Origin of the sequence: Amycolatopsis nalaikhensis (assembly GCF_030264295.1) — a bacterium.
Taxonomy (GTDB): domain Bacteria; phylum Actinomycetota; class Actinomycetes; order Mycobacteriales; family Pseudonocardiaceae; genus Amycolatopsis; species Amycolatopsis nalaikhensis.
In genome coordinates this window covers 6,587,983-6,703,325 of the sequence record NZ_CP127173.1, presented here as the reverse complement: position 1 = coordinate 6,703,325, position 115,343 = coordinate 6,587,983, and the positions used below count along the sequence as shown (strand labels likewise).

At 70.7% G+C, this 115,343-nt stretch carries 99 protein-coding genes, 3 rRNA genes and 8 pseudogenes (2 of these 110 only partly in view); 38 read left to right on the top strand and 72 right to left on the bottom strand.

All coding sequences use genetic code 11. The features are described from left to right. From QP939_RS32805 to QP939_RS32785, 5 genes and pseudogenes are all read right to left on the bottom strand, one after another. Positions 1 to 2,077: pseudogene (locus QP939_RS32805) on the bottom strand (Pls/PosA family non-ribosomal peptide synthetase); it reaches 1,809 nt to the left of the window's first position. A 198-nt stretch (positions 2,078 to 2,275) separates the two neighbouring features. After that, positions 2,276 to 3,736, bottom strand: a complete 1,461-nt coding sequence (gene der, locus QP939_RS32800; protein ID WP_285450100.1) for a ribosome biogenesis GTPase Der — start codon at positions 3,734 to 3,736, stop codon at positions 2,276 to 2,278. A 16-nt stretch (positions 3,737 to 3,752) separates the two neighbouring features. Then, on the bottom strand, positions 3,753 to 4,313 hold the full coding sequence (locus QP939_RS32795; protein WP_285450099.1) for a lysophospholipid acyltransferase family protein: 561 nt from the start codon (positions 4,311 to 4,313) through the stop codon (positions 3,753 to 3,755). Between the two features lie 164 nt (positions 4,314 to 4,477). Next, positions 4,478 to 5,182, bottom strand: a complete 705-nt coding sequence (cmk, locus tag QP939_RS32790; RefSeq protein ID WP_285459902.1) for a (d)CMP kinase — start codon at positions 5,180 to 5,182, stop codon at positions 4,478 to 4,480. A gap of 634 nt (positions 5,183 to 5,816) precedes the next feature. Then, the gene (locus tag QP939_RS32785; protein ID WP_285450098.1) at positions 5,817 to 6,416 is read right to left on the bottom strand and encodes a TetR/AcrR family transcriptional regulator; all 600 of its coding nucleotides are present in this window, start codon (positions 6,414 to 6,416) and stop codon (positions 5,817 to 5,819) included. Positions 6,417 to 6,506: 90 nt separating this feature from the next. Here QP939_RS32785 and QP939_RS32780 point away from each other — a divergent pair, with 90 nt between their 5' ends. Genes QP939_RS32780 through QP939_RS32760 form a run of 5 tightly spaced genes read left to right on the top strand, consistent with a single transcriptional unit; the run spans position 6,507 to position 9,725 of the window. Beyond that, on the top strand, positions 6,507 to 6,875 hold the full coding sequence (locus tag QP939_RS32780) for a DUF4267 domain-containing protein (RefSeq protein WP_285450097.1): 369 nt from the start codon (positions 6,507 to 6,509) through the stop codon (positions 6,873 to 6,875). Between the two features lie 36 nt (positions 6,876 to 6,911). Beyond that, the gene (locus QP939_RS32775) at positions 6,912 to 7,394 is read left to right on the top strand and encodes a cation:proton antiporter regulatory subunit (protein WP_285450096.1); all 483 of its coding nucleotides are present in this window, start codon (positions 6,912 to 6,914) and stop codon (positions 7,392 to 7,394) included. A 7-nt stretch (positions 7,395 to 7,401) separates the two neighbouring features. Further along, positions 7,402 to 8,595, top strand: coding sequence for a cation:proton antiporter (locus QP939_RS32770; protein WP_285450095.1), 1,194 nt, complete (start codon positions 7,402 to 7,404; stop codon positions 8,593 to 8,595). Between the two features lie 4 nt (positions 8,596 to 8,599). After that, entirely contained in the window at positions 8,600 to 9,334 is a 735-nt protein-coding gene (locus tag QP939_RS32765; RefSeq protein WP_285450094.1) for a hypothetical protein, read from the top strand. 40 nt (positions 9,335 to 9,374) lie between these two features. Beyond that, the gene (locus QP939_RS32760) at positions 9,375 to 9,725 is read left to right on the top strand and encodes a nuclear transport factor 2 family protein (protein WP_285450092.1); all 351 of its coding nucleotides are present in this window, start codon (positions 9,375 to 9,377) and stop codon (positions 9,723 to 9,725) included. Here the strand turns inward: QP939_RS32760 and QP939_RS32755 are convergent. The 7 genes from QP939_RS32755 to xerD all read right to left on the bottom strand — a co-directional run bounded on the left by QP939_RS32755 (position 9,722) and on the right by xerD (position 16,601). Continuing rightward, positions 9,722 to 11,563: a Xaa-Pro dipeptidyl-peptidase gene (locus QP939_RS32755; protein ID WP_285450090.1), complete on the bottom strand. Its 1,842-nt coding sequence runs from the start codon at positions 11,561 to 11,563 to the stop codon at positions 9,722 to 9,724. The genes QP939_RS32760 and QP939_RS32755 overlap by 4 nt on opposite strands. Before the next feature lie 63 nt (positions 11,564 to 11,626). Further along, positions 11,627 to 12,379 carry a pseudouridine synthase gene (locus tag QP939_RS32750; RefSeq protein WP_285450088.1) on the bottom strand — a complete coding sequence of 251 codons (753 nt, stop codon included), beginning with the start codon at positions 12,377 to 12,379 and terminating at the stop codon, positions 11,627 to 11,629. Beyond that, on the bottom strand, positions 12,366 to 13,277 hold the full coding sequence (gene scpB / locus QP939_RS32745) for an SMC-Scp complex subunit ScpB (RefSeq protein ID WP_285450087.1): 912 nt from the start codon (positions 13,275 to 13,277) through the stop codon (positions 12,366 to 12,368). The genes QP939_RS32750 and scpB overlap by 14 nt, the downstream gene beginning before the upstream one ends. Then, positions 13,274 to 14,170: a segregation and condensation protein A gene (locus tag QP939_RS32740; RefSeq protein ID WP_285450085.1), complete on the bottom strand. Its 897-nt coding sequence runs from the start codon at positions 14,168 to 14,170 to the stop codon at positions 13,274 to 13,276. Before QP939_RS32740 ends, scpB begins: the two co-directional genes overlap by 4 nt. Further along, positions 14,170 to 14,583 carry a cobyrinic acid a,c-diamide synthase gene (locus QP939_RS32735; protein ID WP_285450083.1) on the bottom strand — a complete coding sequence of 138 codons (414 nt, stop codon included), beginning with the start codon at positions 14,581 to 14,583 and terminating at the stop codon, positions 14,170 to 14,172. Before QP939_RS32735 ends, QP939_RS32740 begins: the two co-directional genes overlap by 1 nt. After that, positions 14,580 to 15,551, bottom strand: coding sequence for a ParA family protein (locus tag QP939_RS32730; protein ID WP_285450082.1), 972 nt, complete (start codon positions 15,549 to 15,551; stop codon positions 14,580 to 14,582). The genes QP939_RS32735 and QP939_RS32730 overlap by 4 nt, the downstream gene beginning before the upstream one ends. 147 nt (positions 15,552 to 15,698) lie before the next feature. Further along, positions 15,699 to 16,601 carry a site-specific tyrosine recombinase XerD gene (gene xerD, locus QP939_RS32725; RefSeq protein WP_285459901.1) on the bottom strand — a complete coding sequence of 301 codons (903 nt, stop codon included), beginning with the start codon at positions 16,599 to 16,601 and terminating at the stop codon, positions 15,699 to 15,701. Positions 16,602 to 16,708: 107 nt separating this feature from the next. Between xerD and QP939_RS32720 the strand changes: the two genes are divergently transcribed. Continuing rightward, on the top strand, positions 16,709 to 17,188 hold the full coding sequence (locus QP939_RS32720; protein ID WP_285450081.1) for a DUF1707 domain-containing protein: 480 nt from the start codon (positions 16,709 to 16,711) through the stop codon (positions 17,186 to 17,188). 96 nt (positions 17,189 to 17,284) lie between these two features. Here QP939_RS32720 and QP939_RS32715 read toward each other — a convergent pair whose 3' ends face one another. The 5 genes from QP939_RS32715 to QP939_RS32695 all read right to left on the bottom strand — a co-directional run bounded on the left by QP939_RS32715 (position 17,285) and on the right by QP939_RS32695 (position 23,119). Next, a complete protein-coding gene (locus tag QP939_RS32715; RefSeq protein WP_285450080.1) occupies positions 17,285 to 17,914 on the bottom strand; it encodes an NUDIX domain-containing protein in 630 nt (209 codons plus the stop codon). Further along, positions 17,911 to 19,611 (bottom strand): CTP synthase, encoded by a 1,701-nt coding sequence (gene pyrG, locus QP939_RS32710; RefSeq protein ID WP_285450079.1) that lies wholly within the window; start codon positions 19,609 to 19,611, stop codon positions 17,911 to 17,913. Before pyrG ends, QP939_RS32715 begins: the two co-directional genes overlap by 4 nt. Before the next feature lie 90 nt (positions 19,612 to 19,701). Then, entirely contained in the window at positions 19,702 to 20,862 is a 1,161-nt protein-coding gene (locus QP939_RS32705) for an acyltransferase (RefSeq protein ID WP_285450078.1), read from the bottom strand. A gap of 226 nt (positions 20,863 to 21,088) precedes the next feature. Next, positions 21,089 to 22,288 carry a S53 family peptidase gene (locus tag QP939_RS32700; RefSeq protein WP_285450076.1) on the bottom strand — a complete coding sequence of 400 codons (1,200 nt, stop codon included), beginning with the start codon at positions 22,286 to 22,288 and terminating at the stop codon, positions 21,089 to 21,091. A gap of 162 nt (positions 22,289 to 22,450) precedes the next feature. Further along, positions 22,451 to 23,119 carry a GntR family transcriptional regulator gene (locus QP939_RS32695; RefSeq protein WP_285450075.1) on the bottom strand — a complete coding sequence of 223 codons (669 nt, stop codon included), beginning with the start codon at positions 23,117 to 23,119 and terminating at the stop codon, positions 22,451 to 22,453. Between the two features lie 148 nt (positions 23,120 to 23,267). Here QP939_RS32695 and QP939_RS32690 point away from each other — a divergent pair, with 148 nt between their 5' ends. From QP939_RS32690 to QP939_RS32680, 3 genes are all read left to right on the top strand, one after another. Beyond that, positions 23,268 to 24,689, top strand: coding sequence for an NCS1 family nucleobase:cation symporter-1 (locus QP939_RS32690; RefSeq protein ID WP_285450074.1), 1,422 nt, complete (start codon positions 23,268 to 23,270; stop codon positions 24,687 to 24,689). Continuing rightward, entirely contained in the window at positions 24,686 to 25,393 is a 708-nt protein-coding gene (locus tag QP939_RS32685) for an aspartate/glutamate racemase family protein (protein ID WP_285450073.1), read from the top strand. Before QP939_RS32690 ends, QP939_RS32685 begins: the two co-directional genes overlap by 4 nt. A 92-nt stretch (positions 25,394 to 25,485) precedes the next feature. Then, positions 25,486 to 26,751 (top strand): alginate lyase family protein, encoded by a 1,266-nt coding sequence (locus QP939_RS32680; RefSeq protein ID WP_285450072.1) that lies wholly within the window; start codon positions 25,486 to 25,488, stop codon positions 26,749 to 26,751. 53 nt (positions 26,752 to 26,804) lie between these two features. Here the strand turns inward: QP939_RS32680 and QP939_RS32675 are convergent, their stop codons facing one another. From QP939_RS32675 to QP939_RS32660, 4 genes are all read right to left on the bottom strand, one after another. Then, positions 26,805 to 27,755, bottom strand: coding sequence for a copper transporter (locus tag QP939_RS32675; RefSeq protein ID WP_285450071.1), 951 nt, complete (start codon positions 27,753 to 27,755; stop codon positions 26,805 to 26,807). Continuing rightward, entirely contained in the window at positions 27,752 to 28,936 is a 1,185-nt protein-coding gene (steA, locus tag QP939_RS32670; protein WP_285450069.1) for a putative cytokinetic ring protein SteA, read from the bottom strand. Before steA ends, QP939_RS32675 begins: the two co-directional genes overlap by 4 nt. Positions 28,937 to 29,034: 98 nt before the next feature. Further along, positions 29,035 to 30,207 (bottom strand): DUF1266 domain-containing protein, encoded by a 1,173-nt coding sequence (locus QP939_RS32665; protein ID WP_285450068.1) that lies wholly within the window; start codon positions 30,205 to 30,207, stop codon positions 29,035 to 29,037. Next, positions 30,204 to 31,196 carry a zinc-binding alcohol dehydrogenase family protein gene (locus QP939_RS32660; protein WP_285450066.1) on the bottom strand — a complete coding sequence of 331 codons (993 nt, stop codon included), beginning with the start codon at positions 31,194 to 31,196 and terminating at the stop codon, positions 30,204 to 30,206. Before QP939_RS32660 ends, QP939_RS32665 begins: the two co-directional genes overlap by 4 nt. A gap of 66 nt (positions 31,197 to 31,262) precedes the next feature. Here QP939_RS32660 and QP939_RS32655 point away from each other — a divergent pair, with 66 nt between their 5' ends. Continuing rightward, positions 31,263 to 31,706 carry a MarR family winged helix-turn-helix transcriptional regulator gene (locus QP939_RS32655; RefSeq protein ID WP_285450064.1) on the top strand — a complete coding sequence of 148 codons (444 nt, stop codon included), beginning with the start codon at positions 31,263 to 31,265 and terminating at the stop codon, positions 31,704 to 31,706. A gap of 343 nt (positions 31,707 to 32,049) precedes the next feature. Continuing rightward, a pseudogene (locus QP939_RS32650) lies at positions 32,050 to 32,583 on the top strand (VOC family protein); the annotation flags it as partial. A gap of 116 nt (positions 32,584 to 32,699) precedes the next feature. Here QP939_RS32650 and recN read toward each other — a convergent pair. The 19 genes and pseudogenes from recN to argC all read right to left on the bottom strand — a co-directional run bounded on the left by recN (position 32,700) and on the right by argC (position 54,556). After that, complete coding sequence (gene recN / locus QP939_RS32645) at positions 32,700 to 34,478, bottom strand: DNA repair protein RecN (protein ID WP_285450062.1); 1,779 nt, start codon at positions 34,476 to 34,478, stop codon at positions 32,700 to 32,702. A gap of 90 nt (positions 34,479 to 34,568) precedes the next feature. Further along, positions 34,569 to 35,495: an NAD kinase gene (locus tag QP939_RS32640; RefSeq protein ID WP_285450060.1), complete on the bottom strand. Its 927-nt coding sequence runs from the start codon at positions 35,493 to 35,495 to the stop codon at positions 34,569 to 34,571. After that, complete coding sequence (locus QP939_RS32635) at positions 35,492 to 36,319, bottom strand: TlyA family RNA methyltransferase (protein ID WP_285450059.1); 828 nt, start codon at positions 36,317 to 36,319, stop codon at positions 35,492 to 35,494. The genes QP939_RS32640 and QP939_RS32635 overlap by 4 nt, the downstream gene beginning before the upstream one ends. A gap of 5 nt (positions 36,320 to 36,324) precedes the next feature. Then, complete coding sequence (locus QP939_RS32630) at positions 36,325 to 36,522, bottom strand: hypothetical protein (RefSeq protein ID WP_285450058.1); 198 nt, start codon at positions 36,520 to 36,522, stop codon at positions 36,325 to 36,327. 17 nt (positions 36,523 to 36,539) lie between these two features. After that, positions 36,540 to 37,511 carry an HAD-IIA family hydrolase gene (locus QP939_RS32625; RefSeq protein WP_285450057.1) on the bottom strand — a complete coding sequence of 324 codons (972 nt, stop codon included), beginning with the start codon at positions 37,509 to 37,511 and terminating at the stop codon, positions 36,540 to 36,542. Then, complete coding sequence (locus QP939_RS32620) at positions 37,504 to 39,339, bottom strand: hypothetical protein (protein ID WP_285450056.1); 1,836 nt, start codon at positions 39,337 to 39,339, stop codon at positions 37,504 to 37,506. Before QP939_RS32620 ends, QP939_RS32625 begins: the two co-directional genes overlap by 8 nt. 272 nt (positions 39,340 to 39,611) lie before the next feature. Further along, a 5S ribosomal RNA gene (rrf, locus tag QP939_RS32615) occupies positions 39,612 to 39,728 on the bottom strand. A gap of 74 nt (positions 39,729 to 39,802) precedes the next feature. Further along, positions 39,803 to 42,923, bottom strand: a 23S ribosomal RNA gene (locus QP939_RS32610). Between the two features lie 309 nt (positions 42,924 to 43,232). Beyond that, a 16S ribosomal RNA gene (locus QP939_RS32605) occupies positions 43,233 to 44,753 on the bottom strand. Together the 16S, 23S and 5S rRNA genes form the textbook arrangement of a ribosomal RNA operon. A 349-nt stretch (positions 44,754 to 45,102) precedes the next feature. Next, entirely contained in the window at positions 45,103 to 46,377 is a 1,275-nt protein-coding gene (gene tyrS, locus QP939_RS32600; protein WP_285450055.1) for a tyrosine--tRNA ligase, read from the bottom strand. Positions 46,378 to 46,409: 32 nt separating this feature from the next. Next, the gene (locus QP939_RS32595) at positions 46,410 to 47,039 is read right to left on the bottom strand and encodes a DNA-3-methyladenine glycosylase (RefSeq protein WP_285450054.1); all 630 of its coding nucleotides are present in this window, start codon (positions 47,037 to 47,039) and stop codon (positions 46,410 to 46,412) included. Positions 47,040 to 47,084: 45 nt separating this feature from the next. After that, a pseudogene (gene argH / locus QP939_RS32590) lies at positions 47,085 to 48,501 on the bottom strand (argininosuccinate lyase). A 15-nt stretch (positions 48,502 to 48,516) separates the two neighbouring features. Beyond that, on the bottom strand, positions 48,517 to 48,825 hold the full coding sequence (locus QP939_RS32585; protein WP_285450053.1) for an argininosuccinate synthase: 309 nt from the start codon (positions 48,823 to 48,825) through the stop codon (positions 48,517 to 48,519). Next, complete coding sequence (locus QP939_RS32580) at positions 48,822 to 49,334, bottom strand: arginine repressor (protein ID WP_285450052.1); 513 nt, start codon at positions 49,332 to 49,334, stop codon at positions 48,822 to 48,824. The genes QP939_RS32585 and QP939_RS32580 overlap by 4 nt, the downstream gene beginning before the upstream one ends. Further along, complete coding sequence (argF, locus tag QP939_RS32575; protein ID WP_285450051.1) at positions 49,331 to 50,257, bottom strand: ornithine carbamoyltransferase; 927 nt, start codon at positions 50,255 to 50,257, stop codon at positions 49,331 to 49,333. Before argF ends, QP939_RS32580 begins: the two co-directional genes overlap by 4 nt. After that, the gene (locus QP939_RS32570; protein ID WP_285459900.1) at positions 50,257 to 51,459 is read right to left on the bottom strand and encodes an acetylornithine transaminase; all 1,203 of its coding nucleotides are present in this window, start codon (positions 51,457 to 51,459) and stop codon (positions 50,257 to 50,259) included. The genes argF and QP939_RS32570 overlap by 1 nt, the downstream gene beginning before the upstream one ends. Further along, a pseudogene (argB, locus tag QP939_RS32565) lies at positions 51,460 to 52,374 on the bottom strand (acetylglutamate kinase); the annotation flags it as partial. After that, positions 52,371 to 53,531, bottom strand: coding sequence for a bifunctional glutamate N-acetyltransferase/amino-acid acetyltransferase ArgJ (gene argJ, locus QP939_RS32560; RefSeq protein ID WP_285450050.1), 1,161 nt, complete (start codon positions 53,529 to 53,531; stop codon positions 52,371 to 52,373). The pseudogene argB and the gene argJ, both read right to left, overlap by 4 nt. Beyond that, the gene (argC, locus tag QP939_RS32555) at positions 53,528 to 54,556 is read right to left on the bottom strand and encodes an N-acetyl-gamma-glutamyl-phosphate reductase (RefSeq protein ID WP_285450049.1); all 1,029 of its coding nucleotides are present in this window, start codon (positions 54,554 to 54,556) and stop codon (positions 53,528 to 53,530) included. Before argC ends, argJ begins: the two co-directional genes overlap by 4 nt. A gap of 74 nt (positions 54,557 to 54,630) precedes the next feature. On the opposite strand from argC, the gene QP939_RS32550 reads away from it, so the two are divergent. Next, entirely contained in the window at positions 54,631 to 55,593 is a 963-nt protein-coding gene (locus QP939_RS32550; RefSeq protein ID WP_285450048.1) for a helix-turn-helix transcriptional regulator, read from the top strand. 99 nt (positions 55,594 to 55,692) lie between these two features. Here QP939_RS32550 and QP939_RS32545 read toward each other — a convergent pair whose 3' ends face one another. Beyond that, on the bottom strand, positions 55,693 to 56,190 hold the full coding sequence (locus QP939_RS32545; RefSeq protein WP_285450047.1) for a helix-turn-helix domain containing protein: 498 nt from the start codon (positions 56,188 to 56,190) through the stop codon (positions 55,693 to 55,695). A 202-nt stretch (positions 56,191 to 56,392) separates the two neighbouring features. Next, positions 56,393 to 57,973 carry an alpha/beta hydrolase gene (locus tag QP939_RS32540; RefSeq protein ID WP_285450046.1) on the bottom strand — a complete coding sequence of 527 codons (1,581 nt, stop codon included), beginning with the start codon at positions 57,971 to 57,973 and terminating at the stop codon, positions 56,393 to 56,395. A gap of 193 nt (positions 57,974 to 58,166) precedes the next feature. Between QP939_RS32540 and QP939_RS32535 the strand changes: the two genes are divergently transcribed. Continuing rightward, positions 58,167 to 58,856, top strand: a complete 690-nt coding sequence (locus QP939_RS32535; RefSeq protein WP_285450045.1) for a DNA alkylation repair protein — start codon at positions 58,167 to 58,169, stop codon at positions 58,854 to 58,856. A gap of 326 nt (positions 58,857 to 59,182) precedes the next feature. Here the strand turns inward: QP939_RS32535 and pheT are convergent, their stop codons facing one another. The 7 genes and pseudogenes from pheT to infC form a co-directional block, all read right to left on the bottom strand. Then, positions 59,183 to 61,747 (bottom strand): phenylalanine--tRNA ligase subunit beta, encoded by a 2,565-nt coding sequence (gene pheT, locus QP939_RS32530; RefSeq protein WP_285450044.1) that lies wholly within the window; start codon positions 61,745 to 61,747, stop codon positions 59,183 to 59,185. Next, a pseudogene (pheS, locus tag QP939_RS32525) lies at positions 61,747 to 62,809 on the bottom strand (phenylalanine--tRNA ligase subunit alpha). Before pheS ends, pheT begins: the two are co-directional and overlap by 1 nt. Before the next feature lie 124 nt (positions 62,810 to 62,933). Continuing rightward, the gene (locus QP939_RS32520; RefSeq protein WP_285450043.1) at positions 62,934 to 63,767 is read right to left on the bottom strand and encodes a DUF6159 family protein; all 834 of its coding nucleotides are present in this window, start codon (positions 63,765 to 63,767) and stop codon (positions 62,934 to 62,936) included. A 50-nt stretch (positions 63,768 to 63,817) separates the two neighbouring features. Continuing rightward, positions 63,818 to 64,606 (bottom strand): TrmH family RNA methyltransferase, encoded by a 789-nt coding sequence (locus QP939_RS32515; protein WP_285450041.1) that lies wholly within the window; start codon positions 64,604 to 64,606, stop codon positions 63,818 to 63,820. 23 nt (positions 64,607 to 64,629) lie between these two features. After that, positions 64,630 to 65,004 (bottom strand): 50S ribosomal protein L20, encoded by a 375-nt coding sequence (rplT, locus tag QP939_RS32510; protein ID WP_257926580.1) that lies wholly within the window; start codon positions 65,002 to 65,004, stop codon positions 64,630 to 64,632. Positions 65,005 to 65,072: 68 nt separating this feature from the next. Further along, positions 65,073 to 65,268: pseudogene (gene rpmI / locus QP939_RS32505) on the bottom strand (50S ribosomal protein L35). A gap of 74 nt (positions 65,269 to 65,342) precedes the next feature. After that, positions 65,343 to 65,951: a translation initiation factor IF-3 gene (gene infC / locus QP939_RS32500; protein ID WP_285459899.1), complete on the bottom strand. Its 609-nt coding sequence runs from the start codon at positions 65,949 to 65,951 to the stop codon at positions 65,343 to 65,345. Positions 65,952 to 66,148: 197 nt separating this feature from the next. Between infC and QP939_RS32495 the strand changes: the two genes are divergently transcribed. The 3 genes from QP939_RS32495 to QP939_RS32485 all read left to right on the top strand — a co-directional run bounded on the left by QP939_RS32495 (position 66,149) and on the right by QP939_RS32485 (position 68,332). Then, positions 66,149 to 66,508, top strand: coding sequence for a DUF1844 domain-containing protein (locus tag QP939_RS32495; protein ID WP_285450039.1), 360 nt, complete (start codon positions 66,149 to 66,151; stop codon positions 66,506 to 66,508). A 196-nt stretch (positions 66,509 to 66,704) separates the two neighbouring features. Beyond that, on the top strand, positions 66,705 to 67,340 hold the full coding sequence (locus QP939_RS32490) for a GntR family transcriptional regulator (protein WP_414641625.1): 636 nt from the start codon (positions 66,705 to 66,707) through the stop codon (positions 67,338 to 67,340). After that, positions 67,337 to 68,332: a 1-aminocyclopropane-1-carboxylate deaminase gene (locus QP939_RS32485; RefSeq protein WP_285450036.1), complete on the top strand. Its 996-nt coding sequence runs from the start codon at positions 67,337 to 67,339 to the stop codon at positions 68,330 to 68,332. Before QP939_RS32490 ends, QP939_RS32485 begins: the two co-directional genes overlap by 4 nt. A 15-nt stretch (positions 68,333 to 68,347) precedes the next feature. On the opposite strand, the gene QP939_RS32480 is transcribed toward QP939_RS32485, so the two are convergent. The 3 genes from QP939_RS32480 to QP939_RS32470 are packed head-to-tail and all read right to left on the bottom strand — an operon-like array spanning position 68,348 to position 70,421. Further along, positions 68,348 to 68,731 (bottom strand): RidA family protein, encoded by a 384-nt coding sequence (locus QP939_RS32480; protein WP_285450035.1) that lies wholly within the window; start codon positions 68,729 to 68,731, stop codon positions 68,348 to 68,350. After that, on the bottom strand, positions 68,731 to 69,489 hold the full coding sequence (locus QP939_RS32475; protein ID WP_285450034.1) for an IclR family transcriptional regulator: 759 nt from the start codon (positions 69,487 to 69,489) through the stop codon (positions 68,731 to 68,733). The genes QP939_RS32480 and QP939_RS32475 overlap by 1 nt, the downstream gene beginning before the upstream one ends. Then, positions 69,486 to 70,421, bottom strand: a complete 936-nt coding sequence (locus QP939_RS32470) for a sugar kinase (RefSeq protein ID WP_434219683.1) — start codon at positions 70,419 to 70,421, stop codon at positions 69,486 to 69,488. The genes QP939_RS32475 and QP939_RS32470 overlap by 4 nt, the downstream gene beginning before the upstream one ends. A 151-nt stretch (positions 70,422 to 70,572) precedes the next feature. Here QP939_RS32470 and QP939_RS32465 point away from each other — a divergent pair, with 151 nt between their 5' ends. The 8 genes from QP939_RS32465 to QP939_RS32430 all read left to right on the top strand — a co-directional run bounded on the left by QP939_RS32465 (position 70,573) and on the right by QP939_RS32430 (position 80,546). Then, positions 70,573 to 71,871, top strand: a complete 1,299-nt coding sequence (locus QP939_RS32465) for an amino acid deaminase (RefSeq protein WP_285450031.1) — start codon at positions 70,573 to 70,575, stop codon at positions 71,869 to 71,871. Continuing rightward, on the top strand, positions 71,871 to 73,466 hold the full coding sequence (locus QP939_RS32460) for an N-acyl-D-amino-acid deacylase family protein (protein ID WP_285450030.1): 1,596 nt from the start codon (positions 71,871 to 71,873) through the stop codon (positions 73,464 to 73,466). The genes QP939_RS32465 and QP939_RS32460 overlap by 1 nt, the downstream gene beginning before the upstream one ends. Next, a complete protein-coding gene (locus QP939_RS32455; protein ID WP_285450028.1) occupies positions 73,463 to 74,851 on the top strand; it encodes a GntP family permease in 1,389 nt (462 codons plus the stop codon). The genes QP939_RS32460 and QP939_RS32455 overlap by 4 nt, the downstream gene beginning before the upstream one ends. Before the next feature lie 46 nt (positions 74,852 to 74,897). Next, positions 74,898 to 76,025: a lactonase family protein gene (locus QP939_RS32450; RefSeq protein ID WP_285450026.1), complete on the top strand. Its 1,128-nt coding sequence runs from the start codon at positions 74,898 to 74,900 to the stop codon at positions 76,023 to 76,025. A gap of 79 nt (positions 76,026 to 76,104) precedes the next feature. Further along, entirely contained in the window at positions 76,105 to 77,388 is a 1,284-nt protein-coding gene (locus QP939_RS32445) for an extracellular solute-binding protein (protein WP_285450025.1), read from the top strand. After that, entirely contained in the window at positions 77,388 to 78,335 is a 948-nt protein-coding gene (locus QP939_RS32440; RefSeq protein ID WP_285450024.1) for a carbohydrate ABC transporter permease, read from the top strand. Before QP939_RS32445 ends, QP939_RS32440 begins: the two co-directional genes overlap by 1 nt. Further along, positions 78,326 to 79,174: a carbohydrate ABC transporter permease gene (locus tag QP939_RS32435; RefSeq protein WP_285450023.1), complete on the top strand. Its 849-nt coding sequence runs from the start codon at positions 78,326 to 78,328 to the stop codon at positions 79,172 to 79,174. Before QP939_RS32440 ends, QP939_RS32435 begins: the two co-directional genes overlap by 10 nt. Before the next feature lies 1 nt (position 79,175). Beyond that, the gene (locus QP939_RS32430; protein WP_285450022.1) at positions 79,176 to 80,546 is read left to right on the top strand and encodes a beta-N-acetylhexosaminidase; all 1,371 of its coding nucleotides are present in this window, start codon (positions 79,176 to 79,178) and stop codon (positions 80,544 to 80,546) included. Between the two features lie 7 nt (positions 80,547 to 80,553). Here the strand turns inward: QP939_RS32430 and erm are convergent. Together erm and QP939_RS32420 are read right to left on the bottom strand one after the other, a co-directional pair. Further along, a pseudogene (gene erm / locus QP939_RS32425) lies at positions 80,554 to 81,267 on the bottom strand (23S ribosomal RNA methyltransferase Erm); the annotation flags it as partial. Positions 81,268 to 81,500: 233 nt separating this feature from the next. Next, the gene (locus tag QP939_RS32420) at positions 81,501 to 83,246 is read right to left on the bottom strand and encodes a M64 family metallopeptidase (RefSeq protein ID WP_285450020.1); all 1,746 of its coding nucleotides are present in this window, start codon (positions 83,244 to 83,246) and stop codon (positions 81,501 to 81,503) included. A 63-nt stretch (positions 83,247 to 83,309) separates the two neighbouring features. On the opposite strand from QP939_RS32420, the gene QP939_RS32415 reads away from it, so the two are divergent. Beyond that, positions 83,310 to 83,978 (top strand): hypothetical protein, encoded by a 669-nt coding sequence (locus QP939_RS32415; RefSeq protein WP_285450019.1) that lies wholly within the window; start codon positions 83,310 to 83,312, stop codon positions 83,976 to 83,978. Positions 83,979 to 83,982: 4 nt separating this feature from the next. Here the strand turns inward: QP939_RS32415 and QP939_RS32410 are convergent, their stop codons facing one another. Continuing rightward, a complete protein-coding gene (locus QP939_RS32410; RefSeq protein ID WP_285450018.1) occupies positions 83,983 to 84,651 on the bottom strand; it encodes a response regulator in 669 nt (222 codons plus the stop codon). After that, positions 84,648 to 86,223: pseudogene (locus QP939_RS32405) on the bottom strand (sensor histidine kinase). The gene QP939_RS32410 and the pseudogene QP939_RS32405 overlap by 4 nt, the downstream one beginning before the upstream one ends. Positions 86,224 to 86,381: 158 nt before the next feature. Between QP939_RS32405 and QP939_RS32400 the strand changes: the two are divergent. Beyond that, positions 86,382 to 87,728, top strand: coding sequence for a cation:dicarboxylate symporter family transporter (locus tag QP939_RS32400; RefSeq protein ID WP_285450017.1), 1,347 nt, complete (start codon positions 86,382 to 86,384; stop codon positions 87,726 to 87,728). Positions 87,729 to 87,820: 92 nt separating this feature from the next. On the opposite strand, the gene QP939_RS32395 is transcribed toward QP939_RS32400, so the two are convergent. Then, positions 87,821 to 88,222: a winged helix-turn-helix transcriptional regulator gene (locus tag QP939_RS32395; protein ID WP_285450016.1), complete on the bottom strand. Its 402-nt coding sequence runs from the start codon at positions 88,220 to 88,222 to the stop codon at positions 87,821 to 87,823. Positions 88,223 to 88,325: 103 nt separating this feature from the next. Here QP939_RS32395 and QP939_RS32390 point away from each other — a divergent pair, with 103 nt between their 5' ends. Further along, positions 88,326 to 89,777 carry an MFS transporter gene (locus tag QP939_RS32390; protein WP_285450014.1) on the top strand — a complete coding sequence of 484 codons (1,452 nt, stop codon included), beginning with the start codon at positions 88,326 to 88,328 and terminating at the stop codon, positions 89,775 to 89,777. A gap of 106 nt (positions 89,778 to 89,883) precedes the next feature. On the opposite strand, the gene QP939_RS32385 is transcribed toward QP939_RS32390, so the two are convergent. The 4 genes from QP939_RS32385 to QP939_RS32370 all read right to left on the bottom strand — a co-directional run bounded on the left by QP939_RS32385 (position 89,884) and on the right by QP939_RS32370 (position 92,242). After that, positions 89,884 to 90,327 carry an SRPBCC family protein gene (locus QP939_RS32385; protein WP_285450013.1) on the bottom strand — a complete coding sequence of 148 codons (444 nt, stop codon included), beginning with the start codon at positions 90,325 to 90,327 and terminating at the stop codon, positions 89,884 to 89,886. A gap of 4 nt (positions 90,328 to 90,331) precedes the next feature. Then, complete coding sequence (locus QP939_RS32380; protein WP_285450012.1) at positions 90,332 to 91,045, bottom strand: anti-sigma factor family protein; 714 nt, start codon at positions 91,043 to 91,045, stop codon at positions 90,332 to 90,334. Beyond that, positions 91,042 to 91,593 carry a sigma-70 family RNA polymerase sigma factor gene (locus tag QP939_RS32375; protein WP_026469270.1) on the bottom strand — a complete coding sequence of 184 codons (552 nt, stop codon included), beginning with the start codon at positions 91,591 to 91,593 and terminating at the stop codon, positions 91,042 to 91,044. The genes QP939_RS32380 and QP939_RS32375 overlap by 4 nt, the downstream gene beginning before the upstream one ends. A 145-nt stretch (positions 91,594 to 91,738) precedes the next feature. Next, positions 91,739 to 92,242, bottom strand: a complete 504-nt coding sequence (locus QP939_RS32370) for a hypothetical protein (RefSeq protein WP_285450011.1) — start codon at positions 92,240 to 92,242, stop codon at positions 91,739 to 91,741. Positions 92,243 to 92,378: 136 nt separating this feature from the next. Between QP939_RS32370 and QP939_RS32365 the strand changes: the two genes are divergently transcribed. Next, entirely contained in the window at positions 92,379 to 93,005 is a 627-nt protein-coding gene (locus QP939_RS32365; protein WP_414641788.1) for a fibronectin type III domain-containing protein, read from the top strand. Positions 93,006 to 93,008: 3 nt separating this feature from the next. Here QP939_RS32365 and uvrA read toward each other — a convergent pair whose 3' ends face one another. After that, entirely contained in the window at positions 93,009 to 95,870 is a 2,862-nt protein-coding gene (gene uvrA, locus QP939_RS32360; protein ID WP_285450010.1) for an excinuclease ABC subunit UvrA, read from the bottom strand. A 76-nt stretch (positions 95,871 to 95,946) separates the two neighbouring features. Continuing rightward, entirely contained in the window at positions 95,947 to 97,152 is a 1,206-nt protein-coding gene (locus QP939_RS32355) for an acyltransferase family protein (RefSeq protein ID WP_285450009.1), read from the bottom strand. 109 nt (positions 97,153 to 97,261) lie between these two features. Here QP939_RS32355 and QP939_RS32350 point away from each other — a divergent pair, with 109 nt between their 5' ends. Together QP939_RS32350 and QP939_RS32345 are read left to right on the top strand one after the other, a co-directional pair. Then, on the top strand, positions 97,262 to 97,939 hold the full coding sequence (locus tag QP939_RS32350) for an MBL fold metallo-hydrolase (RefSeq protein ID WP_285450008.1): 678 nt from the start codon (positions 97,262 to 97,264) through the stop codon (positions 97,937 to 97,939). Positions 97,940 to 98,298: 359 nt separating this feature from the next. After that, positions 98,299 to 98,787, top strand: coding sequence for an AMIN-like domain-containing (lipo)protein (locus QP939_RS32345; protein WP_285450006.1), 489 nt, complete (start codon positions 98,299 to 98,301; stop codon positions 98,785 to 98,787). 16 nt (positions 98,788 to 98,803) lie between these two features. On the opposite strand, the gene QP939_RS32340 is transcribed toward QP939_RS32345, so the two are convergent. The 4 genes from QP939_RS32340 to QP939_RS32325 all read right to left on the bottom strand — a co-directional run bounded on the left by QP939_RS32340 (position 98,804) and on the right by QP939_RS32325 (position 102,300). Further along, entirely contained in the window at positions 98,804 to 99,586 is a 783-nt protein-coding gene (locus QP939_RS32340) for a DUF1684 domain-containing protein (protein WP_285450004.1), read from the bottom strand. A gap of 20 nt (positions 99,587 to 99,606) precedes the next feature. Further along, a complete protein-coding gene (locus QP939_RS32335) occupies positions 99,607 to 100,221 on the bottom strand; it encodes a hypothetical protein (protein WP_285450003.1) in 615 nt (204 codons plus the stop codon). Between the two features lie 7 nt (positions 100,222 to 100,228). Further along, complete coding sequence (locus tag QP939_RS32330; RefSeq protein WP_285450002.1) at positions 100,229 to 101,194, bottom strand: hypothetical protein; 966 nt, start codon at positions 101,192 to 101,194, stop codon at positions 100,229 to 100,231. Positions 101,195 to 101,592: 398 nt separating this feature from the next. After that, complete coding sequence (locus QP939_RS32325) at positions 101,593 to 102,300, bottom strand: Crp/Fnr family transcriptional regulator (RefSeq protein WP_285450001.1); 708 nt, start codon at positions 102,298 to 102,300, stop codon at positions 101,593 to 101,595. A 74-nt stretch (positions 102,301 to 102,374) separates the two neighbouring features. Here QP939_RS32325 and rnhA point away from each other — a divergent pair, with 74 nt between their 5' ends. From rnhA to QP939_RS32295, 6 genes are all read left to right on the top strand, one after another. Continuing rightward, complete coding sequence (gene rnhA, locus QP939_RS32320) at positions 102,375 to 102,836, top strand: ribonuclease HI (RefSeq protein ID WP_285450000.1); 462 nt, start codon at positions 102,375 to 102,377, stop codon at positions 102,834 to 102,836. Positions 102,837 to 103,012: 176 nt separating this feature from the next. Then, the gene (locus tag QP939_RS32315; protein WP_285449998.1) at positions 103,013 to 103,591 is read left to right on the top strand and encodes a hypothetical protein; all 579 of its coding nucleotides are present in this window, start codon (positions 103,013 to 103,015) and stop codon (positions 103,589 to 103,591) included. A 45-nt stretch (positions 103,592 to 103,636) separates the two neighbouring features. Further along, on the top strand, positions 103,637 to 104,017 hold the full coding sequence (locus tag QP939_RS32310) for a YchJ family protein (RefSeq protein ID WP_285449997.1): 381 nt from the start codon (positions 103,637 to 103,639) through the stop codon (positions 104,015 to 104,017). Next, entirely contained in the window at positions 104,017 to 104,442 is a 426-nt protein-coding gene (locus QP939_RS32305) for a hypothetical protein (protein ID WP_285449996.1), read from the top strand. Before QP939_RS32310 ends, QP939_RS32305 begins: the two co-directional genes overlap by 1 nt. 44 nt (positions 104,443 to 104,486) lie before the next feature. Beyond that, positions 104,487 to 105,719, top strand: a complete 1,233-nt coding sequence (locus tag QP939_RS32300) for a hypothetical protein (RefSeq protein WP_285449994.1) — start codon at positions 104,487 to 104,489, stop codon at positions 105,717 to 105,719. Positions 105,720 to 105,836: 117 nt separating this feature from the next. Beyond that, entirely contained in the window at positions 105,837 to 108,908 is a 3,072-nt protein-coding gene (locus tag QP939_RS32295) for a glycosyl hydrolase 2 galactose-binding domain-containing protein (protein WP_285449992.1), read from the top strand. Positions 108,909 to 108,986: 78 nt separating this feature from the next. Here QP939_RS32295 and QP939_RS32290 read toward each other — a convergent pair whose 3' ends face one another. Continuing rightward, positions 108,987 to 109,637, bottom strand: a complete 651-nt coding sequence (locus tag QP939_RS32290; RefSeq protein ID WP_285449991.1) for a hypothetical protein — start codon at positions 109,635 to 109,637, stop codon at positions 108,987 to 108,989. 228 nt (positions 109,638 to 109,865) lie between these two features. Next, complete coding sequence (locus tag QP939_RS32285; RefSeq protein ID WP_285449990.1) at positions 109,866 to 111,254, bottom strand: carboxylesterase/lipase family protein; 1,389 nt, start codon at positions 111,252 to 111,254, stop codon at positions 109,866 to 109,868. An 86-nt stretch (positions 111,255 to 111,340) separates the two neighbouring features. Between QP939_RS32285 and QP939_RS32280 the strand changes: the two genes are divergently transcribed. After that, entirely contained in the window at positions 111,341 to 113,224 is a 1,884-nt protein-coding gene (locus tag QP939_RS32280; RefSeq protein ID WP_285449988.1) for a Na+/H+ antiporter, read from the top strand. Positions 113,225 to 113,234: 10 nt separating this feature from the next. Then, positions 113,235 to 113,921 carry a histidine phosphatase family protein gene (locus tag QP939_RS32275; protein WP_285449987.1) on the top strand — a complete coding sequence of 229 codons (687 nt, stop codon included), beginning with the start codon at positions 113,235 to 113,237 and terminating at the stop codon, positions 113,919 to 113,921. On the opposite strand, the gene QP939_RS32270 is transcribed toward QP939_RS32275, so the two are convergent. From QP939_RS32270 to QP939_RS32260, 3 genes are all read right to left on the bottom strand, one after another. Continuing rightward, complete coding sequence (locus QP939_RS32270) at positions 113,905 to 114,651, bottom strand: ABC transporter permease (protein ID WP_285449985.1); 747 nt, start codon at positions 114,649 to 114,651, stop codon at positions 113,905 to 113,907. The genes QP939_RS32275 and QP939_RS32270 overlap by 17 nt on opposite strands. 22 nt (positions 114,652 to 114,673) lie before the next feature. Beyond that, positions 114,674 to 115,144 carry an MmpS family transport accessory protein gene (locus QP939_RS32265; RefSeq protein WP_285449984.1) on the bottom strand — a complete coding sequence of 157 codons (471 nt, stop codon included), beginning with the start codon at positions 115,142 to 115,144 and terminating at the stop codon, positions 114,674 to 114,676. A gap of 123 nt (positions 115,145 to 115,267) precedes the next feature. After that, positions 115,268 to 115,343, bottom strand: the 3' end of a protein-coding gene (locus QP939_RS32260; protein ID WP_285449983.1) for an NUDIX hydrolase. 350 nt of this gene lie beyond the right edge of the window; only the last 76 of its 426 coding nucleotides appear in the window; its start codon lies beyond the right edge, outside the window; the stop codon is at positions 115,268 to 115,270.

Below are 115,343 nucleotides of genomic sequence, written 5' to 3'. Positions count from 1 at the left end.
GCTTCTCGGCCGTCCACAGTCGCAAGTGGACACTGCCACCGCGCGGGTACGTGCCGGGCCGGACGCCGGAAAGCAGGACGCGGGCACCGGTCGCGGCGATCGCGATCCGGCCGCCCGGGCTGAACAGCACGACCCAGGCGAGGACGAGCCACGCCCAGCTCAGCGTCGGCGCCCAGGCGAACCCGAGCAGCGCCAGGAGGTTCGACAGCGCGGCGGCGAGCGTGGCCCAGCGCAGGCCGACGAGCCCCATCAGCGGAACCATCAGCACCGTCTGGACCACTCCGGCGCGGCGCTTCGTCGGCGCGATCTCGCGGCGCTCGGTGGCCTGGCCGCTCAGCGCGTCCAGCATCGCGGCCAGCGCGCCGAGCTTGGGGTTGGCGTAGACGTCGGCGACCGACACCTGCGGGTGCCGGGTGCGGATACGGGCGACCACCTGGGCGGCGGTCAGGCTGCCGCCGCCGTGCGTGAAGAAGTCGGCCTTCGGGCTGTCGACCGACACACCGAGGATCTCCGCCCACCCTTCGGCGAGCCACGTCTCGGTCGGCGTCAGCCCCGAAGCCTCCACTGTGGACAGCGGCCACGGGAGGGCGGCGCGGTCGACCTTGCCGGAGGTGCGGGTCGGCAGGTCGTCGACGACGGCGAGCAGCGGCACCAGCGCGGCGGGCAGGTGCTCGCGCAGCCGGTTCGCGGCCTGGTCGTGGTCGAACGGCTCGCCGCCCGGGACGACGTAGCCGACGAGGACCTGGTTGCCCGCCTTGGTGCGGCGGATCGCGGCGGCCGCGCCCTGCACGCCCGGCAGGGCCTGCAGCGCGGCGTCCACCTCGCCCAGCTCGATGCGGCGGCCGCCGAGCTTGACCTGCTCGTCGAGGCGGCCGAGGAACAGCAGGCCGTCCTCTTCGGCGCGGACCATGTCGCCGGAGCGGTAGGCGCGCTGCCAGCCCAGCGACGGCAGCGGCGCGAACTTCTCGGCGTCCTTCGCCGCGTCGAGGTAGCGGGCCAGGCCGACGCCGCCGATGACCAGCTCACCGGTCTCGCCCATGGCGACCGGCTCGCCCTCGTCGTTGACCACGGCGAGCTGCCAGCCGGACAGCGGCAGGCCGATCCGGACCGGGCCCTCCCCGGTCAGCTGCGCGGCACAGGCGACGACAGTGGCCTCGGTCGGGCCGTAGGTGTTCCAGACTTCGCGGCCTTCGACGGCGACGCGCTCGGCCAGCTCCGGCGGGCAGGCCTCGCCGCCGAAGATGAGCAGGCGGACGTCCTCGAGCGCGTCGGCGGGCCAGAGCGCGGCCAGCGTCGGCACGGTCGAGACGACGGTGATGCGCTGCGCGACCAGCCACGGCCCGAGGTCGACGCCGGTGCGGACGAGCGCGCGCGGCGCCGGGACCAGGCAGGCGCCGTGGCGCCAGGCCAGCCACATCTCTTCGCAGGAGGCGTCGAAGGCGACGCTCAGCCCGGCCAGCACGCGGTCACCGGGGCCGATGGGCTCCTCGGTGAGGAACAGTTCGGCTTCGGCGTCGACGAAGGCGGCGGCACTCGCGTGCGTCACCGCGACGCCCTTGGGCTTGCCGGTGGAACCCGAGGTGAAGATGATCCACGCGTCGTCGGCCGGGCCGGGGGCCCCGCGGCGGCCGCCGGGCGTCGAGTGGACCTCGATCTTGCCGTCGGTGGCGACCGCGGCGACCTGGGCCTCCTCGAAGACCAGCTCGGCGCGTTCGTCCGGGTCGTCCGCGTCGACCGGCACGTAGGCCGCGCCGACGGACAGGGTGGCGAGGATCGCGACGTACAGCTCGGCGGTGCCGGAGGAGATCCGGATGCCGACGCGGTCGCCGAGGCCGACGCCGTAACCGCGCAGCCGGCGGCCGTAGGCGTCGATCTCCTCCAGCAGGCGCCGGTAGGTGAGCGTGGTGGTGCCGTCGTCGAGCGCGGCGGCGTTGGGGTGCCGCTCGGCGGTGGCGGCGAGGATGTCGAGCAGGGTGCGCTCGCTGGCGCCGAGTCCGGACCAGAACAGGGCCCGGTCGGCGACCGGGGCGAGGGTCAGGTCGGCCGGGGATTCGCCGGGTTCGATCGTGACGGTCATCGGCCGATCACCTCGACCGCGCCGAAGACGTGCAGGGACGAACCATGGGCGCGCAAGCCCACCACTCACCTTTCGGGAGCCTCAACCGGGCTTGCTCTCCGGTTGAGGCGCCCGCAACGACCATCCACGATACCCGTGGATGTACGAAAGGTATCCGCAGGGTCACGACGGAGTGTCGGACCTCACGCGCGGTGATCCCTAGCGGGTCCTGGCGGCCTTTCCGCCGACCTTCGGCTTCGCCTTCTTCTCGCGCACCCGCACGTTCACCCGGACGGGGCTGCCCGCGAAGCCGAATCGCTCGCGGAACTTGCGCTCGATGAACCGGCGGTAGCCGGCCTCGAGGAAGCCGGTGGTGAACAGCACGAGCGTCGGCGGGCGGATGCCGGCCTGCGTCGCGAACAGCACCTTCGGCTGCTTGCCGGACCGGACCGGCGGCGGGGTGGCCGCGATCAGGTCGGACAACCACGCGTTGAGCTGGCCGGTCGGCACCCGCTGGTCCCACGACGCCAGCGCCGTCCGCAGCGCCGGAGCGAGCTTGCGCACCGAGCGGCCGGTCAGCGCGGAGATGTTGACCTTCTCCGCCCACGGGACGCGGACCAAGCCGCGCTCCAGTTCGCGGACCATCGCGTGGCGGCGGTCCTCGTCGACCAGGTCCCACTTGTTGAACGCGAGCACGCAGGCGCGGCCCGCCTCGACGACCATCGTCAGCACCCGCAGGTCCTGCTCGGAGATCGGCTCGGCCGCGTCCAGCAGCACGATCGCGACCTCGGCCGCGTCGATGGCGGTCTTGGTGCGCAGCGAGGCGTAGTACTCGGCGCCGGCGGCGAAGTTGACGCGCTTGCGCAGGCCCGCGGTGTCGACGAACCGCCAGGTCTCGCCGTCCAGCTCGACCAGCGAGTCGACCGGGTCGACGGTGGTGCCCGCGACCGAGTCGACGACCGAGCGCTCCTCGCCGGAGAGCTTGTTGAGCAGGCTCGACTTGCCGACGTTCGGCTTGCCGACCAGCGCGACGCGGCGCGGCCCCGACGTCACCGGGCCGCCTTCGCGCGGCGACTCGGGCAGGGCCTTGAGGATGGCGTCGAGCAGGTCGCCGGAGCTGCGGCCGTGCAGGGCGCTGACCGGGTGCGGCTCGCCGAGGCCGAGCGACCACAGCGACGCCGTGTCGGCCAGCAGCCGGTCGTCGTCGACCTTGTTCGCGGCCAAGAGCACCGGCTTCTTCGAGCGGCGCAGGACCTTCGACACGGCCTCGTCGGTCGCCGTGGCGCCGACGGTCGCGTCGATCACCAGCAGCACCGCGTCGGCGGTCTGCATGGCCAGCTCGGCCTGCGCGGCGACGGAGGCCTGCAGCCCGGTCGCGTCCGGCTCCCAGCCGCCGGTGTCGACCAGGGTGAACTTGCGGCCGCCCCAGTAGGCGTCGTAGGCGACGCGGTCGCGAGTCACGCCCGGGACGTCCTGCACGACGGCTTCGCGGCGGCCGAGGATGCGGTTGACCAGCGTCGACTTGCCGACGTTCGGGCGGCCGACGACGGCGAGGACCGGCTGCGCGAGCGCGGCCTCCTCGGCCAGCTCGGCCGCCTCGATCTGCGCGTCGAGCGCGGCGAACTCGGTCTCGTCGGACCAGGTGCCGTCGACTTCGCCGACGCTGTCCAGCTCTTCCATCACTACCCAATTTCCCTTATGGCGTAACGAATCCGTTTTCGGTACGCCAATCGTCCAAAGTCTTCACGAGCGCCGCGAGCTCGCCGCGGAGCTCTTCGGTGCCCTGGTCGAGCCCGGTCTTACCGGGACCGACCTTCGGCGTGAACGGCTCCCCCACGAGGATGTCCACGCGCGGGCGCCAGCGCCGCTTGCCGTCGGCAGGCTTGAGCGTGCCCCGCGTCGCGACCGGGAGCACGGTCGCGCCGGAGGCCCGGACCAGCCAGGCCGCGCCGCGTTCGGCCGCGCCGACGTCCCCGGAGCCGCGGGTGCCCTCGGGGAAGATCCCGACGACACCGCCGCCCTTGAGCACGCCGACCGCGGTCATCAGCGGCTTGCGGTCGATCTCGCCGCGCTTGAGCGGAATCTGCCCGATCGCCAGCATGAACTTGCCGACGATCCCGCCGAACATCTCGGCCTTGACCAGGAACGCCGAACGCCGCGGCAGCATTCCGAAGATCAGCTGCGGCTCGATCATGGAGCTGTGGTTGGCGATCACCAGCACCGGCCCGCTGGCGGGCATGCGCTCGCGGCCGTGCACGCGGATGCGGAAGGCCGACCGCAGATAGTACCGGGCGAAGACCCGCCCGGCGTCGTGGAGTGCGCCGACGGAGCCCTCAGGCAGTCCGCTGGCCGCCTTCGGGGGGTCCAGGGGGGCTTGCCCCCCGGCTGGGGTCTGGGGCTCGGCCCCAGAAGACCCAGCGGTCATCGCGCGACCTCGGCGTTGCACCCCGCCAGCAGTCCGCGGTGGCTGGCGAGTTCACTGAGGGCGACGATCACCTGGTCGATGGACAGTTCCGAGGTGTCGACGTGCACGGCATCATCGGCGGCGCGCAGCGGCGAGGCAGCGCGGGTCGAGTCGAGGTGATCGCGGCGCTCGACGCTCGCGAGGGCATCGGCAACGGACGACTTCCGCCCGGCGGCGGTGTCCTGAGTGCTGCGGCGCGAGGCCCGAACGTCGGCGGAGGCGGTGAGGAAGACCTTCAGCGGCGAGTCCGGGGCGACGACGGTGCCGATGTCCCGGCCTTCGACGACGATCCCGCCGCGGTGCCCGACGACGTCGTCGATGATCTGCCGCTGTCGCGCGACGAGCAGTTCGCGAACGTGCGGCACGGCGGAGACGGGCGAAACGGCCTTGGTGACCTCGGGCCCGCGAATGTCGGCGGCGACGTCCTCACCGGCCAGCCGGATCTCGGGCCGATCGGGGCTGGTGCCGATGGTGAAATCGGCATCATCGGCAAGCCGGGCGACGGCGTCGGCATCGGCCGGGTCGACGCCGGCGCGCAGGACGGCGAGGGTGACCATCCGGTACATGGCACCGGTGTCGAGGTAGCCGGCCCCGAGGCTTTGCGCGAGCTTGCGGGCAACGGTGGTCTTCCCGGTCCCCGACGGGCCGTCCAGCGCGACCACACCACGTAGGGCTCCCGTCACCGGCACTCTCCTCGCGTTCTCGACGTTCCTCGGGCGGTGTCCATTCTGCCGGTCGGGGTGCGGAGGAGATCAGTCGGCCCGCACGGGACGGCGTGGGGTACGGACTGCCGCGACCGGGCGGGGGTTGTTCATCGCGCGGAACGCGTGGCCAGCCCCGCGCGAACCGGCGGCCGGCAATGCGGGAGACCGGCGGCCGGGCTCCCCCTGAGCAACCGGCGGCCGGCAATGCAAATCAGGCACGAGATCACCAGACCTCCCCCGCCCCTCGTCCTCGCCGCTCTTCAGTCGACGGTTGAGCTTGTCAAGGCACGCTTTCCCGCCTTGACAAGGTCGACCGGCGGCTGAACACTCCGCGAGGAGGGGTGGGGGATGTCGGGCCCGTCTTCTTTTCGTTGGACGCGGGTTCTAAAGACAAAGAATGTCCTCGCCGGACGGGCAGGCTCCGGGATGGCCGGGGCCTCGTAGTCCCGTTGCGTTCTCGAGGTGGGCCGCTGGGTGGTCATCCCGTCGCCTGATTGAGGCCTATCACTTTGAGCCAGGCCCGCAAGCCTCCGTACTTCGCTGCACGTTGACCAGGTAGTTGCGGGCCTGGCTCAAAGTGATTTTGACGGCCTCAGGCGACGGGATGACCACCCAGCTCTTTTGTCTGAGCTTCAGGCGCGCCGAAGCGCGCTACGACCAGTGCCAGGCGCTCGTCACGGTTCCCCTGCGACAGCCGACCTCCCCGATCCAGCGTCACCAGCCCGTGCAACGTGCTCCAAAACACCTCGGTCAGCACCCCCGCGTCCTGTTCCCCCGCCACCGGCTCGATGACCGCCAGTAGCTCCGCGAAGCCCGCCTTCATCACCTCCGGCGTGTCCTCCTCGGCGAACCGCAACTCCGAAGCCAGCGTGAACATCGCGTCGTAGAGGGCCGGTTTCTCCTCGGCGAACTCGACGTACGCCCGGGCCACCCCTGCCAGGCCGCCGCCGCGCGCTCCGCTCAGGGCCTCGACCAGCTCCGCGAAGCCCTCCAAGGCGGCCGCCGCCATGATTGCGTCCTTGCCTCCCGGGAAGTGGCTGTACAGCACCGGCTGGCTGTACTCGATGAGCGCCGCCAGCCGCCTTGTCGTGACCGCCTCCCAGCCCTCCTCCTCGGCCAGCTCGCGTGCCGCCGTGACTATTCGCCTCCCGCGCTCGGTTCGGTCGCGTACACGCCGCTGTCGCTGGGTCATTCCGTGATGCTAGCACTGCTAGACAAACTAGCGTCGCTAAGTTAGCGTTGCTAGAAATCCTAGCGATGCTAGAAACCCTGGAGGGAACACATGCTCGTCACCGGCTACGTCCTCGTCGCGATCGTCTCGCTCGGGATCATCTACGTCGGCCTCAACTACCTCTTCGCGCCCGCGAAGATCGCCGCCGGTTTCGGCTTCACCGAAGTCCCCGAGAACGCCGAGACCTTCCTGAACGTCAAGGGCGGCCGTGACATCGGGGCCGGGCTCGTCCCGCTGGCCCTGGTGCTCTACGGCGACCCGCACGCCCTGGGCTGGGTCTTCCTCGCCGCCGCCGTCTGGCCCCTCTTCGACATGCTGATCGTCCTGCGCCACCGGGGGAAGAAGGGCGCCGCCTTCGGTGTGCACGGCCTGACCGCCGTCGTGATGGTCGTCGCCTCCGTGCTGCTCCTGCTCGGCTGAACGCCGCGAAACGGACACGTGGGTTACGGTGGTTGGGTGAACGTCGAAGTTACTCCCCTGCCCGGCATCGGGGTCCGCAAGGACTTCGCCACCCGTACCGGTCGGCGCATCGGCGTCGTCACCCAGCGGGACGGCCACATCGAGCTCATCGTGTCCAAATCGGACGATCCCGATGCCTGCGCCGCCTCGATCCCGCTCACCGCGGACGAGGCCGGCGCGCTGGCCAACCTGCTCGGCGCGCCGCAGCTCGTCGCGCAGCTCACGGAGGAGCACCGCGACCTGCCGGGGATCAGCACGCGGCAGCTGCCGATCAAGCCGTCCGGTCCCTTCGACGGCCGGACGCTCGGCGACACGGCGATGCGCACCCGCACCGGCGTCTCGGTGGTCGCGGTGGCGCGGGCGGGGCAGGTGCACCCGTCGCCGACGCCGGACTTCACCTTGACCGGGGGCGACCTGCTCGTCGCGGTCGGCACGAGCGAGGGTCTCGAAGCCGCCGCCAAGATCCTCAAGTACGGCTGAGCGGCCGATGGATCACACCGCGCTGTCCCTGATCGAACTGGGGGCGGTCTTCTTCGTGCTGGGCGCGCTCGGGCGCCTCGCCGGGAAGATCGGCCTCTCCCCCATCCCGCTCTACCTGCTCGGCGGCCTCTGCTTCGGCTCCGGCGGCCTGATCCCGCTGACCGACATCGGCGGGTTCACGCACCTGGCCAGCGAAATCGGCGTCGTGCTGCTGCTGTTGCTGCTCGGCCTCGAGTACTCGGCGGCCGAGCTGTTCACCGGGCTGCGCCGCTCCTGGACGGCGGGCCTGCTCGACATCGTCCTCAACGCCGCCCCCGGCGCGGCCGTCGCGCTGCTGCTGGGCTGGGGCCCGGTCGGCGCGATGGTGATGGCGGGCGTCACGTACATCTCGTCGTCCGGGATCGTCGCGAAGGTCCTCGGCGACCTCGGCAGGCTCGGCAACCGCGAGACGCCGGTGGTGCTGTCGATCCTCGTGTTCGAGGACCTCGTGATGGCCCTGTACCTGCCGATCCTGACGGCGGTGCTGGGTGGCGTCTCGCTGCTCGGCGGCATGGAGGCCGTCGGGATCTCGCTGCTGGTGATCACCGTGGTCCTGGTGATCGCGCTGAAGTTCGGCCGGTACGTCTCGGCCGCCGTCGACAGCCCGGACCGCGAGGTGTTCCTGCTCAAGGTCCTGGGTGCGGCGCTGCTGGTGGCGGGCGTCGCGTCGGCGATGCAGGTGTCGGCCGCGGTCGGCGCGTTCCTGCTCGGCATCGCGATCTCGGGCTCGACGGCGGAGAACGCGACGCACCTGCTGGAGCCGTTGCGGGACCTGTTCGCCGCGGTGTTCTTCGTGGTGTTCGGGCTCAACACGAACCCGGCGTCGATCCCGCCCGTGCTGGGCTGGGCCGTGGTGCTGGCGGTGATCACGACGTTGACGAAGGTCGGCACCGGCTGGTGGGCGGCGCGGCGTCAGGGCATCGGCAAGATGGGCCGAGCCCGCGCCGGGGCGGCGTTGGTCGCGAGAGGTGAGTTCTCGATCGTGATCGCGGGCTTGGCGGTGACGGCGGGCGCGGTCGACGGCGAGCTGGCGGCGCTGGCCACGGCGTACGTGCTGCTGATGGCGATCCTCGGCCCGACGGCGGCCCGGGTGGTGGAGCCGATCGCCCGCGCCCTGCAACGGAAAACGGCGACGAAGACGGCCCCGGCTGAGGCAAACTGACCCGGTGACCGCGAACACGGCGCTGGCCGCCGTCCTCGACAAACCCGAGCGCGAAGGCGACGAGATCCTCGCCGCGTTGGCCGACCACGGCGCGTACGTCCCGGTGGCGGCGAACGGGTCGGTGGTGTTCCTGCGCGGCGAGGACAGCACCCCGGCGCTGCCGGGCTACGTCAGCGAGGAGTGCCGCGCGGAGCTGCTGCCCTCGGCGGACGGCGCGGTGCACTGCGACGTCCTGCGCATGCTGGACATCGCGGCGCAGACGGAGGTCGAGGTCCTGGCGTTGTTCTCGACCGGCGGCTGGGCCCGGGTCCCGGTGCCGCTGCTGCGTCAGACCCTGCAGGAGCGCGGCCGCGACGCGGGCGGCGAGCGGATGAAGCTGAGCTGGTCCCGCGACCCGGCGGCGGTGGCGTTGCGGGACGCCGCGGTCCGCCGGATCCGGGAGTTCCCCGCGGTGCACGCGGTGTGGGTCTCGCAGGCCCGCTGGGCCGACACGGGGATGGAGCACCTGATGGTGCACATGGCGGTGGACGAGGAGCTGCCATCGGCGTCGGCGGGCCGGTTGATGGACGCACTCGTCGCCGAAGCCGCCGGGCCGCAGGTGGGCCTGCTCGCGCTCAACACGGCGACGCACGCCGAGTCGATCGCCGAGCTGGAGTCGCTGGGTCTCGACACCGTGCGCGCCGACCACGCCACCGGCCGCGTCGAGGTGCTCTCCCGCGAGTTCGACCGACCCCGATAACCGGTCGCGCCGCGCGGGCCCGCGCTGCCACCATCGGCCGATGGACGACCAAGTCGCCGAAGCCATCGCCGCGGAACGGGAGTCGCTGCGCTACGACTGCCGGACCGACGCCGCCCGGTTCGCGCGGGTGCTCGCGCCGGACTTCCACGAGTTCGGCACCTCCGGCCGCGAATTCGGCCGCGCCGAAGCACTCCGGATCGTCGCCGCCTCCGACGACGAACCCATCGAGGTGCGCGACATCCGGGGCACGCTCGTCGCCGACGGGGTCGTCATGGTCAAGTACACCTCCGAGCACGCCGGACGGCGGTCCCACCGCACCTCACTGTGGCGGCGCGACCCCGACGGGACCTGGCGGATCTTCCACCACCAGGGCACTCCGGCGGCGGACTAGCGCAGGTCTGCCCGGCCCTGCGACGGCACGAACGCGCCGCCCGCCGGCGCCGGATGGGTCGTAGCCGCGGGCACCGTCCCTGCCAGCGGGACCGACACCGACGTGCGCGCCAGGTCCAGCGTCACCCGGCCCGGCTGGGCCGGCCCGCGGATGAAGCTGCCGTCCGTGCCGCCGATGATCAGCGCCAGCGCGTGCCCGCGCGGCACCACGTGGTCGGTCGAGGCCAGCCGGAACGTCATCGTGTACGCCGTCCCCGGGGTCAGGACCCGTTCCTGCGACAGCGACGCGTAGTTCGCCAGGTCCGCCCAGCCGCGGCTGAGGATCGTGTAGTTCACCTTCTTCACGTCCGCCGTCGTGATCCGGTAGCAGGCGTCGTCACCCGAAGACGACGAGCCCCAGCAGTTCTCCGCCGTGCTCGTCTTGATCCCCTCGCCGCTGCCCGCGAAGTTGCGGATCGTCGCCGGGCCGAGGTCCACCAGCAGCGCCGACACCCGCGCCGACGACGTGCTGGGCGTCGCGGTCACCGTCACCGAGGACGTGCCGGACACCTGCACGTCCGAGGCCAGCGCCCCGGTCGAGTAGGTCAGCGCCGCGGTGCCCGGGTTCGTCACCCACGTGTCCTCGCCCAGGCTCGGGTTGTCGGTGAACGACGCCGTGCCCGACGCCGCCGCCGTGCCGAGCGCGCCGGACGTGTGCGGCCGCAACGTCGTCGCCACCGCGTTCGCCGCCGGGTACGCGCTCTGGTCCGCCCACTGGTCCGGCTGCCGCTCGACACTGGCCTGCGGCCCGTTCTGCACGCCGTTGTCGATGCCCAGCAGGTAGTGGTCGAACCACCGGTGCAGCAGGGCGACCCAGTCCGCGCGCCGGTAGTCGAACGGGTCGACGTGCCCGGTCTGCGCCAGCCAGATCTTCTTCTCGACGTTCAGCCCGGCCCACCACTGTCCGAAGTGGATGGTCTTGACGTTCAGGTCGTTGACGCCGTGGGAAAGCAGCACGCTCGCGCGCACGTTGGCCGCGTTGGTGACGTAGTCCCGCTCCGCCCACAGCGGGCCGTAGTCGCCGTTCGAGGTCGCGCCTTGGGTCAGGACCTGGTTCTGCGCCGAGCAGTTCTGCCCGCTGTTGCGGGCTTCGACGGTCTGCGCGAGGCCCGCCGGGTTGAAGCCGAACGTCGCGCCGTCGGAGCGGTAGTAGTCGTACCAGGAGCTGATGGCCGAGATCGGCACGATGGTCTTCAGGCCGGCGACGCCGGTCGCCGCGACGCCGTTGGCGATCGTGCCGTCGTAGGACTTCCCGATCATCCCGACGTTCCCGGTGCTCCAGCTCGCGCTCACCGCGCTGCCGCCGGTCTTCGCGGTGTACCCGGCCGCGCGGCCGTTGAGCCAGTCGACGACCTTGCGCGCCGACCCGACGTCCGACGCGCCGCCGACGTCCGCGCAGCCGGCCGACCGGTTCGTGCCGGCCAGGTCGACGAGCACCACGGCGTACCCGCGCGGCACGAAGTAGTTGTCGTAGAACAGCGGGAACTTCACCGGTTTCCCGGCGCTGTCGTAGGTCTTGAGCTCGCTCTCGTTGCCGCGGCCGCAGCACGAGTAGTACGGGCTGGCGTCCATGATCACCGGCACCGGCGTGGTCGCCTCGCCGGGCCGCACGATGTCGGCGGCGACGCGGTCGGAGCGGCCGTCGCCGTCGCCGTCGCGGCCGATGTCGACCCAGACGGTCTCGCGGACCGCCTTGGCGTAGTCGTAGACCGGTTCACTCGCCCGGGGCGCCGCGTGCGCCGCCCCGGGCAGGAACGAGGTGAGGAGGATGAGCGCGAGCAGGACCAGACCGGATCGCATGCCACCACGCTGGCAGGGCGACGGCGGACCCGCCACGGCGGAAAGTCGGGACTGTGCCGGGCGTCAGAGCTCGACGTTGCGGTAGAGCGCGCCGACCTCGGTCTTCGTCAGCCGCCGGATCGAGCCGACGCGCTGGTTGCCGAGCTGGACGTCGCCGACCGCGGTGCGGACCAGCTTGAGCACCGGGTGGCCGGTGTCCTTGAGCAGGCGGCGCACGATGTGCTTCTTGCCCTCGTGGATCACCAGTTCGACCAGCGACTTGCCGGAGTGCATGTCCTTGACGCGGAACTGGTCGACCTTGACGATGCCGTCCGGCAGCTCCCAGCCCTTGCGCAGCTCCTTGCCGAGCCCGCGCGGGACGAGGCCGTCGACCTCGGCGAGGTAGGTCTTGAGCACCCGGTAGGACGGGTGCATCAGCCGGTGGCCGAGGTCGCCGTCGTTGGTCAGCAGCAGCAGGCCCTCGGTGTTCTCGTCGAGCCGGCCGACGTGCACGACGCCGGGCGTCTCCTCGTAGCGGCCGCGGAGGTAGTCGCCGACGCAGGGGCGGCCGCGGTCGTCCGACATCGTCGAGTGCACGCCCTTGGGCTTGTTGAGGGCGAGGTAGATGAGGTCGTCGCGCAGGTTCACGCGGGTGCCGTCGACGTGGATGATCGCGTTGTCCGGGTCGACGCGGCGGCCCAGCTCGGTGACGACCTCGCCGTCCACCTCGACCCGGCCGGCGACGATCAGGTCTTCCGCCGCGCGCCGGGAGGCGACCCCGGCCTGCGAGAGCACCTTCTGCAGCCGGACGCCGTCGGGGTGTTCACTGGATGTCATCGATGGTGTCCACTTCGGGTAGCAACGGAGCGATCGGCGGCAGGTCGTTCAGTGACGACAGCCCCAGTCGCTCCAGGAACAGCTCGGTCGTCACGTACAGCGTGCCGGTCGTCTCGGGATCGGTCCCCATCTCTTCGATGAGGCCGCGCGCGAGCAGCGTCCGGATCACGCCGTCCACGTTCACGCCCCGCACCGCGGCGACCCGCGCACGGGTCACCGGCTGCCGGTACGCGATCACGGCGAGGCTCTCCAGCGCGGCCCTGGTCAGCTTCGACCGCTGGCCGTCCAGCAGGAGCTTCTCCACGAACGGGGCATGGACGTCCCTAGTGTAGAACCGCCACCCTTCGCCGACGCGCCGCAGGTCGATCCCGGAGGTCCGGTCGGTGAACTTCTGCGCCATGGTCCGCAGCGCGACGACGATCCGGGACTTGGGCTGGCCGAGGGTGTCGGCGAGGAGTTCTTCGCTGGCGGGCGAGTCGACGATGAGGAGAAGGGCCTCGAGGGCGGCTTCGAGAGCCTCGTCGGAGGTGAGATCGGGCATGGAGTCGGCATCCCCGGCGGCAACCAGATCCGACTCGGGATCGGCGGCGTCGAGCGCGGGCCCGGACTCCTCGGCCGGGCTCTCCTCGGCGAGCGCCTGGGCCGGTTCGGCTGGGCTTTCGGCCGGATCTTCCCCTGCTGGCGATCCCTCCCCTGCGGGCCCGGAGCTTTCACGTGAAAGCTCGGGGTTCGGCTCAGCCGCGGCCTCCTCGGCCGCGGGCTCTGCCACCAGCGGCTCCAGCGGGCGTCCGTTCTCGTCCACCGGCTCGCCGGCCAATGCCTCGTCCAAGGCCAGCTCCGCCGCGGCCTCCCCCGGCTCACCCGCCGTCGGTTCCGGCTCGTTGTTCTCGGGGCTCACCCGTACTCCTCTTCGTCTCCGGCGGCGCGGTCCAGCTCGGCCGCCGCGGAGGCTTCCTCCTTCGAGCCGCCCGTCCAGCGGACGTGCAGCTCGGCCAGTGCCTCGCTCTGCTCGAACTGGACCGTCGCCTCGCGGTAGAGCTCCAGCAGCGCCAGGAACCTCGCCACGATCTCGACCGTGTGCTCGCAGTCGTCGACCAGCTCGCCGAACGTCGCCGTGCCGCGCTCGGCCAGCATCACCCTCAGGATGCCCGCGTGCTCCCGCACCGAGATGCGGCCCATGTGGATGTGCGCGATCGACACCTGCGGCGGAGGCTTCGGGCGGAACACCGCGACCGCGATCTCGGCGAACTTCTGCGGCGTCACGCCCAGCATCACTTCGGGCAGCAGCCCGACGAACCGCTCCTCCAGCGCCACCGACCGCGGGTAGCGCCGCAGCGCGCCCTGCTCCAGCTCGCCGAACAGCGCCGCCACCTGCTTGTACGCGCGGTACTGCAGCACGCGCGCGAACAGCAGGTCGCGCGCCTCCAGCAACGCCAGGTCGTCCTCGCTCTCGACCTCGGCCGCGGGCAGCAGGCGCGCCGCCTTCAGGTCCAGCAGCGTCGCCGCGATGACCAGGAACTCCGTCGTCTCGTCGAGGTTCCAGTCGGTGCCCAGCGCCCGGGTGTACGCGATGAAGTCGTCGGTGACCTGGTGCAGGGCCACCTCGGTGACGTCGAGCTGGTGCTGCGAGATCAGCTGCAGCAGCAGGTCGAACGGCCCCTCGAAGTTGGCCAGCCGCACCTTGAACTTCGACGTGCTCAGTTCCTCGGTGTTCAGGCCCTCGGGAATCATCCCGCCGTGCACTGTCTGGTGCTCTTCGGGGACCTCCGGAGCCGCCGCCGGCTCGTCCATCACCCCTCGGTTTCGCCGCCGTCCGAGCCGACCACCCGCAGCCGCTGGACCAGCACCGACTCCTCGCCGTGCTGGTCGAAGTCGGCCAGCAGCACCGCGACCGCCTCGCGCACCAGCCGACCCCGGTCGACGACCAGGTCGTGCTTGGCGCGCAGCGTCAGCCGGGCCTGCTCCATCGCCAGGAGCTCGTCGCCGGAGACGTAGACGGTGATCTTCGCGTCGTGCTTGGTCCGGCCGGACCCGTGCGGGGCCGCGGTGCGCGCGAGCTGCTCGGTGCGGCCGTTGCCCGCGGGCTTGGCCTTTTCGACGGGCTCGGCGGGCGCCGACGGCGCCGGGGCGGGGAGGTCGAGAGCGGGACTGGAGGTGATGCGGAAGAGTTCCGACGCTCCGGGCAGGGAGGCGCGCCTGCTCACCGAGCGATCACCTCGCGGGCCAGCTGGCGGTACGCCGCCGCGCCGGCCGACTTGGGCGCCCAGGTCGTGATCGGCTCACCCGCGACCGTCGTCTCGGGGAACCGCACGGTGCGGTTGATGACCGTGTCGAACACGGTCTCGCCGAATGCCTCCACCACGCGAGCCATGACCTCCTTCGAATGCAGGGTTCTCGGGTCGTACATGGTGGCGAGAATCCCGACTATGTCCAGTTTGGGGTTGAGGCGTTCCTGGACCTTCTCGATGGTGTCGATCAGGAGAGCTACGCCTCGCAGACTGAAGAACTCGCACTCCAGCGGGATGATCACGCCGTCCGCGGCGGTCAGCGCGTTCACCGTGAGCAGGCCGAGCGAGGGCTGGCAGTCGACAAGAACATAGTCGTAGTCGTTCATGACCGGACGCAGGACCCGTAACAACGTGTGCTCGCGCCCTACCTCCGCGACGAGCTGGACCTCGGCGGCGGACAGGTCGATGTTGCTCGGCAGCAGGTCAACGCCGTCGACGCGGGTTTTGCGCAGCACGTCGGTCGCGCTGACCGACCGCTCCATGATGGCGTTGTAGACCGTCTGGTCCAGCTCGTGCGGCTGGATGCCGAGGCCGACCGACAGCGCGCCCTGCGGGTCGAAGTCGACGAGCAGCACCTTGCGCCCGCACTCGGCGAGGGCGGCGCCCAGGTTGATGGTCGACGTCGTCTTGCCGACGCCGCCCTTCTGGTTGCACATCGCCATGATCTTGGCCGGGCCGTGCTTGTCCAGCGGCGGCGGTTCGGGGATCTCGCGCAGCGGCCGCCCGGTCGGGCCGATGCCCTCGAGCTTGACCTTCTTGCCGTTGCGCTCTTTCGGGTCGTCGCCGTCGTGGACGGCGGGCGTGGCGATGGTGACCTGGCTGAGGTTCGCCGCCGCCGACCCGGCGGACTCGGCCGGGTGGGCCGGCTGGTTCGGTGTCGACATGGCGGGAAAGCTCCTTGTTCGTCAGCGTCCGCCGCAGCCTATGTCCGGAGTCGGAGCCCCGGCAAAGCAACGCGCCGGACCCGAGGGGGCAATGTCACTCGACCGTCGGTCCAGGTTACGAAGGCCCTTCCGCCTTTCTAGAACTCTCTAGCCCAGTGCCCGTGGGTGCGCCGTCGCGTACACCTCGCGCAGCGTGTTGACCGTGACCAGCGTGTACACCTGGGTCGTCGTCACCGAGGCGTGGCCGAGCAGTTCCTGGACGACCCGGACGTCCGCGCCGCCTTCGAGCAGGTGCGTGGCGAACGAGTGGCGGAGGGTGTGCGGCGAGACCCCGGCGGTGATCCCGGCCCGTTCGGCGGTGTCCTTGAGGACCTGCCACGCGCTCTGCCGCGAAAGCCTGCTGCCGCGCGCGTTGAGGAACAACGCCGAGGTGCCCCGGCCGTGCGCGGCGAGCGCCGGGCGCGCCCGGACGGTGTAGGCGTGCACCGCGGCGAGCGCGGGCCGCCCGATCGGCACGAGCCGCTGCTTGCCGCCCTTGCCGTCGAGCAGCACGGTGCGTTCGGTGTCGTCGACGTCGTCGAGGTCGAGGCCGACGGCCTCGGAGATCCGGGCGCCGGTGGAGTAGAGCAGTTCGAGCAGCGCCCGGTCACGCAGCGGGCGTTCGCCGTCCGGCGGCGGGGTCTCCAGCAGCCGCAGCACGTCGTCGACCGGCAACGCCTTGGGCAGCCGCTTCGCCGGTGTCGGCGGCCGGACCTCGCGGGCCGGGTTGTGCTCGGTGAGGCCCTCGGCGTGCGCGAACTTGTGCAGGCCCCGCACGGCGACCAACGCCCGCGCGGCCGATGACGCGGCCAGCGGCTTGTGCTCGCCGTCGCCCTCCCGCAGGGCGGCGCCGAAGGACGTGACGTGCGCGGACGTGACATCGGCGATCTTCGCGACGCCGAGGCCGTCGAGGTGCGCGGCGTACCGGCGCAGGTCACGGGCGTAGCTGTCCAGGGTGTTGCGCGCGGTCCCGCGTTCGACGACCAGGTGGTCGAGGTACGCGGCGATCACGTCGGCCGTGCTGTGTGGGCTGGAGGCCACGCCGTCACCTTAGGCCGCCCGAGCCTCGTGACCCGGCAGAAACCCCGTTCTCAGCTTCACGCGGTTACCGTGGACTCATGGAAGCGGACGGGCTCCGCATCGGCACGGCCGAGCGGGAGGAAGCGGCGCGGCTGCTGGCCGACCACTTCGGCATGGGCCGCATCACGCCGGACGAGTACGAGACGCGGGTGACCGACGCCTACGCGGCGACGACCCTGGGCGACCTGCGGCCGCTGTTCCGCGACCTGCCGCCGCCGCACCCGGGGTTCCTCGCGCCGCCGCAGATGCCGATGCCGGTCTACGCGCCACCGCCGCCGATGCCGTACGCGCAGCCGGTGCCGTACTCGTACCGGTCGAAGACGGTGGCCGGGGTGCTGCAGATCGTGCTGCCGTTCGGGGTGGGCCGGTTCTACACGGGCCAGATCGGGCTCGGCCTGCTGCAGCTGTTCGTCTGCGTGATCACGGTCGGGTTCGGCACGATCTGGCCGATCATCGACGGCATCGTGCTCCTGGCCAACGGCGGCCTGGACGCCGAAGGCCGCCCCCTCCGCCCCTGACCCAAGCGCCCCAATGTGGCCTTCGGTGCGTCTGACGCAACCAAGGCGGCCTTCGGTGCGTGAGACGCAACCAAGGCCGCCTTGGGGCGCTTGGGCTCAGGACTCGCGGCGCTTGGCGAACGCCGTCGGGCGGTCCTCCCACGGGGCGTCCGCCGGACGCGGGGAGGCCGCCCCCGTCACCACCGCGTGCGCGGCCAGCACGCCCGACACCGTGGCTCCGTTGACCAGCTCGCCCGCCAGGGCCATCCGGACCGCCTCCGCGAGCGGGAACTTGCGGACGACCAGGTCGGCCTCCTCGTCCCCGAGCACGTCACGGTCCACATCGGACAGTCCACGAGCCAGGAAGACCCGCACCACCTCGTCGGTGAAGCCGGGCGACGCCGCGACGTCGACCAGGGTCACCCAGTCGTCGGCGGCCAGCCCGACCTCCTCGACGAGCTCCCGGCGAGCCGTCCCGACCGGGTCCTCGCCGAGGTGGTCGATCAGGCCGGCGGGCAGCTCCCACAGCCGGTGCCCCATCGGGTGCCGGTACTGGTGGATGAGCGTGACCTGCTGCTCTTCGTCCAGCGCGACGATCGCCACCGCGCCGAGGTGCTCGATCACCTCGCGGACCGCGGTGTGCCCGCCCGGCATCACGACGTCGTCGATCCGCAGGCCGACGACGCGTCCGATGTGGACGTCGCGGCTCGAGGCGACGGTGAACTCGTGCTCGCCCGGGGCGGTCATCGGGCCGCCACCGGCGCCTCGGGCAGCTCGACCGGCAGCCGCTCGGCGACCTTGCGGTCGACGACGGCCTTGACGAACGCGCTGAACAGCGGGTGCGGCCGGGTCGGGCGGCTCTTCAGCTCGGGGTGCGCCTGGGTGCCGACGAAGAACGGGTGCTTGTCGGCGGGCAGCTCGACGAACTCGACCAGGCGGTCGTCCGGCGAGGTGCCCGAGAACACGAGCCCCGCGTCCGAGAGCTGCTTGCGGTAGGCGTTGTTGACCTCGTAGCGGTGGCGGTGGCGCTCGGAGACCTCGGTGGTGCCGTAGGCCTTCGCGACCTGCGAACCCGGCTTGAGCTTCGCCGGGTACGCGCCGAGCCGCATGGTGCCGCCCATGTCCCGCTCCCCCGCGACGACGTCGCGCTGGTCGGCCATGGTCGAGATCACCGGGTGCGTGGTGTTCTCGTCGAACTCCGACGACCCGGCGTCCTTGATCCCCGCCAGGTGCCGCGCCGCCTCGATGACCATGCACTGCAGGCCGAGGCACAGGCCGAGCAGCGGGACCCCGCGGGTGCGGGCGTACTCGATCGCGCCGACCTTGCCCTCGATGCCGCGGATGCCGAACCCGCCCGGGATCAGCACACCGTCCACATCGGACAGCACGGACGCCGCGCCGGACGCGGTCTGCGCGTCGTCGGAGGCGACCCAGACGATCTCGACCTTCGCGCGGTGGGCGAACCCGCCCGCGCGCAGGGCTTCGGTGACCGACAGGTAGGCGTCGGGCAGGTCGATGTACTTGCCGACGACCGCGATCCGCACGACCTCGCTCGGGTTGTGCACCCGGTCGAGCAGGTCGCCCCACACCGTCCAGTCGACGTCGCGGAACGGCAGGCCGAGGCGGCGGACGACGTAGGCGTCGAGCGCCTCGCCGTGCAGCACCTTCGGGATGTCGTAGATGGACCGCGCGTCCGGGCAGGCGATGACGGCCTCGGTGTCGACGTCGCACATCAGGCCGATCTTGCGCTTGAGGTCCTCGGGGATCTCGCGGTCGGCCCGGCAGACCAGCGCGTCGGGCTGGATGCCGATGTTGCGCAGCGCGGCCACCGAGTGCTGGGTCGGCTTCGTCTTCAGCTCGCCCGAGGGCGCCAGGTACGGCACCAGCGAGACGTGCAGGAAGAAGCAGTGGTCGCGGCCGACGTCGTGGCGAACCTGGCGGCAGGCCTCCAGGAACGGCAGGGACTCGATGTCGCCGACCGTGCCGCCGACCTCGGTGATCACGACGTCCGGGGCGTTCCCGGCTTCGTCGGGCTCGGCCGCGGCGGTGATCCGGGCCTTGATCTCGTCGGTGATGTGCGGGATGACCTGCACGGTATCGCCGAGGTATTCGCCGCGGCGCTCCTTGGCGATGACCTCGGAGTAGACCTGGCCGGTGGTGACGTTGGCCTTGCCGTCGAGGTCGCGGTCGAGGAAGCGCTCGTAGTGCCCGATGTCGAGGTCGGTCTCGGCGCCGTCGTCGGTGACGAACACCTCGCCGTGCTGGAACGGGTTCATCGTCCCGGGGTCGACGTTGAGATAAGGGTCGAGCTTCTGCATCGTGACGCGAAGCCCGCGTGCGGTAAGGAGCTGACCCAGGCTCGAAGCCGTGAGTCCCTTACCCAGAGAGGAGGCGACGCCTCCGGTGACAAAGACGTACTTGGTAGCCCGTGACTGAAGTCCCACGGGCCGCCAGCATATCCCACGCGCCAGGATCCGCGCGCGGTGACTCGCCCGACCCGTCCGATATGACCGACGCCACCCGCACGGGTGAGGTCAGGCGGCGGCCTTGGCGGGACGCAGCCGGGGCCGCCCGGTGAGCGCGCGGCTGCCCGGCAGCCGCCGCAGCACCTCGACGAACAGGATCGTGAGGACGATCGTCGCCAGGTAGATGATCGCGCTCAGCCACGGCGCGCCGAAGCGCTCGGCGACGTGCGGGATCACCGGGCCGAGCAGGGCCAGCGCGAGCGGGTGGACCAGGAAGATGCTGAACGACCGGTTCGCCGCCCACGAGACCACCCTGGCCCCGCGGCCGCCGTCGCGCCGGCGCGCGGCCCACCACGTCGTGAACGCGTAGATCGCCGCGATGACCGTGAGGAACCACGGGATCAGGTACGGCTGGAACGGGTCGCTGGCCACCTGCGGGAACGTTCCACTGTGGACAGTCCGGAGGTAGTACCACTCGGTGCCCGCCAGCACGGCCACGAGCGCGCCGCCGAGCAGCAGCCGGTGCCGCCCGACCCAGGCGTGCACGGCCTCGAAGTGCATGGCCACCACGGCGCCGAACAGCGTGTAGAACTGGTACGGCACCAGCGTGGCGTACAGGTGGGTGATCGTCTCGTAGCTGACGCCGAACGGCTGGTAGGTCATGAACAGCGTGACGCCGACCTGCACGACGCCGCTGCCGAGCAGCAGCCACTTGTGCTTGCCCTCGGTCGCCCGCAGGAGCTTGATCAGCAGCGGGAACAGCAGGTACACCTGCATCGTCACCAGCAGGAAGTACAGGTGGTACCAGGCGCCGCCGGTGACCAGGTCGGTCAGCAGCAGGCGCATCGACGCCTCCAGCGAACCCGGTTGCTGCGCGCCGGTCACCAGCGAGTACGCCCAGAAGAACATCGTCCAGGCCAGGTACGGCGTCGCGACCAGCGGCAGCCGCTTGCGCCAGAAGTCCGCGGCGGTGAACTCGCGGCGGCGGTTCTGAAACACCAGCACGAACCCGGTGAGCGCGAAGAACGCCTCCCGCGTGAAGTGCAGCGGTGTCTCGACGGCGTTGGCGCCGACGTCCTGCGCGAAGTTCGTCGCGCCCACCACGTGGATGAGGATGACGCAGGCGAACGTGATCAACCGGAACAGGTCGATCTGGTGCAGGTAGGGCGCTTTCCCGCCCGGTCTCGCGACGCGGGCGGGGGCTTCGAGAGTGGCCTGGGCGGTCGTCATCGTGCCGCCGTTCCGGCACCGTCGTCGGCGTGGTTCACGTTGTCAGACTTGCCACCCATTCTGTGAATTTCCCATGAAGCCACTGGGAGGCGCCTGTTGGCCGGGCTCCTGGAGCGTGTCGGATATGCCACGTCCGCTCGGAAAGCGGGGATCGCGTGATCATGCTAGTGCGGTGCGTGACGGTCCACCACCCGGGCGGGGTGGGCGCCCGGGTGGTGGACGGTGCTCAGAACGCGCCGGCGCCGTTCGGGGTGCCGAGGCCGGTCGGGCCGTCGTAGCCGGTCACAGCGGTGCAGAGGTAGGTGCCGCCGCACGAGCCGTTGCTGCCGCCGCTCACGTCGTAGAGCGAGGATGTGTGCGAGTACACAGTGTTCGCGCCCGTGACGCCGCTGACACCGCCGAGCGCGTACACGCCGCCGACGACCGGGGCCGCGACGCTCGTGCCGCCGAACACCATCCAGCCGGAACGGCCTTGGTAGGCGGTGCTGTCGTAGACCGCGACACCGGTGGCCGGGTCGGCGACGGCACTGACGTCGGCGACGGTGCGCTTGCCGCAGCCGCTGTCGGTCTGCCACGACGGCTTGGTGATGTAGGCCGAGCAACCGCTGCCCGCGCCGCTCCACGCCGTCTCGCTCCAGCCGCGCGTGGTCGACGCCTTCTTCAGGCTGGTGCCGCCGACCGCGGTCACGTACCGCGACGCGGCCGGGAACTCGACGCCGTAGCCCGCGTCACCGGAGCTGACGGTGATCGCGACGCCGGGGTGGTTGAAATACTGGCCTTCGGCGCTCGCCTCGCTGGAGAACTCGCTGCCGCCGTAGCTGTTGCTGACCACTTCGGCACCGAGGTTCACGGCGGTGTTCACGGCCGTGCCGAGGTTGGCGAAGCTCGACGTGGTGCCCTCGACCAGGAGGATGTTGCACTTCGGGCAGATCGCCGAAGCCATGTCGAGGTCGAGGGAGATCTCCTGCGCCCAGCCGCCGTCCTTGCGCGGGTAGGTGGTGCCGCCGTTCTGGTCGGCCTTGGCGAAGCACGGGGTTGTGCTGGCGTCGATCGACGACGGCGTGCACGAGGCGAGCGCGGGGATGCCGTACTGCGCGCGGTAGACGTTGACGTCGGCGAAGGCGGTCGGGTCGTCGTAGGCGTCGACGATGGCGATCGTGCGGCCCGCTCCGGCGCTGCCGGCGAGCGAGCCGAGGTTGTAGGCGGAGAGCAGGTCGGCCGGGCCGAGCCCGGACGGCGTGGCCGCCAGCGCGGCGGTGGTGTCGGTGTTGATCCAGGCGTTGCAGGCCGCGTATCCGGCGGGAGCGACCGAGCAGACACGCTGGGCGTGCTGCCCGTGGTTGATCGGGGCTGGGGCCGCCTCGGCGACGCCGGCGGCGGCGAAGGCGAGGGTGAAGGCTGCGGCGAATACTGTCGCTCTACGCACAGTGAACCTCCGGAACGGTGGGGACCCGGTCGGCGAGACCGGTGACCGGAGACGGTAAGCAGCCGTTCGGCCGTGTGACACAGACCAAAGTCGTGTCATCTTTGGTGCCAACGGATGAAAAACCGGGCGCGCGTAGGCAATCTTCGCGAAATTTGGCGGCGGTCAGCCCGCGGGTCGCTCCCCGGCTTCCTCGCCGAAGAGGGAACGCAGCGTCACTTCCCGGTTGACGCGCACGTGCTCGACGGCGAACGCCTTCGCCCGCTCGGCGTCGCCGGACGCGATCGCCTCGTAGAGCCGGCGGTGTTCGTCGAGCAGCTCGGCCCAGTGCTCGTTCTGGCTCGTGAGCCAGCGGAGCCGGCCCTGCAGGGGGTGCAGCATCGTGGTCAGCAGCGCGTTGCCCGCGATGGCGACGATCTCGTCGTGGAAGCGCGAGTTGAGCACGGTGATCCGGGCGGCGTCCCCGCGCGCGGTCGCGCGGGCGGCGTCGGCGAGCGCCCGCTCGAGCCGCTTCAGCTCCGCCGCGCCCGCCCGTTCGGCGGCGCGTCCCGCCGCGAGCCCCTCCAGAGCCTCCCGGACGTCGAACAGCTCCTCGACGTCGACCCGCGCGAGCTGCCGGACGACGATCCGCCGGGCGGACTGCTCGACGAGGAAGCCCTCGGCCTCGAGACTGCGGATGGCTTCGCGGACCGGCACCCTGGAGACGCCGAAGTCCTCGGCCAGCTCGCGCTCGACCAGCCGGTCACCCGGGCGGAGGCGACCGGTCAGGATCCGCTCGCGCAGCTCGTCGCGCACCCGCTGCCGGGTGGCCGCGAGAGGTTGCCGCTCGTTCACGCTCCCCCTCCTTCAACACGCCCGTAACCGGACGTAACGCGAGTTTATCGGCTGGAGGGTTGACGGGAGCGGACCGCGGGGTGATATTTGGGATGCCAAATTTTGGTATCCCAAATCGCCGTCGCCGCACGTCGATCGGAGGCTCGCCTTGACCGCCGCCCCGCTCACCGATTCCCAGCAAGAGACGACCGCGCCACCGGATCCCCGGCTCTGGAACGAAGACCTGGCCCCCGCGAAGGAACGTCGCTGGAAGGTCTACGACATCTTCGCGCTGTGGATGTCCGACGTGCACAACCTCGGCAACTACACCTTCGCGGCCGGGCTGTTCGTGCTCGGCCTGTCCGCCTGGCAGGTATTCACCGCGTTGCTGTTCGGCTTCGTCATCATCTACTTCGGCATGAACCTGATGGGCCGGATCGGCCAGCGCACCGGCGTGCCGTTCCCGGTGGTGGCGCGGATCAGCTTCGGCACGTTCGGCGCCAACCTGCCCGCGCTGATCCGCGCGATCATCGCGATCTTCTGGTACGGCATCCAGACCTACCTCGCGAGCGTGGCCATCACGCTGCTCGTGCTCGCCATCGACCCGGGCCTGAAACCGTTGACCGAACACGGTTTCCTCGGCCTGCACGCGCTGGGCTGGATCTGCTTCGTCGCGCTGTGGGCGGTCCAGGCGCTGATCCTGACCCGCGGCATGGAGTCGGTGCGCAAGTTCCAGGACTGGTGCGGCCCGGCGATCTGGGTCGTGATGATCGCCCTCGCCGTCTGGATCCTCGCCGCCGGCCACTGGAACATCTCCTTGACCAGCAGTCCGAAGCAGCTCTCGACCGGCGAGCAGATCCGGCAGTGGTTCGGCGCGGCCGGGCTCATCCTGGCCACCTACGGCACCCTCATGCTGAACTTCTGCGACTTCTCCCGCAACGCGCCGGACCAGAAGACCGTGCGGCGCGGCAACTTCTGGGGCCTGCCGATCAACTCGACGGCGTTCGCGCTGCTGTCGGTGATCGTCACCGCGGGCAGCATGCAGGTGTTCGGCGAGGCGATCACGGACCCGGCCGAGCTGCTGGCCAAGGTGCACAACACGCCGGTGCTGATCGTCGGCGCGCTGACCTTCGCCGTCGCCACGATGGGCGTCAACATCGTCGCGAACTTCGTCTCCCCCGCCTACGACCTGGCCAACATCTGGCCGAAGCGGATCACCTTCACCATCGGCGGGATGATCAGCGCGGTCGCCGCGCTGTGCGTGCTGCCGTGGAAGCTGTATTCCTCGCCGGCGGTGGTCAACTACTTCCTCGGCGGGCTCGGCGCGTTCCTCGGGCCGCTGTTCGGCATCATGATCGTCGACTACTACCTGATCCGGCGCGGCAAGGTCGACGTCGCGCAGCTGTTCGTCGACGGCGGCGCGTACCCGCGGGTGAACCCGCGTGCCCTGGCGACGTTCTTCCCGACCGCGGCGCTGTCCGCGGTGATCGCGCTGGTGCCGTTCTTCGCCCCGGCGTCGCCGTACTCGTGGTTCATCGGCACGGCGTCGTCGGCAGCGTTGTACTTCGCGGTTTCGAGGAAGCACCGATGAGGATCGTCGTCACCAACTGCAACACCACCGAGGCGATGACGAAGGAGATCGAAGCCGGGGCCCGCGCGGCCGCGAGCCCCGGCACCGAGATCCTCGCGCGGACCCCTCGCTGGGGACCCGAGTCCGCGGAGGGCTGGCTGGACAGCTTCCTGTCCGCCGCGGCCGTGCTGGATCTGTTGCGGGGCTTGGAAGAGCCGTTCGACGCGGTGGTGCTCGCCGGGTTCGGCGAGCACGGCCGTGAAGGCGCCCGCGAACTGCTGGACGTCCCGGTCGTCGACATCACCGAGGCCGCCGCGCACCTGGCCTGCCTGCTCGGCCGCCGCTACGGCGTCGTGACCACTTTGGACCGGACGTGCGGGCTGATCGAGGACAGCCTGCACGCGGCCGGGGTCGCGCAGAACTGCGTGACGGTGACCGGGGCCGGGCTCGGCGTCCTGGAGCTGACGGACGAGCGTCGCACGGAATCGGCGTTGCTCACGGCCGGGCGTCGCGCGCGGGACGCCGGGGCCGAGGTGCTGGTGCTCGGCTGCGCCGGGATGACCGGGCTGGACCGGAAGATCGCGACGATGCTGGACATTCCCGTCATCGACGGCGTCGCCGCGGCCGTCCGGCTGGCGGAGTCGCTGGTGGCGTTGGGCCTGAAGACCAGCCGCGCGGGGTCGTACGCGCGGCCGCTGGACAAGCGCCGGACCTGGCCTGGTTGACACTCCCCGCGCCGCCTGGCCAGAATCCCTGCAGCCGTACCGCCGCCCGGTGACGACGTTGGGGACGTTGCCGTCCCCGGAAGGCGGTCGAGGTGCGAAGGGTTCTGGGCGCGCTGGCGTTGGCGGCGAGCATGGTGGTGGTCCCGGTCAGCGGGACGGCGGTGGCCGCGTCGCCACCGCACACGATCGTCACCGACGGCGCGAAACTCGCGAACATCCGGCAGGCGGTCCGCGGCGGGCACGCGACCACGGTTCAGCGTGACGCGCTGAAAGTGGTGCTGGACAAGGCGAACACCGCGTTGACCGAGGGCCCGTGGTCGGTCATGGACAAGCCGTCCGCGCCGCCGAGCGGCGACAAGCACGACTACCTGAGCCAAGCGCCGTACTGGTGGGCCGGCCAGCCGAAGACGCCGGAGAACCCGCAGGGCTGTCCGTACGTCAGCAAGGACGGCCAGCGCAATCCGGAGGCCGACGCGATCACCGACCACACCTACCGGATGTGGGCGTGGGACGCGATGTACTACCTCTCGCTCGCCTGGTACTACACCGGCGACGCCAAGTACGCGAAGCGGGCCGCTTTGGACATCCGGACGTGGTTCCTCGCCCCGGCGACGCGGATGAACCCGAACATGACGTACTCGCAGATCATCCCGTGCAAGACCACGGTCAGCGGCACCGGGATCATCGACTCGACCCAGTCGTTCAGCCAGCTGATGGACGCGTTCGCGCTCCTCGACGGCGGTGCGCCCGGCTGGACCGGCAAGGACCGCACCGGGATCAAGGCGTGGCTGACGCAGTACCTGGACTGGATGCGGACGAGCCCGCAGGCGAAGCTGGAACTGGCCGCCAGCAACAACCACGGCACGTTCCTCGACATGCAGAACGCGGCGATCTCGGCGTACCTGGGCCAACGCGACACCGCACGGAAGATCGTCCTCGACGCGGAGAAGAAGCGGTTCCCCGTCCAATTCGCCGCCGACGGCAGCCAGCCGCTCGAACTGTCGCGGACGATGTCGTGGCACTACGTCAACTTCAACCTCACGGCGTGGGGCCGGATGGCCGAGATCGGGAAGAACCTCGGCGTCGACGTCTGGAAGTACCAGGCGCCGAACGGCGTGACGCTGCGGAAGGTCGTCGACCAGCTGATCCCGGGCGCCCTGCACGGCGCGGAGGCATGGCCGCACCAGCAGATCGGCGTGTTCGACCAGTCGATCGCGGCGGACATCTTCCACGCGGCGGCCGAAGAAGCCCACGACCCGGACGCGGCCGCAGCCCTGAAGCAAATGCCGTTGCCCGCAGGCGGCGACACATGGCCGGTCCGGATGTCCTGCTTCCCCCTGGACCCGCCGCTGCGGTAGGCGGTCGTGAGTGGCAATTAGGGTTCTAACCCGAATCGCCACTCACGAGCGGGTCAGTTGCCGTCGGGGTTGGCGACACCGGGGGCGGGGGCCGTCGCGTTGCCCGCGATGCCGTAGCGCCCGGCTCCGCCGTCGAGCTGTTCCTTCAACGCCAGGATCGTGCTGACCCGCCCGGCCGACGTGTCCACGTTGTCCACAGTGGACAGGATCGACGTCGCCGAGGTGTCCGCGCGGACCACGCCCAGCGCGCCGGTGCCCTCGGCCGAACCGGCGTCGCCCGCCAGGACCGTGCCCGCGCCGGAGCGGTCGAGCTGCGTGGCGAAGCGGGCGATCGTCGCCGCGCGGTCGCCCGCGCCGTCGCCGGTCGCCTGCGCCCCGGTGAGCACGATCGCCAGCTGCGCCGGCTTGACCTCCTGGCCCGCCTTGACGAACCCGCCGTCCGTCAGCCCGCCGATCGCGGCCGCCAGCTCCTCGCCCGAGGACTGCGGCTTCGCCGTGGTCTTGTCCAGCAGTAGCACCGAACCGAGCAGCGCGCCGGCGAGCGTGCCGGAGTCGCCCGCGGTCGGGAACTTCGCGCCAGCGGGCTGGAGGCGCGTGACGACGTCGCGGAGCTGGTCGGCCTTCTCGGGGTCGGCGAACGCGGACGTCAGCTGCACCTCGCCCGTCACCGACGCGCCGGACTGCCCGATCAGCTGCTTGAGCGCGTCGCGGTCGGCCGGGCGCGCGTCTTCGGTCGTCACGAGCACCACCGACCGCTTGTCGAGCGCCCCGGCGACGACCTTCGGTCCCATCGAGCCCGCGAACGCGTCGGCGTCGGCGAGGCGGGCGTTGAGCGCGTTGCGCTGCGCTTCGAGGTCGGCGACCTGGCTGCCCAGGTCCTTCTTCTCCCCCGCCAGCCCGGACAGCAGCGTGCCGTTCAGCGCCGTCGAGCCGAGCACGACCCCGACGGCCAGCGCGAGGAAGCAGGCGGCGATGGAAACGACGTGGTAGCGCAGCGAAATCACGTGAAGAGCCCCTTGACCCAGGCGGCGAACGAATTCCAGGTGTCCTTGATCCAGTCCAGGTAGACCGTGCCGACGTCGGACACCAGCAGGGCCGCGGCGACCACCACGACCGCGGCGAGCACGAGCAGCACGACCGCGCCGATCGAGACGCGGCTGCGGTGCAGCGTCGCCACCGCCTTCCCGTCGACGAGCTTCGTCCCGAGCTTCAGCCGGGTCAGGAACGTCGACGGGTTCGAGCCGGACCGGCCGTGGTCGAGGAACTCGCGCAGGGTGGCCTGGAACCCGACCGTGACGACCAGGCTCGCGCCGTGCGCGTCGGCCAGCAGCAGCGCGAGGTCTTCGGCGTTGCCCGACGCCGGGAACGTCACCGCGCCGATGCCGAGGTCCTGGATCCGCTCGACGCCGGGCGCGTGCCCGTCCGGCTGGGCGGGCACCACGACCTCGGCGCCGCCGCGCAGGGTGGCGGTGCCGATGCCGGTCGGGTCGCCGACGATGACGTCCGGCTTGTAGCCCTGCACGCGCAGGGTGTCGGCGCCGGCGTCGACCCCGACCATGACCGGGCGGTGCTCGGCGATGTACTTCTTGAGCTTCTTGAGGTCCTCGGCGTGCCCGTTGCCGCCCGCGACGACCAGCACGTGCCGGTCGCGGATGGCGACCTTCAGCTCCGGCACGCCGACGCCGTCGAGGATCAGCGTGCGCTCGCGGCGCAGGAACTCGATGGTGTTCGCCGAGAACGCCTCCAGCTGCGTCGACATCCCGGCCTTGGCCTCGATCATCTGGTCCGCGACGCTCTCGGCGGTCTGCTCGATGCCGGAGGCGACCTGGCGCTCGCCGACGTACACGACGCCGTCGTGCAGCCGCAGCTTCGTGCCGTCCTTGATCGAGCGCAGCAGCTCGCCGCCGACCGAGTCGACGAGCGGGATGCCCGCGCCGATCAGGATTTCCGGGCCCAGGTTCGGGAACCGGCCCGAGATCGACGGCGACGCGTTGACCACGCCCGCGACCTCGGCCTCGACCAGGGCGTCGGCCGTCTGGCGGTCGAGGTCCAGCTGGTCGAGCACGACGATGTCGCCGGGACTGATCCGGCGCAGCAGCTCCCGGGTGCGGCGGTCGACCCGGGCGACCCCGGTGATCCCCGGGAGGGGTTCTTGGTTCCGCGTGAGCAAGCCGGTGAGCTTCATGTGGCCGATGGTGACAAATTTGCTCGTGTGACGAGGTACGCCACGCCGTAGCCGTCGTGACTCGTTGTGGTGAGCCTCCTCGCCCTCCCCCGCGCGGGTTAGGCGTCCGACTCCTCGGACAGCGACCCGAAACCGAGGTTCGACCAGGGGCTCGCCGGGTCCTGAAGGAGCTGGTGGTGGACCCGCACGGCCGCCGGGTACCACTCACCGAACTCGTCGTCCTCGCTGTGCAGCACCCGGCCCATGACGTAACCCGCCGACAGGTCCGCCCATGACTGGTGGTAGCGGCGGGCGAGCGAGCCCGCTTCGAGGACCATCAGCTCGGCGGTCAGCGCGTCACAGTACCCGGCCGCCAGGCCCCAGCGCGCGATGTTGACCGCGCGGCCGACGTCCCACGAAAGCGCCGTCGTCACGAAGCCGTCGGCGTCGAGGATGCCGTCGGCGCGGAACCGCTGCTCCGCCCGGGTAACGCAGCGGACGGTGTGCCGCAGTTCGTCGGCCTGGTCCTCGGCGTCGTTCTCCGCGCACCAGCGGTCCACCAGCCCGGCCCAGGTCAGCGGGTCGAACTCGCCGCCCGTGAGGCCGTACTCGGCGGCGAACCGCAGGCGCAGCATGAGCACGAGGTTGCCGGGGGTCAGCGCGTAGCCGTCGCCGATCAGGTCGGCCATCGTCGCGCGCCAGCCCGGCGGGTCGGGCACGCCCCACCAGTCCCGCAGGCCGCGGACCTCGGCGACGTAGTCGTGAAACCGCGCGTCGAGCAGGTTCCACGGCGCCGCGTTCAGCACGGCGAGGTGCGCCCCGCAGGCGAGCGCGTGCGCGATCGGCCCTTCGAGGTGCCCGTACGGCGCGGTGATCAGCCGCTCGACCTGCTCTTCCAGCGGCGTGACGTCGTCGGCGTGCGCGTCGAGCCACGGCTGCAGCGTCGCCCCCGGCAGCCGCCACTCGGCGCGGGTGCCGCGGTTGAACACGACCCGCTCGTGCCGCCCGACGCCGTCGACCGCCCAGTCGAGCGCGCCGCTCATCGCGACCACGTCCGGCCCGAGGTCGGGCAGCGCGCCGCGGGTGAAGACCTGCAGGAACTCGTCGCCGCCGGTCTCGAAGTAGACGTTCGGGAAGGTCTCCGCCCGCTCGTCGAGGATGCGGTGCGCGTCCACCCGCCGGATCGGGACGAACAGCTCCTCCCCGGCGAGCACGCCGAGGTAGCGGTCGAGGTCGCCGTCGCGCCGGGCGGCGGCGAGCTGGGCTTCGACGTCGGCCGGCGGCAGGATCACTCGGCGGCTCCCTCCGCTCGGCCGGTCAGCACGACGAGCTTGCCCGCCGTCCGGTTGTGCTCCAGGTCGTCGTGCGCCTGCCGGATGTCGTCCATCGCGTACACCGCGGCCGGGCCGAGGCTCGTTTCGCCGTCGGCGATCCGGTCGAGGTACCGCTGGAGGACGGACGCGGGCAGGTCGTCCGCCTCCCCACCATAAGCCGTCAACCGCACCCCGGCGGGAAGGTAGCCGATCGGATAAAAATTCGAGATCGTCCACTGGTTGGACAGCATCCCGGTGAAGCAGACGGTGCCGTGCACGCGGGTGGCCGCCAGGGTGTCCGGCAGGGTGGGGGTGCCGACCAGTTCGAGGGCGGCGTCGACGCCGTCCGGGACGATCTTCCGGACCTGGGCGGCGACGTCGCCGTCGTCCAGCAGCGGGTGCTCGACACCGTGTGCGCGCAGGGTTTCGAGGCGATCGGGCTGCCGGGTCGTGGCGAAGACGGTGGCGCCGAGGTCGCGGGCCAGCGCGGCGGTGGCGAAGCCGAGCGCGGACGTGCCGCCGCGGATCAGCAGCGTCTGGCCGGGCTGGAGGTCGAGGCCGGTGGTGAGCGAGCCGTACGCGGTCTGCAGCGTCTCCGGGACCTGGCCGAGCACCTCCCACGGCAGGTCGCTGCGGAACGGGATCACCTGCGCGCGCGGGACGAGCGTGTATTCGGCGTAGCCGCCGTCGAACGTGCGGCCCATCCCGCCCATCATCGTGGCGACCTGCTGGCCGGGGGCGAACTCGCCGTCGGGGTCGGCGTCGACGACCCCGACCGCCTCGATGCCGGGCACGCGCGGGAACGTGACGCCTTCGGCCAGGCCGAGGCGGGTGTGCAGCTCGGAGCGGTTGAGCCCGAACGCCTTGACGGCGATCCGCACCCAGCCGGGTTTCACCTCGGGCAGCGGGAGGTCCCTCAGTTCGAGGTTCTCGACGGGACCGGGATCTCGGAGTACCACCGCGCGCATCGTGGGTCCTTTCTTCGCAGGCGAACAGTCCGCACAACAACTGTCCGCGCGAGTACTATTCCTCGGGTGAGCCTGTCCCGAGAACACGACGCGGCGTGGCGGGGCTTCCTGCGGTCGTCGGCCCTGCTGCTGCGGGTGCTGGACGCGGAGCTGCGCGCCGAGCACGGGATGTCGCACCGCACGTACGACGCGCTGGTCCAGCTCTCGGAGACACCGGGGCGGCGGCTGCACATGAAGGACCTCGCCGACGCGCTGGTGCACAGCACGAGCGGGCTGACCCGGCTGGTCGACGGCCTCGAGCGCGCCGAGTACGCCCGCCGCGAGGTGGATCCGGCGAACCGGCGCGCCACGCTCGTGGTGCTCACTCCGGCCGGGCTCGCGGCACTGGAGAACGCGTGGCCCACGCACGTGCGCGGGGTCGAGCAGTACTTCGCCGCGCACGTGAGCCGCGAGGAGGCGCGGACACTGGCGGAAGTGTTCGGGCGGATCGTCGGCAACCTGGAACGCTGAGCCGGGTTCGATCATTTCACCCGGCCCGTTCCCGAATTTCTCGAGCCGTTTTTACCATTCATTTACTCACAATGAGTCGTCGCGTTGCCGGGCACCCTTTCGAATTCTTGTTGGAAAGTGACGGACAGGGCCCCCAGCAGGCGAAAGGCGGGACCTGGGCCATTTGCCGCAGTGGTGACTGTAAGTTCTTGATCCGTTTCTGAACGCTGTCACAATTCTCAGGAAGATTAATCGTGAGTAGCCCGGATACTGGGTCGCACAGCCGACGGCTGTGCAATGCATCCTCGTGGGGGGCGATCGCATTGCGCCACCAGTTTTTCCCACGCCACCCAGGAGCTTGCCCATGCTGTCCAGCGATGCCGGCGTTGCCGGAACCGGCGCGGTGCCGGGCGTACCGACCCTGCCCGAAATCCCGGCGCCGCGCCTCGCGGCACTCGAGGGCCTCCCGCGGCCCGCCGTGCGGACCGGCTTCAACCACGCCGCGCTCTCCGTCACCGACCTCGACCGCGCGGTCGCGTGGTACCAGCAGGTCTTCGGGCTCAAGCTGCTGCTCGGGCCGTTCGCGATCAGCAGTGACGCGCCCGGCGGCGGCCCCGCGTCGGACATCTACGGCGAAGGCTGGCAGAGCGCCCGGATCGCGCACCTGGTCATGCCGGGCGGGACCGGGATCGAGCTGTTCGAGTTCACCGGCCCGGTGGCCGAGCGCCGCGTCGAAAACTTCGACTACTGGCGCACCGGCATCTTCCACATCTGCTTCACCTGCGAAAACGTGGAAGAGACGGCCAAGCGCATCACGCTCTTCGGTGGCCGCCAGCGCAGCCAGATCCACCAGGTCGGCCCGGAGTCGTGGTTCTGCTTCTGCGAGGACCCGTTCGGCAACGTCCTCGAGTCGTCGACCAGACCTTCGAGGAGCTGTTCACCCCGCCGCCGGGCGTCCAGGACCCCGACGCCTGCTGAGCCCCCGCCTGCTGGGGCACCCCGGTGCCCCAGCGGCTACTTCTTCTTGGCCCGCTTGCGCTTCGGCTCGAAGTCGGCCTTGTCCTTCTCGGCCGTCGCGAGCAGCTCCTCGGCGTGCGCGCGGCCCGTCTCGTTGTCCATCCCGGCGAGCATCCGGGCCAGCTCGCTGACCCGCTCGTTCTGGGCGAGGGTCTTCACGCCGCTGCGCGTGACCCCGCCGGTGTGGCCCTTGTCCACCACCAGGTGCTGATCGGCGAACGCCGCGACCTGCGGCAGGTGCGTCACCACCAGGACCTGGTGGGTCCGCGCCAGCCGCGCCAGGCGCCGCCCGATCTCGATCGCCGCCCGGCCGCCGACCCCGGCGTCGACCTCGTCGAACACCAACGTCTGCACCGTGTCCGCGTGCGCCAGGACGACCTCGATCGCGAGCATGACCCGCGACAGCTCACCACCGGACGCGGCCTTGTGCACCGGCAGCGGCGGGGCGCCGTCGTGCGCGCGCAGCAGCAGCTCGACGTCGTCGACGCCGTCCGCGCCCGCGTGCACCGCGCGGCCGTCGATGGTCAGCGCGTGCGTGTCGCCGTGCTCGGCCGGACGCTGCTCGACCGTCACCTCGATCGCGGCTTGGCCCATCGCCAGCCCCGACAGCTCCTTGGTGATCTCCGCGGCCAGCTCGGCCGCCGCCTTCTCCCGCGCGGCCGAGACCTCGGCGGCGTGCGCGGACAGCTGAACTCCCAGCTGGTCGCGTCGCAGGGCCAGTTCGGCCAGCGCCTCTTCCGAGGTGTCCATGGATTCCAGGCGGCGCCGGGCGTCCTCGGCCCAGGCCAGCACGCCGTCGACGTCCGCCGCGTACTTGCGGGTCAGCCGCTTGAGGTCGGCCTGGCGGGCCAGCACCTTCTCCAGCAAGGCCGGGTCGGCGTCCAGCGTCTCGACGTAGTTCCCGAGCTCGGCCCCGACGTCGGAGAGCAGCACCGACGCCTCCTCCAGCCGCGGCGCCAGTTCGCGCAGCACGGAGTCCTCGGACGTCGAGAGCCGCCGCAGCGCCTCGGAGACCAGGCCCATCGCGCCCGGGGCGTCGGGATCGCCGTCCGGGGAACCGGACACCGCGACGTGGGCCTCGGTCGCGGCAGCGCGCAGCTCGTCGACCGCCGCGAGCCGCTTGATCTGCTCGGTGAGCTCGACGTCCTCGCCCGGCTCCGGCGCGACGGCGTCGATTTCGGTGAGGCCGTGCTTGAGCAGGTCGGCCTGCTGAGCCATCTCCCGCGAGCGCGTCGACCGCTCGGTGAGCTCGGCGATCACCGCCAGCCACTCGGCCCGGACCTCCTGGTACGCGCGCAGCGGCTTCGCGACGGCGTCACCGGCGAACCGGTCGATCACCGCGCGCTGCTCGGCCGGGCGCAGCAGCCGCAGCTGGTCGTTCTGCCCGTGCACCGCGATCAGCTGCTCGGACAGCTCCGCGAGCACGCCGACCGGCACGGACCGGCCGCCCAGGTGGGCGCGCGACCGCCCGTCGACGGCGACCGCGCGCAGCGCGATCACGCTGCCGTCCTCGTCGACGTCGGCGCCCGCGTCGGTGACGATCCGCTCGGCGCCTTCGACGCCCGAATAGGTGAACCGCCCCTCGACGAACGCCTTGAGCATCCCCGTCCGGACCTTGGACACCTCGGCCCGGCCCCCGGACAGCAGGTGCAGCCCGGTGACGACCATGGTCTTCCCGGCACCCGTCTCACCGGTCACGACGGTGAAGCCCGCGTGCAGTTCCAGCAGGGCGTCCTCGATGACTCCGAGGCCCTGGATGCGCATCTCGGCCAGCACGCCGCCTACGGTAGCGGCCCCCACCGACACTCTGCGCGCCTGGGAGCCCGGCGCGTCGCCGATATGTTCGAATATTGCGCCGAGCGGGGGTTACTCGCAGGGGCGCGCGTGCCGCTCACGCCAGCTCTTCACCGGCAGCGAGAACTTCTGCACCAGCCGGTCGGTGAACGGGCCGTCCCACAGCCGGACCAGCCGCACCGGCGTCTTGCCGCACGTCACGCGCACCCGCGCGCCCGGCGGCAGGTCGATGTGCCGGGTCCCGTCGCAGGTCAGGACCGCGGGCGAGCCGTCGGGGTCGATCCCGACGGTGATCACCGAGTCCCGCGAGACGACCAGCGGCCGCGAGAACATCGCGTGCGCGTTGCTCGGGACCACCAGCAGCGCCTGGACGTCGGGCCAGATGATCGGGCCGCCCGCCGAAAACGCGTACGCCGTCGAGCCGGTCGGTGTGGCGCAGAGCACACCGTCGCAGCCGAAGGCCGACACCGGACGGCCGTCGACCTCGATCAGCGCGTCCAGGACCCGCTCGCGGGTGCTCTTCTCGACGCTGGCCTCGTTGAGCGCCCAGGTGCGCGCGACCTCTTCGCCGTCGTGGCTGACCGTGACGTCGATGGTCATCCGCTCTTCGACCTGGTAGTCGCCGTCGACGACGCGCTGCACGGTGTCGGCCAGCGCGTCCGAGTCGGCCTCGGCGAGGAAGCCGACGCGTCCGAGGTTGACCCCGAGCACCGGCACCCCGGCCGGGCGGGCCAGCTCGGCCGCGCGCAGCAGCGTGCCGTCGCCGCCGAGGACGAAGACCAGCTCGACGCCGCCGGCGGGGTTGTCGGCCGGGTCCACGACCGTGCAGGTCGACCCGACGCCGTGCGCGTCCGGGTCGATGAGCGCGCAGACGTCGTCCTCGATCACCCGGATCCGGATGCCGGCCTTGGCGAAGCGCGCCGAAACCTCGCGCGCGGCCTCGCCCGTCGCGTCGCGATCGGGGTGCACCATGAGGAGCACTTCACGTTCGGTGGTCATGCGGGCCCTTCCTCGACGGCGGTCCGGACGAGCCGCTCGGCCTCAGACCTGTCTACCGCGTCCACAGTGGACTCGGCCACGTGTTCTTTCCTCAGCCACACGAAGTACTCGACGTTCCCGGAGGGCCCCGGCAGCGGACTGGCGGTGACGCCGCGCAGGGCGAGCCCGAGCTTCGCGGCCTCGTCGATGACGGTGAGCACGGATTCGGCGCGCAGCCGCGGGTCGCGCACGACGCCGCCGCTGCCGAGCCGGTCCTTGCCCACCTCGAACTGCGGTTTCACCATCGGCACCAGGTCGGCGCCTTCGCGCGCGCAGGCGGCGAGCGCGGGCAGCACGAGCTTGAGCGAGATGAACGAGAGGTCCCCGACCACCAGGTCGACCGGCTCGCCGAGGTCGTCGAGCGTGAGGTTGCGGACGTTGGTGCGGTCCATGACCACGACGCGCTCGTCGGTGCGGATCCGCCAGTCGAGCAGGCCGCGGCCGACGTCGGCGGCGATCACGGTCGCGGCGCCGTTGCGGAGCAGGACGTCGGTGAAGCCGCCGGTGGACGCGCCGGCGTCGAGGCAGCGCTTGCCCTCGACGCTCAGGTCCGTGAACGCCTCCAGCGCCCCGAGGAGCTTGTGCGCGCCGCGCGAGGCCCAGCCGGGGTCGTCTTCGTCCTTGACGACGATCGGCGCGTCGGACTCCACGCCGGTGGCGGGCTTGGACGCCACCATGCCGCGCACGGTGACCTTGCCGCCGGTGATGAGGGCCGACGCCTGTTCGCGCGACCGGGCGAGGCCGCGCCGAACCAGTTCCGCGTCGAGGCGGGCCCGCTTGGGCACCGTGGTCAGACCTTGTCGATGCTGGACAGCGCGACGGTCAGCTCGGTGTGCACGGCGTCGAAGCGCTCGACGTGCTCGACGAGCGGCAGCGCGTCCAAGTCGTCCAGGCCGGCGACGGCTTCGTCGATGCCGGCCCGCGGGTCGGTCTGCTGCGAGAACGAACCGGGCGGCGGGCCCGGGACGGGGTACGGGTGATCCTGCACGTCACAAACGGTATCAGTCAGGAGAGGCCGAGCCGCGCCGCGGCGTCGCCGCCGAGCTCGGTGACGCCCGTCTCCCAGGCCGTGTGGCAGACGGCGCGGAGCAGGTCGAGGTCGTCGCCGTCACCCTGCGCGACCAGGGTGTCGTCTTCGACGGTCACGGTCCAGCCCGGGCGCGGTCCGATCCGCAGGTCCTCGGCGGACTCGGTGAGCGCGGTGAGGTCCTTGGCGAGGTAGGTGCCGCGCTCGGCGGGAATGGCTTCGATGAGCTGCTTCGGCGTCGCGACGCCGGAGAGGACGACGAGCGAGTCGATGCCCGCGGCGACCGCGCCCGCGATGTCGGTGTCCAGCCGGTCGCCGACGACCAGCGGCTTTTCGGCACCGGCCGACCGCGCGGCGGTCTCGAAGAGCAGCGGCTCGGGCTTCCCGGCGACGAGCGGGACGACGTCGGTGGCGGTCCGCAGCGCGGCGACCATCGAGCCGTTGCCGGGCAGCAGGCCGCGTTCGCTGGGGAGGGTGGCGTCGACGTTGCAGGCCACCCACAGCGCGCCGGCGCGGATGGCCAGGCAGGCCTCGGCGAGCGCGGCCCAGGTGTTGTCGGGCGAGTGGCCCTGGACGACGGCACGGACGCTGTCGGCGTTCTCCCGCACCGGCGTCAGCCCGGCCCCGCGAACCTCCGCGGCGAGCGACTCGGTGCCGACGACGAGGACCTCGTCGCCGGGCTCGAGCCGTTCCGCGAGCAGCTGAACCCCGGCTTGGGCGCTGGTGTGCACCTCATCGGCCGCGGCGGGCATGCCGAGCCCGGTGAGGTGGTCGACGACCTCACCGGGTGCCTTGGAGGCGTTGTTCGTGACGAACCGGACGGGGGTGCCGTGCTCGCGCGCGGCCCGGACCGTCTCCGGGGCACCCGGGATGACCCGGGTGCCGTGGTAGACGGTGCCGTCGAGGTCGAACAGGACGGCGTCGTAGGCCGCGAGCAGGGCGTCACTCATCGGTTTCGGCGGTGTCCTTCGGTCCGTTGGCGAGTTCGGCGGCCCGCTCGGCGGCGTCGGTCTCGTCGTTCTCGTCGGCCTCGGCCGAGTGGAGGAACCACTGGACGGCCTCATCGTCCCGCCCGGCGGCGGCGAGGTTGTCGGCGTAGGCGTAGAAGAGGCGCGCGCTCCAGGGATCGCGCTTCTCAGCCTTGAGGTCGTCGCCCTGAAGCGAGACGACGGCGGCATCGAGCTGCCCGAGGTCCCGCCGTGCCCCGGCGGCGACGATGGCGAGCTCGACCTGGGTGGCCTTGTTCAGGCTGCTCTTGTCGGCTTCCTTCGCGAGGTCGAGGGCCCGTTCGGGCCGCCCGAGAGCGCGTTCGGCGTCGGCGATGATGGCGATGTGCTCGTCGCTGCGGGTCATCCGCCGGACGGCCCGCAGTTCGGAGAGGGCTTCCGACCAGTTCCCGGCGTGGTAGGCGACGAGCCCGAGGGCTTCCCGCACGATGGGGACGCGCGAGGCCTTGGCCTTGGCGTACTTGGCGTGCTCGAGAGCGGCCTCGGGATCGGAGTCGATCAGCCCCCCGGCGGCGACGAGGTGCTTCCCGACGGTCTCGGCGAGGCCCTTGGGCAGCGTCCTCAGCTCGCGGCGGGCTTCCTCGTCGAGGTCGGAGAACTCGATGTCCTCGGGAAGCTCGGGCGCCTCGAGGAGTTCCTTGGCGAGGGCCTCGTCGTCGAGCGGAGCGGAGACCTTGGGCCGCGGGTCCCGACGGGGCCGGTCATCGCGGCGGTCGTTGCGGTCGTCCCGAGCCGCGGGGCGCTTGCCGGAGTCGCCGCGCTCCTCCCACCGTGGCTTGCGGTCACCGTAGGAAGACTTGCCCTGGGGACGGCCGGAACGGTCATCACGCCGCTGGTAACCGCCTCGCGAGTCATCGCGACGGTCGTTCCCCGCGCGGCCGCGATCGTCGGAGCGGCCCCCGGGGCGGTCGCTGCCACGGTCCTCGTAGCGGCCACCCGAACGGTTACCGCCACGATCTTCGTACCGACCACCGGAACGGCTGCCACCGCGATCCTCGTAGCGGCTACCGCTGCGGTCACTGCCGCGGTCTTCGTAGCGGCCACCGGAACGGTTGTCGCCACGGTCCTCGTTCCGGCCGCCCGGCCGGTTGCTACCACGATCCTCGTACCGGCCGCCGGAACGGCTCTCGCCGCGATCCTCATACCGACCACCCGGCCGGTTACCGCCGCGATTCTCGTAGCCACCGCCGGCGCGGTTGCCGCCACGGTCCTCGTAGCGACCGCCGGAACGGCTGCCACCGCGGTCCTCGTAGCGACCACCAGACCGGCTACCACCGCGGTCCTCGTAGCGACCACCCGAGCGGTTGCCCCCGCGGTCGTCGTACCGGCCACCGGAACGGTTGTCGCCGCGATCCTCGCTACGGCCGACCGAACGGCTGCCACCACGATCTTCATAGCGGCCACCGGTCCGGTTGCCGCGGTCTTCGTAGCGACCACCCGAACGGCTGCCACCACGGTCCTCGTTCCGGCCGCCCGGCCGGTTGCTACCACGATCCTCGTAGCGACCGCCGGAACGGCTCTCGCCGCGGTCCTCGTACCGGCCACCCGATCGGTTGCCGCCGCGGTCCTCGTACCGGCCGCCGCCCGAACGGCTCGGGCCGTCGGAGTACCGGTTGCCGCCGGTCGGGCGGCTGCCCGACTCGCGGTTGCCGTAGCCGCCGCGACGGTCGTCGCGGTCGCCCGAACTGCGGCCCTGACCTGCGTATCCTCCGCGCTGGTCGCGGTCGCGGGGACCGTCGCCGCTGCGGTAGGGCTTGCCGCCGCCGCGCACACCGCGGTCGTCGCGGCGGGGGCGGCCCTGGTGACCGCTGTCGCGGCCACCGCGATCCTGCCGCGCGCCGCGGCGGTCTCCTCCGGCTCCGTCCGGCCGGCCCGGGAGCCTTCGTCCCGGCGTGCCGACCGGCCGGACCCATCATCCGCTGAGTCTCGTCGACCGAACTCGGACACCTGGCCTCCTGCCGTGGAAAAATCTTGTTCTGGACATACGCGTACGGCCCGCTAGGGCAGCCAACTGGCTATCCTAACGGGCCGTACGGAAGGTAAGTTCGGCGGTGTCCTACTCTCCCACAACCCTTCGGTTGCAGTACCATCGGCGCTGTCAGGCTTAGCTTCCGGGTTCGGAATGGGACCGGGCGTTTCCCTGACGCTATAACCACCGAAACACTACGAAACAACACACACTGTCATCACCAGCGTGGTGTTTCAGAGCTGTAGAGTGGATGCGTAACATCTTCGTGGGCAAGTCCTCGGCCTATTAGTACCAGTCAACTCGACAACACATTACTGTGCTTCCATTTCTGGCCTATCAACCCAATGGTCTGTTGGGGGCCTTAACCCACAAAGGGGTGGGATACCTCATCTTGGAACAGGCTTCCCGCTTAGATGCCTTCAGCGGTTATCCCTTCCGAACGTGGCCAACCAGCCATGCTCCTGGCGGAACAACTGGCACACCAGAGGTTCGTCCGTCCCGGTCCTCTCGTACTAGGGACAGCCTTCCTCAAGTATCCTACGCGCGCGGCGGATAGGGACCGAACTGTCTCACGACGTTCTAAACCCAGCTCGCGTGCCGCTTTAATGGGCGAACAGCCCAACCCTTGGGACCTACTCCGGCCCCAGGATGCGACGAGCCGACATCGAGGTGCCAAACCATGCCGTCGATATGGACTCTTGGGCAAGATCAGCCTGTTATCCCCGGGGTACCTTTTATCCGTTGAGCGACACCCCTTCCACCAGGAGGTGCCGGATCACTAGTCCCGACTTTCGTCCCTGCTCGACATGTCTGTCTCACAGTCAAGCTCCCTTGTGCACTTGCACTCAACACCTGATTGCCAACCAGGCTGAGGGAACCTTTGGGCGCCTCCGTTACTCTTTAGGAGGCAACCGCCCCAGTTAAACTACCCATCAGGCACTGTCCCTGAACCAGATCATGGCCCGAGGTTCAGATTCCCAATTCGACCAGAGTGGTATTTCAACAACGACTCCACCACAACTAGCGTTGCAGCTTCACAGTCTCCCACCTATCCTACACAAGCCGAACCGAAAACCAATACCAAACTATAGTAAAGGTCCCGGGGTCTTTCCGTCCTGCCGCGCGTAACGAGCATCTTTACTCGTAGTGCAATTTCGCCGGGCCTGTGGTTGAGACAGCCGGAAAGTCGTTACGCCATTCGTGCAGGTCGGAACTTACCCGACAAGGAATTTCGCTACCTTAGGATGGTTATAGTTACCACCGCCGTTTACTGGCGCTTAAATTCTCAGCTTCGCCCCGAAAGGCTAACCGGTCCTCTTAACGTTCCAGCACCGGGCAGGCGTCAGTCCATATACATCGTCTTGCGACTTCGCATGGACCTGTGTTTTTAGTAAACAGTCGCTTTCCGCTGGTCTCTGCGGCCACCCACCCCTAGCCCGAGAAGGGCTTCAGGATGTTTGGCCCCCCTTCTCCCGAAGTTACGGGGGCATTTTGCCGAGTTCCTTAACCACAGTTCACCCGATCGCCTTGGTATTCTCTACCTGACCACCTGTGTTGGTTTGGGGTACGGGCCGTGCATGCACTCACTAGAGGCTTTTCTCGGCAGCATAGGATCACTCTACTTCGCCTCAAACGGCTACGCATCACGTCTCAACCTATATGAGTGGCGGATTTGCCTACCACTCGGCCTACACGCTTACACCAGGACAACCATCGCCTGGCGGAGCTACCTTCCTGCGTCACCCCATCGCTTGACTACTACGAAATCAGGTCCCACGCTCCACACACAGACATCCATCCGAAGACTTCAGCCCATGGCTTTGGGTGGTTAGTATCAACTGCCTCGTCATGGGCGCACATGCTCGGGTACGGGAATATCAACCCGTTGTCCATCGACTACGCCTGTCGGCCTCGCCTTAGGTCCCGACTTACCCTGGGCGGATTAGCCTGGCCCAGGAACCCTTGGTCATCCGGCGGCAGAGTTTCTCACTCTGCATTCGCTACTCATGCCTGCATTCTCACTCCCACACCCTCCACGACTCGGTTACCCGGCCGCTTCCCTGGATGCAGGACGCTCCCCTACCCATCAACACGACTACACAAGTCCCTCAAGGGGACAAGCGGATCTATTGTGTCAATGACACAGCTTCGGCGGTGTGCTTAAGCCCCGCTACATTGTCGGCGCAGGACCACTTGACCAGTGAGCTATTACGCACTCTTTCAAGGGTGGCTGCTTCTAAGCCAACCTCCTGGTTGTCTGGGCAATCCCACATCCTTTCCCACTGAGCACACACTTAGGGGCCTTAGCTGGTGTTCTGGGCTGTTTCCCTCTCGACGACGAAGCTTATCCCCCGCCGTCTCACTGCCACGCTCTCACTCTACGGTATTCGGAGTTTGGTTGATTTCGGTAACCCGGTAAGGCCCCTAGACCATCCAGTAGCTCTACCCCCGCAGAGAAACACGTGACGCTGCACCTAAATGCATTTCGGGGAGAACCAGCTATCACGGAGTTTGATTGGCCTTTCACCCCTACCCACAGCTCATCCCCTCAGTTTTCAACCTAAGTGGGTTCGGGCCTCCACGACGTCTTACCGTCGCTTCACCCTGGCCATGGGTAGATCACTCCGCTTCGGGTCTAGACCACGCGACTACATTCGCCCTATTCAGACTCGCTTTCGCTACGGCTACCCCACACGGGTTAACCTCGCCACGCAGCACTAACTCGCAGGCTCATTCTTCAAAAGGCACGCCATCACCCCGAAAGGCTCTGACGGCTTGTAGGCACACGGTTTCAGGTACTCTTTCACTCCCCTCCCGGGGTACTTTTCATCTTTCCCTCACGGTACTCGTCCGCTATCGGTCTTCAGGAAGTATTTAGGCTTACCGGGTGGTCCCGGCAGATTCACAGCAAATTCCACGAGCTCGCTGCTACTCGGGAACACCACCAAGGCCATTGAAACTGGTTTTCGCGTACGGGGCTCTCACCCACTCCGGCCCGCCATCCCAAGCGGTTCCACTAACCAGCACAACAACCCGAAGAAGTGTCAGCCTCTTCAAGATGGGTCCCACAACACCGCCTGCACAACGCCTGACAGCTTGACATGCAAACGGTTTAGCCTCTTCCGCTTTCGCTCGCCACTACTCACGGAATCACGGTTGTTTTCTCTTCCTACGGGTACTGAGATGTTTCACTTCCCCGCGTTCCCTCCACACACCCTATATATTCAGGTGCGGGTAACACCACATCACTGGTGCTGGGTTTCCCCATTCGGAAATCCTCGGATCACAGCTCGGTTGACAGCTCCCCGAGGCTTATCGCAGCCTCCTACGTCCTTCATCGGCTCCTGAAGCCAAGACATCCACCATGTGCCCTTAACAACTTGACCACAAAGATGCTCGCATCCACTCTACAGTTCTCAAACACCACACCAGAAACAAACGTCCCTCTGGAGCAGAAGCCCCAAGGCGTGTTGCCTCAGGACCCAACAGTGTGCATGTGAACAACTTGCCCTCCAGGCGCCGGCTCCACTTTCCACGCGGACAAGTCCGCAGTACTCATCGAGGCATTGCCAACCAGAACAAGCCATAACCAGTAGTTCCACAATTCCTTGAGCAACCAAGGCAACACCACGTGCGGGTGTTAAACCCTGGCCACTCCAGCGAGCTGGGCTCACTGGATGTGTTGTGCTCCTTAGAAAGGAGGTGATCCAGCCGCACCTTCCGGTACGGCTACCTTGTTACGACTTCGTCCCAATCGCCAGTCCCACCTTCGACCACTCCCTCCCCTTACGGGGTTGGGCCATGGGCTTCGGGTGTTACCGACTTTCATGACGTGACGGGCGGTGTGTACAAGGCCCGGGAACGTATTCACCGCAGCGTTGCTGATCTGCGATTACTAGCGACTCCGACTTCACGCAGTCGAGTTGCAGACTGCGATCCGAACTGAGACCGGCTTTAAGGGATTCGCTCCACCTCGCGGTATCGCAGCCCTCTGTACCAGCCATTGTAGCATGTGTGAAGCCCTGGACATAAGGGGCATGATGACTTGACGTCATCCCCACCTTCCTCCGAGTTGACCCCGGCAGTCTCCCACGAGTCCCCGCCATAACGCGCTGGCAACGTAGGATAAGGGTTGCGCTCGTTGCGGGACTTAACCCAACATCTCACGACACGAGCTGACGACAGCCATGCACCACCTGTACACCAACCACAAGGGAAGCCCCATCTCTGGGGATGTCTGGCGCATGTCAAGCCCAGGTAAGGTTCTTCGCGTTGCATCGAATTAATCCACATGCTCCGCCGCTTGTGCGGGCCCCCGTCAATTCCTTTGAGTTTTAGCCTTGCGGCCGTACTCCCCAGGCGGGGCGCTTAATGCGTTAGCTACGGCACGGACAACGTGGATGTCGCCCACACCTAGCGCCCAACGTTTACAGCGTGGACTACCAGGGTATCTAATCCTGTTCGCTCCCCACGCTTTCGCTCCTCAGCGTCAGTATCGGCCCAGAGACCCGCCTTCGCCACCGGTGTTCCTCCTGATATCTGCGCATTTCACCGCTACACCAGGAATTCCAGTCTCCCCTACCGAACTCAAGTCTGCCCGTATCGACCGCACGCTCCACGTTAAGCGTGGAGATTTCACGGCCGACGCGACAAACCGCCTACGAGCTCTTTACGCCCAATAAATCCGGACAACGCTCGCACCCTACGTATTACCGCGGCTGCTGGCACGTAGTTAGCCGGTGCTTCTTATCCAGGTACCGTCACTTGCGCTTCGTCCCTGGCGAAAGAGGTTTACAACCCGAAGGCCGTCATCCCTCACGCGGCGTCGCTGCATCAGGCTTTCGCCCATTGTGCAATATTCCCCACTGCTGCCTCCCGTAGGAGTCTGGGCCGTGTCTCAGTCCCAGTGTGGCCGGTCACCCTCTCAGGCCGGCTACCCGTCGTCGCCTTGGTAGGCCACTACCCCACCAACAAGCTGATAGGCCGCGGGTTCATCCTGCACCGCCAGAACTTTCAACTTCTCTCCATGCGAAAAGAAGTGATATCCGGTATTAGACCTCGTTTCCAAGGCTTATCCCAGAGTGCAGGGCAGATTACCCACGTGTTACTCACCCGTTCGCCACTCATCCACACCCGAAGGTGCTTCAGCGTTCGACTTGCATGTGTTAAGCACGCCGCCAGCGTTCGTCCTGAGCCAGGATCAAACTCTCCAACAATGAACAGTTCAATCGAGGCAAAATACTTGCTTCTCAAAGGAAACCCCGACGAGGGGTTTCAAATATAAGCTCTACTGGCTTAGTTCACTAGCACACTGTTGAGTTCTCAAGCAACACACCACGAACCAACCGCAACTCAAGCGGCCCGCTCGAAGCGAGTCATTCCTAGCAGTTTTTGGTGGGACACCCACTCAATCGCGATCCGCGAGAGCTTGGTTCGTGTCCCGGCGGCCGCCCGGTCTCCCTGGCGACTTGAAGAACTTTACACCCCCTCCGAGGGCCCGGAACAGGGGGGTCCCTTAACCGCGTTCCCGCAGGTCAGGGCGCTGTTTCGGGCCGCGGGGGCCGATCAGCCGCCGAGCGCGACGCCGGCGACGTTCCGCTTGCCCTTGCGGACGACGAACCACTTGCCGTGGAGGGCGTCCTCGCGGGAGGGCTTCCACTCCTCGTCCGCGATCTTCACGTTGTTGACGTACGCGCCGCCCTCCTTGAGGGTGCGGCGCGCGGCGCCCTTGCTGTCCACGAGCCCCGCGGCGAGCAGCAGGTCGACGATCGTCGCGTCACCGGACGGGTCGACCTTGCCGTTCGGCACCTCGGCCATCGCCGCGTCGAGCGTGCGCTCGTCGAGCTCGCCCAGCTCGCCGCGGCCGAACAGGGCCTGGCTCGCGTTGATCACCTGCCGGGTCTGCTCCTCGCCGTGCACCAGCGTGGTGAACTCCTCCGCCAGCCGCTTCTGCGCGGCCCGCAGGTGGGGGCGCTGTTCGGTGTCCTCCGCCAGCGCGGCGATCTCCTCCTGGCCGAGGAAGGTGAACATCCGCAGGTAGCGGATGACGTCGGCGTCGCCCACGTTCACGAAGTACTGGTACCAGGCGTACGGCGAGGTCATCCCCGGGTCGAGCCAGAGGTTCCCGCCGCCGGTGGACTTGCCGAACTTGCGGCCCTCGGCGTCGGTGACCAGCGGCGCGGTCAGCGCGTGCACGCTCGCGCCCTCGGTCCGGCGGATCAGGTCGACCCCGCCGACCAGGTTGCCCCACTGGTCGGACCCGCCGACCTGCAGCTTGCAGCCGTACTGGCGGTACAGCTGCACGTAGTCCTGCGACTGCAGGAGCAGGTAGCTGAACTCGGTGTACGACATGCCGTCGCCCTCGAGCCGGCGCTTCACCGTCTCCCGGTTGAGCATGACGTTGATCGAGAAGTGCTTCCCGATGTCGCGGAGGAACTCCAGGGACGTCTGCTTCCCGGTCCAGTTGAGGTTGTTCTCCACGATCGCGCCGGTCGGCGAGTCGTCGAAGTCGACGAACCGCTCCAGCTGGCCGCGGATGCGCCCGGCCCACTCGGCGACGACGTCGAGCGTGTTCAGCGTGCGCTCACCGGTGTCCCGCGGGTCGCCGATCATCCCGGTCGCGCCGCCGGCCAGCACGATCGGCCGGTGCCCGGCCCGCTGGAAGCGCTTGAGCATGAGCAGCGGGACGAGGTTGCCGGCGTGCAGGCTGGGCGCGGTCGGGTCGAAGCCGCAATAGAGCGTCACGGGACCCTGGTCGAGCTCGCGCCGGAGGGCGTCGATGTCGGTGGACTGCGCGATGAGGCCGCGCCAGGACAGCTCGTCGAGGATGTGTTCGCTCACGCCTGTAGATCCTCCCGTACCAGGTCAACCGACTAACTGGCGGGTCGGACCCGCCGCTTCCCGCCGCGGCGGTAGGTGGACACCGCGGGCGATCCGTCGACCCAGAACCGCCACGGCGTGTCCATCGCCATCGCGACGCCGACGCGCGGCCCCGTCCGGATCGACTCCGCCGGGACGCGCTCGCCGACCCGCAGCCGGACCGGCGACGCCGGGTCGGTCAGGTCGGCGCCGTTCTGCTCGCGGTCGATGCGCAGCACCGACGTGAGGATGGCCGGGCCCTTCGCCAGCTCGCCGGTCCCCCGCGCGGCCGGGCGCCGCTTGCGGACGACGTCGAGGCCTTCGACGACCTCGCCCGCCCGCAGCAGCACCGCGCCGGCCACGCCGTCGTGGGAGCCGACGATGTTCGCGCAGAAGTGCATCCCGTACACGAAGTACACGTACAGGTGACCCGCCGGGCCCCACATGACGGCGTTGCGCGGGGTCCGGCCGCGGTAACAGTGCGACGCCGGATCGTCCTGGCCGCGGTAGGCCTCCACCTCGACCAGCCGGACGCCGACGGTGCCGTCGGGACCGTCGGCTTCCAGCACCGAGCCGAGCAGCAGCTGGGCCAGGTCGACCGGGTCGAGCGCCAGCTCCTCACGGGTGAACAGCCGGTCACTCACACGCTCTCCCCTCGCCCGATGGCCGGATCGAGCGTAACCAGCGGCTCAGTTGAGCCACTGACGGGCCGCGGTGACGCGCTCTTCGAGCCGCGCGCGCTGTTCGGCGACCCGCTCCGGCGCCGTGCCGCCCCGGGCGTTGCGGGACTTCACCGAGCCTTCGACGGTGAGGACGTCGCGCACCGCGGGCGTGAGCGCCGGGTTGATCTTCTCGAACTCCTCGTCGGTCAGCTCGTCCAAGCCGACGCCGCGGGCCTCGGCGACGCGGACGCTTTCCCCCGCCGCCTCGTGCGCGACGCGGAACGGGACGCCCTGGCGCACCAGCCACTCCGCGATGTCGGTGGCCAGGGTGAACCCGGCGGGCGCCAGCTCGGCGAGCCGGTCGGTGTGGAACGTCAGGGTGGCGAGCATGCCGGCGATCGCCGGGAACAGGAAGCTCGAGCTGTTCGACCGAGTCGAACACCGGCTCCTTGTCCTCCTGCAGGTCGCGGTTGTAGGCCAGGGGCTGCGCCTTCAGCGTGGCCAGCAGCCCGGTCAGGTTGCCGATCAACCTGCCCGCCTTGCCGCGGGTCAGCTCGGCGACGTCCGGGTTCTTCTTCTGCGGCATGATCGAGCTGCCGGTGGCCCAGGCGTCGTCCAGCGTGACGTAGCCGAACTCGGCGGTGTTCCAGATGATCACCTCTTCGGCGATCCGGGACAGGTTCACCGCGAGCATCGCGACGGCGAAGGCGAACTCGGCGACGAAGTCCCGCGACGCCGTGCCGTCGATGGAGTTCTCGACGCTGGTCGCGAAGCCCAGCTCCTCGGCGACGGCCTCGGGGTCGAGCCCCAGCGACGAGCCGGCGAGCGCGCCCGAGCCGTACGGCGACTCGGCCGTGCGGGCGTCCCAGTCCTGCAGCCGCGAGACGTCGCGCAGCAGGGCCTGGCCGTGGGCCATCAGGTGGTGCGCAAGCAGCACCGGCTGCGCGTGCTGCAGGTGCGTGCGGCCGGGCAGGATCGCGTCCGGGTGCCGCTTGGCCTGCGAAACGAGGGCGTCGACGACGTCGAGCGTGCCCGCGACGACGCGCCGGGCGGCGTCGCGCAGCCACATCCGGAAGAGCGTGGCGACCTGGTCGTTGCGCGAGCGGCCCGCCCGGAGCTTGCCGCCGAGCTCGGTGCCCGCCCGCTCGAGCAGGCCGCGTTCGAGGGCCGTGTGCACGTCCTCGTCGGCGATCGTCGGGGTGAACTCCCCCGACGCGACGTCCTGGGCGAGCGCGTCCAGCGCGGCCAGCATGCCGGTCAGCTCGTCGTCGGTGAGCAGGCCCGCCTTGCGCAGCACGCGGGCGTGCGCGCGGGAGCCGGCGATGTCGTAGGGCGCCAGGCGCCAGTCGAAGTGCGTCGACGCGCTCAGCGCCGCCATGGCCTCCGCCGGACCGCTGGCGAACCGGCCGCCCCACAGCTGCACCGGCTGCTCGTTCCCGCTCACTGTTCTCGCTTCTCCTCAGGTGTTCGTCGGATTCAAGTCTTCGGCCGTCACGCGGCCGTCGTAGAGCACAAGGCGGACTTCGCCCGACACTGCATCGGCCAGGTTGGCGCATCCGCGCCCGATCCGCCGTTCGAGCGCGGCGCACGCCTCACTGCGGCCTATCCGCTGCGCCTCACCACGCGCGCACAGCATCCGACGCGCCTCGGCCACGGAAACGGTCTCGCCGTCGATCGCCACCGGGATCCCGCGATCGAAGGTGATCACGAGTTCGTCCGGGGCGAGGAACTCCCCCTCGGCGGGAAAGATGTCGGCGAGCGCGGTCATGGTGGTCCTTCGTCTCCGTGGTCTTGGGCCGAGCGCTGCGCGAGGGCCGCGAAGCGTTCGGCCAGTTCCTTGCCCGTCAACGGTTCCCGGGCGATCACGGCGACCGTGTCGTCGCCCGCGATGGAGCCGACGACCTCTTCGAGCGCCGCTCGGTCGATCGCGCTGGCCAGGAACTGCGCCGCGCCCGGCGGCGTCCGCAGCACCATCAGGTTGCCCGACGAATCGGCCGAAACCATCAGCTCGGCGAGCAGCCGGGAGAGCCGCGAGGTGCCGCCCTGCACCCCGCGGACCGGGCTGCCGTCCTCGGGGATGACATAGACCGGCGCACCCGAGTCCGGGCCGCGCAGCTTGACCGCGCCCAGCTCGTCGAGGTCGCGCGAGAGCGTCGCCTGCGTGACCTCGATGCCTTCGGCGGCCAGCAGCTTGGCCAGCTCGGTCTGGCTGCGGATCGTCATGGTCGAGACCAGCTCGGTGATCCGCGCCTGCCTGCCCACCCGGCTGCTGGTCATCGTCGGCTCTCTTCGAACAGCCAGACCAGCAGGGCCTTCTGCGCGTGCAGGCGGTTCTCCGCCTCGTCCCACACCGCGCTGGCCGGGCCGTCGATCACCTCGTCGGTGATCTCCCAGCCGCGGTGCGCGGGCAGGCAGTGCAGGACGATCGCGTCGTCCGCGGCCTTCTTCAGCAGTTCGGTGTTGACCTGCAGGGCGCGGAACGGGCCGACCCGGTCGAGGCCGTCGTTCTCCTGGCCCATCGACGTCCACGTGTCGGTGACCAGCACGTCCGCGCCGGCGACGGCCGCGTACGGGTCGGTGAAGACGGTGGCGCTGCCGCCCGTCTCGCCCGCCCGCTTCTTCGCGTCCAGCATCACGCCCTGGTCCGGCTGGAAACCGACCGGCGAGACGACCCGGACGTGCATGCCGGCGGTGACCCCGCCGAGCAGCAGCGAGTGGGCCATGTTGTTGGCGCCGTCGCCGAGGTAGACGAGGGTGAGCCCCTCGAGCTTGCCCTTGCGCTCCCGGATCGTCATCAGGTCGGTGAGCACCTGGCACGGGTGGAACTCGTCGGTCAGCGCGTTGACCACCGGGATCGACGCCGCCGAGGCCATCGCCTCGATGCGCTTCTGCGCGAAGGTCCGCCAGACGATCCCGTCGACGTACCGCGACAGCACTCGCGAAGTGTCCTCGATGGTCTCTTCGCGGCCGAGCTGCATGGACCGGCCGTCGACGATCACCGGGTGCCCGCCGAGCTGGCTGATGCCGACCTCGAACGAGAACCGCGTGCGGGTCGAGTTCTTCTCGAAGATCGCCGTGACCGACTTGCCGGCCAGCGCCTTGTTGCCCAGCGGGTCGGCCTTGAGCTGGTCGGCCAGGTCGAGGATGGCCTTCTGCTCGGCGGGACTGACGTCGTCGTCGCGGAGGAAGTGGCGCAGCATCAGTCGGAGTCCTTCGTGGTGGAGTCGAGCGCGTTCGGGAGTGCGGAGAGGAAACCGGCGGCCTGGTCGGCGTCGAGCACGAGCGGCGGCGCGAGCCGGATGGTGTCCGGCGCGACCGGGTTGACGAGGTAACCGGCGTCCTGGACGGTCTTGGCGACCTTCGCCGAGACGGGCTCGCGCAGCGCGATGCCGAGCAGCAGGCCGGCGCCGCGCACCCCGCCGACGAGCGGGTGGTCCAGCGCCTCGACGCCGGCCGCGATGTCCTTGCCCAGCGCGGAAACGTGGTCGAGGAGGCCGTCGGCGGCGATGGTCTTCAGCACGGCGAGACCGGCCGCGCAGCACACCGGGTTGCCGCCGAAGGTCGTGCCGTGCTGACCCGGCTTGAGCAGGTCGCCGGCCGCGCCGACGCCGATGACCGCACCGAGCGGCAGGCCCCCGCCGAGGCCCTTGGCCAGGGTGATCACGTCCGGGACGATGCCGGCCTGCTGGTAGCCGAACCACGTGCCGAGCCTGCCGAGGCCGGTCTGCACCTCGTCGAGCACCAGCAGCGTGCCGGTGGCCTTGGTGATCTCGCGGGCAGCCTGCAGGTAGCCGTCCGGCGCGGGGATCACGCCCGCCTCGCCGAGCACCGGCTCCAGGAACACGGCCGCGGTGTCGGTGTCGACGGCCGCCTTGAGCGCCTCGACGTCGCCGAACGGCACGTGCTCCACCCCGGGCACCAGGGGCTTGAACGGGTCGCGCTTGCCGGGCTGGCCGGTGAGCGTCAGCGCGCCCATGGTGCGGCCGTGGAACGCGCCCTCGGCCGCGACGACCTTCGTGCGCCCGGTCAGGCGGCTGATCTTCAACGCGGCTTCGTTGGCCTCGGCGCCGGAGTTGACGAACAGCACCTTGCCGTTGCCGGTGAGGCCGGCGACGTCGAGCAGCGCCTCGGCGAGCTCGACCGCGACCGGGTTGACGTAGAGGTTCGAGGTGTGGCCGAGCTGCTTGATCTGCGCGGTGACGGCCTCGACGATCGCCGGATGGGCGTGGCCGAGCGCGTTGACCGCGATGCCGCCGACCAGGTCGAGGTACTCCTTGCCCTCGGCGTCCCACACCTTCGCGCCTTCGCCGCGCACGAGGGTCAGCGCCGGGGTGCCGTAGTTGTCCATCAGGGCGGACTGCCAGTGCGTCTGGCCATCCACATTGGACTTGAGGTCGGTCACGGGAAGCTCCGTTTCGGGGAAGACCATGGTGCCGATGCCGCGCGAGGTGAAGACCTCCAGCAGGACCGAGTGGGCGAGGCGGCCATCGATCACGTGCGCCCGGCGCACGCCGCCGCGGATGGCGCGCACGCACGCCTCCATCTTCGGGATCATGCCGCTGGCCAGGGTGGGCAGCATCGGCTCGAGGTGGTCGACGCGGATGCGGTCGATCAGCGACGAGCGGTCGGGCCAGTTCGCGTAGAGGCCTTCGACGTCGGTGAGCACGACGAGCTTTTCGGCGCCCAGCGCGGCCGCCAGCGCACCCGCGGCCGTGTCGGCGTTGACGTTGTGCACGACGCCGTCGATGTCCGGGGCCACCGTCGAGACGACCGGAATGCGCCCGGCGTTGACGATGTCGAGCACGGCGTCCGGGTTGACTTCGGCGACCTCGCCGACCAAGCCGATGTCGACCTGCTCACCGTCCACAGTGGCCTGTTTGCGCTCCGCTGTGAACAGCCGGGCGTCCTCGCCGGAGATGCCGACCGCGTACGGGCCGTGCGCGTTGATCAGCCCGACGAGCTCCCGGCTGACCTGCCCGGTGAGCACCATCCGGACGATGTCCATCGTCTCCGGCGTGGTGACCCGCAGGCCGCCCTTGAACTCGCCTTCGACGCCGAGGCGCTTGAGCATCGCGGTGATCTGCGGGCCGCCGCCGTGCACGACGACCGGACGCAGGCCGGCCAGCCGGAGGAACACCATGTCCTCGGCGAAGGCCGCCTTCAGCTCGTCGTCGATCATGGCGTTGCCGCCGTACTTCACCACCACCGTCGCGCCGTGGAAGCGCTGCAGCCACGGCAGCGCCTCGATGAGCACCCCGGCCTTTTCGGCCGCCGTCGCGAGTCGTTCGTCCGCGGAAATCAGTGCCTCCTGGTTCATGAGGAGTACGCGCTGTTCTCTTCGACGTAACCGTGCGAAAGGTCGGTGGTGTAGATGGTGGCCGCCTCGCCGCCGACACCGAGGTCGACGACGATTTCGATGGCGCGGCCGGTGAGGTCCGCCTCCGTCCGGTCGGCGGCGGGCATCCCCTGCGCGAACAGGGTGACGCCGTTGATCGCGATCGACACCCGCTCCGGGTCGATGGTCGCCGGGACGCGGCCCAGCGCCATCGCGATCCGGCCCCAGTTCGGGTCGGAGCCGAACAGCGCCGTCTTGACCAGGTTGTCCTCGGCGATCGTGCGAGCCACCGCGATCGCGTCCGCCTCGGTCTCCGCGCCCTGGACGGTCACGTTGACGTCCTTCGTCGCGCCTTCGGAGTCCGCGCGCAGCTGGAGCACGAGGTCGAGGCTGACGGTGGTGAGCAGCTCGGTGAGCTCGGCTTCGGTCGGCTCGACGCCGCTCGCGCCGGAGGCCAGGACCAGGACGGTGTCGTTGGTGGACGTGCCGCCGTCGACGTCGAGCCGGTCGAAGGTGACGTGGGTGGCCCCGCGCAGGGCGCGGTCGAGGGTTTCCTTGTCCACCACGGCGTCGGTGGTCAGGACCGAAAGCATGGTGGCGAGGTTCGGGGCGAGCATGCCCGCGCCCTTGGCGAAGCCGCCGACGCTCCAGCCCTTTTCGTGCTTCGCGAAGGCCTGCTTCGGCTTCGTGTCGGTGGTCATCACGCCCTTGGCGGCGTTGAGGCTCGCCTCGGCGCTCGCGTCGAGGGCCTTGAAGGCGGTGTCCACACCGGACAGCACCGCGTCCATCGGCAGCCGCTCGCCGATCAGGCCGGTCGAGCAGACGGCGACCTCGATCGCGCCCACCTGGAGGACGTCGGCGACCTTCTCGGCCGTCGCGTGGGTGTCCTGGAAGCCGCCGGGGCCGGTGGCCGCGTTGGCACCGCCGGAGTTGAGGACGACGGCCTTGAGCCGCTGCTGCTTGAGCACCTCCTGCGACCACAGCACCGGGGCCGCTTTGATGACGTTGCGCGTGAACACGCCCGCCGCGACGTCGAGCGGGCCGTCGTTGACGACCAGGGTCAGGTCGAGCGCGCCGGAGGCCTTGATCCCGGCGGCGACGCCGGCGGCGCGGAAGCCCTGCGGGCCGGTGACGGTCACGGTGCCACTCCTACGGTGGAAAGGCCGGTGGTCTCGGGGAGGCCGAGGGCCAGGTTCATCGACTGGACGGCACCGCCGGCGGTGCCCTTGGTGAGGTTGTCGATCGCGGCGACGACGACCAGGCGCTTCGCGTCGGCGTCGACCGTGACCTGCAGCTGGACGTTGTTCGAGCCGAGCGTCGCCGAGGTCGTCGGCCACGCGCCCGCGGGCAGCAGCTGGACGAACGGCTCGGCGTCGTAGGCCTTTTCGTAGGCCTCGCGGGCGGCGGCCTCGTCGACGTCGCCCTTCAGCGGGGCGCTCGCCGTGGTGAGGATGCCGCGGGGCATCGGCGCGAGCACCGGGGTGAAGGACACGGTGACCTTCTCCCCCGCGACGGCCGAGAGGTTCTGCGCGAACTCGGGGGTGTGGCGGTGGGCGCCGCCGACGCCGTACGCGCTCGCCGAGCCCATCACCTCGGAGCCGAGCAGGTTCGGCTTGAGGCTCTTGCCGGCGCCGGAGGTGCCGGTGACCGCGACGACCGTGACGTCCGGCTTGACCAGCCCGGCGGCGAGCGCGGGCGCCAAGGCCAGCGATCCGCCGGTCGGGAAGCAGCCGGGCACCGCGACGCGCTTGGTGCCGGCGAGCTTCTCGCGGGCGCCGGGCAGCTCGGGCAGGCCGTACGGCCACTGGCCGGCGTGGTCGCCGCCGTACCAGCGCTGCCAGTCGGCGGAGTCCGCCAGGCGGTGGTCGGCGCCGAGGTCGACGACCAGGACGTCCGGGCCGAGCTTCGCCGCGATCTCCGCCGAGTGCCCGTGGGGCAGCGCGAGGAAGACGACGTCGTGCCCGGCGAGGGTCTCCGGCGTGGTCTCGACCAGGACTCGGTCGGCGAGCGGGACCAAATGGGGCTGGTGGACGCCGAGCTTCGTGCCCGCGCTGCTGGCGGCCGTGAGCGCGCCGATCTCGACCTCGGGATGGGTCAGGAGCAGGCGCAGCAGCTCACCACCCGCGTACCCGCTGGCTCCGGCCACCGCGATGTTCACCGTCATACGCATGATTATGCACGCCCTTGCAAGTCTAAACAAACCCGGAGTGGTGGCCGCCACCTTGGGATGCTGGGGGCATGACGGACACCCCGGCCCGGCTGCTCGGCCTGCTTTCGCTGCTCCAGACACCGCGTGAGTGGCCGGGCAGCGAGCTGGCCGACCGGCTCGGCGTCAGCCCGCGCACCATCCGCCGCGACATCGACCGGCTGCGCGAGCTCGGCTACCCGGTGGAGGCCAGCCGCGGCGTCGCGGGTGGATACCGCCTGGTCGCGGGGACCGCGATGCCGCCGCTGGTGCTCGACGACGAGGAAGCCGTCGCGATCGCGGTGGGCTTGCGGACCGCCGCGGGGCAGGCCGTCGCCGGAATCGAGGAAGCGTCGGTGCGGGCGCTGGCCAAGCTGGAGCAGGTCCTGCCGGCGCGGCTGCGCCGCCGGGTGGGCACGCTCGGCACGGCGACCGTCGCCGTGCCGTCGGCCGGGCCCGCCGTGGACCCGGCCCAGCTGACGGTGTTCGCCGGAGCGATCACCAACCACGAGACGGTCCGCTTCCGCTACCGCGCGAACGACGGCGCCGAGACGCGGCGCCGGGCCGAGCCGCTGCGGCTGGTCGCCACCGGGCGCCGCTGGTACCTGATCGCCTACGACCTCGACCGGGCGGACTGGCGGATCTTCCGCGCCGACCGGATCCGCGACGCCCAGGCGACGGGCGGCCGGATCACGCCGCGGCGGCCACCCGCGACGGACCTGGCGGCCTTCGTCGTCGACCGGCTCTACGACCTGGCGCCGACGTACCGCGCGGTGGCCGTGCTGGCAGAACCAGCGGCCCGGGTGGGCCCCCGGCTCGGCGCCGCGCCCGGCGAGCTGACCGACCTCGACGAGGGCGGGTGCCGGTGGCGCAGTCACCCGGACACGCTGGACTGGCTCGCCTTCCGGTTGCTGGGGCTCGGGTGCGCGTTCACCGTCGAGGAGCCACCGGAACTGGTCGCACACCTGAAGGTGCTCGCGGACCGAGCCGCGGCGGGAGCGGGCGTGCGGACATAGCCGGCCGCCCTGATTACGTGGCATTGTCTTTCCTCCCCTTTCGCTCCACTCGCCGACCGGGGCCGGCCGGTCCACAGTGGACCGGCCGGCCGGCTCGGCTCAGTCGGGGTCACCTCCGTCCAGGTCGGTGCGCCTGCTCGGCGGCACGGGGAGGTAGCGGCCCGGGTTCTCCGGGTCGCAGCCCACGCGGGGCAGACGGGCGCGGATGCCGCCGTGGGTGCGCTCGAAGTACGCCGCGATCTCCGCGACGCTCTGGCCCTCGATCCACCGGCTCTCCAGCTCCGCGTCCATCTCCGCGTTCCACGGGCGGCCCTGCTGGGCAGGACGGCCCGCGGATCTTCGCCGCGGTGCGCGGCCGGTGGCCGTCGCGGACAGCAGCCCGTCCGCGACGAGGTCGGCCACTTGGGCCGCCACCGCGACGTCCAGGTCGAGGCTGCCCTCGGCGACCGGTTGGCCCTCGGGCCCGCCGGCTTCCAGGGTGATCATCACCCTGGGCGTGGGTTCGGCGCGGTCGACGTCCGTCCTGGTGGCGACCGCGATCCGGTAGGTGATGTCCTGTGCCCGGACCTCGGTCCGGCGCTCTTCGATGATCGACATGCCGCGAAGCTAGCGCGCACCCCCGACAATTTTCGGGCACGCACTGCTCACGGCCGGTTTCGCTCCGGAATTGTCAGACCCCTCCCCTAACCTCCCGGACACCACACCACGTGATCGGGAGGCGACGATGAGACACCGGCCGACAAGACGCTGCCCCGGTCCGGGCGAACCGGACCGGGGCAGCGGATGGCGTGCTCTTCGCTCAGAAGTGCAGCAGCTGGGCCAAGGTGCTCTGCTTCTCCTGCGCGGCCTTCGCGGTGCTGTCGGACTTCTGCGCCGCGGCACCGTCGGGCACCGGCGGCGGCACCGGGCTGCACTGGACGTCCGAGTGGTTGCCGGGCTGGCGCTGCGGCAGCTTGCCGGTGGCCAGGTAGTCGGCGACCTTGTCGTCCACACAGGACACCCCGGACAGCGAACCGGCGTGGGTCGTCCCGCCCGGCGCGCTGATCAGGCTCGAGTTCGGGAACCGCTTCCGGACCTCGAGGCTGCCCGGGTACGGCGTGGCGGCATCGAGCTCTTCACTGATCAGCAGCGCGCCGGGGACACCGCGGCCGTCGATGTTCACCGGCTTGCCCGCCTTCGCCGGCCAGAACGCGCACGGCGCGTTGAACCAGGCGTTGCCCCACGTCTCGAACGGGGCCTTGAAGTAGGTCCGCCAGTTGTCGGCGCGCCACTTGTTCCAGTTGGTCGGCCACTGCACGTCGGTGCACTGCACGCCGAGGTACACGGCGAACCCGTTGTCGTCGCCGGGCGGGTTCGAAGAGTCGTAGAGGTCCTTCAGCGTCTGCCAGTCACCCTTGTGCACGTAGCCGTCGAACGCCTTGGCCATGTCGACCCAGCCGAAGACGTAGTAGCCGGCCTGCAGGAAGATGTCGGTCCACTCGTCGCCGCCGATCACCCCGCCCGCCGGGTTCTTCGCCAGCTTGCGCTGGGTGTCGTACCACAGCTTCTCCACCGCGGCGCCGGTCTTGCCCAGGTGGTAGACGTTGTCGTAGGACGCCAGCCAGCCGAAGTAGATCTTGATGTTCTTGTCGAACGCGACGTCCTGGTCGAGGTTGGCCTCGTACCAGACCTTGCGCGGGTCGACGTTGCCGTCGAGCACCATGCGGCGGACGTTCTTCGGGTACAGCGTGCTGTACACCTGGCCGAGGTAGGTGCCGTAGGAGAAGCCGTAGTAGTTGATCTGCTTCTCGCCCAGCGCCTTGCGCAGGCTGTCCATGTCCTGCGCGACGTCGGTCGTCTTCAGGTGGTCGAGGATTTCGCCGTTCTTCTTGCACGCGTCGGCGTAGCCCTTCGAGCGGGCCAGCCACGTCTGCTCGAGACCCGGGGTGGTCGGCACGTAGGCCGGCCGGTTGTAGCTGAAGTAGTTCCCGTCGCAGCTGATCGCGGGCTTGCTGGAGCCGACGCCCCGCGGGTCGAAGCCGATCCAGTCGTAGTTGTCGCCCGCGTGGTTCGGCACGTACTTGCCGAGCACCGACAGGCCGAGGCCGGAACCGCCAGGACCGCCCGGGTTCACGAGCATGATGCCCTGCGACTGGGCGGTCTTGTGCTTGATCCGCGAGACCGCCACGGAGACCTTCGCCCCGCCCGGCTTCGCGTAGTCCATCGGCACCTCGAGGAAGCCGCACTCGGCTCCGTTGGCCTTCAGGCTCGCCGACGCGCAGGGCCCCCAGGCGATCGGCGCGGGGGTGAACTGCACCCCGGAGTCCGCCGAGGCGGCGGGCGCGGCCATCAGCCCGGCCGCGAGCCCCGCGGCGGCGACGGCGGCAACGATTCTTTTCACAGTCGTCCTTTTCGTCCGCATTCGACAGAGTTCGCCATATTTCGACGAAACTACCGGCAACCTTGGACAATCTCGCCGACCGCCGCGACTTCCGCCATCCGTCTTTCGTCTGGTCCTGGACCGTCTTCGGCGGCCGGGAACCGTCGGTGCCCGGTTGTACGCTGCGGATCGCCGGAGGGCGGTGGGAGGACGGATGGGCGCGGACTTGCGGCTGGTCAAAGCGATTCGCACGGGGTTGGCCGAGCTGGCCGACCCGGTGAAGGCGCCCGAAATGCGGGCTTACATGAAGTCGGACATGGCGTTCCGCGGGGTGGCCAAGCCCGAGCGGAGCGGCCTCCTCAAGCGGCTGCTGGCCGAGCACATATTGCCCGATCGGGTGACATATTCGGCGACGGTCCTGGAGTTGTGGCGGGGAGCCGAATTCCGCGAGGAACGGTACGCGGCGATCGATCTTTCCGGATACCGGACATACCGGCCGTGGCAGGACGTCGAGCTGGTGTCGATGTACGAGGAAATGATCGTCGGCGGGGCGTGGTGGGACTACGTGGACGAGCTGGCGATCCGCCGGATCGGGCCGATCCTGCGGGCCGACCGGGCCAGGGTTACGCCGATCATTCTGCGCTGGGCGGCCGATCGCGATCTCTGGCGGCGGCGCACGGCGATCATCTGCCAGGTCGGGGCGAAGGAGGACACCGACACGGACCTGCTCACCCGGGCGATCGAGCCCGCGATCGGCGAGGCGGAGTTCTTTCTGCGCAAGGGGATCGGATGGGCGCTGCGGGACTACGCGAAGACGGCGCCGGACTGGGTTCGGTCCTTCGTGGACGATCACCCTGGGCTGTCCGGGCTGTCGCGGCGGGAGGCGCTGAAGCACATCGGCTGACGGATGGCCGCGGGTGCGGTGTGGAGTCGGGCTGGTTTGTGGGTTCGAGCGGGTCGGCTCGCGCGGGCCTGGGCCGTCGGCTCGCTGGTGTGCAGCCAGGCGCTCCGCCCACGCGCATGGGCCGACGGCTAGCGGATGTGCGGCCGGGCGCTCTGCTCGGAGGCTTGGGTCGTCGGCTCGCGGGCACGCGACAGGGCGCTCCGCTCACGGACCTAGGCGACCGGCTCGCCAGCGCGCGGCCATTCGCTCCGCGCACGCGCCTGGACATGCGAAGAGGGGCCGGTCGCCCAGCCCCTCTTCGTCAGCCTCGCTTCAGGCGCCTGGCCTCACGCGCGCAGCGTCGCCTCGAAACGCTCGCCCGCCGCGGCCACCGCCGCGTCGCGGGCCTTCGTCGCCTCGTCGACCGTCAGCGTCCGGTCCGCCGCGCGGAAGCGGAGCTTGTACGCCAGCGACTTCTTGCCCTCGCCCACCTGCTCGCCCGCGTACACGTCGAACAGCGTGATGTCCTCGAGCAGCTCGCCCGCGCCCTCGCGCAGCACCGATGCCAGGTCCGCCGACGGCACCTCCTCCGCCGCCACCAGGGCCACGTCCAGCAGCACCGGCGGGTAGCCCGACACGCTCGGCGCCGGGCGGGAGTCCGGCAGTGGGATCGCGTCCAGGTCCAGCTCCATCGCCACCGTGCGCGGCGGCAGGCCGAGTGCCTCCACCACCTTCGGGTGCAGCTCGCCCGCGTGGCCCACCGGCCAGTCGCCTACCCGGAGCTGGGCGCAGCGGCCCGGGTGCCACGGCGGCAGGTCGGCCGCCTGGACCGTCAGCTCCACCCCGGCCGCCTCGGCGACCGTGCGGGCCGCCTGGACCGCGTCCGCCCAGTTCGCCTGCTCGCCCTGGCCCCACCAGCCCGCGCGGTTGCGCTGGCCCGCCAAGACCACCGCCACGTGCAAAGGCTGCTGCGGCACCGCCGCCTCGAGGAGGGCCAGCTCCTCGTCCGTCGGGCGCCGGTCTACGCCCAGGTCCGGGATCTTCAGCGGGTTCGGGGCCGGGAGGACCACCTGGCCGACGTGGAACAGCGACACGTCCTTCATCCCGCGCGACACGTTGCGCTGCAGCGTGTCCAGCAGACCCGGCAGCAGCGTCGTCGCCAGGCGGTTGCGGTCGGCCTCCAGCGGGTTGCGGACCACCACCGTGTTGCGGCGGACGTCGTCGGCCGGGAGGCCGAACGCGTCCCACACCGCGTCGCCGATGAACGGGAACGGCCGCACCTCGACGTAGCCCGCCTCGGCCAGCGCCCGCGAAACCCCGCGGACGCGCCGCTGGCTCTCGGTCAGGCCGCGGCCGGCCGGGGCGGCGGGCAGCGTCGACGGGATGCTGTCGTAGCCCTCCAGCCGCAGGACCTCTTCGACCAGGTCGGCCGGCTGCTTCAGGTCGCCGCGCCAGCTCGGCGGGATCGCCGTCACCAGGCCGGTGCCGTCGTCGCCCGTGCCGACCGAGACCTTGCAGCCGATCTGGGTGAGCCGGCGGACCGTCACGCCGCGCTTGTAGTTCACGCCCGCGACCTTGTCCGGCAGGTTGATCGGCATCACGACGGCCGGGTTCGGCTCGATCGTGCCCTCGTCCGTGCGGCCGGGCTGGATCGCGGCGTCGCCGTACTGGCGCAGCAGCCGGGCGGCCAGCTCGACCGCCGCCGGGCACAGCTGCGGGTCGGTGAACCGCTCGAACCGCTTGGCGGCCTCGGAGAACAGCTTGTGCCGCCGGGCCGTGCGGCTGATCGCCGCCGGGTTCCAGTGCGCCGCCTCGAGCAGCACGTCCGTGCTCTCCGGCGTGATCTCGGTGCTCGCGCCACCCATCGTGCCGGCGAGGGAGATCACGCCGCTGTCGTCGGCGATCACCACGTCGTCCGGGTCGAGCGCGCGCTCGACGTCGTCCAGCGTCGTCAGCTTCTCGCCCGGCTTCGCCCGGCGCACCACCAGGTCACCCTGGATGGCCTTCGTGGCGAACGCGTGCAGCGGGTGCCCCAGCTCGAGCATCACGTAGTTCGTGACGTCGACGGCCAGGGAGATCGACCGGATGCCGGCCAGCATCAGCCGGCGGCGCATCCACCACGGCGTCGGCGCGGTCGCGTCCAGGCCGGTGACCCGGCGCAGCACGAACCGCGGGCAGCCCTCCGGGTCTTCGACGTGGACCGGCCAGGCGTCGCCCTCGGCCGCCGGGACCTCGAGCAGCGCCGGGTCGCCGAAGGGCACGTCGAGGGCGTTCGACAGCTCGCGCGCGAGGCCGCGGACCGACAGCGCGTAGCCGCGGTCCGGGGTCGGGGCCAGCTCGATCACCGTGTCGCCGAGGCCGAGCAGCTCGCTCGCGTCGTCGCCGGGGCTCGCGGTGCCCGGCGGGAGCACGAGGATGCCCGTGTGGTCGTCGCCGAGGCCGAGCTCGCGCGCCGAGCAGATCATGCCGTCGCTGATGCGGCCGTACGTCTTGCGGGAGGCGATGGCGAAGTCGCCGGGCAGCACCGCGCCCGGCAGCGCGACGACGACCAGGTCGCCCTCGGCGAAGTTGCGGGCGCCGCAGATGATGCCGCGGGTCTTGATCCCGTGCGGGCCCTCGTCGAGCTCGCCGGCTTCGTCGTCGTCCTCGTCTTCGTCGTCCTCGCCGACCTCGTCCGCCTCTTCGGCGGGCTCGCCGACGTCGACGCGGCAGAACCGGACCGGCTTCTTGAACTCGGTGAGCTCCTCGATCTCGGCGACCCGGCCGACGACCAGCGGGCCGGTCACCGGCCCGAGCTCGCTCAGGTCGTCGACCTCGATCCCGATCCGCACGAACGCGTCGGCCAGGTCCTGCGGCGTGACCTCCTCGCCGATGTCGAGGTGTTCGGTCAGCCAGCTGACTGGGACTCGCACTACGCCTCCGTTCCGAAGGGAAGGGTGAAGCGGACGTCGCCTTCCACCATGTCGCGCATGTCCGGGATCCCGTTGCGGAACTGCAGGGTGCGCTCGATGCCCATGCCGAAGGCGAAGCCCGAGTACACGTCCGGGTCGACGCCGCAGGCGCGCAGCACGTTCGGGTTGACCATGCCGCAGCCGCCCCACTCGACCCAGCCGGGGCCGCCCTTCTTCTCCTCGAACCAGACGTCCACCTCGGCGGACGGCTCGGTGAAGGGAAAGAAGTGCGGACGCAGGCGGGTCTTGGAGCTCTCGCCGAACATCGCGCGGGCGAACGCGTCCAGCGTGCCCTTGAGGTGCGCCATCGTGATGCCCTTGTCCACCGCCAGGCCCTCGACCTGGGTGAACACCGGGGTGTGGGTGGAGTCGAGCTCGTCGGTGCGGTACGTGCGGCCGGGGCAGACGACGTACACCGGCAGGTCGCGGTGCAGCAGGGTGCGGGCCTGGACCGGCGAGGTGTGCGTGCGCAGCACCAGGCCGGAGTCCTCTTCGCCGACGTAGAACGTGTCCTGCAGCTGGCGCGCGGGGTGGTCCTTGCCGAAGTTCAGCGCGTCGAAGTTGAACCACTCGGCCTCGAGCTTCCGGGCCCTCGGCGACCTCGTAGCCCATCGCGACGAACGCGTCGGCGACGCGCTCGGAGATGGTGCTGATCGGATGCCGGGCACCGCGCGGGACGCGGTCCCACGGGAGGGTGACGTCGACGGCCTCTTCGCGCAGCACGCGCTCGTCGCGCTCCGCCTGCAGCTCGGCACGGCGGGTGTCGAACGCCGCCTGGACGGCCTGGCGGGCCTCGTTGACGCGCTTGCCCGCTTCGGCCTTCTCCTGCTTGGGCAGGGCGCCGATCTCGCGGCGGGCCAGCAGCAGCGGCGAGTGGTCACCGAGATGCGCCGGCTTGACCTCGGCCAGCGCTTCGAGCCCGGCCGCGGCGGCGAACGCCGCTTCGGCGGCCTTGACCGCCTCCTGCAGCGTCTCGGGGGCGAGTACCGCGCCCTGGGCTTCCTTCTCCTTGGCTCCGGACATAACTCCTCGGCGTCCGCTGGGACTGGTCGTTCGTGCTCCGCAGGACACTCGGCACACGAGAGGTCAAAGGCGGGAAAAGTCTATGGGATCGGGTCCGCGCGCCCCCGGTCGGCCCGTACCCCGGTCAGCGCGCGCGGAACGCGCCGGCGAAGTCGATCGACGCGAACTCGCCGGGCACCACGCCGTCGGCGGCGTAGCGGTACAGGGCCGTCTGGTAGATCCCGGACAGCGTCGTGGTGAAGACGGCCACCAGCAGCGTCCAGACGATCGCCAGCCCGACGCAGACGAACACGGTCGCCGTGCCGCCGAGCAGGAAGCCCGCGCCGAGGAACACGGCGTAGCCCACCAGGCTGAGAAGGAAGCCGACCAGGCCGATGCCCGCGTTGCCGGCGACGTTCTCGCCCCACGTGCGGCGGAACAGCTCGGCCGAGCGCTTGACGCCGTCGCGGACCCCGGTGCCTTCGAGCACGACGAACGGCAGCACGAGGTAGGTGGTGAGCTGCCAGGCCAGGCCGATCAGGCCGCTGACGAGCTGTCCGAGGAAGCCGAGCCGCTCCTCGAGCGTGCGCATGACGAGGGTGACGGTCGCGGTGATGGCGGCCCAGCCGAGCAGCGACGGCCACCGGCGGCCGGCCGCGGCCAGGCCCGCGCCGACGCTCGGCAGGCCGCCGTCGCCCCGCAGCGCGACGTCCGCCTGGGAGATCAGGGCGGCGTTGAAGAAGACCGTCACGAACGCCGAGGCGACGTAGAACGCCGCGAGCAGCACCCAGGTGCCGACGCCCGGCCGGACGTCGCCGCTTCCGACGTGCGCGGTGAAGAACGCCGGGGTCAGGAACGCCGCGGCGACCAGCAATCCGGCGATCCCGGCCAGCACCGGGAACCAGGCGAGTGCCTTGTGGGCGCGCAGCACCCGGAACGAGGCGACGAACAACGCGTAGGAACGGGCGAGCCTGCCCATGGAATCCCCCCGGGTGACCACAATGGATACCCGGGCAGCCTAGTGGCTGGTCAGCGGTGTGCCGCCATCGCGCTCGTGTAGACGCAGACCGCCGCCGCGGTGGCGAGGTTGAGGCTTTCCGCCTTGCCGTACAAGGGGATCCGGACCGCGAGGTCGGTCCGCTCGAGGATGTCGGCGGGCAGGCCGTGGGCCTCGTTGCCGAACACCCACGCGGTCGGCGCGGCGAGATCCACCCGATCGAGTTCGGCGTCGGCGTAGCCGTGCGCGGCGAACGTGCGCAGGCCCGCGGCGGAGCAGGCCGTCAGCGCGGCGGGGACGTCGCGGACGCGCGCGATCGGCAGGTGGAACAGGCTGCCGGCGGCGGCGCGGACGCACTTGCCGTTGTGCGGGTCGACCGTGTCGCCCGCGAGGACCACGGCGTCGGCGCCCGCCGCGTCGGCGACCCGGATCACCGTGCCCGCGTTGCCGGGGTCGGCGACGTCGACCAGCACCACGACGAGCCGGGCGGCCGGGGTCACGGCCTCCTCGAGGGGACGGTCCAGCAGCGCGCAGACGGCCACGATGCCCTGGGGGGTCACGGTCTCCGACAGCCCGTCCGCGGCGCGGTCGGTGATCGGTGAGACGGGGACGCCCGCCGCGCGGGCCGCGTCGAGGAGGCCGGCGTGCTGGGCCGCCGCGCGCTCGGTGACGAACAGCTCGTGCACCGTGCCGTGCTCAAGTGCCGCTTCGACCGCGTTGGCGCCTTCGGCCAGGAACCGGCCGGTCTTGTCACGCTCCGCGCGCCGCGTCAGCTTGCGCGCAGCAACGACCCGGGGGGTCCGCTCGGTGAACGGATCCACCCCGGGTCGGGGAAAGCTGCCGGTCAGGCCGACTTCTTTTCGGTGTTCACGTTGGCCTTGGCGAGCTCGGCCAGCGCGGTGAAGGCGGCGGCGTCGTTGACGGCCAGGTCCGCGAGGATCTTGCGGTCGACCTCGACACCCGCGGCCTTGATGCCCTGGATGAACCGGTTGTAGGTCACCCCGTTGGCACGGGCGGCCGCGTTGATGCGGGTGATCCACAGCTGGCGGAAGTCACCCTTGCGGGCACGGCGGTCCCGGTAGGCGTAGTTCAGCGAGTGAAGCGTCTGCTCCTTGGCCTTGCGGTACAGCCGCGAACGCTGGCCGCGGTAGCCGCTGGCCAGTTCGAGAGTTGCGCGACGCTTCTTCTGGGCGTTGACCGCCCGCTTGACGCGTGCCACGGGTCCATCCTGTCGATCTCAGGGGGCGAAGGGGGACGCCCCGGGTGGTTACTGCAAGTTCTGCGGGATCAGATGCCGAGCAGGCGCTTGACGCGGCCGGCCTCGGTCTTCGAGAAGCTCGGTGGTGCCCTCGAGGCGGCGCGTGAGGCGGTTCGACTTCTTCTCCATCAGGTGGCGGCGACCGGCCTTCTGGCGGCGCAGCTTGCCCGAGCCCGTGACGCGGATCCGCTTGGACGTCCCGCTGTGGGTCTTCATCTTCGGCATTTCTGTCCTCTTTCGTGCGGCGGCTCACCGGAGAACCGGTGAGCCGCTGACATGTGCTCGGCGCTTACGCTGTGTCAGCCTTCGGGGGCCGGCTCGGCCTTCGCCTTCGGCTTCACGTTCTTGTGCGGGGCCAGCACCATGATCATGTTGCGACCGTCCTGCTTGGGCGACGACTCCACGAAGCCCAGCTCGGTCACGTCGTCGGCGAGCTTCTGCAGCAGCCGGAAGCCGAGCTCCGGCCGGGACTGCTCGCGACCACGGAACATGATCGTGACCTTGACCTTGTTGCCTGCCGCCAGGAACCGCGACACGTGACCCTTCTTGGTCTCGTAGTCGTGCTGGTCGATCTTCGGGCGCAGCTTCTGTTCCTTGATGACGGTCAGCTGCTGGTTGCGACGGGACTCGCGGGCCTTCTGCGCGCTCTCGTACTTGAACTTGCCGAAGTCCATGAGCTTGCACACCGGCGGGCGGGCCTGCGGCGCGACCTCGACGAGGTCGAGATCGTTCTCCTGCGCCAGGCGCAGCGCATCCTCGATCCGGACGATGCCGACCTGTTCGCCGGCGGGGCCGACGAGTCGGACCTCCGGCACCCGGATACGGTCGTTGATGCGTGTCTCGGAGCTGATGGGGCCTCCTTGGTCCGAGGAATGTTTCCTGTTCTCGTTTCGACCTGGTGCCCACATAGCGAAGGCCCCGGTCACCTGTCGGTGCGCGGGGCCCACTCTGTTCCGATCGTGCCCCGGAGGACACTTCTTCACCCTGGACTGGCGTCCGGGCGAGACCGGACCCGGCCACCTGGACGGTGACGCGGGTGGGAGCGGGGCTCCACTTGCCGCCCCCGATCGCTCGAGGGCTGGTCGCTCGTGGAAGGGTACCAGACGTGTCAGATCAACCCTCCGAACAGGCCCCCTATTCCCCGGACGACCGCCACCTGGCCGAGATCCCCAGCGTGGAGGTGATCAGCCGGGCGGCCGTCATGCTGCTGTCGGCCGGCGCCGAGCGGCTCGGCCTCGCCGACGCCGAACCCGAGAAGTCCCCGCACCGCGACCTCGACGAGGCGCGCCGCCTGATCACCGCGCTCGCCGGGCTCGTGACGGCTTCGGCCGAGTACCTCGGGCTGCACGCCGGCCCGTTGCGGGACGGCCTGCAGTCACTGCAGAGGGCCTTCCGCGAGGCTTCGGCCGTGCCGGACGAGCCCGGCCAGGGCCCCGGCGAGAAGTACACCGGCCCCGTTTACTGACGAAATCCCGGGGCCTGGCCCCGCCAGACCAGCCCCCGCCCTCTCCGGGGGCGTCCCCAGTCCAGCGTATCGGGGGCGTCCGACGAAAACCCGGAAAGGGCGGCGGCCCGGGGTGGTCTGTCCACATCGCGGACGACCTGTGGACAACGCGACCGGAGGTTGCCGGACGCTCCACCCGACATCTAACATGTTAGATGTGAGTCTCTCGAAGGTCACCCGCCCGCTCCTGCGCGACGAGGCGTACGACCGCATCCGGGGCGCCATCGTCGACGGCTCCCTCCCGCCCGGCGCTCCCCTGCGCGACGGCGACCTCGCCGATCAGCTCGGCCTCTCCAAGGCACCCGTCCGCGAAGCCCTGCGCCGCCTGGCCGACGACGGCCTCGTCGACTCCAAGCCGCAGAGCTACACGCGCGTCTCCGAAGTCATGTCGCCCGACGTCCTCGACGCGCGGGAGATCGTCCGGCTCCTGCACGAGTTCGCCGTCCGGCAGGCCGTGCCGAAGTGCCGCCGGGAGGACATCGCCGCCATGCGCGCGGCCAACGACCGGTTCGCGAAAGCCATCGAAGCCGGCGACGTCAAAGCCGCCGTCAAGGCGGACGACGACCTGCACGACATCCCCGTCCGGCTCGCGGGCAACGCCGCCGTCGCCGCGACCCTCGACCGCTACACCCCCCTGCTGCGGCGGCTCGAACACGCCCGGTTCAGCTCCGCGCTCGCCTGGAACTCCGTCGAGCGCCACACCCGGCTCATCGACGCCCTCGAAGCCCGCGACACCGGCACCGCCGTCTCCGTCATCTCGACGATCTGGACCGACCTCTTGGAGGACCGATGACCCTCGCCGACTTCCCGCGCTACCCGCTGCTGTTCGGCCCGTCGCCGGTGCACCCGCTGGAGCGGCTCACCGAACACCTCGGTGGCGCGAAGATCTGGGCCAAGCGCGAAGACGTCAACTCCGGGCTCGCGTTCGGCGGCAACAAGACGCGGAAGCTGGAGTACCTCGTCGCCGACGCGCTCAAGCAGGGTGCCGACACGCTCGTCTCCATCGGTGGTGTCCAGTCCAACCACACCCGGCAGGTCGCGGCCGCCGCGGCGCGGGCCGGGCTCAAGGCCGTTCTCGTGCAGGAAAGCTGGGTCGACTGGCACGACCCGCTCTACGACAAGGTCGGCAACATCCAGCTCTCGCGCATCCTCGGCGCGGACGTCCGGCTCGTCCAAGCCGGGTTCGGCATCGGGTTCAAGCAGGCGTGGGAAGACGCCGTCGCGGAGATCGAAGCCGACGGCGGGAAGCCCTACGCCATCCCCGCCGGTGCCTCCGACCACCCGCTCGGCGGGCTCGGCTTCGCGAACTGGATCGTCGAGCTGGAACAGCAGGAGGAAGAACTCGGCGTCTTCTTCGACACCGTGGTCGTCTGCTCGGTGACCGGCAGCACCCAAGGCGGCATGGTCGCCGGGGTGGCGGGGCACAAGCACCGCCGGATCCTCGGCGTCGACGCCTCCGCGAAGCCCGAAGAGACGCGCGAGCAGATCACGCGCATCGCGCGCAACACCGCCGAGCTGATCGGCGCCGGCGAAATCCCCGACGTCGAGCTGGACGACCGCTACCACGCCGGGATCTACGGCATCCCCGACAAGGCCACCATCGACGCCATCGAGACCTGCGCGCGGCTGGAAGGGATGATCACCGACCCCGTCTACGAGGGCAAGTCGATGGCCGGGCTGATGGACCTCGTCCGGAACGGCGAGATCGCGCGCGAGTCGAACGTCCTCTACGCCCACCTCGGCGGGCAGCCAGCCCTGAACGGCTACACGAGCGTTCTGGGCTGACCGCCCGGCGAAGGCTCAGTCCAGCACGCAGAGGACGTCGATCTCGACGAGCAGCTCGCCCGGGAGGCCGACGTAGACCGTCGTGCGCGCGGCGTGCGGCGCGTCGCCGATCAGTTCGTTGTAGACCTCGTTGAACGGCGCGAAGTGCGCCGTGTCGGTCAGGTACACGCGGACCATGATCGCGTCGGCGAGACTCGCGCCCGCCTCGGCCAGCACGGCCTCGATGTTCTTGAACGTCTGCCGGGTCTGGCCCACGACGTCGTCGCCGACGATCGCGCCGGTCGCCGGGTCGAACGCGACCTGGCCCGCGACCTGCAGCAGGTTCCCCTTGCGGACGGCCTGCGAGAACTTCGCCGGCGGCTTCGGCGCGTTCTCGGTGGAAACTGCCGTCTTGCTCATCAGTGCCCCTTTCCGTTCTCCGTCCATCCACTGTGGACGGAAGCTTCCTTCGTGGCGGCCCGCAGTTCGGGCACGAGCGCCAGCAGGCCTTCGTAGTCGAGCAGCACCTTCGGCACCGACATCGACGCGGCGGCCAGCACTTCGCCGTCCGCGCCGCGCACCGGTGCGGCGATGCAGTGGATGAAGTCCTCGTGCTCGGCGTTGTCGACGGCGTACCCGAGCCGGTCGACGCGCTCGAGCTCGGCGAGGTAGGCCTCGGGGGTGGTGATCGTGTTCGGGGTCAGCACCGGGTAGTCGATCGACCGCGCGATCTCCTCGCGCCGGGCCGGCGGCATCGCCGCGACGAGCACCTTGCCCACGGCCGTGCAGTGCAGCGGCGCGCGCTTGCCGATGCGCGAGTACATCCGCACCGAGTGGCGGCCCTCGTACTTGTCGATGTAGACGACTTCGCCGTCGTCGTAGCTGGCCAGGTGCACGGTGTGCCCGGTGCGCGCGTTGAGCGCGGACAGCGCGGGCTGGGCGCTGCGCCGGACGTCGATCGAGTCGAGCGCCTGGTTGGCCAGGTCGAACATCGCGCTGCCCAGGCGGTAGTGCCTGGCTCCCTCGCGGCGGACGAAGTGGTGCTGTTCGAGGGTGCGCAGCAGGCGCAGCACCGTCGACTTGTGCACGCCGATCTCGTCGGCGAGGTCGTCGAGGGTGCGCGCGTCCTTCGCGATCGAGGTCAACAGCGTCAGAGCGCGGTCCAGGCTCTGGCTCATGTGCGCACCACGCCCTCTCCGGTCAGCCGGACCGAACGCCACTCGTCCGGATCCGCCGCCAGCAGGCTATCCACCACCGGACGCGGCAGCGGCACCCCGACGTCGTCGTGGGTGAGCAGGGTGACGGCGGCCTGCAGGTGCCCCTGCCGAAGCCGCTCCAACGGCGACGCGCCGCGCAGGGTCGCGGCCAGGAAGCCCGCGGCGAACGCGTCCCCGGCGCCGACCGGCTCGACGACGTCGACCTTCAGCGCGGGCGCGAACAGCGGCTCGCCCTCGACCAGCGTCGCGCCGCGTTCGCCGTGCTTGACGACGAGCGTGCGCGGCCCCGGCAGCAGGGCGCGCAGCTGCGCCGGGTCGCCGGTCCCCCACACGCGCTCGGCCTCGTCGTCGCCGGTCAGCACGATGTCGGCCCGCCCGGCCAGCTCGGCGAGCAGGCCGAGGTCGCGGCCGCCCCACAGCGCGGGCCGCAGGTTGACGTCGAAGGAGATCAGCCGGTCCCCGCGCGGCATGTCCAGCAGCGCGCGCACCAGCTCGAGGCAGCTGGCGGACAACGCGGGCGTGATCCCGGACAGGTGCAGCACGCGAACGCCGTCGAGGTTCAGCCGGTCCAGCAGCTCGGGCCCCATCCCGGACGCGGCCGAGCCGGTCCGGTAGTAGCGCACCGGACTGCCGTCCGCGCCGCTTTCCTTGATGTAGAGCCCGGTCGGGCGCGTCGGGTCGACGACGCACGCGCTGACGTCGACGTCGTGGGCGGCGATCTCGCGCAGCATCGCGCGGCCGAACGGGTCGTCGCCGACCGCGCTCACCCAGCCGCTCGGCACCCCGAGCGTCGGCAGGTTGCACGCCACGTTCGACTCGGCGCCGCCGATCGTGCGCAGCCACCGCTTCACCTCGTCCGGCGGGCCGGGTTCGGCGGGCACGAACAGCGCCATGGACTCGCCGATACACAGCACCTCGGGCCCGCTCGTCACTTTCCGTCTCCCTGCCCTTCACCCCGTTGACCTGTGCCGACCCGGATGCTACACCTATGGCACTCAAAATGCGCAACAGTCGTTGCAACATACGCAACAGAGGTCGCCGCCGATGAACGACTGCACCATGAACACCGCCGCCCTCGCCGCCCTCCGCCGGGAGCGCGTCGACTGGCGGTTCCGCTCGGCCGCCCCCGCCTTGACCGGGCTCACCCTGGACGAGGCCGCGGACCGGCGGCTCAACCTGTTCACGGACGGGTTCTTCGCGCCCTTCGTCGTGCTCGACGAGGAAGCGCTCGAGCACAACCTGCGGACGATGGCCGCCTGGTGCGCCGCCCGCGGCGTCGTGCTCGCCCCGCACGGCAAGACCACCATGGCGCCGCAGCTGTTCGCGCGGCAAATCGAGCACGGCGCGTGGGGCATCACCTGCGCGAACGCCGGGCACCTCCGGATCTACCGCGCGTTCGGGGTGTCCCGGATCCTGCTGGCCAACCAGCTGCTCGACCCCTCAGGCCTGCGCTGGCTGGCCGCCGAACTGGCCGCGGACGCGGAGTTCGAGTTCCTCTGCTGGGTCGACTCGGTCCGCGGCGTCGAGCTGATGACCGAGGCTCTCGCGGGCGCCGAGCGGCCGGTCGACGTCCTCGTCGAGCTGGGCGCCGACGGCGGGCGCACCGGCGTCCGCGACACCGCGACCGCGCTGGCGGTCGCCGAGGCCGTGCAGGCCAGTCCGGTGCTGCGGCTGCGCGGCACCGGTGGCTACGAGGGCGCGCTGTCCCACGACACCGACGAAGCCGCGCTCGCCAAGATCAGCTCCTATGTGGACGGTCTGCGCGACCTCGCGATCTCCTTCGCGGACAAGGGACTTCTCGACGGGCAGATCATCGTCACCGCCGGCGGGAGCGCGTACTTCGACCAGGTCGCGAACGAGCTGACCAAGCCGTGGCCGGACGGGCTCGACGTCCTGCCGGTGCTGCGCAGCGGCGCGTACCTCACCCACGACGACGGCTTCTACCGCGAGATCTCCCCGCTCGGCGACCACCCGCGCATCGACGGCGTCGAGTCCTTCCGGCCGGCGTTGCGGGCCTGGGCGCAGGTGACGTCGAAGCCGTCGGCCGAGCTGGCGCTGCTGACCCTCGGCAAGCGCGACGCATCCTTCGACGAGGGCATGCCCGAACCGCAGCTGCGCCGGACCCCGAACGGCCCGGCGGAACCGCTCGAAGGCCACGTCGTCGCGAAGATGAACGACCAGCACGCGTTCCTCACCCTGCCCGCCGGGTCGCCGGTCGAGGTCGGCGACTGGATCGCGCTCGGGCTCTCCCACCCGTGCACGGTGTTCGACAAGTGGCCGCTGCTGCCGGTGACCGCGGCCGACGGCGAAACCGTCGTCGACTACGTCCGGACGTGGTTCTGATGGACGTCGTCCTCAAGAACGCCCTGGTCGCCGACGGCACCGGCGACGCGCTCACCCGCCACGACGTCGGCCTCACCGGGACCAAGATCGCCAGCGTCGCCGAGGCGGGTTCGCTCGCCGGGCGGCGGCACATCGACGCCGACGGGCTCGTGCTCGCGCCCGGGTTCATCGACATGCACTCGCACTCCGACCTGCAGCTGCTGGCGAACCCGGAGCACCCGGCGAAGATCACCCAAGGCGTCACGACGGAGGTGCTCGGCCAGGACGGGCTGTCGTACGCCCCCGTCGACGACGCCGTCCTGGAAGCGCTGCGGCAGCAGCTGGCCGGGTGGAACGACGACCCCGCCGGGTTCGACTGGAACTGGCGCTCGGTCGGCGAGTACCTCGACCGCCTCGACCGGGGCATCGCCGTCAACGCCGCCTACCTGGTGCCGCAGGGCACGGTCCGGATGCTCGCCGTCGGCTGGGACGACCGGCCCGCCACCGAGGCCGAGCTGAACCGGATGAAAGAACTGGTCGCCTCCGGCCTGGCCGAGGGCGCGATGGGCATGTCGTCCGGGCTCACCTACACGCCCGGGATGTACGCCGACACCGGTGAGCTGGTCGAGCTGTGCCGGGTGGTCGGCGAGCTGGGCGGGTTCTACAGCCCGCACCACCGCAGCTACGGCAAGGGCGCGCTGGAGGCGTTCGCGGAGATGATCGACGTCTCGCGGAGGTCCGGCTGCCCGCTGCACCTGGCCCACGCGACGATGAACTTCTCCGTCAACAAAGGGAAAGCGCCGGACCTGCTGAAGCTGCTGGACGACGCGCTCGACGACGGCTGCGACATCAGCCTCGACACCTACCCGTACCTGCCGGGCGCGACCTACCTCTCGGCGCTGCTGCCGAGCTGGGCCACCGAAGGCGGGCTCGCCGCCACCCTGGCCCGGTTGTCCGATGTGGACGAACGCGAGCGGATCCGCACGGAGATCGAGGAGTCCGGTTCGGACGGTGCGCACGGCGTCCCGATCGACTGGGACGCCATCGAAATCAACGGGGTCCGCCACGAGCGCAACGCCCACCTCGTCGGGCACAGCGTCGCCGCCTCGGCCCGTGCACAAGGCACCCAACCCGCCGCGCTGTACTTCGACACGCTGCTCGACGAGAAGCTCGGCACGTCGTGCCTGATGCACGTCGGGCACGAGGAGAACGTCCAGGCCATCATGCGGCACCGCACGCACACCGGCGGCAGCGACGGGCTGCTCGTCGGCGCGCGGCCGCACCCGCGCGCGTGGGGCACGTTCCCCCGCTACCTCGCCCGGTACGTCCGCGAGCTGGGCGTGCTGGACCTGGCCGAGTGCGTCGCCCACCTGACCGGGCGGGCCGCCCGCAGGCTGCGGCTGACCGACCGCGGGCTGGTCCGCGCCGGGTACGCCGCGGACCTGGTGCTGTTCGACCCGGACGCGGTCGCCGACACCGCCACCTTCGACGACCCGCGGCAGCCGGCCGCGGGCATCACGCACGTCTTCGTGAACGGCGTCGCCGCCCTCGACGACGGGTCCCCCACCGGCGCCCTCGCCGGCCACTCCCTGCGCAACCCCCGGAGAGCCCGATGATCCACTGGCTGCAACACACCACGGGCGGGCTGCTGACGCTCGCCGCCGTCTCGATCGCCGTCCTGCTGGTGCTGATCATCAAGCTCAAGCTGGAACCCTTCATCGCGCTGATCGTCGTCGGCCTGCTCACCGCGCTGGCCGCGGGCCTGCCCGTCGGCACGATCGTCGGCTCGGCGCAGAAGGCGTCGGACTCCTTGCTGGAGAAGGGGTTCGGCAGCATCCTCGGGCACATCACCGCGATCATCGGGCTCGGCACGATCCTCGGGTCGATCCTGGAACGCTCGGGTGGCGCGAAGGTGCTCACCAGCGCGTTGCTGCGGTCGTTCGGGGAGAAGCGGGCGCCGCTGGCGATGGGGGTCGCCGGGTTCGTGTTCGGCATCCCGGTGTTCTTCGACATCGGCATCTTCGTGCTGGCGCCGCTGGTCTACGTCGCCGCGCGCCAGGGTGGCCGCTCGCTCGTGCTGTACGCGATGCCGCTGCTCGCGGGCCTGTCGATCACGCACGCGTTCCTGCCGCCGCACCCCGGCCCGGTGGCCGCCGCCGGCCTGCTGCACGTCGAGCTCGGCTGGATCATCCTGATGGGCCTGGCCTGCGGCATCCCCGCGTTCCTCATCGGCGGCGTGCTGTACTCGACGTGGATCGGCAAGCGGATCACCGTCGCCGTGCCCGAGGACATGGTGTTCGCCGAGGAAGAAGGCGAGCGCGAGGAGAACCCGCCGTCGCTGGGCCTGGTCGCCGCGATCATCGCGGTGCCGCTGGTGCTGATCCTGGCCGGGACGTTCGGCAGCATCTGGCTGCCGAAGGGCTCCGCGCTCGCCGGGGTGGCCGCGTTCATCGGCACACCCGCGGTGGCGCTGACCGTCGCCGTGCTGCTGGCGTCCTGGCTGCTCGGGCTGCGGCGCGGGTTCACCGGCAAGGACCTCAACGAGCTGGCCGCGAAGTCGCTGCGGCCGGTGGCGATGATCCTGCTGGTCGTCGGCGCGGGCGCGTTCTTCGGGGCGGTGCTCTCGGCCACCGGCATCGGCAAGGCCGTCGCCGACTCGCTGCACGACGCCGGGCTCCCGGTACTGCTCGCCGCGTACGTCATCAGCTGCGGCATGCGGATCGCGCAGGGCTCGGCGACCGTCGCCATCGTGACCACGAGCGGGATCGTCGCGCCGACCGTGGCCCAGCTCGGCTACTCGCAGATCCAGCTGGCGTTGCTGGTGATGGCGATTTCGGCGGGTTCGATCATCGCTTCGCACGTCAACGACGGCGGGTTCTGGATCGTTTCGCGCTACTTCAACCTCACCGTGCCGGAGACGATCAAGTCCTGGACGGCACTGGAAACCGTGCTTTCCCTTTCCGGTTTCGGGGTTTCGGCATTGCTCATGGCCGTGGTCTAGACCATACTGGAGCCAGCCGCCGCCCAAACCGTTGGGAGACAAGCAGATGACCGGACTTTCCCGTCGCACCTTCCTCGGCGCCGCCGCGGGTGCGGGTGCCGCGACCGTGCTCGGCGCCCCGCTGGCCGGCGCGGTCACCACTTCGAAGGGCTGCATCGCCGGAGCCACCGTGTACATCGGCAGCTACACCAGCGGGGCCGACGGCCACGGCCTCGACGTCACGAGCCGGACCGGGCCCGCGCTGAACCCCGTCCGCACGGTCCCCGGCATCACCGACACGTCGTGGTTCGACCGCGGTGCCGACGGCAAGACGCTGTACGTCACCAACGAAGGCGACCCGGACGGGTACGTCTCGGCGTTGAACATCGCCGACGCGGCCAATCCGAAGCTGCTCAACCGGGTTTCGTCGAAGGGCGGCGCCCCGACGCACCTGAGCGTGCACTCGAGCCAGAAGTACGTGCTGGCCGCGAACTACGGCTCGGGCAGCGTCGTCGTGCTGCCGATCCTCGCCGGGGGCAAGCTCGGCGCGGCGACGGACGTGGTGACCCACCACGCCGATTCGGGCGACGCGCACGCGCACCAGGTCGTCAACGACCCGACCGGGCGCTGGGTGCTGGCGGTGGACCTGGGCGCGGACTCGGTGTACGTCTACTCCCTCGACGTCGCCACCGGCAAGCTTTCCCAGCACCAGCAGCTGAAACTGCCCGCGGGCGCCGGGCCGCGGCACCTCGCGTTCGCCCGCGACGGGAAGTTCGCCTACATCCTGCAGGAGCTGCGGCCGGAGGTGACGGTGGCGAGCTGGGACGCGGCCACCGGCACGCTGAAGGCGCTTTCGGTCGTCCCGGCCGTGCCGGACGGCAGCACCGGCGAGCTGTACCCGGGCGAGATCACCCTGTCGAAGGACGGGAAGTTCGCCTACGCCACCGTCCGCGGGCCGAACACCCTGGCGACGTTCGCCGTCGCCGGTCCGTCGCTGAAACTGGTGTCCACTGTGGCCACCGGCGGCAACTGGCCGCGGCACGTGGCCCTCGACCCGTCCGAGAGCTGGTTCTACGTCTCGAACCAGCGGTCCGGCACGGTCACCTGGCTGCCGCGCGACCCGGCCACCGGCCTGCCCGGCGCGGTCGCGGGCAGCCTGCCGGTGGGCAGCGTCAACTCCGTCCACTTCGCTTGAGCCCCGCCCCGTCGTGAGTGCGTAACAGTGTTCTAACACTGTTACGCACTCACGAGGGTGCACCTACTGGAGGATTCTCATGAGACTGCGCCGCACCCTGCCCTTTTTCGCCGGGGTGGCCTTGCTGGCCGCCTGCGCGCCCGCCCAGTCCGGGCCCGCGGGCGGCGGCGGGGACGACAAGACCGGCACCGTCCGCGTCTGGCTGTTCGACGAGGCCAACCGCGCGCCGAAGGAGGCCGCGGTCAAGGAGGCCATCACCGAGTTCAAAGCGGCGCACCAGGGTGTCGAGGTCGACGTCCAGTGGGTGCCGGTCGAGGGCCGCGCCGACAAGTTCTCCGGCGCCTTCAACGACCCGGCCAACGCGCCGGATGTCGCGGAGTTCGGCAACACCGACGTCTCCAGCTACGCCGCCACCGGCGCGCTGGCCGACCTGACCGGCGACCTCGCGTCGTGGGGCGAGGGCAAGGACCTCATCCCGACCGTGCTCGACACCGCGAAGTCCGGCGGCAAGACCTACGGCTTGCCTTGGTACACCGGCATCCGCGCGTTGTACTACCGCACCGACGTCTTCACCGAACTCGGCCTGAAGCCGCCGACGACGCTGGCCGAGCTGACCGACGACGCCCGCAAGATCCGCGCCGCCAAACCGGACCTCTACGGCATCGCCGTCGGCGGCAAGTACACCTACGCGATGCTGCCGTTCCTCTGGGCCAACGGCGGCGAGCTGGCGCAGGAGACCGACGGCAAGTGGAAGTCGACGGTCACCGGCGAGCAGGCCAAGGCCGGGGTGACGCAGTACGCGAGCCTGCTCAAGGACGACATCTGCCCGCCGGCGCAGTGCGCGAACCTGACCGGCACGCAGAGCGTCACGGCGTTCGCGGGCGGCAAGGCCGGGATGACCATCGGCGGCGACTTCAACCGCAAGGCCGTCGAACAGGGCGCGGTGAAAGGCAAGTACGCCGTGGTCCCGATCCCGGGCACGGCCGCGGGCAGCATCGCCCCCGCGTTCGCGGGCGGCAACCTGCTCGGCGTCTTCACCGCGAGCAAGCACCGCAGCCTGGCGCTGGAGTTCGTCGAGCTGCTCGGCGGCGCGAAGTACCAGGAGAAGATGTACACCGCGATGGGGAACCTGCCGACGCTGAGCAGCGTGCAGCAGAAGCTCGCCGCGAACGACCCGTTCCTCAAGCCGTTCGTCGACACGCTCAAGGCGGGCACCAAGTTCGTCCCGGCGACGCCGGCGTGGTCGAAGATCGACAGCCAGAACGTGCTGCCGACCGCCGTCCAGCAGATCGCGACCGGCGGGAAGGACCCGTCCGCGGCGCTGACCGACGCGGCCGCCGCCATGGACAAGGCCTTCGGCTAGTGGTGACCGTCCAAGACGCCCCGCCCGTCACCGTGCCCGCCCGGGTGCGGCGACGGCGCGGGGACGGCCGGGCCGCCGCGCTCTACCTCGCCCCGGCGGGCATCCTGCTCGCCGCGCTGCTGGCCTACCCGATCTACCAGCTGGTTCTGATCTCGTTCTACGACTACGGCCAGCCGCAGGCCGCGGGCAACGCGCCGCTGGTGTTCCTCGGCTTCGCGAACTACGCCGACCTGCTGTCCCAGACCCAGTTCTGGACCGTGCTCGGCAAGACGGTCGGGTTCGCCGCGGCCTGCGTCGTCGGTTCGCTGATCGTCGGCACCGGGCTCGCGGTGCTGGCCGCCCGGGTCCGCTCGCTCCCCCGGACGCTGCTGTTCCTGGCCGCGCTCGGCGCGTGGTCGACGCCGGCGATCGCGGGCTCCTACGTCTGGCTGTTCCTCTTCGACACCGACTTCGGCCTGGTCAACGAGGTGCTTTCGGGGATCGGCCTGCCGTTCGAGCACCACTCGTGGACCTTCGGCACGCTCGGCGCGTTCGGACTCGTCGCCGCCGAGGTCATCTGGTGCTCGTTCCCGTTCGTCCTGGTCACGATGTACGCCGGGATCAAGGGCGTCCCGGACGAGGTGCTCGAAGCCGCGTCGCTCGACGGCGCCTCGGCGTGGCGCACGACGTGGGCGATCGTGCTGCCGATGGTGCGGCCGCTGCTGATGATCGCCACCGTCCAGTCGATCATCTGGGACTTCAAGGTGTTCACCCAGATCTACGTGATGACCAACGGCGGTGGCGTGGCCGGGCGCAACCTGGTCCTCAACGTCTACGCGTACCAACAGGCCTTCGCCGGGCAGGGGTACGGCCTCGGCTCGGCGATCGGAGTCGTCATGACGCTGTTGCTGCTTTCGGTCACCGGGCTGTACGTCCGATCGCAGCGCCGGAGCGCGGCATGGCTGTGAAACGGCCGGGGCGGCTGGTCGCCGAAGTCGTCACCGTCGTGATCGCCGGGATCGTCGCTTTCCCGCTGTACTGGATGCTGCTCTCGGCGTTCAAGCCGCCGGGCGAGATCCAGGCGGCGAACCCGAAGCCGTGGACGTTCAAGCCGTCGTTCGACAGCTTCGAGCGCGTGCTCACCGTGTCCGGCTTCGGGCGGTACTTCGTGAACAGTCTCGTGGTGGCCTTGGTCGTCGTCGCGTTTTCGCTGCTGCTGTCGTTCCTTTCGGCGGTCGCGCTGACGCGGTTCTCGTTCAAGGGCCGGACCGTGCTGCTGGTGATGATCCTGGTCGCCCAGATGGTCCCGGTCGAGGCGCTGACCATCCCGCTGTTCTTCCTGATGCGCCAGATCGGCGGCGCGGTGCCGGCGTTCGGGCTGAACGAGCTGGGTTCGCTCGTGCTGGTGCACCTGGCGTTCAGCCTGCCGTTCGCGATCTGGATGCTGCGCGGGTTCGTCGCCGCGGTGCCCGTGGAACTGGAGGAAGCGGCCAAGCTCGACGGCGCGTCGCGGATGCGGTTCACCTGGCAGATCCTCTTCCCGCTGGTGGCGCCCGGGCTCGTCGCGGTCAGCGTGCTCGCGTTCATCCACGCCTGGAACGACTTCCTCTTCGCCAAGACGTTCATCATCTCCAAGACCGAGAACCAGACGCTGCCCCAGGCGATCCTGGTGTTCTTCAAGCCGGAGGACACCGACTGGGGCGCGGTGATGGCGTCCTCGACGCTCATGACGATCCCGGTGCTCGTGTTCTTCGTCCTCGTCCAACGACGGCTGGTGTCCGGCATGGCCGGCGCCGTGAAGGGCTGACATGACTTCGTTCGCCGCGCTGCTCCCCCGCCCGGTCTCGGTGACCCCCGCCCCCGGCACCTGCCCGTGGCCGTCCACTGTGGACGTCCGGGCGGCTTCCCTGCCACCGGAGGGGTACCGGCTGGAGATTTCGCCGTCCGGGGTCGTCCTGCACGTCGCCGACGCGGCCGGGGAGGTCTACGGCCGGGAGACGCTGCGGCAGCTCGCCGGGCCGTCCGCCTTCCGCGTCGCCGGGTTCGCGCCGGGCGAGCTGCCGTGCGGGGTCGTCGAGGACCACCCGCGGTTCGCTTGGCGCGGGTGCCTGCTCGACGTCGCCCGGCACTTCCGGACCAAGGCCGAGGTGCTGCGGTTCGTCGACCTGCTGGCCGCGCACAAGCTGAACGTGCTGAACCTGCACCTCACCGACGACCAGGGCTGGCGGTTCGAGGTCCCGGAGTTCCCGCGGCTGACGTCGGTGGGCGGCTGGCGGCCGTCGTCGATGGCAGGCAGCGGGGGCGCGCAGGACGGGCGCCCGCACGGCGGGTTCTACACCGGCGACGACCTGCGCGAGATCGTCGCCTACGCCGCCGAGCGCGCGGTCACCGTCGTGCCGGAGATCGACATCCCCGGCCACGCCCGCGCGGCGCTGGCGGCCTACCCCTCGCTCGGCGCGGAATCGTCGTACGAAGTGTGGACCGCCTGGGGCATCAGCACTTCCCTGCTGTCGCCGAACGAGTCCACACTGGACTTCTTCCGGCGGGTGTTCGACCACCTGCTGGACATCTTCCCGTCGCCGGTGATCGCGCTCGGCGGCGACGAGACCCCGGGCGCGACCGACGACCACCGCGAGTTCGTCCGGCGGCTGGCCGAGCACCTCGTGGCCCGCGGCCGCACGCCGATGGGCTGGGACGAGGTCCTCGACATCCCCGGCCTGCCGCCGATGGTGATCGGGTCGTGGCGGAACGAGGCGGCGGGCCTGCGGGCGGCCGAGGCCGGGCACGACGTCGTGATGTGCCCGGAGCAGCACGTCTACCTCGACCACCGGCAGGCCGAGCACCCGGACGAGCCGATCCCGGTCGGCATGCTGCACACGCTCGAGGACGTCTACGCGTACGAACCGGCGTTGACCGGCCCGCGGCTGCGCGGCGTGCAGGCGCAGGTGTGGACCGAGCACCTGGACAGCGTCCGGCGCGTGGACTACATGACGTTCCCGCGGCTCTCGGCGTTCGCCGAAGTGGCGTGGAGCAGCGGGAACCGGGACTACGCCGAGTTCCTGCCGCGCCTGCGGGACCACCACCTGCCACGCCTCGACGCGCTCGGCGTCGAATACCGGCCGCTGGACGGGCCGTACCCCTGGCAGACGCGCCCGGGCGTGCCGGGCAGGCCGCGCTGAGTCAGCCGTTCCACAACGCTGCCCACTGCCGCGGGGTGAGGTCGCGTGGCAAGGCCGTCGGCGGGATCCCGGCGGCCCGCATGGCCCGGTGCCGGGGTTTCGGCAGGATCTGCGCGATGCCCCGGCCGCGGCCGGTGAACACCGCGCGCACGAACCGTTCGTAAGCGGCCCGCTCGGCGGGGTCGACGAGCGGGAACCGCCGCCGGGACACCGTGAGCAGCCCGCCGTCCACGCTCGGCTTCGGCCGGAACCCGGCGGCCGGGACGCGCCCGTGCAGGGTGAAGTCGAACCAGGGCGCGGTCTGCGCGGTCAGCATCGTGCGCCCGCCGACACCCGCGCGCTTGCGGGCGACCTCCCACTGGGTCAGCAGGACGGCGTCGGTCCAGCCGCCGTCGGCGAGGAGCCGGCGCAGGATCGGCGTGGTCAGGTGGAACGGCAGGTTGCCCACCACGACCGGCCGGTCCAGCGGGACCCGGAGGGCGTCGGCGCGGACCACGGCCACCGACGGCAGGCGACGCCGGAGCCGGTGCACGCGGTGCTCGTCGAGGTCGACGGCCAGGACGTCGCGCCCGAGCGCCGCGAGGTGCTTGGTGAGCGCACCGTCACCGGCGCCGATCTCGAGGACGGGGCCGTCCGTCTCGCGCACGAGCCGGACGATCCGGTCGATGGTCGGGGTGTGGTGCAGGAAGTTCTGGCCGAGTTCGTGACGGCCGCCGTGCACTGGACGGGACACGGGAAGGTACTCCAGACGTGCGGAATGGAGCACCCGGAAGGGTCACTTCGACCGTCTCCGGGTGCCGGGGCATCCGGGAGTACGGCGCGATCGGGTCTGCAGCGGAGCGCGCCGTCAGGCGCGGCGGTCACGCGGCAAAGACTGACGCCCGCAGGCGGGCATCCACAAAGTTCCCATGGCCGCGGACCCTACAAGCCACGACGTCGGGCGCGCGACCCATTTTACGGCAACAGCGTCACCGTGACCGAGCGCGTCGGGCCGACGTTGCCCGCTTCGTCGATTGACCGGTACTCGATGCGGTGACGCCCGTAACCCGGCTTCCGGTCGGCGAACGGCGAGACGGTGAGCCCGCCCGTGCCGAGGTTGCCGTAGGCCAAGCCGTCGATCTCGGTGCCGCGTGCCGTGAACAGGTACGGCGCGGCCGGGTCGGTCGGCCAGCCGTAGTACCTGTGCCAGCCGTCGCCGTCGACGCGGAACTCGGCCAGGCCGTCGGACGGGGTGAGGCGCATCGTGAAGGAGCCGTGGAAGACGTTGTTCGCGGCGGGCGGCAACTCGGCGGTGGTCGCCGGGCCGGTCGCGTCGACCGTCCAGGTCAGGGTCGTGCCGCCGGCCTTCGCGGTGAGGGTGTGCGTCCCGCGTGACTCGTCGAGCGCGAAGTCGGGGCCGGTCCCGGCCCGTTTCCCGTCGAGGGTCCAGCGGACTTCCGCGGCCGGGTCACCGGTTTCGACGTAGACGACGTCGTGGCCGCCGACGGGCCGCGTGGTCGGCGTCGAGGCGACGACCGCCGGGCCGTTCGCGGGTGGCGTGCCGACGCTCGTGTCGACGGTCCAGGTGCGGGTGGCGGTCGGCCGGACGGCGGGGTCGCGGACGAACGGCGTCGGGTCGGTGACCTTGGCGACGAGCGTGTGCCTGCCCGGCTTGACGGGCACCTTCCGCAGGTCGACGGCTTCCCGGCCGCGCAGGCGAACGCCGTCGAGGGTCCAGGTGACGTCCAGGCGGTGGCTGACGGGGTGCATCGTGCGGACACCGACGACACCGTCGGCGCCGATCGTCCCTTCCGGGGTGCCGCCGCTGATCAGCGGCACCTTCGCCGAGATCCGCCGCGTCATGCGTTCGCGGCCGACCTGGTCGAAGGCGTAGCCGAGGGTCTTCATCATCGAGTGCGCGCTGGGCCGCCAGACGCCGGTCTGGGTGTAGAGCCCGCCTTCGAAGCGGCCGATCCGTCCGCCGGACTCGCTGGGTTCGCCCAGCCAGCGCCACCACTTCGCGTGCTGGTCGCGCATTTGTTGTTCGGTCAGCAGGGTGTGGTGGATCGAGCCGGACTCGCCGCCTTCGTAGGCGCCACCGGGAACGGCGCGGGCGTAGTAGTCGTACTCGTCGTCGAGGCCGCCGAGCGAATGGCCCAGTTCGTGCGGTGAGATGAGCGCGGAAAGGGCGTTGCCACCGGACGCCGTCGCGTAGGTGCCGCCCGCGCCGCCGTAGGTACCGCTGTTGCCGAGGGCCAGGATCTGCCGGTTCGCCCGGGTGGTGCCGGGCACGAGATCGGCGTACCGCTGGGCGGCTTCGTCGTCGACGGTCAGGAGGCGCTGGACGCTCTGGGCGTTGCACCCGCCCCAGAAACCCATGTCCAGCGGGGTGTCCCGGCGTGGGGCGTCGAGCGCGGGGTCACAGTCCACACCGGACTCGGGCGAGGCGATCCCGACGGCGTAGACGTTGAAGTAGGAGCGGTAGGACTTGAAGGGTTCGAGCGACCAGAGGGTGTCGACGTGCCGCCGGACGTCGTCGAGGAACTTGGGCTGCTCGGCGGCGGTGTAGCCGTCCCCGAGGACGACGAGGTTGAACCGCTGCGCGACGGGACCGGTGACCTGGACGTCGGTGATGGTGGTGGCCGGTTCGGCGGCTTGCGCGGGGACGGCGAGCCCGAGGCCCAGGACAACGGCGGCGGCCAATCCGGCCCACTTCGTCATGGTCCCGGTCTACCGCACCCGAAATGCCGCCGGAACCGCCGGAAGTCGGGCTATCCTCGCGAAATGGGGAAACGAGGGGGAATCCTGCTCACGGCCGGTGCGCTGGCCCTGCTGACCGCGTGTTCGGCACCGGCGCCGGTCGCGCCGCCGACGACCACGGCCACGGCCACGTCGACGCGTCCGGCGACGGACCGGCCGTCGTCCGAGGCGCCCGCGCTGGGGCCGGGCCCGGGCTCGCGGCCGCCGACGACACCGCAGCCACCGCCGCCGCACTCGCCGGCGAAGGTGACCTCGGCCTGCCCGTTCCTCGGCGTGACCGAGTCGAGTGCCGCGATGGGCGTCGTCCTGGACACCTACGCGGTCGAAGAGGCGCCGAGTTCGCAGCAGGGCGCCACGACCTACCACTGCAACTACGCCAGCCGGACCGGCGGCCGCCAGCTGTTCGACCTGTACATCACGGTCGTCCCGGGCACCGGGCAGGTTCCGGCGCTGGTCAGGGAGTGGACCAAGCCGTGCGTGGAGCCGGCGACGCCGATCGCGGGCGTGGACGGCACCACGCGCACCTGCAAGCTGAACGACAACGAGGCCGGCAACGGCCGCGGATACGGTGACGTGATGCTGCTGGTCGTGAAGAAGTCGCACGGCCAGACGCGGCTGGCCGAACTCGACATGCGCCCCTTCGCGCCCGAGGTCTACACCAAGCTCGCCGGACTCCTGAGCGACCGGTTGTAAGTCGTTATACGCGAGTGAGCCGGTACCAGACCTCGGGCCGCCCGACCTGGCCGTAGTGCGGCTCGCGCTGGGCCATGCCGTTGTCCGCCAAGTACTCCAGGTACCGCCGGGCCGTCACCCGGGACGCGCCGATCGCGCTCGCCGCCGCGCCCGCCGACAACCCCTCCGCCGCTCCCGACAGCGCGTCCCGGATCGCCTCCAGCGTCTGGACGCTCATCCCCTTCGGCAACGGCGGCTGCTCCGTCGTGCGCAACGCCCCCAGAGCCCGGTCGATCTCCGCCTGGCCCGTCACCTCACCGGACGCGTCGCGGAACTCCGCGTAGCGCTCCAGCTTTTCCCGCAACGTCGCGAACGTGAACGGCTTGAGCAGGTACTGCACCACCCCGACCGACACCGCGGCCTTCACCAGCGCGAGGTCACGGGCCGACGTCACCGCGATCACGTCGATCGGCAGCCCCGCCGCGCGCAACGACCGGCACACCGCCAGGCCGTGCGTGTCCGGCAGGTAGAAGTCCAGCAGCACCAGGTCGACCGGGTCGCGCTCGCAGAACCGCAGTGCCTCGCCGCCCGAGTGGACCACCCCCGCCACCGAAAACCCCGGCAGGCGCTCGACGTACACGCGGTGGGCCTCGGCGGCCACCGGCTCGTCCTCCACCACCAGCACCCGGATCACCGGCCCGCCTCCCGTCGCGGGAGCCGGACCGTGAACACCGCGCCGTCGTCGTGGCCGACGTCGACCGTGCCGCCATAGCGGCGCACCGCCTGGCCCACCAGCGCCAGCCCCAGCCCGTGGCCGTCCTCCGCCTTCGTCGACCACCCGCGGCGGAAGACGTCCGCGTCCTCCGGGACGCCCGGCCCGGTGTCGGCCACGCGCAACAGCAGTCCGTCTTCGTCGGCGCGGGCCGTGACGACGACCTTCGGGTGGCCGGTGCCGCTCACCGCCGCGTCGAGGCCGTTGTCGATCAGGTTGCCGAGGATCGTCACCAGATCCCGCGACGCCACCCCGAGGTCGACGTCGTCGATCACCGTGTCGGGCGTGATCGTCAGCTCGACTCCGCGCTCGCTCGCTTCGGCGGCCTTGCCCAGCAGCAACGCGGCCAGCACCGGCTCGGCGACGGCGCCGACGACGCGGTCGGTCAGCTCCTGGGCCAGCGCGAGCTCGGCCGTCGCGAACTCGACCGCCTGCTCGGGTTTGCCGATCTCCACCAGGGAAACGACCGTGTGCAGCCGGTTCGCGGCCTCGTGCGCCTGCGACCGCAACGCCTCCGCGAGGCCGCGGGCGGTGGTCAGCTCGCCGGTCAGCGTCTGCAGCTCCGTGTGGTCACGCAGGACCACGACGGTGCCCTGCGCCCGCCCGCCCGAGCGGACGGCGGTCGTGCTCACCAGCAGCACCCGCGCGTCGGTCAGGTGCAGCTCCTCGGCCCGGTTTTCGGCCGAGGTGAACGCCTTCGCCAGTTCCTCCGGCAGCCCCAGCGACGTCAGGTCGCGCCCCACCGGGTCTTCGCCGAGGCCGAGCAGCGTGCGCGCGCCGTCGTTGCACAGCCCGATCCGCCCGTCCCGGCCGACCAGCAGCACCCCTTCGCGCACCGAGTGCAGCACGGCCTCGTGGTACTCGAACAGGTTGCTCAGCTCGTCCGGCGCGATCCCGCGGGTCTGGCGCCGCAGCCGCGCGCTGATCAGCCAGCCGCCGAGCGCGCCGACCAGCAGCACCGCGCCGGCGACCCCGAACAGCGGCCACAACCGCTCCCGCAGCTCGGCCGAGATCGCCGCGACGGTGATCCCGACGGCGACCAGCGCGACCACCCGCTGCCCCGGCCCGAACACCGGGACGACCGTGCGCACCGACGGGCCGAGCGAGCCGGTGTAGGTCTCCGTGCAGCTCCCGCCCGTGCTGCGCCTGCTCGATGGTCCCGATGTAGTGCTGGCCGATCAGCGCCGGGTTCGGGTGCGTGTACCGGATCCCGGCCGGGCTCATGATCGTGATGAAGTCGACGCCGGTGTCGGCCTGCACGCGGATGGCGAACGGCTGCAGCGTCGCGCTCGGGTTCGGCGTCGCCGCGGCGGCCGCGACGGTCGGCGCGTCGGCCACCGCCGAGGCGATCGCGCGGACCTGGTCGCGCGCGTTCTCGTCCACCGCCCGCCGCGCGTCGAGGTAGGCGAAGGTGATCCCGGCTCCGGCGAGCACGCAGAGCACCGCCAGCTGCAGCACGAGCAGCTGACGGGCGAGGCTCCAGCGGGACCGCATCGTCGGGGGCACCTCCTCATACCAGCACACCCGCGCGGCCGGTGTCCGAAGGGGACGGTGCGGCGCCCGCGCGAACTCAATGAACACAAGTGAGCCGGATCACCGGAGTGCGCCTACAGTGTGCCGCAACCTGGAACACCCCTGAGCTGGAGGCAACGGTGCCGACCCCACCGACCACCGAGGAGACCCCGCGCAAGCGGGACAAGACCCACTACCTGTACCTGGCCGTGATCGTCGCGGTCTTGCTCGGGATCCTGGTGGGCTTCCTCTTCCCCGGCTTCGCCAAGGGCCTCAAGCCCCTCGGCGACGGCTTCGTCAACCTGATCAAGATGATGATCTCCCCCATCATCTTCTGCACCATCGTCATCGGCGTCGGCTCGGTCGCGAAAGCGGCCAAGGTCGGCAAGGTCGGGGTGATGGCGCTGGTCTACTTCATCGTCATGTCGACCTTCGCGCTGGCCATCGGCCTCGTGGTCGGCAACATCCTGCACCCGGGCGAAGGGCTGCACCTCAACCCCGCCGACGTGAAGAGCGTCCAGAAGTCCGCCACCGGCGCCGAAGGCCCGGTCGACTTCCTGCTCCACATCATCCCGAAGACGCTCGTGTCCGCGTTCACCGAAGGCCAGGTCCTGCAGACGCTGCTGGTCGCCCTGCTCGTCGGGTTCGCGCTGCAGAAGCTGGGCGCGAAGGGCGCGCCGATCCTGCGCGGCGTCGAGCACCTCCAGCGCCTGGTCTTCCGCGTCCTGGCGATGATCATGTGGGCCGCCCCGATCGGCGCGTTCGGCGCCATCGCCGCGGTGGTCGGCGCGACCGGCTGGGCGGCGCTGAAGAGCCTCGCGGTCATCATGATCGGGTTCTACGTGACCTGCCTCGTGTTCGTGTTCGTCATCCTCGGGATCGTGCTGTGGCTCGGCGCCCGCGTGAACATCTGGCACCTGCTGCGCTACCTCGGCCGCGAGTTCCTGCTGATCCTCTCGACGTCGTCGTCGGAGTCGGCGCTGCCGCGGCTGATCGCGAAGATGGAGCACCTCGGCGTCAACAAGTCGGTCGTCGGCATCACGGTGCCGACCGGCTACTCGTTCAACCTGGACGGCACGGCGATCTACCTGACCATGGCGACGCTGTTCATCGCCGCCGCGCAGGACGAGCCGCTGTCGCTCGGCGCGCAGATCGGCCTGCTGGTCTTCATGATCATCGCGTCGAAGGGTGCGGCGGGGGTCAGCGGCTCGGGCATCGCGACCCTGGCCAGCGGCCTGCAGTCGCACCGGCCGGAACTGGTCAACGGCGTCGGCTTCATCCTCGGCATCGACCGGTTCATGTCGGAAGCCCGCGCGCTGACCAACTTCGCGGGCAACGCCGTCGCGACCGTCCTCATCGGAAACTGGACGAAGGAGTTCGACCGCGAACAGGCCCAGCGCGTGTTCGCCGGGCAGGCGCCCTTCGACGAAGCGACGATGGTCGACGAGGAACGGCAGCCGGACCCCGAACCGGCCACGGCGAAGTAACCCGGCGTTCGTGCTCATGCCCCCGCTGAGCACGAGCCACCACGGGCCGTCGCGCGAGTTTCCCCGACCTCGCGCGGCGGCCCGTTCGGCGTTCAGCCGTCGATCTTGCTGTCGTAGACGACGCGCGCGGCGGCGATCGACTCGCGGTGCCGCGTCGCCCAGTCGAGCAGGCCGTTCAACGACTGGTACAGCTCCTTCGCCATCGGCGTGGCCTCGTACTCGACGCGCGGCGGGACGGTCGGGTAGATCGTCCGCTCCAGCAGGCCGTCGCGCTCGAGGTTGCGCAGGGTCAGCGTCAGCATCCGGCGGCTGATGCCCTCGACCGAGCGTTCGAGCTCGGTGAAGCGCACCGGGCCGCGCGTGGCCTCCAGCAGGATGCCGATCGCCCACTTGCCGCTGATCCGGTTGATGACCTCGAGCACGGTGCAGACGTCGAGTTTCTCCGGGTCCACCTCCGTGGCCTGGACAGGTACACCGATGTTCCCCTGGGACATGAAAGTGCCTCCTTCCGGGCGGCTCCATGGTCACACATGATGGGCACTGTTACAAGAAGTGCCCTGGCGACGACCAGGGGGATCTCACCTGGAGGGGCCTGCCATGGCCGAGAACTACCCCATCCGCTCCCGAGGACTCGCGTTGGCGGTGCTGTGCGCCGCCTCGCTGATGGTCGTGCTCGACAGCAGCATCGTGGCGGTGGCGCTGCCCGCGATCCAGGCCGACCTCGGCTTCACGCCCGCCGGGCTCGCCTGGGTCGTGACGGCGTACCTGGTCGCGTTCGGCGGCTTGCTCCTGATCTCCGGCCGGCTCGGCGACCTGCTCGGCCGCCGCCGCGTCTTCCTCGCCGGGCTCACGCTGTTCACGGTGGCGTCGCTGGTCGCGGGGCTGGCCTCGAGCGCGGGCGTCCTGGTCGTTTCGCGGTTCGCACAAGGAGTGGGCGGCGCGCTCGCGTCGGCGGTGGTGCTGGGCATGATCGTCACGATGTACCCGGAGCCGCGAGCCCGGGCACGCGCGATCGGGGTGTACAGCTTCACGCAGGCGGCGGGCGCGTCGATCGGCCTCATCGCGGGCGGCGCGCTGACGCAGGCGCTGAGCTGGCACTGGACATTCTACGTCAACCTGCCGATCGGCGTGGTGGCGCTGGTGCTGGCGGTCCGGGTGGTCGCGCCGGACCGCGGCACGGGGCTGCGTGCGGGCCTGGACGTGCTCGGCGCGGTCCTGGTGACGGCGGCCGTGATGCTGGGCGTGTACGCGATTTCGTCGGCGGTGTGGGGCGCGTTGGCGGCGGCTGCGGGGTTGCTGGCGGCGTTCGTGGTGCGGCAGGCGAAGGCGCGGACGCCGTTGCTGCCGCTGCGGTTGTTCCGGATCCGCGCGGTCACCGGCGCCAACCTGGTGATGGTGCTGATGGTGGCCGGGATGCTGGGGTTCCAGTTCGTGACGGCGTTGTACCTGCAGCAGGTGCTGGGTCTCGACGCGCTGCGCACCGGCGTCGCGTTCCTGCCGGTGCCGCTGGTGATCGCGGTGGCGTCGCTGGGGTTCGCGGACAAGCTGTCGGCGCGGTTCGGGCCGCGGGCGGTGCTGCTGTCCGGGCTCGGGCTGGTGATCGTGGGACTGGTGCTGCTTTCCCGCGTTTCCGGCGGCTACTTCACCGGCGTGCTGCCGCCGCTGCTGCTGATGGGCCTCGGCGCGGGCGCGGCGATCCCGGCGTTGATGGGGCTGGCGATGTCGGAGGTGTCGGCTTCGGACGCGGGAGTCGCATCGGGACTGATCAACACGACCCAGCAGGTGGGGGCGGCGATCGGCACGGCGGTGCTGGCTTCGGTGGCGGCGGCCCGCACGTCGAGTCTGTCGGGAGTGGACCACCGGGAGGCGCTGGCGGCCGGGTTCCGGCTGGCGTACGGGGTGAGCGCGGGCTTCCTGCTGGCGGCGGTGGCGCTGGGCGGTGTGGTGCTGGCGCGCCGCACGCGCCAAGCGGCGGCTCCGGCGGCCGACGCCGCCCCTGCGGCCCGCGAGGCTGAGCCGGAGGTCTGCGTCGCCGGTCAGACCCGCTAGTCCCCAAGCGCCCCAAGGCGGCCTTGGTTGCGTCTGACGCACCGAAGGCCGCCTTGGGTGCGTCTCACGCACCGAAGGCCACATTGGGGCGCTGGGGACCGGACCCTCAGGCCAGGTAGGCCGAAAGCCCGCGGTGGCCCCGCCGCATCATCAGCGCGTGGTTCGCGCGGAACAGCGGCCGGGCCACCGCGTCGAGCCGCCGCAGCAGCTCCTTGCGGGCCTGGACTTCCTGGGTGATCTCCAGGAGCGTGCCCGCGCCCGCCGCGCGGACCGCTCCCGCGAGCACCCCGTCCAGGTCCCCGCTCAACCGGACCCGCATCAGGCCCGCCGCCTCGTCCTGGTGGTCCCGGTGCATCCGGACCACCAAGCGGAACGGGAGCCGGGACCGGCAGACCAGCTCGGCGGTGTCGTCGTCCACGCGGCGCACCGCGCGGACGTCCGACCACCACCTCGGGTAGCCGGCGAGGTCGGTGACCACGCCGAACACCCGCTCGGGCGCGGTGCCGGGCAGCAGCCACCTGCTACGGAACCGGTAGCGCGCGCCCGTCACCGCGTCACACCTGGGCCGAGACCAGCTTCCGGCCGTCCACCGTGACGATGTCGACCGACTTGACGTCGTCGGGCGCGACCAGCGCGGACCCGTCGAGCGTGAAGCCCTGGCTCTCCCACTTCTCGGACACCTGCCAGCTGCCCGCGGTCACCGCCTGGCCGCCCTTGGTCGTGACCTGCAGCAGGCACTTCTCCCCGGCCTTGACGCCCCGGACGGAGACGTTGACCTTCACCCAGCCCTGGAACGGGGCCACCGACGCGGCCAGCTGCACGCCGGTCGTCGGATCCCGCCCCTCGACGCTCTTCGTGCCGGGGACTTCGTTCGGCTGCGAGGGGATCGGCAACGCCGTGTTGTCCGGCGCCGTCTGCCGTCCCACCAGGATGCCGCCGCCGAGCGCGGCCACCACCAGCACCGCCGCGGCGACCAGGGCCAGGCCCCGGCGTGGCGAACGGGCCGGTGCCACGTGTTCTTCCTCCTCGCGCACCCGGCGCAGGGTCTTCTGCAGCAGCAGGTCCCCGCCCTCGGGCGGCCCGTCGAGGAACGCCTCGGGCGGCACCTCGTCGAGCGACTCGCGCAACGCCACGAGCTCGTTCAGGTCGAACCGGCACTGCGCGCAGCTCTGCAGGTGCCGCCGCTCGAAGTCGGCCGCCTCCGCCGGGTCGAGCGCGCCGAGGGCGTACGCGCCGAGCTGCGTGTGACTCTCGTCGACCGAGTTCATCGCGCCACCTCCGTTCCGCTCGAAATCATCGCTGCTCTCAGTGCTCTCAGTGCGTAGTACGACCTCGATTTCACGGTACCGGGTGCGACGCCCAGTGTTCTCGCCGCTTCGGCCACCGTCCGTCCCCGGTAGTAGATCTCCACCAGGACCTCTCGGTGCTCGTTCGACAGGCCGTCCATCGCGCCGAGCACCGTCATCGAGTCGACCACGCCCTGTGCGTGATCGCGCTCGACGGCCGGTGTCGGCACGCCTTCGGCCGGTTCGGCCACCTCCTGTGGCCGCGCCGCCCGGGCGCGTGCCCGGTCGGTGACCAGGTTGCGCGCGACGGTCAGCAACCAGCCGCGCACCGAGCCCTTCCCGTCGTTCTGCAGGTCGTCGGCGTGTTTCCACGCGCGGACCAGCGTCTCCTGGACCACGTCCTCGGCTGCCGCCCGATCACCGGTCAGCCTCGTCGCGTAGGCCAGCAGGCTCCGGCCGTGTTCGGCGTACAGCTGCCGAATCAGGTCCTCGCCCTTGGCCTTCTTAGGCCGCCTGCCTCCGATCGCCACCCTCGTCCTCCCGACGGTGTTCTGAGTCGGCGAGGACAGTACTGCAACCCGCAGGGCCACCGGCGGTGCGTGCGTCGAGCGCAGCGCGACCATGGTGTTCATCGGCTGCCCGTCCTTCCTCGTTCTGCCCGGAAACCGTCGGTGGTCAGTACCCGGAGCCGCCGGCCTTGCCGCCCGCGGTGATCTTGCTGCCGTCCGGGGCGACGGCGAACCACGTGCCGTTGACGCCCTGGCCGTTCGCCTCGCCCGGCGCCTTGTCGCCGCTGAACTCGTACAGCGGCCAGCCGTTGAGCGTGAGCTGCGTGCTGCCGTCCTTGCGGGCGACCGTGCCGACCTGGGTCTCCTGGATGCCCTTGAGCATCGGTGTGGCCACGCCGGCGAGCACCGGCGGCCAGGCCGTCGCGCATTCGCCGTCGCAGTTGGACGTCGGCGGCTGCGCGATGTCCTTGTCGAAGCGGTAGAGCGTCTTGCCGTCCGCGTCGGTGACCACCGCGCCGAGCCCGTTGACCGTCGTGGCGGACAGCATCTTGTGCCCCGGCTGCCCGTGTTCCGGCCCCTGGGCCCCGGAGGCCATCTCGCTGCAGGCCGACAACGTGGCGACGGCGGCGAGCGCGACGGCGCTGACGACGACCGGCCGGATACGGTTCATGGCGGTTCTCTCCTCGGTGAGGGCGGCACCGCCGTCCGGCGGACCTCGACACCTGAGACACGGACGGTCGCGGAAAACGGTTCAGCGGGATCGACCGCGGTTCGGCGCCGGTTCGCGGCCGGATTGGTGTGTCCCGGTGACCGGCACGATCTTGTCGCCGTGCGGCCGGATTCCTAAGCTGGGCACGTTCGCCGCCGCCCCCGCCGTCCCGGGAGCCGCCGTGTCCGTGAAGCCCCTTCTCCTCGTCGCATTGCTGGCCGCGGGCTGTGCCGCGACTCCCCCGCCGCCGTCGTTCACCGCGACGCTCACCACGCCGACGGACGTCGTGCTCAGCTGGCCGGACGACGACGCCGGGCACCGCGTCGAGTACGCGAACGACCCGGCCGGGCCCTGGACGACGCTGCGGTTCCTGCCGCCGCACGTCGTCAGCTACCACCACCCCGACCTGATCCCGGAAACGCCGTTCTACTACCGGGTGCGACCGTTCACCGGCCCGCTCTCGACGGACCTGCACGAGGTGACGTCCGGCGACACGGTGACGTTCACCTGGGCCGACCGCTCGAGCGACGAAGCCGGGTTCCTGCTGGAGATCCGGCGCCCGGGCGCACCGGACTTCGACCCGGTCGAGGTGACCGACCCGAACGTGACGACCTGCGCGCTCTCGATCCTGCCCGGCGAGGAGAACTCGGCCTACCGGCTGCGGGCGTTGAAGTACGGCCCGCTCTCCCCGGTGGTCCACCAGACCACCGGGAAGGAGCGGTAGCCGCTAGTCCGCCGTCAGGACCGTCTTCAGGAACTGGCCGGTGTAGCTCTCCTCGATGTCCGCGACGTGCTCCGGCGTGCCCTCCGCGATCACCGTGCCGCCGCCCGAACCGCCCTCGGGGCCCATGTCGATGATCCAGTCGGACGTCTTGATCACGTCGAGGTTGTGCTCGATCACGATCACCGTGTTGCCCTTGTCCACCAGGCCGTTGATCACGCCGATCAGCTTGCTGATGTCCTCGAAGTGCAGACCCGTCGTCGGCTCGTCGAGGATGTAGACCGTCTTGCCCGTCGAGCGCTTCTGCAGCTCGCTCGCCAGCTTGACGCGCTGCGCCTCACCGCCGGACAGCGTCGGCGCCGGCTGGCCGAGCCGGACGTACCCGAGGCCGACGTCCACCAGCGTCTGCAGGTGACGGTGGATCGCCTTGATCGGCTCGAAGAACTCCGCCGCCTCCTCGATGGGCATGTCGAGCACGTCCGAGACGGTCTTTCCCTTGTAGTGCACCTCAAGGGTTTCCCGGTTGTACCGCGCGCCCTTGCAGACCTCGCAGGGGACGTAGACGTCCGGCAGGAAGTTCATCTCGATCTTGATCGTGCCGTCGCCCGCGCACGCCTCGCAGCGGCCGCCCTTGACGTTGAAGGAGAACCGGCCCTGCTGGTAGCCGCGGACCTTCGCCTCGGTCGTCGCCGCGAACAGCTTGCGCACGTGGTCCCAGACACCCGTGTAGGTCGCCGGGTTGGAGCGCGGGGTCCGGCCGATCGGCGACTGGTCGACGCGCACCAGCTTGTCGACGTTGTTCAGGCCGTTCACGCGGGTGTGGCGGCCCGGCACCTGGCGGGCGCCGTTGAGCTTGTTCGCCAGCACCGTCGCGAGGATGTCGTTGACCAGCGTGGACTTCCCCGAGCCGGAGACGCCGGTGACCGAGACCAGGCAGCCGAGCGGGAACGAGACGTCGAGCCCGCGCAGGTTGTGCTCGCGCGCGCCCACGACGGTCAGCTGCCGCTTCTTGTCGATCGGCCGCCGGATCGCCGGGACGTCGATCTTCCGGCGGCCGGACAGGTACTGCCCGGTCAGCGACTCCTTGCTCTTCAACAGCTTCTTGTACGGTCCACTGTGGACGATGTGGCCGCCGTGCTCGCCCGCGCCCGGGCCGATGTCGACCACCCAGTCGCTGGAGCGGATGGTGTCCTCGTCGTGCTCGACGACGATCAGCGTGTTGCCCAGGTTCCGCAGCCGGGTCAGCGTCTCGATCAGCCGGTGGTTGTCGCGCTGGTGCAGGCCGATCGACGGCTCGTCGAGCACGTACAGCACGCCCACCAGGCCCGAGCCGATCTGCGTCGCCAGCCGGATCCGCTGCGCCTCGCCGCCCGAGAGCGTCGCCGACGCGCGGTCGAGCGAGAGGTACGTCAGGCCGACGTCCAGCAGGAAGCGCAGGCGCGCCTGGATCTCCTTGAGCACCGCGCCGGCGATCATCGCCTCGCGCTGCCCCAGCTCCAGCTCGTCGAGGAACTGCGACGCCTCCGCGATGGACAGCGCGCAGACCTCGGCGATGGACATGTCGCCGCGCGTCTTGTGCTGCAGCGTCACCGCGAGGATCTCCGGCTTGAGCCGGGTGCCCTGGCAGGCCGGGCACGGCACCTCGCGCATGTAGCCTTCGTACCGCTCGCGCATGTACTCGGACTCGGTCTGCTCCTGACGCCGCTCGAGGAACGGGATGACGCCCTCGAAGTTCGCATAGTACGAGCGCTGGCGGCCGTAGCGGTTCTTGTAGCGGACGTGCACCTGCTCGTCGACGCCGTGCAGCACCGCCTTCTGCGCGCGGGCCGGCAGCCGCCGCCACGGCGTGTCCATCCGGAAGCCGATGGTCTCCGACAGCGACTCCAGCAGCCGGATGAAGTAGTCGGCGCTCTGCCCGCCCGACCACGGCGCGATCGCGCCCTCGGCCAGCGACAGCTCGTCGTCCGGGACCACCAGCTCCGGGTCGACCTCCTTCTTCACGCCGATGCCGGTGCACTCGGGGCACGCGCCGTAGGGCGAGTTGAAGGAGAACGAGCGGGGCTCGAGGTCCTCGATGGCCAGCGGGTGGCCGTTCGGGCAGGCCAGGTTCTCGGAGAAGCCGCGGACCCGGTGCGGGTCGCCTTCGGGCAGGTCGACGAACTCGAGCTCGATCAGGCCGTCGGCCAGCCGCAGCGCCGTCTCGACCGAGTCGGTGAGCCGCTGGCGCGACGCCGCCTTCACGGTCAGCCGGTCGATGACCACGCCGATCTGGTGCTTCTCCTGCTTCTTCAGCTTCGGCGGGTCGGTGAGCGCGTGCACCGTGCCGTCGACGACCACGCGCGCGTAACCCTGCTGCTGCAGGTTCTCGAACAGGTCGACGTACTCGCCCTTGCGCCCGCGGACGACGGGGGCGAGCACCTGGAACCGGGTGCCCTCCTCCATCGCCAGCACCTGGTCGACGATCTGCTGCGGGGTCTGCTTGCTGATCGGCTCGCCGCACTTGGGGCAGTGCGCCTTGCCGGCACGGGCGTAGAGCAGCCGCAGGTAGTCGTAGACCTCGGTGATCGTGCCCACGGTCGAGCGCGGGTTGCGCGAGGTGGACTTCTGGTCGATCGACACCGCGGGCGAGAGGCCCTCGATGAAGTCGACGTCCGGCTTGTCCATCTGCCCGAGGAACTGGCGGGCGTACGCCGAGAGCGACTCGACGTAGCGGCGCTGTCCCTCGGCGAAGATGGTGTCGAAGGCGAGGCTCGACTTCCCGGACCCGGACAGGCCGGTGAACACGATCAGGCTGTCGCGGGGCAGGTCGAGATCCACGCCGCGGAGGTTGTGCTCGCGGGCACCGCGAACAACGAGGCGATCAGCCACGCCAGGTCCTTCCAATGTCATTCAACAGCTGTGGGCGCCGACCCGGTTCGGCTTGCACGGGTGGCCGCGATCCATGCTACGAGCCACCACCGACAAAAACGGGTTCCGCGTCCTTGACCTGCGGTTCTTCGGGCTTCCGGCGTCTGGTGAGCCACCGGTGGGCCGGGCGTTCGACCCAGGCGGTGACGGCCCAGCCGCCCAGCACCGCGGCGGCCACGACCAAGGGGAGGCGCAGCCAGCCGGGGAGGCCGAGGTCGAGCAGGGCGCGGGCCAGGACGTAACCCAGCTCCTGGTGCACCAGGTAAAGACCATACGAGATGCCCGCGAGCCAGGTGACGGCCGGGGCGACCCTGGCCAGTCCGGGGAACCGCCAGTCCGGGCCGCGGGCGGCCAGGCAGACCAGCAGGAGGAGCACGGCGAACCCGATCGTGGACGGCCAGCGTTCGGCGTCCTGCGGCAGCGCGACGTGGAACGGGAACACCTGCAGGTCCTGCGCGGCGACGGCGGCGACGACGAAGAGCGCGGCGTGCCAGGTTTTGAGGCGGCGCTGCGCCCACAGCCAGATCGCGACGCCGATGGCGAAGACGTGCAGCCGGTGCAGGCCGAGGCCGTAGTAGAAGGTCTCGACGACCGGGCTGGCCGTCCCGGGCGCGAAGACGAGGAAGCGCAGCGCGAGCGGGACGAGGATCAGCGCCCACAGCAGCGCGACGGTCAGCCGGTGGGTGCGCCAGGACCGCGGCCACAGCAGCGCCGCGCCGGTGAAGGCCATCAGCTGCACCGGCAGCGTCCAGTAGGAGCCGTCGAGGTAGTAGAACGCCGCCGAGCGGATGCCCCACTCCTGCACCATGCCCAGGTTCGCGACCAGGTCCAGCCAGGTCGGGATGTACCAGGGCGACGGGTTCGTCGGCGGCCCCTCCGGCACGCCGAAGAGGAACCCGGTGACGCCCGGCGGGTAGGGCAGGCCGCTGAAGGAGATGGCGGCGTACCGCGTGACGACGTAGGTGACGACGACCGCGACGAGGTAGGCGGGCACGAGGCGCGCGACGCGGTTCCACAGCCACCGGCGCGGGTTGCCCTTGCGGAGGCTCGCGCAAACGAAGAACGCGGAGATCACCAGCAGGATCGCGGCGCCGAACTGCGCTGTCACCCGCACGGGGTACCCCGTGAGCTCGGGGTGCAGCAGCGCGCCCTGGTGCGTGACGTGCCCGAGGATGACCGCGAAGACGGCGACGACGCGGAGGATGTCCCAGTTGATCCGGCGCGGCGTCGGGGAGGTGGGCACGGTCGTCCTAGGTCGGGCTGGCTGGGGGTCGCCGTGAGCCTACGTGGCGGGGCGGCGGCGTGCTTGTGCGGGTGGAACCGCTTGGAGCGAAACGACTACCGTGTGCACGGTGAACATCGTGGACACCTACACCGGGCACGTCGACCCGGGCGGCGACGCCACCCGGCGGACGCTGGACGCGCTGACCATCACGAAGCTGTCGGTCGGCCCGATGGACAACAACGCGTACCTCCTGGTGTGCCGGGCGTCGCAGGAAGCGCTGCTGATCGACGCGGCGAGCGACCCGGAGCGCATCTCCGACCTGATCGGCCACGGCCCGGACCGGCCAGCGCTGAAGACGGTCGTGACGACCCACCAGCACCAGGACCACTGGCAGGCGCTGGGCGCGGTGGCCGGGGCGAACGGCGCGAACACGGCGGCGCACCCGCTGGACGCCGGGCCGCTGCCGGTGCCGCCGGACTTCCTGGTCGAGCACGGGGACACGCTGACGGTGGGGCAGATCACGCTGTCGGTGATCCACCTGCGCGGGCACACACCCGGGTCGATCGCCCTGCTGTACCGCGATCCTTCGGGGCACCCGCACCTGTTCACCGGCGACTCGCTGTTCCCGGGCGGCGTGGGGAAGACGGGCTCGCCGGAGGACTTCGAGTCGCTGCTCGACGACGTCGAGACGCGGATCTTCGGCGAGCTGCCGGACGAGACGTGGTTCTACCCGGGCCACGGGGACGACTCGACCCTGGGCGCGGAGCGGCCGAAGCTGACGGAGTGGCGCGAGCGCGGCTGGTGACGACGGTCACCTGAGCCGGGCGCCCGACGTTCCGCGCCCGGCTCGGGGTCGGCTATCGGCTCCGACGCCACAGCAGCCCCCGCGCGACTCGGCCAGGTGCACCTCGGAGCTGCCAGCAGCATGGATGCCTGCAGCTCGGAGTGGGCCGGCGCGCTGCCCTCGCCCACAGCAGCGACTCCGCTCTGCGCTCAGCGCACCCACTCCCGCATGTCGAGGCCTCGGCCACCGCCTCGTTCGGAGCAGCCGGGTAACGCTTAGGACGTCAACCCGCGCTCGGCGGCAACTTCCGGGCGAACCGGGCGTCCACAGCAGACCCAGCGCTGGGACTTCCATCGGTTCTCTCCGCCAGGAGGCCCACCATGTCCACCACCGTGCGGCGCGCGCTCGCCGCCCTCACCCTCTTGCTCGTCGGGAGCGGCGTCGTCGCCGCGGCGCCCGCTCAGGCCGCCGATCCCGTCATCCCGGCCATGACGAACATCCGGACCGGGCTCAACACCGGCTTCGACCGGGTTGTCCTCGATCTGACCGCCGGACCCGCGCCCGCCGTGAGCTACCAGCTCACCGACGAGCTCACCGCCGACCCGAGCGGGGAAATCGTCTGGCTCACCGGGGAATACTTCATCAACGTGACCGCGACCCCGGCCGCCGCGCACGACCTGAACGGGAACCTCACCTACACCGGGCCGCAGAAGTTCCGGACGCGGAACCTGCGCAACGTCATGGCCGTCGCCGTCACCGGGGACTTCGAGGCGCACCTCTCGATCGGGCTCGGCGTCCGGTCGCGGACCGCGGTGCACGTCTTCACCCTCACCTCGCCCAACCGCGTCGTCATCGACGTCGCCCACTGAAGGCGGGCGGGGGAGTTCACCCGCGCTCGTACGGGATCTTCTCCCCCGCCTCCACCGCGAACGGCAGGTGGTTGCCCGCCGGCGGCAGCGGGCACGTCGCGAAGTCCGTGAACGCGCACGGCAAGTTCACCGCGCGGTTGAAGTCCAGCGTCACCGAGCCGTCCGGCGCCGGCTCGGCGACCGGCAGGGACCGGTTGGCCGCGTACGTCGTCACGCCGCTCGTCTCGTCGGTGAACAGGATGCTGAGGCCACCGTCCTTGCCGTTGAACGCGGTCAGGGTCTGCGGCTTGCCCTCGAAGGAAAAGTGGACGACGCCCGGGGCCGTGTACACGTGGCTGAGGCCTTCCACGACCGCGCCGACCGTGGTCGGCCGCGGCTCGTCGAACGGCTCGAACCGGCCGGACAGCACCCACGACTCCGACGGCTCGTACGCCGGGATGCCGTGGAACTCCCGCAGCACCTCGGCTTTCGGGTCGTGCACGCGGATCAGGTACCCCGAGCGGCGCGCGACCTCGATCTCGACGTCGCCGGCCAGCACCCGGGTGCCCGCGCCGCTGTTGACCAGCTCGAAGCGCCGCACCTCGGTGATCGGCGAGCCGTCGTGGGTCAGCGAAGCACCGGCCGGGTCGACGTACGCCGCTTCTTCGTCCTGCCACCACCGACCGGGGATGCCGGGGTACTCGCGCGGGGCGTCCGTCAGCCAGTCCAGCGACACCAGCGCCAGCCAGCCGTGCGGTGCGGCGAGGTCGGTTTCGCGGCGGGTCTTCCAGTCCTGCCACTCCTGCGTGAACGTGCTCATCGCGGACCCCTTTTCCTCGGCTACGAAGGTGCCAACCCGCCGACGGCGCCGCTATTCCGCGTCCCAGTATCCGGACCCGCCCGCAGCCAGGCGATTTCGCGCTCGCTGCCGGCGGGGACGACGACCGGCCGGAACTCGGCCGGGTCCAGGTCGTGCTCGCCCTCGCCGGCCACCGCCGCGTAGACCCGATCGGAGACGATCAGCACCTGATCCGCCGACGCCGGCGCCGCGACCGCGGACTTCAGCTCCTCGGCCTCGCACAGCCACACCGCCACCGCGACCGCCGCGCCGCCGAAGTTCGGGGGCCGCAGCACGACGTCGCCGTGGTCGACGGCCAGCCGCAGCCGCAGCCTGCCGAACTCGTCGAGGTGGCGGTTGCGGCGCTTCAGCGCGTCGTCCAGCAGGCCGACGAGCCCGGTCGCGACCCACCGCCGCGGCACCGTCGGCGGGATGACCAGCGTCGTGGTGTCCCCCTCCGGCCTGCGGTACCACGTCGGCGTGCGGTACGGCACCGGGACCTGCTCGAACACGTCGTCCAGCACCGCGTCGAGGTGCACTGCGCGAACGGTGCGGTCGCGGCTCGGCGCGACGATCCCGATCCGGACGACGGTCGCGGTCACCGGGACGGTGAGCATGGTCTCCTCAGTCCTCCCGGGGGTCGAACGCCCACTGCAGGCCGTAGCTCAGGCCCTGGTGCAGTTCGTGGAACTCGAGCCCCACCTCGCCGACGCGGTTGACCGTCAGCGCGTCGCCCGAGTCGACGCCGTCGTCGATCACCCGGCCCGGCACGCCGTTGAGCCGCCACACCCGCGACGGCGGGTCCGCGCGGTCGAACCGGACGCGCACCGAGAACTCTTCGCACCGGCGCAACGGCGTCATGACGTAGTACGGCCGCAGCGACGTGCGCCGCGGCGTGAAGCGGATGCCGTACTCGTGGCGCTGGCCGAGCCGCAGCGGGCTCGGCAGCCGCATGACGAACTGCGCGTGGCTCGCCGAAACCTGGCGCGCCTCGACGATTTCGCCGCCGAACAGCACGTCCGCGGTGATGTCGGGGACCGGGTCGCTGCCCGGCTCGGCCGGCACGCTGAACGACAGGACCAGCTCGTCGAGTTCGTCGACCTCCGCGACGATCCGGCGTTCCTCCTGCAGGTCCGGCGGGTCGCGGTCGAGCGAGAGCATCGCCTTCATCGACTCGACGTACCAGCCGGCGAGCGGGTGCAGGTCGCGGGCGGACGCGGGCGCGTCGAGCAGTTCGTCGAGCCGCCGGAACGCGAGGTCGATCCGGCGGCGCGCGGTGCGCGGGTCGCGGTCCAGGACGCTGGCCAGCCACGAGATCCGCCGGTCGAGGAACTCGCCGGCGGCCTCCTCGTGCAGGCCGAACGCCGCCAGCGCGGCCAGCCGCAGGTCCGCGGGCAGCCGTCCGCACAGTTCGGTGAGCCGCAGGACGAGCTTGTGCCGCGCGGCGGCGGGCTGGTCCTCGTCGGTGATGCCGCAGGCCTCGCGCAGGCAGGGACCGATGCGCTGGTGCAGGTCGGCCGCGTCGAGCCCGCGGCCGCGGCGCAGCTCGTTCAGCTCGCGCACGAACGGGAAGGTGTTCTCCTCCGTCACCCCACCCCCTCGCGCGAAATCGCTCGCCCACATTACCAGCGGCGGTTCCGCGGTGGGCATGACAGTTTACGGACACGCATTCACGGAAAGGCCGGCCGACCGGCCCCCCACGAGCCGGCCGGCCGGGCCCCGCCGCGGGTCAGTTCGTCCCGAAGATCAGCGCCCAGATCGAGTGGCTTTCCATCACACACCTCCTCATCGCTGCACCCAGGCCGAGGCGGGGAACGGCGCGAAGCCGCGGCGAAGGCCGATTTCACCAGGGTCGAAATCGTGCGGTGGGCGTTCCCGGCAAGCGCTCCCCGACCTCGCTCGAAAATGGAACCGGCCGGTCGGCATCGATTTCTTTTCCGGCCGGACTCCAGGATCGCCGGGTGGCGCGGTCCGTCAGATGCCCGCTGTCACGGCCGTTGTGTGCCGTTTGGCTCAGAACGGGCGAAGGCGCGCAGCACGCGCGGCTGCCGGATGAGGATCCGGCGCCGCCCGGTTTCGACGATCCCCCGCTCGCGCAGGACACCCAGCGCCCGCGCGACGGTCCGCCGCGCGGCACCGACCTGGGCGGCGATGTCGGCCTGCGACAGCGCGGCGTCGATCACCACGCCCTCGGGGACGCGCCGCCCGTGATCTTCGGCCAGCCGCACGAGGTGGACGGCGACCCGGCGGCTGACGTCGAAGGCGGCCGAGTCGACGCGCGCGGACTCGGCCGCGCGAAGCCGCGCGGCGACGGTCTTGATCGTCGCGACGGCGATCGCGGGCCGGGTGTGCAGGACGTCGATGAACTGGGCGCCGGTCAGCTGGAAGACGGTGCAGGGTTCGATGGCGCGCACGGACGCCGTCCGCGGCCGCCCGGTCACCGCCGCGAGGTCGCCGAGGACCTCGCCGGGGCCGCGCAGGCCGAAGAGCACCTCACGGCCGTCTTCGACGATCGTGGAGACGCGCACCCAGCCGGCGACCAGCACGTGGACGTGGTCGGAGGGGTCGCCTTCCATGAGCACGACGTCGTTGGCCCGGAACCGCCGGCGGACGCCCCTGGCGAGCAGGTACTCGCGGTCGGCGTCGGCGAGATAGGTGAGAAGTGCCCCCTCGGCCGTGTCGTCGTGCCCGCTCATGGTTCCCCTCCGGATCACCACGGTAACCCGGCGTGGCGGCGTTCGGCGAGGGTCGCGCCGGGTAGGGTCGCCGCGTGGACGTGGAGATCTACACCGACGGCGCGTGCAGCGGGAACCCGGGACCGGGCGGCTGGGGCGCGGTGCTGCGCTACGGAAGGCACGAGCGCGAGCTGTACGGCGGCGAAGCCACGCCGACGACGAACAACCGGATGGAGCTGACGGCCCCGATCCGGGCGTTGGAGAGCCTGACCCGGCCGTCGCAGGTCAGGGTGTTCACGGACAGCACGTACGTGCGCAACGGGATCACGCAGTGGCTGCCGCGCTGGAAGAACAACGGCTGGCTCACGGCGGCGCGCGAGCCGGTGAAGAACGCGGACCTGTGGCAACGGCTCGACGCGGCGATCGGCGAGCACGAGGTCGAATGGCTGTGGGTCAAGGGGCACGCCGGGCATCCCGAGAATGAACGCGCTGATCGGCTTGCGGTGCGTGGGGCGCAGGAAGCCCGGGAGTCGGGGAAGCCGGCCAACGCCGGTTAGTCCGGAGTGGACGGACGCTGCGCCGTTCGGGCGATCGACGTTCCTTCTCCCGGCGTTCCGATGGAAGATCGGACCCTTCCGGACCGGGGAGGGAACGGGAGATGGCCGACGGCTTTTACAGGGACCCGAGCGGCAAGGTCAGGCCGCGTCACAACCGGAAGGGTGGCGCCGCGGCCGTGGCCGTGGTGATCGGCGCAGCGGCCGCGGGAGGCACGGCGCTGGGCGCGGGCGGCGCGGCTTCGGTCGAGTCCGGCGGCGGTTCGAGCCTGAAGGCACGCGACTCCGGCAAGGAGTCGGCCCGCAAGGGCAAGCACGAGGACGCGATGAAACGCCTCGGCCTCAAGACGATCAAGAAGGTCGCCAAGCGCGAACTGAAGTGCGCGCCGTACGCCTTCGGACAGGTCCAGCAGTTCTTCGTGCGCCACCCGTGCAAGTCGCTTTCGCGGATGCTGCTGGCCGTCGGCGACGGCGGCGGGAACACCGTCGTGGTGACGATCGCCTGGGTGCGGATGCCGAAGGCCGCCCAGGCGCGTGACCTCCGGGACCTGGCCGACCGCGACGGCAGCGGCAACATCTACGCCCTCCCCGACGCCCTGTTGAAGGGGGCAGGCGTGCGGTTCACGGGCGACCACTACGCGTCCCGACGCGACGGCGCCCTCGTGGTGATCGCCGAGGCGACGAGCGGCGGCGGTCATCCCGATCCGGGTGTGCTCGAGGACGCCGCCGACGTCGCCGCACAGTTTCCCGTTCCCTGACCGGGAGTCCGGCGGCCGCAAAAGACGCCGTGGCAGAATCCGGCGATGCGTCCCGCCTCCTGCCCGTGCGGCCTCGCCGGGTCCTACGCCGCCTGCTGTGGCCGGTTCCACGACGGTGGGCTCGCCGCTCCCACCGCCGAACTGCTGATGCGGTCGCGGTTCAGCGCCTTCGCCGTCGGGGACACCGCCTACCTCCTGCGCACCTGGCACCCCGAGACCCGGCCGCGGCGGCTCGCGCTCGATCCCGGCCAGGAGTGGACGCGGCTGGAGATCCTCGGCCGCACCGGGGGTGGGCTGCTGCACGCCGAAGGGACCGTCGAGTTCCGGGCCCACTACCGCCACCACGGCCGGGACGGCTTCCTCGAAGAGAACAGCCGCTTCCGCCGCGCCGATGGCCAGTGGGTCTACCTCGACGCGGACGCCTGATGAGCACCGCCGTCGTCGGGGTCGCCGGTGCGCTCCTCGGGGTGCTGACCGGGGGCCTCCTGCAGCACCTGCTCGCCGCGCGGACCCGCCGGTGGCAGCGGCAGGACGCGCTCGGCCAGGTCAAGCAGGCCGTCTACGCCGAGTACCTGCGCGCGATCAGCGCCAGCTACGGCCAAGCCATGGCTGGCGAGCGCAGCCGCGTTGAGGACGCCCGGCTGCACGCCGCCACGGCCGAGATCGAGGTCCTCGCCGGGCGCGAGGTGGCCGGCCCGGCGCGAGAGCTCACCAGCACCGTCATCGACGTGCACACGAAGATCGCCGAGGGTGCCGGGGTCGAGGCCGCGACCGTGGCCGCCGTCGACCGGCGGCGGCTCGAGGTGATCAAGCTCTTCAAGCGTGATCTCGGCCTCGGTGCGGAAGCCTGAAACCCGCCCCGCGCGCCACCCTGACCGTGCTAAACAGTGCGGCGATGGGAAAACTGACGCGCCGCGCCCGGGCGAAGGCGGACTACCTCGGCTTCATCGGTGCCCGCGAATGGCCGCTCGCCGCCTCCGGGCTCGGCGTTGTGCTCGGCGTCGTCACCATCCTGCCCAGCGCCGTCGGGGTCGTGCTCTCCGTCGTCGCGCTCGCGCTCGGCGTCGCCACCTTCACCCGCGACGTCCGGCTGCTGCGCCGCCGCTGGGCCGGGTTCGAGTTCACCACCATCGCCGCGCCCTTCCCGACCGCCGAACTGCCGCCGCCGTCGGCGTATCCGGCCGCCGAGTACGTCGCCGTGCCCGCCCGCGGCACCGCGCTCGTCAGCTCCGCCATCGATCGGGACCTCTGGGAAGAACGGCACACCATCGACGTCGCCGAGGAGCCCTACCGGCTGCCCCCAGCACTCAAGGCGACCGCGCCGCACGTGCTTCCGCTGCGCGCCCGCGGCCGCCTGCTCTTCAACGGCCCCGTCATCGGCATGCGCGGCGACCCCCTGCCCGCCGCCGGGGCGCGGCCCGCGCCGATCCGGCTGCACCGGGCCCGGTTCTTCGACGCCGTCTGCTCGAACGAGCTCGGCGCCCTGCGCATCACCCGCGCCGACACCGGTGAGGAGTACGACCTGCGCAAGGCCGAACTCACCGACTCCGCCGGCACCCTCCGCGAGCTGGCCAGCAGCTCATTGGCCGACCACGTCGGCGTCTCCACGGTCGCCTTCACCACCGACGGCAAGCTCGTCACCGTCCGGCAGTCGTCGCTCAACGCCGTCAGCGGGCTCTTGCTCGCGCCGTCGGGCAGCGGCTCGCTCGAGCCCCGCGACCTGCGCACCCCCGACGGTGGCACCCGGCGCCTGCTGCACACCGCCGTCCGCGCCGGGATGGAACGCGAACTCTGCGAAGAGAGCGGACTCAAGCCCGAGGACGTCCGCGAGACGAAGGTGGTCGGGTTCGCGCGCTGGATGGAGCGCGGCGCCAAACCGGAGTTCTTCGGCCTGACCGAGCTGGCCGTCGACAGCGCCGAGGTGGCCCGGCGCCGCCCGGTCAGCGGCGAACGGCTCTACAGCGCCGGGCTGACCCTGTTCGACGTCGACCTCGCCGCGGTCGGCGACGCGCTGACCGGCGATGTCCCGCTCAGCGAGGCACTCCCCGAACGGCTCTGGGAGGACGGTTCCCTGCCGCTCCTGCTGGCCTTGCGTGCCGCGGCGGCCTGGCAGGCCGCGCGGGTCTGACCGAAACGCCCCTGTTCTCCCGGTGACCGGACCGCTACGATCGTCCGCAATTGTTAGGGAACTTTACTAACGATGGCCACCTTTCCCTCGCCGCCGCGGTGCCTAGGAGGCGCGCTAGTGAACAATCGGCAGAGAAGAACCCTTCGGCTCGTCTCGGCGGTCGCCCTGGCCGTCGCCGTGAGCGGGGCGACCGTCCCGGCGGCGACCGGGCAGGAGCCGGCGCGCCCGGCGGTCGCGGCCGCGGCCCCGGCCACCGCCGTCCCCGGCTTCCTGATCCAGACGTCGGCGCAGGTCAGCGACGACTCCGCGGTCTCCAAGCCCGGCTACAACACCTCCGGCTGGTACCCGGTCGGCCCGCGCTCGACCGTCTACGCCGGCCTGCTGGCCAACGGCAAGTACGCCGACCCGTTCTACTCGACGAACATGAAGAACGTGCCGACCGCGGACTTCAAGGTCCCGTGGTGGTACCGCACCGACCTCACGGTCGCCGACACCTCCCAGCGCACCTACCTGGACTTCAGCGGCGTGCTGTCCAAGGCCGACGTCTGGGTCAACGGGACGCGGGTCGCGGACAAGACGCAGGTCAACGGCGCCTACACGCGGCACGACCTGGACATCACCGCCCTGGTGAAGGCGGGCACGAACAGCGTCGCGTTCAAGGTCTACCCGAACGACCCGGACAAGGACCTGTCGATGGGCTGGATCGACTGGGCGCAGACCCCGCCGGACCAGAACATGGGCATCGTCCGCGACGTCCTCGTGCGCCGCAGCGGCCCGGTGGCGCTGCGCGGCGGCCACGTCGTCACGAAGCTGACCGGGCTGACCCACGCCGATCTGACGGTGAAGGCCGACGTCCGCAACGACTCGGCCAACGCGGTGTCGACGACGGTCTCCGGCACGGTCGCCGGACGAGCGATCAGCCAGACGGTGAGCCTGGCCGCCAAGGAGAAGAAGACCGTCACCTTCCCGGTGGTCGGGATCGACAACCCGCAGATCTGGTGGCCCGCCGGGATGGGCGGGCAGCCGCTCTACGCCCTCGACCTGACCGCGAGCGTCGGTGGCACGGCGTCGGACAGCTCGCACTCGAGCTTCGGCGTCCGCCAGGTCACCGCGAACAAGAACTCGAGCGGCGGCCGCGCGTACACGATCAACGGGCGTCCGCTGCTGATCAAGGGCGGCGGCTACTCGCCGGACCTGTTCCTGCGCTGGAACGAGCAGTTCGCGGCCGACAAGCTCGCCTACGTCAAGGACCTCGGGCTCAACACCGTGCGCCTGGAGGGGCACATCGAGCCGGACGAGTTCTTCGACCTCGCCGACCGGATGGGCGTGCTCACGCTGCCCGGCTGGGAGTGCTGCGACAAGTGGGAGGGCCAGGTCAACGGCAGCGAGAAGGGTGACCCGTGGACGGCCGCGGACTACCCGATCGCGAAGGCGTCGATGACCGCGGAGGCCGAGCGCCTGCGCGACCACCCGAGCGTCATCTCGTTCCTGATCGGCAGCGACTTCGCGCCGGACGCGACGATCGAGAAGAACTACCTCGACGCGCTCAGCGCCGCGGACTGGCCCACCCCGGTGGTGCCGGCCGCGTCGGCGAAGTCGTCGCCGCAGCTGGGTTCGTCGGGCATGAAGATGAACGGCCCGTACGACTGGATCCCGCCGGTGTACTGGTACGACAAGGCGCACTCCGACGGCGGTGGCGCGTGGAGCTTCAACTCCGAAACCAGCGCCGGGCCGGACATCCCGACGATGGACACGCTCAAGCGGATGATGTCGGCCGGCGAGCTGGACACGCTGTGGAAGGACCCGTCGGCCGCGCAGTACCACCGGTCCTCGTCGTCGACGTTCGGCAACCTGAAGCTGTTCGGTGACGCGCTTTCCGGCCGCTACGGCGCGCCGTCGAGCCTCGCCGACTACGTGCGGAAGGCGCAGCTGGCAAAGTACGAGAACGTCCGCGCCGAGTTCGAGGCGCACTCGCGCAACTTCAGCGACAGCTCGAACCCGGCCACCGGGATCATCTACTGGATGCTCAACAGCGGATGGACGTCGCTGCACTGGCAGCTGTTCGACGCCTACCTCGACCAGAACGGTTCGTACTTCGGGGCGAAGAAGGCGAACGAGCCGCTGCACATCCAGTACTCGTACGACACGAAGTCCGTCGTGGTGGTGAACCACAACCACGACGCGGCGTCGGGCCTGACCGCCCGCGTGCAGCTGTTCAACCTGGACGGGACGGCGAAGTTCGACCAGTCCAAGGCCGTTTCGGTGGGCGGCGACGGCGCGAAGACGACGGCGCTGACCATCGGCTCGGTGAGCGGGCTTTCGCCGACGTACCTGGCGAAGCTGGTCCTGACGGACGCCTCGGGCAAGGAGGTCAGCCGCAACGTATACTGGCTGTCCACCAAGGCCGACGCGCTCGACTGGAACAACAGCGACTGGTACTACACGCCGACGACGTCGTACGCGGACCTGTCCGGGCTGAACGGCCTGGCCCAGGTCGCGGTGGACCCGACCGCGTCGACGACGACGAACGCCGACGGCACCACGACGACCAAGGTCACCCTGAAGAACAACTCCTCCGGCAAGGTGCCGGCGTTCTTCGTCGACGCGCACGTGGTCGACCCGGCGGGCGCGCCGGTGCTGCCGGTGCGGTGGACCGACAACCAGGTCAGCCTGTGGCCGGGCGAATCGACCACGCTGACGGCGACGTACCGGACCGCGGACCTCAAGGGCGCCAAGCCGTCCGTGCGGATCGCGGGCTGGAACACCGGGACGAAGACGATCCCGGCGGACGGCACGGTGACCCCCGGCACCCCGGCGGACTACCAGGCCGAGGACGCCACGATCACCAACGGCGCGGCGGAGTCCAACCACCTCGGGTTCACCGGCACCGGGTTCGTCAACTACGACAACGTGACGGGCAGCGCGGTGGAGTTCTCGGTGACGGCGGCCGCGGCGGGCCCCGCGAACGTCGTGCTCCGGTTCGCCAACGGCACCACGACGAACCGGCCGATGGACATCGCGGTCAACGGCGTGAAGGTGGCGTCGGGCGTGGCGTTCGGCGGGACGGGCAACTGGGACACGTGGCAGACGGTCACGGTCCCGGTGACCCTGACGGCGGGCACGAACAAGATCAAGGCGACGGCGACGACCGCCAACGGCGGCCCGAACCTGGACAAGATCACGGTGTAGTTCAAGTTCGTGAAGGCCACCTTGAGGAGGTTGAATTTCCTCAAGGTGGCCTTCACGGCGTTGCGGGAGATCCGGTGATCAGCCGCCTTCCGGTCGATTGTCCCGAGTCTTCAGCTGGGCCAGCTGTCCTGCTTCGGTTTCCGGCAGTGCCGCAGCGGCGTCGCTGAGTGCGTTCAGAACAGACCGGGGGTTGTCGAGCAACGACGGATCGCGGTCGAGCATGGCGATCTCCGCCTGGGTCAGGTTGCGCACGAGCGGAACACCGTCGATCTTGACGATCAGCACTGACCCGATCTGGACCAAGGCCGTCGATGAGGCCTGAAGGGCGACGAGCAGCTTCGCGACCGCGTCGCCCTGAGCTTGGTCCACCTGCGCCTGGTTCTTGGTGAGGAGCTGGAGCTCGACCCCGCGCTCGATCTTCTCGAGACGTCGACGCATTTCTTCCGACGAACCGGCCCGGCGCAGCCGGAAGACGAGGGAACGACGCCAAGATCCCTGTTGCGCCGGAAACGCGCGAACCACCGCGAACCCATGCGCGTCCAGCAAGTTCTTGACGGCTTCCTGAACCCCGGCACTGCCCGACTCGTCTTCGAGCCAGATCCGGACGGGGATCGGGAGCTGGACCGGAACGCCGCCGTGCGAGAGGGGCGCTGCGATGCCCGCGGCCTCAGGATCACCTTTGAGGTGGCCTTCAACGCGTTGTTGCAGGGCCCGTTGGATGGCAACCACGCCGCGACGCCGTTCGGCGGATGACTGATCCGACCCGTTGCCACCTCCAGGTTGGGCAGGCCGCCGCCGACGACGCGTGAGCTGCCGCTGTCTTGTCAGACGCGACGAGTCGCTTGGCCCTGAGCTCATTCAGCCGCCTCCGGTCTCGCGTGGGCATCGAGGACGGCTACTAGGTCGCAGCTACCGCACCTTCTGCTACACCGTCCGGTGGTTCGCGCCGCCCTCGGCTCAGTCCCAGAGGAGGCGCTGCTCGCGGTCCGGGTCGGTGACCGTCGTGGAGACGTCGTCGAAGATGCGCGTGACCCGGTCCGCCGCCGTGTAGCGCGGCCAGCCCGGGTCGCCCGTCGTGATGAACCGGACCCACGCGCCGAACATCTCCGTCGCCACCGCCTGCATCCGCTCGGCCGGGAACGTCCGCCCGGCGAAGAGGAACCGCCAGTTGCGGTTGCGGATGTCGTCGAACACCAGCGGCAGGTCGAGCCCGTGCGCCGCGCCCAGGCCGCGGCCGCGCGGGGCGATCCGCCAGTCGAGCCGGTACATCCAGGCGTCCGGCTGGGCCTCGGCGAAGCGGATCGCCGGGATCCACCAGTCGGCCGCGGTCAGCGCGCGGTTGCGGACCTGGTCCTCCGGCCAGTCCGGCAGGAGGGCGGCGTAGGCCGCGACGGCCTTCTCGACCTCCTCCTCCGTCAACACCGTCGAGCCGACGCCGAGGAGCTTCGCGCCACCCGACTGCAGCCAGCTGAAGAGGTCCTCCTCGTCGGCCGTCGTGCCGATCAGCAGCGGGACCGCGCGGACGGCGTCCGCCGGGCGCTCCGGCAACACCTCGTCGCCGACGACGACGCGGTAGGTCACCTTGGTGCCCGAGACCGCCGAAACCCGTTGCTGCGCCTCGAGAATGCGCGTCACCGGGAGCGTGGCGAGGTCCTCCGGGGCGACGTCCAGCTCGGCGAGGACCCGCGAAGCGACGTCGGCCGCTTCGGCCGGGGTGTGCACGACCGAGCCGACGCCGGTGCCGCTCTGCACGATCGCCTGGTGGACCAGGCCGCGGGTGGCGGGCACGGCCAGCAGCGTCCCGACCGTGCGGCCGCCGTTGGACTGCCCGGCGAGCGTCACCCGCCCCGGATCGCCACCGAACGCGGCGACGTTGTCGCGCACCCACTCCAGCGCGGCGACCTGGTCGCGCAGCGACAGGTTCGAGTCGGCGACGCCGGGCAGGTGCAGCATGCCGAGCACACCGAGCCGGTAGGCGACGGTCACGACGACGACGCCCCGCCGGGCGTACGCGGACGCGTCGAACTGGTGCGGTGCGCCCATCACCCCGCCGCCGCCGTGGATCCACACCAGCACCGGGTACGAGCCGGGTGCCGCGGGCGCGTAGACGTTGAGGTAGAGGCAGTCCTCGTCGCCGGTGAAGCCGCGCCCGGTCAGCTCGGGCTGCGGCGCGCGCGGGGCCCACTCGGTCGCGTCGCGGAGGCCGGACCACGGGCGCACCGGCCGAGGAGCGCGGAACCGCAGCTCCCCCACCGGGGGTTCGGCGTACGGCACGCCGAGGAACGTCCGGACCCCGTCCTGGTCGGAGCCGCGCAGGGCGCCGGCCGCGATCTCCACCGTCGTCACGCACCCAGCCTAGGCGCGGGACGCGCGGCCGGTCGTCGAGCCCGGCCCGGTGACGCCCGCCGCGGCTCGCGGGTGATGATTACCCCGTGCACATCGCGGCAGAGATAGTGGCGCTGGTCGTGACCGTCCTCGTCGTCAGCGCGGTGGCGCGGCGGCTGGACTGGTCCGCCCCGCTGTGCCTGATCGTCGTCGGCGTCGGTGCGTCGTACGTCCCCGGCGTGCCCGAATACCACCTCGACCCCGAGGTCGTCCTGCTCGGGCTGCTGCCCCCGCTGCTCTACTCGGCCGCCATCCAGACGTCGCTGGTCGACTTCCGGAAGAACCGCGGCGCGATCGGGCTCATGTCGGTCGGGCTGGTCGTGTTCACCGCGGTCGGCGTCGGCCTGGTCGCCTGGGCCGTGATCCCCGGCCTGCCGCTGGCCGGCGGCATCGCGCTCGGCGCCGTCGTCGCGCCGCCGGACGCGGTCGCCGCCAGCGTCGTCGCCCGGCGCGTCGGGATGCCCCGCAAGCTCATCCGGCTGCTCGAGGGCGAGAGCCTGTTCAACGACGCCGCCGCGCTGGTCGCCCTCCGCACGGCCATCGCCGCGCTGGCCGGGTCGGTCAGCCTGTGGCAGGTCGGCGCGGACTTCTTCCGCGCGGCCATCGGCGGCGCCGTGGTCGGCCTGGTCGTCGGGTTCGTGGCGGCGTTCATCCGCGCCCGGCTGAACGAGCCGGTGCTCGACACCGCGCTGTCGTTCGCCGTGCCCTTCATCGCCTACATCCCGGCCGAGGCCATCCACGGCTCGGGCGTGCTCGCGGTCGTCATCGCCGGGCTGATCCTCGGGCACAAGGCACCGCAGATCCTCTCCGGCTCGACCCGGCTCGCGTCCCGGCTCAACTGGCAGACCATCCAGTTCCTGCTGGAGAACATGGTCTTCCTGCTGATCGGCCTGCAGCTGCGGCGGATCATCGCCGAGGTCACCGAAAGCGGCCTGTCGCTGGTCATGCTCACCTGGATCTGCGTCGCGGTGCTCGGCGCGACGATCCTCACCCGCGTGCTGTACCTGATCGGGATCGGCACGGTGAAGCGCCTCGAACGCCGCTTCCTGCCCGGCAAGATGAAGACGAAGATCTGGCCGTGGCGCTACTCGGCCGTGATCGCCTGGGCGGGCATGCGCGGCGTGGTGACGCTCGCGGCGGCGTTCGTGCTCCCCGCCGACACCCCACAGCGGGCGGTGCTGGTGCTCGCCGCGTTCGTCGTCGTGGCCGGCACCCTCGCGCTGCAGGGCATGACGCTGCCGACGCTCATCCGGCGGCTGCGGCTGCCCCGGCCGGACCCGGCGGAAGACGCCCTGCAGGAGGCGGCAGTCCTGCACGACATGACCCGCGCGGCGCTGGCCAGGCTCGAAGAGATCCGGACGGACGACGACCCGCCGGAGATCATCCAGCGCCTGCGCGACCGGCTGCAGCACCGCGCCGACTCGGCGTGGGAGCAACTCGGCCGCCAGAGCGCGCTGGCCGAGACGCCGAGCGACGCCTACCGCCGCCTGCGCCTCGAGCTGCTCGACGTCGAGCGCCGCCAGTTCCTCAAGGCCCGCGACAGCGGCAGCGCCGACGACGACGTCCTGCGCAAGGTCCTGGAGCGGCTCGACATCGAGGAGTCGATGCTCGACCGCGACGAGGAGGAACCCGAGGTCGAGGGCCGCGAGCTGCGCACCCCGGCGGCGACGGCGGGGTCGTGCAAGCACCTGGCCCACGAGTGGATCGAAAAGGAGCCGAGCTCGGCCGACAGCTGCGAGGCGTGCCTCGAAGAAGGGACGACGTGGGTGCACCTGCGGAAGTGCCTCAAGTGCGGCAACGTCGCCTGCTGCGACTCCTCGCCGCGCCGTCACGCCACCCAGCACTTCCACGAGTCGCGCCACCCGGTGATGCGGAGCTTCGAGCCGGGCGAGACGTGGCGATGGTGTTTCGTGGACAAGCAACTCGGCTAACCTCGGGGCCATGAGCACGCCCGAGCAGGAGATCGAGTACCGCCAGCACCGCTTCAGCCCACCGCCGGGATCCACGGAGATCTTCCTGGTGCGGCACGGCGAATCCGCCCCTGCGCGAGCGAGCCAGCCGTTCGACCTCGTCGACGGCCAAGCCGACCCGGACCTGGCGCCGGAGGGCCGCGACCACGCCCAGCGCGTCGGCGTCCGGCTGGCCGGGGAGCGGATCGACGCGATCTACGTGACGACGCTGCGCCGCACGGTCCAGACCGCCGCGCCGCTGGCCGAGAAGCTCGGGCTGACGCCCGTCGTCGAGCCGGACCTGCGCGAGATCCACCTCGGCGACTGGGAGAACGGCCTCTTCCGGAAGTACACCACCGAAGGCCACCCGATCGTCGAACGGCTGTGGACCGAGCAGCGCTGGGACGTCATCCCGGGTGCGGAGTCCGACGAGCACTTCGGCGCCCGGCTGCGCGGCGCGCTCACCCGGATCGCCGAGGCGCACCCCGACCAGCGCGTCGCGGTGTTCACCCACGGCGGCGTGATCGGCGAGGTGTTCGCGCAGGCCAGCCGCTCGGTGGAGCGGTTCGCGTTCCTCGGCGCCGACAACGGGTCGATCTCGCACCTCGTGCTGCACGGCGACACCTGGATCGTCCGGCGCTTCAACGACACCAGCCACCTGGCTACGCCGCTCGGCTGAGCTTCCCGGCCGCGACGAACTGCACGGCCACCAGGATCGAGAGGGCCTCCGCGGCGAGCAGCCCGATCAACACGAGCACCTGCGTCAAGCCCGCTTCGATCGGCCCCGCTCCGCCGAGCAGCACGCCGACGTAGGCGCCGGGGAGCGTCACCAAGCCGACCGTGCGGGTCTGGTCGAGCGCCGGGATCAGCGCGTGCCCGGCCGACGGGCGGCAGATCTCCAGCGCGGCGGGCCGCGGCAGGAAGCCGAGCGCGAGCGCGGCTTCGTACTCGCCGTGGCGGGACTTGAGCTCGTCGAGGGCGCGGCGCGCGGCCTGGGACGTCGCCGTCATCGCTCCGCCGATCACGATGCCCGCGATCGGCACGACGGCGATCGTTTTCAGCGGCACCACCCCGGCGCCGAGGACCAGGGCCAACACGGGCGCGACCCCGGCGGCGATGGACAGGGCCGTCCAGGGCAGGTTCGCCCAGGTGCCGACGCGGCGCGCCGATGTCACCGCGGCGATGCCGAACATGAGCAGCACGAACAGGCCGGTGAGCGGGGCGGACCGCAGGACGGCGGTGATCACGAGCGAGACGAGGGCCAGCTGGGCGACGGCCCGGACGGCGGCGATCAGCACGTCCCGCCCCCGCCCGAGCTCGCCGACGCGGACGACGGCCGCCCCGGCGACGGCGAGCAGGACCAGCACGGCCACGAGGGCGGGCCCGAAGGTGATCGCGGCGTCGTTCACGCCGCCGATCCTGCCGCAGGACTCAGACGGCGCAGCTGAAGAGGCCCGGCTCGGCCATGGTCTTTTCGGCGACGACGACGCCGTCGACGACGATCCGGCAGCGCAGCGGGCCGGGGCCGGGGTTGCGCGCGGCGATGCTGTAGAACTCGGTGCGCCCGACCGGGCCGACCTGGGTGAACGCCGCCGACCACGGCGTCGTCACCGCGGCCTCCTGCTTCAGTTCCGAGCCCGCGCCGGCGTAGGTGACGTTGCTCGCGCCGTGCGCGCCGAGCAGCTCGTAGACGACGGAGTGGCTGACGGTGGCGACGGCGGCCGGGACGACCGGCGCGGCGACCGGCACCGCCTTGGCGGGCCCGCGCCCGGAGCGCGGCACGACGTACGACGTCACGAAGAAGGCGGCGGCGAGCACGCCCAGGACGACCACGACGCTGCCGGCGGACTTGGCGCGGCCCGCGCAGTCGCGGTCCGGCCGGGTCGCGGTGGGAACACCCATGGAAAGGTCTTCTCTCGTCCCGCGCACTCCTGTCGAGTGCGTCGTCTACATCTCGCCGTGACCTCACTCCGCGTTAGCAGGCCTTCGCAAGATGTCCGACTTTCACCCGAACGGGTGCCCTGTTCAGTCGACCAAACCGGCGGCGGCGAGCATCTTCAGGACGCGCTGACCAGCGGGCGGGCAGGCGTCGGCTTCGGCG

Coding starts and splice junctions, on each gene's coding strand:
- QP939_RS32640 (WP_285450060.1), bottom strand. CDS start 35,495: ATGACCACCGAACGTGAAGTGCTCCTCATGGTGCACCCCGATCGCGAC.
- QP939_RS32760 (WP_285450092.1), top strand. CDS start 9,375: ATGGACGACCAAGTCGCCGAAGCCATCGCCGCGGAACGGGAGTCGCTG.
- QP939_RS32485 (WP_285450036.1), top strand. CDS start 67,337: ATGACCCTCGCCGACTTCCCGCGCTACCCGCTGCTGTTCGGCCCGTCG.
- argC (WP_285450049.1), bottom strand. CDS start 54,556: ATGACGGTGAACATCGCGGTGGCCGGAGCCAGCGGGTACGCGGGTGGT.
- QP939_RS32420 (WP_285450020.1), bottom strand. CDS start 83,246: ATGACGAAGTGGGCCGGATTGGCCGCCGCCGTTGTCCTGGGCCTCGGG.
- QP939_RS32415 (WP_285450019.1), top strand. CDS start 83,310: ATGGGGAAACGAGGGGGAATCCTGCTCACGGCCGGTGCGCTGGCCCTG.
- QP939_RS32585 (WP_285450053.1), bottom strand. CDS start 48,825: ATGACCGCGCTCGCCGACATCTTTCCCGCCGAGGGGGAGTTCCTCGCC.
- QP939_RS32335 (WP_285450003.1), bottom strand. CDS start 100,221: ATGCTCACCGTCCCGGTGACCGCGACCGTCGTCCGGATCGGGATCGTC.
- QP939_RS32370 (WP_285450011.1), bottom strand. CDS start 92,242: ATGAACCGTATCCGGCCGGTCGTCGTCAGCGCCGTCGCGCTCGCCGCC.
- QP939_RS32455 (WP_285450028.1), top strand. CDS start 73,463: ATGATCCACTGGCTGCAACACACCACGGGCGGGCTGCTGACGCTCGCC.
- QP939_RS32395 (WP_285450016.1), bottom strand. CDS start 88,222: ATGTCCCAGGGGAACATCGGTGTACCTGTCCAGGCCACGGAGGTGGAC.
- QP939_RS32550 (WP_285450048.1), top strand. CDS start 54,631: ATGACGGACACCCCGGCCCGGCTGCTCGGCCTGCTTTCGCTGCTCCAG.
- QP939_RS32300 (WP_285449994.1), top strand. CDS start 104,487: ATGGGAAAACTGACGCGCCGCGCCCGGGCGAAGGCGGACTACCTCGGC.
- QP939_RS32345 (WP_285450006.1), top strand. CDS start 98,299: ATGTCCACCACCGTGCGGCGCGCGCTCGCCGCCCTCACCCTCTTGCTC.
- QP939_RS32660 (WP_285450066.1), bottom strand. CDS start 31,196: ATGCGCGCGGTGGTACTCCGAGATCCCGGTCCCGTCGAGAACCTCGAA.
- QP939_RS32450 (WP_285450026.1), top strand. CDS start 74,898: ATGACCGGACTTTCCCGTCGCACCTTCCTCGGCGCCGCCGCGGGTGCG.
- QP939_RS32740 (WP_285450085.1), bottom strand. CDS start 14,170: ATGGACGAGCCGGCGGCGGCTCCGGAGGTCCCCGAAGAGCACCAGACA.
- QP939_RS32435 (WP_285450023.1), top strand. CDS start 78,326: ATGGCTGTGAAACGGCCGGGGCGGCTGGTCGCCGAAGTCGTCACCGTC.
- argF (WP_285450051.1), bottom strand. CDS start 50,257: ATGCTGCGCCACTTCCTCCGCGACGACGACGTCAGTCCCGCCGAGCAG.
- QP939_RS32390 (WP_285450014.1), top strand. CDS start 88,326: ATGGCCGAGAACTACCCCATCCGCTCCCGAGGACTCGCGTTGGCGGTG.
- QP939_RS32545 (WP_285450047.1), bottom strand. CDS start 56,190: ATGTCGATCATCGAAGAGCGCCGGACCGAGGTCCGGGCACAGGACATC.
- QP939_RS32770 (WP_285450095.1), top strand. CDS start 7,402: ATGGATCACACCGCGCTGTCCCTGATCGAACTGGGGGCGGTCTTCTTC.
- QP939_RS32520 (WP_285450043.1), bottom strand. CDS start 63,767: ATGGGCAGGCTCGCCCGTTCCTACGCGTTGTTCGTCGCCTCGTTCCGG.
- QP939_RS32275 (WP_285449987.1), top strand. CDS start 113,235: ATGAGCACGCCCGAGCAGGAGATCGAGTACCGCCAGCACCGCTTCAGC.
- QP939_RS32480 (WP_285450035.1), bottom strand. CDS start 68,731: ATGAGCAAGACGGCAGTTTCCACCGAGAACGCGCCGAAGCCGCCGGCG.
- QP939_RS32380 (WP_285450012.1), bottom strand. CDS start 91,045: ATGAACTCGGTCGACGAGAGTCACACGCAGCTCGGCGCGTACGCCCTC.
- infC (WP_285459899.1), bottom strand. CDS start 65,951: ATGTGGGCACCAGGTCGAAACGAGAACAGGAAACATTCCTCGGACCAA.
- QP939_RS32445 (WP_285450025.1), top strand. CDS start 76,105: ATGAGACTGCGCCGCACCCTGCCCTTTTTCGCCGGGGTGGCCTTGCTG.
- QP939_RS32535 (WP_285450045.1), top strand. CDS start 58,167: ATGGGCGCGGACTTGCGGCTGGTCAAAGCGATTCGCACGGGGTTGGCC.
- QP939_RS32325 (WP_285450001.1), bottom strand. CDS start 102,300: ATGAGCGGGCACGACGACACGGCCGAGGGGGCACTTCTCACCTATCTC.
- QP939_RS32715 (WP_285450080.1), bottom strand. CDS start 17,914: ATGACCGCCCCGGGCGAGCACGAGTTCACCGTCGCCTCGAGCCGCGAC.
- QP939_RS32460 (WP_285450030.1), top strand. CDS start 71,871: ATGGACGTCGTCCTCAAGAACGCCCTGGTCGCCGACGGCACCGGCGAC.
- QP939_RS32730 (WP_285450082.1), bottom strand. CDS start 15,551: ATGTCGACACCGAACCAGCCGGCCCACCCGGCCGAGTCCGCCGGGTCG.
- QP939_RS32625 (WP_285450057.1), bottom strand. CDS start 37,511: ATGAGTGACGCCCTGCTCGCGGCCTACGACGCCGTCCTGTTCGACCTC.
- QP939_RS32470 (WP_434219683.1), bottom strand. CDS start 70,421: ATGGCGCTGTTCGTGCCCGCCGAACCCGGCCCGCCGGACGAGGTGAAG.
- QP939_RS32755 (WP_285450090.1), bottom strand. CDS start 11,563: ATGCGATCCGGTCTGGTCCTGCTCGCGCTCATCCTCCTCACCTCGTTC.
- QP939_RS32340 (WP_285450004.1), bottom strand. CDS start 99,586: ATGAGCACGTTCACGCAGGAGTGGCAGGACTGGAAGACCCGCCGCGAA.
- der (WP_285450100.1), bottom strand. CDS start 3,736: ATGGAAGAGCTGGACAGCGTCGGCGAAGTCGACGGCACCTGGTCCGAC.
- QP939_RS32265 (WP_285449984.1), bottom strand. CDS start 115,144: ATGGGTGTTCCCACCGCGACCCGGCCGGACCGCGACTGCGCGGGCCGC.
- QP939_RS32785 (WP_285450098.1), bottom strand. CDS start 6,416: ATGACCCAGCGACAGCGGCGTGTACGCGACCGAACCGAGCGCGGGAGG.
- QP939_RS32430 (WP_285450022.1), top strand. CDS start 79,176: ATGACTTCGTTCGCCGCGCTGCTCCCCCGCCCGGTCTCGGTGACCCCC.
- QP939_RS32310 (WP_285449997.1), top strand. CDS start 103,637: ATGCGTCCCGCCTCCTGCCCGTGCGGCCTCGCCGGGTCCTACGCCGCC.
- QP939_RS32305 (WP_285449996.1), top strand. CDS start 104,017: ATGAGCACCGCCGTCGTCGGGGTCGCCGGTGCGCTCCTCGGGGTGCTG.
- QP939_RS32580 (WP_285450052.1), bottom strand. CDS start 49,334: ATGACCAGCAGCCGGGTGGGCAGGCAGGCGCGGATCACCGAGCTGGTC.
- QP939_RS32705 (WP_285450078.1), bottom strand. CDS start 20,862: ATGACGACCGCCCAGGCCACTCTCGAAGCCCCCGCCCGCGTCGCGAGA.
- QP939_RS32685 (WP_285450073.1), top strand. CDS start 24,686: ATGAGGATCGTCGTCACCAACTGCAACACCACCGAGGCGATGACGAAG.
- QP939_RS32780 (WP_285450097.1), top strand. CDS start 6,507: ATGCTCGTCACCGGCTACGTCCTCGTCGCGATCGTCTCGCTCGGGATC.
- QP939_RS32750 (WP_285450088.1), bottom strand. CDS start 12,379: ATGACATCCAGTGAACACCCCGACGGCGTCCGGCTGCAGAAGGTGCTC.
- QP939_RS32720 (WP_285450081.1), top strand. CDS start 16,709: ATGGAAGCGGACGGGCTCCGCATCGGCACGGCCGAGCGGGAGGAAGCG.
- QP939_RS32465 (WP_285450031.1), top strand. CDS start 70,573: ATGAACGACTGCACCATGAACACCGCCGCCCTCGCCGCCCTCCGCCGG.
- steA (WP_285450069.1), bottom strand. CDS start 28,936: ATGAAGCTCACCGGCTTGCTCACGCGGAACCAAGAACCCCTCCCGGGG.
- QP939_RS32475 (WP_285450034.1), bottom strand. CDS start 69,489: ATGAGCCAGAGCCTGGACCGCGCTCTGACGCTGTTGACCTCGATCGCG.